The organism is Sphingomonas sp. T1 (assembly GCF_902506585.1).
Taxonomy (GTDB): Bacteria; Pseudomonadota; Alphaproteobacteria; order Sphingomonadales; family Sphingomonadaceae; genus Sphingomonas; species Sphingomonas aerolata.
The window spans coordinates 2,121,428-2,236,390 of record NZ_LR733875.1; the positions used below are offsets into that span (position 1 = coordinate 2,121,428).

Here is a 114,963-nt window from a genome sequence, read left to right on the forward strand (position 1 = left end):
GGCTGACGATCACCCCCAGGAACCCGCCATGCAGCGACATACCGCCCTGCCAAAGCTTCAGCACGTCGAGCGGCGCACGCCAGATCTCGGGCCGGTAGAACACGCAATAGCCGAGCCGGCCACCGATGATGATGCCCAGCGTCAGGTAGAAGACGAGATCGTCGACATGCCCCGCCGTCATCGGTGCACCGGACCGACGGAGCATCCTCCGCAGATACCACCAGCCCAGCGCGATCATCGCGATATAGCTGAGCGCGTACCATCGGATCTGGAACAGGCCGAAATCGAGCGCCACCGGGGACAGATGCAACTGGTCGTAGCGGATCGCGGACGTCGCATCGATCAGGGTTAGCATCGCGTGGTCCTCGTCCGGATTCTCGGGCGAGGTCTACGGTAGCATCAATAGATTTCAGGAGGTCGCGGGTTTGGTACAATAGGCGTGGGCGTGACGCATTGCCGAGCCGAACTCTGTCATCCGCTCGAACGCTACCACCCCGGCGAAGGCCGGGGCCCAGTTGGGAAGGCCTGAGTAACAGCGCGCTGTCCGTCGTGACGACCGTCCCCCAACTGGGCCCCGGCCTTCGCCGGGGTGGAGTGTGGTGGTCGTGGTCGCGGGTCAGTCGACCCAGTCTAGCCCGATATCGCGGTACACTTCGCGGTCCTCGTCCCAGCCCGGCTTCACCTTGACGTGCAGGTACAGATGCACCGGCTTGCCCGTGATCGAGGCGAGTTCGATGCGCGAGCGGGCGCCGATTTCCTTGATCCGCACGCCGCCCTTGCCGAGCACGATCGCGCGCTGCGTCGGGCGTTCGACGAGGATCTGCTGGTGGATCTCCAACGACCCGTCCTGGCGCTCGATATACTGCTCGGTCTCGATCGTGCTCGCATAGGGGAGCTCGGCGTGGAGCTGGAGATAGAGCTGTTCGCGCGTGACCTCGGACGCGAGCGCGCGCTCGGTCGAGTCGGAGACCTGGTCTTCGGGATAATGCCACGGACCTTCGGGCATCGCCTTGGCGAGCTGCGTCTTGAAGTGCGCAAGGCCGTCGCCGGTGCCCGCGCTGATGAAGAACGTCTCGGCGAAGGGAAGCAGCGCGTTCAGCTTTTCCGCGTGGATCAGGAGCTTGGTCTTGTCGGCGAGATCGACCTTGTTGAGGATCAGCCAGATCGGCTCAGGTCGACCGACCAGCGACTCGACGATCGCCGTGACCTTGCCGCCGATCCCGCCCTTGGCGTCGACCACCAGCGCGATGATGTCCGACCCTTCCGCGCCACCCCAGGCGGCGGCGACCATCGCGCGGTCGAACCGGCGCTTGGGCTCGAAGATGCCGGGCGTGTCGACGAGCAGGATCTGCGTGTCGCCTTCGATCGCGACGCCCATCAGTTTGGCGCGCGTAGTCTGCGCCTTGGGGCTGACGATCGCGACCTTCTGGCCGACGAGCGCGTTGACGAGCGTCGACTTGCCCGCGTTCGGGGCGCCGACGATGGCGACTAGGCCGCAATGCTTCGGGTCGGGCTTGGTATTCGTTTCAGTCACATATGCTCTTTTCGAACTGGTGTTGCGGGCACCTGTACAGCGAAAACGGCTGTTCGTCATCGCGTCGCGAGAAAGCAGGTTGGTTCACGCGGAGGCGCGGAGGCGCGGAGATGGTGTGGATGGGGCTCGCGCCGTCTGCGATTATGCGCCGTCGATCAACTCGGAGTCGTTCGGGGCAGGACCGGAGTTCCATTCGCTGCCCCCCTCCGCGTCTCCGCGTCTCCGCGCGAACAAAAGCCTTTTTAGCTCAGCTTCTCCAGCAACGCCTTGGCCGCCGCGGTTTCGGCCTCCTGCTTGCTCGAGCCGGTCGCCGTCGCCTCGGCGAGTTTGCCGATCGAGACCAGCATCGTGAATTTGGGCGCGTGGCCGGGGCCGGTACGCTCGACGATCGTATATTCGGGCGGCTTGCGGTTATGCGCGGCGGCCCATTCCTGCAGCGCGGACTTGGGGTGCTGCGGCGCCTTGGCACCGGCCTGGACGCGGTCACCCCATGCGCCGCGGACGAACGCACGTGCGGCGTCGAGCCCGGCCTCCTGGTACCAGGCGCCGATCAGCGCCTCCATCACGTCGCCCAACACATTGTCGCTGTCGCTGGCGCCATCGTCACGTGCCTGCTTGCCGAGCTTCAGATGCGCGCGCACCCCCAGTTCACGCGCCACCTCGGCACAGACCGGGCCCGTGACGAGCGCGTTCAGCCGTTTCGACAGCGACCCTTCGGGATCGGTCGCGAACAGTTCGTACAACCATTCCGCGACGATCAGCCCCAGGACGCGGTCGCCGAGAAATTCCAGCCGCTCGTAATTCGCCTTCGCCTGGCTGCCATGCGTCAGCGCGCGCTCATAGGGTGCCAGATCGCGCGGCCGGCGACCGAACACGCCCGCCAGCCAGTCGCCGAGGTCGCTCAAAAGCCTTCCCCGATCCGCTCCCAGCGCGCGGCGCTGACCCAGGTCCAGGGTTTCAGCCATTCGGCATTGCCGTCGGTCGAGAAGAAGCTGACGACCGCCTTGCCCTCGACATTCTCGAGCGGGACATAGCCCATCCCGCTTGGTGCGGGGAACCGGCTGTCCCCGCTGTCGTCGCGGTTGTCGCCCATCACGAAGATATGGCCGGCGGGTACCGTATAGACACCCGTGTCGTCACGATCGGGCAGCTGCGCCTGGTCGAGCACGGAATAGCTGCGGCCGCCGGGCAGCGTCTCGCGGTAGCGCGGATAGCGACAGATCTGGACGCCGTCGGCGACGTCGACGAACGGCGCGCCGCATTTCTCCGCATCGAAATTGGCGGTCAGCGGGATCGTGAAGTCGGCGATCCGCGCCTTGGGAATCGCGGTGCCGTTCAGGTACAGCGTCCCCTGCCGCATCTGGACGGTCTCGCCGGGCAGGCCGATCACGCGCTTGATGACGTCGTGATCGAGCACTTCGGGCGCGCGGAAGACGACGACGTCGCCGCGCGTCGGCGTGCTGCCGAAGATCCGCCCCGGGATCAACGGCACGCCACCCGGCAGCGACCAGCGCGAATAGCCATAGCTCCACTTCGACACGAACAGATAATCACCGATCAGCAGCCGGGGCAGCATCGATTCGGACGGAATGCTGAACGGCGCGAAGATGAAGCTGCGCAGGATCAATACGACCACCGCCAGCTTCAGCAGGAAGCGGAACGTCTCTGCGGTTTCGGATCGGGCCGGTTTGGTCTTCGCGTCTTTTGCCATGGCCGCGGGTTTGCTCAACCGGCGCGCGCCGTCAAGCATATGCAGCATCCGCCATGTCCGGAGACCATCCGGACACCCCCGGAGACCCAATCGCCTCTCGGGACGTTATGGTGTTCTTGCTCGCGCCGCCGTATCGGTGCGCACGAATTCCAAATCGGAGACTTTGCATGACCGCCGACTGGTCCAAACTCGAAGCCCTGCCCGCCGCCAAACTCACCGACCTGTTCGCCGCCGACTCTGAGCGGTTGTCCAAGCTGAGCCTCGACGTCGCAGGCATCCACTTCGACTGGTCGAAGACGCACCTGACCGCGGACATGATCAGCGCGTTCGAGGAGATGGCCAAGGCGCAGGACCTGTCGGGCAAGCGCCAGGCGATGTTCGCGGGCGAGATCGTCAACGTCACCGAAGGTCGCGCGGTCGAGCACACCGCCGAGCGCGGTGAGGGCAAGCCCGAGAGCGTCGCGATCGCACAGGCCAGCCATTCGCGGATGCGCACGCTGATCGACGCGATCGAGGCGGATGCGCTCGGCCCCGTGCGGCATATCCTGCATGTCGGCATCGGCGGGTCCGCGCTGGGGCCGCAATTGCTGGTCGACTCGCTCGGGCGTGACGACAAGCGCTATGACGTCGGGATCGTCGCCAATGTCGACGGCGTCGCGCTGGAGGACGTGTTCGAGCGCTTCGATCCGGCCGCGACGTTGCTGGTGGTCGCGTCGAAGACCTTCACCACGACCGAAACGCTGATGAACGCCGAAGCGGTGCTTCAGTGGATGAACGAGCATAATGTCGAGGATCCGTACGGCCGTGTGATCGCGCTGACCGCCGCGCCCGAAAAGGCGATGGAATGGGGCGTCGACGAGACGCGGATCCTGCCGTTCGCCGAGAGCGTCGGCGGGCGCTACTCGCTCTGGTCGACGATCGGTTTTCCGGCCGCGATCGCGCTCGGCTGGGACCTGTTCGAGGAGCTGCTCGAGGGGGCGGCCGAGATGGACCGCCATTTCCGCCTCGCCGCGCTGCACGAGAATGCGCCGGCGCTCGCCGCGTTCGCCGACCTCTATTACACGCAGATCCGCCATGCCGAGACGCGCGCGACCTTCGCCTATGACGAGCGGTTGCGGCTGCTGCCAAGCTATCTTCAGCAGCTGGAGATGGAGTCGAACGGCAAGTCGGTGACGGCCGACGGCCAGCCGCTCGGGCGGCCGTCGGCGGCGATCACCTGGGGTGGTGTCGGCACCGAGGCGCAGCATGCGGTGTTCCAGTTGCTCCACCAGGGCACGCACCTGGTGCCGGTCGAGTTCGTCGCGTCGATCGAGCCGGGCGATACGCTGCCCGAGGAGCATCACAAGGCGCTGTTGCTCAACGCGTTCGCACAGGGTGCCGCGTTGATGGCGGGCAAGCAGGTCGAGGATCCGGCGCGCAGCTATTCGGGTGATCGGCCGTCGTCGACGCTGCTGCTCGACGATCTCGACGCGCGCACGCTCGGGGCGCTGATCGCGTTCTACGAGCACCGCGTGTTCGTGAACGGCGTGCTGCTGGGGATCAACTCGTTCGACCAGTTCGGGGTCGAGCTGGGCAAGGAGATGGCGAAGGCGGCGGAGAAGGGCGGGCAGACGTTCGATCCTTCGACCGACGATCTGATAAAGCGCGCCTTCGGGTGATTTTTGGGGTGGGCGTGCGCTGAGTGCGCCCCACCCCACTCCGCCACCCCGGCCTTCGCCGGGTTGGTATTGGGGGGACCGTGCGCGTACCTCGAGCGTTACCGCGCTATGCCCATCCTCCTCGCCGTAGCGCTCGCCGCCTCTCCCACCCTCGCGCAGATGCGATGGGAGCGCCGCGTGTTGATCGTTGCGGCCCCCTCCCCGCAGGACCCGGAACTCGCCGAGCAGCGCCGCATCCTCGACAATTGGGCCACAAAAGGCGACGAGCGCGACCTCACCGTCGTCGAAATCGTCGGCGATCAGGTCCGCGGTGCCGGGGACAGCGCCCCCGCGCTGCGCCGCAAGTTCCGCCTTCCCGCCACCTTCACCGCGATCCTCATCGGCAAGGATGGCGGCGAGAAACTGCGCAGCGCACACCCCTTCCCCGCCGTCGTGCTGGAGCGGACGATCGACGCGATGCCGATGCGGAGGGCGGGTCGGCGATAGAGCCAGCCGATCACCCTGATCGCCGCATCGGTCTTGTCCGCGCATCCCCCCTGCCCCAGATGGCATCCAAAGCCGCAGCGCGACGTACAAGGATAGCCCGTGACCGATACCCAATTCGACTATGACCTCTTCGTCATCGGCGCCGGCTCGGGCGGCACGCGTGCATCGCGCGTTGCCGCCGCGCATGGCGCGCGCGTCGCGGTTGCCGAGGAATATCGCGTCGGCGGCACCTGCGTCATCCGCGGCTGCGTGCCCAAGAAGCTGCTGATCTACGGCGCGCATTTCGCCGAGGATCTGAAGGACGCCAAGCGCTTCGGCTGGCAGGTGCCCGACGACTGCGCGTTCAGCTGGCCGACGCTGCGCGACAACGTCATGGAGGAGGTCGACCGGATCAACGGCGCCTACACCCAGACGCTCGAGAACAACCATGTCGACATCATCCACCAGCGCGCGGTCGTCTCTGCCCCCAACGAAGTCACGCTCGCCGACGGCAGCAAGAAGACCGCGGCGAAGATCCTGATCGCGGTCGGCGCGCACCCGCTGGTGCCGGACTGCCCCGGTGCCGAGCACGGCATCACCTCGAACGAGGTGTTCCATCTCGACGATGTGCCGAAGCGCGTGCTGATCGCTGGCGCAGGCTATATCGCCAACGAATTCGCCGGCATCTTCCATCAGTTCGGCGCGCACGTCACGCTGATCAACCGCACCGACGTGATCCTGCGCGGCTATGACGAATCGATCCGCGACCGGCTGCTCCAGATCTCGATGAGCAAGGGCATCGACTTCCGCTTCAACGCGGCGTTCCAGGGAATCGACAAGGGCGAGGACGGTTGCCTGACCGTGCACACCAGCGGGCACGAGCCGATCGTCGTCGATCTCGTCCTGTTCGCGACCGGCCGCCTGCCGAACACCAAGGGCCTCGGCCTCGAGACGGCCGGGGTCGAACTCGACGCGGCGGGCGCGGTGGTCGTCGACGAGGACAACCGGGCGAGCTGCGACAGCATCTTCGCGGTCGGTGACGTCACCAACCGCATCCAGCTGACCCCGGTCGCGATCCGCGAGGGACAGGCGTTCGCCGACACGTTCTTCGGCAACAAGCCGACCCGCGTCGACTACGCCAACGTCCCCGCCGCGGTGTTCAGCCATCCGCCGATGGCCGGCGTCGGCATGACCGAATCGCAGGCCAAGCAGGCGCTGGGCTCGGTGAAGGTCTACACCTCGGACTTCCGGCCGATGAAGAACGTGCTGGCAGGGCGTAACGAGCGCTCGCTCTACAAGATGATCTGTGACGGCGAGACCGACCGCGTCGTCGGCATCCACATGATCGGCCCCGACTGCCCCGAGATCCTCCAGTCCGCCGCGGTGGCGGTGAAGGCGGGGCTCAGCAAGGCCGATTTCGATGCGACTGTCGCGCTGCACCCGACGATGGCGGAAGAGCTCGTGCTGATGAAGTAGCGCCTAGTCGACGAACACCGCCGCGCGCTTTTCGAGATTGGCGCGGACCTGTTCGATCTGATTGGGCTTGCGCATCACCTGCCCCTGCGCGTCGCTTTCGGCGCGCAGGATCGCCGCCGAGTCCGCATCGGCGGCGAGCGTGTAGAGCGCCTTCGACCCCCGGATTGCCTGCGGATTCTTCGCGGCGATCACACGGGCCATCGTCATCGCGGCGGCACGGGGATCCTCGTCCAGCCGCGTGACGAAGCCGTGATGCAGCGCCTCCGCCCCGTCGAACTCCCGCGCGGTGTAGGTCAATTCGCGCAGCACGTCGTCGCGCGCCAGCGTCCGCCACAGCGCGATCCCCGCCATGTCGGGTACCAGCCCCCAATGCGTCTCGCGGATCGCGAACCGCGCGTGCGGGTGGGCGATGCGGATATCCGCGCCCGACATGATCTGGAACCCGCCGCCGAACGCGACGCCGTGGACCGCGGCGATCACCGGCATCGGCAACGTCCGCCAGCCCCAGGCGACCTGCTGCACCAGATTCGCATCGCCATACGTCCGGTCGTCGAGCGACAGCCCCGACCCGCCGCCCGCCATCGACGCCATGTCGAGCCCCGCGCAGAACGCTCGGCCCTCGCCCGACAGCACGACGACGCGCACCTCGGCTATCCCCGCCAGCCGGTCGATCGCGGCGGCGATCCCCTCGAACATCGCCGGATCGATCGCGTTCATCTTGTCCGCGCGATTGAGGCGGACATCGGCGATCCCGTCCGCGACGGCGATGGTGACCCGGTCGTTCATGGCGATCCTCTCTCATGATCTCGTTGCGCCCGATGCTAGCCCCGCCCCGCATGTGCGGCAATGTTGCGTGGCGGTCGCTGGCGTGTAGAGGTCGGGGCATGGATGGCTTCGACGCAGAGCGGTTTACACGACATGGGTTCGGCGGGCACGGCGCCGCGCTCGGGATGCGCTATCACGCGCATGGTGCGGACTGGGCGGAGCTCGCGCTGCCCTATGACGAAAAGCTGATCGGCGATCCGGCCAGCGGCGTGATTGCGTCGGGGCCGATCATCACGATGATGGACATGGCCGCCAGCATCGCCATCTGGATCCGCCGCTCGGCGTTCGTGCCGCATGCGACGCTCGACCTGCGCGTCGATTATCTGCGCCCGGCGATGCCCGGCAAGACGGTGATCGGACGCGGCGAATGCTACCGCATCACCCGGTCGATCGCGTTCGTCCGCGGCCAGGCGCATGACGGCGATCCCGCCGATCCGCTTGCCCATGTCGCGGGCACGTTCATGGTGCTCGGGTCATGGTGAGCACGCTGCCACCCTATGCCGCAACGCTGGGCGTCGAGATCGAACGCGACGCGGAGGGTCGGCCGGTGCTGCTGATGCCGTTCGGCGACGACGTGATCGGCCGCCCCGGGTTCCTCCACGGCGGCGCGATATCGGGGCTGCTCGAGGTCGCGGCGATCGCGGCGCTCTACCATGCGATCGAGACCGAGGGCCCCGAGGACGCCAGCGTGCGGATCAAGCCGGTGACCGTCACCGTCGATTTCATGCGGGGCGGCCGCGACAAGCCGACGCGCGCGGCGGGCGTGGTCACCCGGCTCGGCACGCGCGTTGCCAATGTCGAGGCGACCGCGTGGCAGGACGACCGCGACAAGCCGATCGCGGCCGCGCGGATGAATTACCTGATCGTCCGCGACTGACCCCGCCCCCCGCCCGCGGGCGGGAGGCGATACAGTCTTACCGCGCCGTCAGCTTGATCAGCCGCCCCTGCGATTCGCCACCGTCCTCCAGCACCCAGATGGCGCCGTCGGGCCCCTGTTCCACTTCGCGGATACGCGCGCCCATGTCCCACTGGTCGCCCTTGGCGGCATTGGTGCCGTTCAGGTCGACGCGGACGAGCGATTTCGACGACAGCCCGCCGATGAACGCATCACCCTTCCACTGCGGGAACATGCTGCCCGAATAGATCATCAGCCCGCCGGGTGAGATCACCGGGTTCCACGAGACCTTGGGCGCCGCATAGCCGTCGCCGGGCGTGTGGTCGGGAATGTCGCGCCCGTCATAATGGCTGCCGTTCGACGCGTTGGGCCAGCCGTAATTCTGGCCGGGCGTGATCAGATTGACCTCGTCGCCGCCCTTCGGCCCCATCTCCTGCTCCCAGAGATTGCCCTGCGCGTCGAATGCGATGCCAAGCAGGTTGCGATGGCCATAGCTCCAAATCTCGGGTGCGAAGCCCCTGGCCGCGAGCGGATTGCCGGGCGCGGGCTTGCCGTCGAGCGTCAGGCGCAACACCTTGCCGAGCGTGACCTTGGGATCCTGCGCCGGGGTAAATTTCTGGCGGTCGCCATTGGTGAAGAACAGATCTTTGCCGTCTGGCGAAAACGCGATGCGGCCCGAATAATGGCCATTGCCCTCGACGAACGGCCGCGCACTGAAGATCACCTCGATCTCGCCGAGCCGCTCGCCCCCACCACCGTTAGGCCGCAACCGACCTCGCGCGAGGACTACCCCCTTGCCGCCCGCACCCGCCGAGGAATAGCTGAAATACACGCGCTTGCTCGTCGCGAAGTCGGGCGCGAGGACGACGTCCATCAACCCGCCCTGCCCTGCCGAATCGACCGTGATCGTCGCGACCGTCTGACGCTGCTTCCCATCGGCCGAAACGAGGAGCATTTCACCGGCCTTCTCCGTCACCAGCATCCGCCCGTCGGGCAGCACCGTCATCGCCCAGGGTGACTCGAAATCGGCGACGACCGTTTCGCTGAACGGCTTTTCCCCCGGCGCGGGCTGTGCGGAACAGGCAGCGGCGGCGAGCAAAGTGGCGGATATCAGGCCGGTGGCGGCCAATGTGCGACGGATCATGATCTTCTCCCGGAAATCCCTGCGCCAACGCGGCGTGACGAACGAAGGTTGCTCCCGCTTGCGAAGCGTTGCCATCGCGGGTATGGAGATCCTACTTTCTCTACATCGCCAGATGAAGAGGCTGCGGGGTTCGCTCCGCGGCGCTGATCACCTGTGCTTTGGCCCTGTTTGGAATTGCGATGGCGAATATCGCCCTGTTGACCGAATTGATCGAACCCGAAGCCAAGGCGCTCGGCCTCAGCCTCGTGCGCGTGCGCATGCAGGGCGGCAAGTCCGATCCGACGCTGCAGGTGATGGCCGAGCGGCCCGACACCCGCCAGCTCGTGATCGAGGATTGCGCCGAGCTGTCGCGCCGCATCTCGGACAAGTTCGATGCGCTCGAAGCCGAAGGCAAGGACCCGGTCGGCGAGGACGCCTATCGTCTCGAGGTGTCGAGCCCCGGTATCGACCGCCCGCTGACCCGGCTCCAGGACTTTGCCGATTGGGAAGGCCAGGAGGCGCGCATCCGCCTCGTCGAGCCGTTCGAGGATCGCAAGCAGATCTCGGGCAATCTGATGGGCGTCGAGGGCACCAAGATCACCGTCGACGTGAACAAGCACAAGATCATGACGATCGACTTCAGCCAGGTCGCCGACGCCAAGCTCGTCATGACCGACCGACTCATCGCCGCGACCGCGCCGCTTTCGACCGAAGGCGCGGACGAGGTTTTCTATCAAGATACGTCCGATGAGCCTGATGCTCGCGGCGTCGAGACCGAAGAAGGACAGCATTGATGGCCACGGCAGTCACCGCAAACCGCGCGGAACTGATCGCGATCGCGAATTCGGTCGCGTCGGAGAAGATGATCGACAAGGCGATCGTGATCGAGGCGATGGAGGACGCGATCCAGCGCGCGGCTCGCTCGCGCTACGGCGCCGAGAACGACATCCGCGCCAAGCTCGACCCGAACACCGGCGATCTGCGCCTGTGGCGCGTCGTCGAAGTGGTCGAGGCGGTCGACGACTATTTCAAGCAGGTCGACGTCAAGGGCGCGCAGAAGCTCCAGAAGGACGCCGCACTCGGTGACTTCATCGTCGATCCGCTGCCCCCGATCGAGTTCGGCCGCATCGCCGCCCAGGCCGCCAAGCAGGTCATCTTCCAGAAGGTCCGCGACGCCGAGCGCGAGCGCCAGTTCGAAGAGTATAAGGACCGCGCGGGCGAGATCATCACCGGCGTCGTCAAGCGCGTCGAGTTCGGCCATGTCGTCGTCGACCTGGGCCGCGCGGAAGGCGTCATCCGCCGCGACGCGCAGATCCCGCGCGAAGTGGTGCGCGTCAACGACCGCATCCGCTCGCTGATCCTGAACGTCCGCCGCGAGAACCGCGGTCCGCAGATCTTCCTCAGCCGCGCGCACCCGGACTTCATGAAGAAGCTGTTCGCGCAGGAAGTCCCCGAAATCTACGACGGCATCATCGAGATCAAGGCCGCAGCCCGCGATCCCGGTTCGCGCGCCAAGATCGGCGTCATCAGCCATGATTCGTCGATCGATCCGGTCGGCGCGTGCGTCGGCATGAAGGGGTCGCGAGTTCAGGCCGTCGTGCAGGAAATGCAGGGCGAGAAGATCGACATCATCCCCTGGTCGCCCGACATCGCGACTTTCGTCGTCAACGCACTGCAGCCGGCCTCGGTCAGCCGCGTCGTGATCGACGAAGAGGAAGAGCGCATCGAGGTCGTCGTTCCCGATGACCAGCTTTCGCTGGCGATCGGCCGTCGCGGCCAGAACGTCCGCCTTGCGTCGCAGCTGACCGGCAAGGCGATCGACATCCTTACCGAGGCCGATGCCTCCGAGAAGCGCCAGAAGGACTTTGTCGAGCGTTCGGCAATGTTCGAGAAGGAGCTCGACGTCGACGAGACGCTCGCGCAGCTGCTGGTCGCCGAAGGGTTCACCAGCCTTGAGGAGGTCGCCTATGTCGAGGTCGAGGAGATCGCCGGCATCGAGGGCTTCGACGAGGATCTGGCGGGCGAGTTGCAGAACCGCGCTACCGAGGCGCTCGAGCGTCGCGATGCGGCCAGCCGCGAAGAGCGTACCGCGCTCGGCGTGGAGGACGCGCTGATCGACATGCCGTATCTGAACGAGGCGATGCTCGTCACGCTCGGCAAGGCGGGCATCAAGACGCTGGACGATCTCGCGGATCTTGCGACCGACGAGCTCGTCGAGAAGAAGCGCGCAGAACCGCGCCGCCGTAACGACGATGCGCCCAAGCGCCCCGAGCCCAAGGGCGGCATCCTCGCCGAATATGGTCTCAGCGACGAACAGGGCAACGAGATCATCATGGCCGCGCGCGCGCACTGGTTCGAGGACGAGGCCCCCGAGGCGGACGCGGACGAGACTACGGTGGAAGCGGCTTCGGCTGAGGACATTGCAGCCGAGGACACTGCAGCGGACACTGCGGCGGATGACGTCGTGGCGGATGACGCTGCGGACACGACCGACGCGAAGAGCGAGGACGACAAGGCCTGATGCCGTTCGTCAGCATCCGCATTTCGGGGTCCGCCACCAAGGACCAGAAGGCCGGCATCGTCGCCGACGTCACCCAGTCGCTTGTCGAGCGGCTGGGCAAGAACCCGGCTGCGGTGCAGATCGTGATCGAAGAGGTTTCGACCGAGAATTACGGCGCGGGCGGCCAGCTGCTGGTCGACCGCGACGCCCCCAAGACGACTCCGGCGCAGGAGGACGCACATGCGGAACCCTCCCGATGAGGCGCTAGGCGCTACCGACGACCTTCCTTCCTCCCATCCCGCAAGCGGGAGAGGACCGAAGGGTGGGCGCTCGGCCTCGGCTAAGAACAAGGGTGCAGGTGGGCGCGAGCCGAACCCATCCCGCATGCGCGAGGGGGATAAAGACGCCCCCATTCGCAAGTGCATCCTGTCGGGCGAGCGCGATGTTCGGCCACATCTGGTGCGACTCGCGCTGGCCCCCGATGGCCAGATTCATCCCGACGTGCGTGCCAAGGCTCCTGGCCGTGGCGCGTGGATCGGGGTGACGCGAATCGAACTCGAAGCGGCGATCAAGAAGGGCAAGCTCAAGGGCGCGCTCGCTCGGGCGTTCAAGACTGGCGAGTTTACCATCGCACCCGAGCTTCCCGCGCAGATCGAAGCCGCGCTTGAGCGCAACGCACTCGACCGGCTCGGGCTCGAATCGCGCTCGGGCACCGTCCTGATCGGCTCGGACCGGATCGAGCAGAATGCGCGCCAGGGCAAGCTGAAGGCGCTGTATCATGCGTCCGACGCGGCCGAGGACGGCAACCGTAAGCTCGACCAGGCGTGGCGTATCGGCAACGATGTCGAAGGCTCGGGCCTGCGGGGGTTGGCACTGCCTGCGTCACGTACCATATTGGCATTGGCGCTGGGGCGGGAGAATGTGGTACACATTGGCCTGACTGACCGCGCTGCAGCAAAGCGGGTGAGCGAAGCGCTCGACCGTTGGCTGCATTTTATCGGCCCCGAACCTTCTCCCGTGTCTTGCGAAACGGCCTCGCAGGGCGCATCGGCGTCTCAACAAAACGGGACGTCACCCATAACAGGGGCGTCCGGATCGACCGGACACAGCCCGGCCGTGGACATGACTGAGGAATTTGAGTGAGCGACACGGACAACGAGAAGCCGAAACTTGGCATGCGCGCACCTTTGGGTGTTAAGCGCACGGTCGAGACCGGCCAGGTGAAGCAGAGCTTCAGCCACGGCCGATCGAATACGGTGATCGTGGAAACCAAGCGTGCGCGCGTCCTGCGCCGTCCGGGCGAGCCCGACGGTCCGGTCGCCGATGCGCCGGTTGCCGCGCCCGCGCCGGTTGCGGCCCCCGCACCGGCTCCGCAGGCGCGTGCGCCACAGCCCGCCCCCGCACCGGTACGCCAGCAGGCACCGAGCAACCTGTCGCCGCAGGAGCGGCAGGCCAAGCTTCTCCGCGAGGCGGAAGAGCAGCGGATGAACACGCTCGAAGAGGGGCGTCGTCGCCAGGAAGCCGAGCGCGCCAAGGCCGCCGAGGACGAGCGCAACCGCATCGCCGAACGCGCGCGTGCCGAGGCGGAAGCCAAGGCTGCACCTGCGCCGAAGCCCGTCGAGGCGCCTGCGCCCGCACCTGCACCGGCACCCGTCGTCGAAGCAGCGCCGGTCGTAGCGCCGACGCCCGCTGCCGCGCCGGTTGAAGCCCCCGTTGCGGCGGCCCCTGCCCCCGCTGCGGCCCCGGCACCCGCGCCGACCCCGGCGCTAGCACCGGTGGCGGCACCAGCACCGGCCCCCAAGCCGGCGCCCGCGCCCGTCGCACCGCCGGCCCCGCCGCCGATTCTCGAATTGTCGCGCGATCCGTCGATGCCGGCACCCCGCCGGTTCTCGCCAGTCGCCCGTCCCGAGCGTCCTCCGCCGCCGCCGAAGCCCGTTCCGGCACCTGCGCCTGCAGCGCCGGCGACGACCGCCAATGCCGGCACGACCGCAGCGCGCCCTGGTGCAACCGGTGCCAACGCGCCGGCTGGCGGCGTTCGTCGCGACGCACCCCCGGCACGGCCGCAGCAGCGTGACCGCAAGGGCGACGATCGTCGCACCTCGGGCAAGCTGACCGTCAACCGCGCACTCGGTGATGGCGATGGCGCCCGCGCCCGTTCGCTCGCCGCGCTCAAGCGTGCGCGTGAGAAGGAGCGTCGTGGCACCGGTGGTCCACGCGAGCCGCAGGCCAAGCAGGTCCGCGACGTGGTCGTCCCCGAGGCGATCACCGTGCAGGAACTCGCCATCCGTATGGCCGAGAAGGGTGCCGACCTCGTCAAGGCGCTGTTCAAGATGGGCATGCCCGTTACGATGACGCAGACGATCGACCAGGATACGGCCGAACTGCTCGTCACCGAATTCGGTCACAACCTGACGCGCGTCAGCGATGTCGACCAGGATCTGGCGAACGACACGATCGACGATGCCGAGGAGACTCTGCGTCCGCGTGCCCCGGTCGTCACGATCATGGGTCACGTCGATCACGGCAAGACGTCGCTGCTCGATGCCCTGCGCGGCACCGACGTGGTGCGCGGCGAAGCGGGTGGCATCACCCAGCATATCGGCGCGTATCAGGTCACGCTGAAGGACAAGTCGAAGATCACCTTCCTCGACACGCCGGGCCATGAGGCGTTCACGCAGATGCGTGCGCGCGGTGCGGATGTCACCGACATCGTCATCCTGGTGGTGGCGGCAGACGACGGCCTGATGCCGCAGACGGTGGAGGCGATCGCCCACACCAAGGCGGCAGGCGTGCCGATGATCGTCGCGATCAACAAGATCGACAAGGAGGGCGCCAATGCCCAGAAGGTGCGCGAGCGCCTGCTGAGCGAGGAGATCGTGGTCGAGGACATGGGCGGCGACGTCCAGGACGTCGAAGTCTCCGCGACCAAGAAGATCGGTCTCGACACGTTGATCGAGAAGATCCAGCTCCAGGCCGAACTGCTCGAATTGCGCGCCAATCCGGATCGCGCGGCCGAGGGTACGGTGATCGAGGCCAAGCTCGACAAGGGTCGTGGCCCGGTCGCGACGATCCTCGTCAATCGTGGTACGCTGAAGGTTGGCGACATCTTCGTGGTCGGCGGCGAGAGCGGCAAGGTTCGTGCGCTGGTCGACGACAAGGGCAAGCAGATCAAGGAAGCGGGTCCGGCGATGCCGGTCGAGGTCCTCGGTCTGTCGGGCGTGCCGTCAGCAGGCGATCCGTTCCAGGTTGTCGAGAACGAGGCACGGGCCCGCGAAGTCGCGGAATATCGTCGCAGCGTGAAGACCGACAAGCGCACCGCATCGGTTCCGGCCAGCCTCGAGAGCATGTTCTCGGCGCTCAAGGAAAAGCAGGCGATCGAATATCCGCTGGTCGTGAAGGCGGATACGCAGGGTACCGTCGAGGCGATCGTCGGGGCGATCAACAAGATCTCCACCGACCTGATCAAGGCGCGCGTGCTGAGCTCGGGCGTCGGTGGTATCACCGAGTCGGACGTCACGTTGGCGGCGGCATCGGGTGCACCGATTATCGGCTTCAACGTTCGTCCGAATGCCAAGGCCCGCGAGATCGCGGAGCGCCAGAAGGTCGCGTTCAAATATTATGACGTGATCTACGACCTGATTGACGAGATCCGGGCGGGCATGGCAGGCGAGCTCGGGCCGGAAGCGTTCGAGACGGTCGTCGGTCGTGCCGATATCCGCGAGGTCTTCTCGGCGGGCAAGCATGGCAAGGCGGCGGGTCTGCTCGTTACCGAGGGCAATATCCGCAAGGCGCTCAAGGCACGTATCACGCGCAACGACGTCATCATCTACCAGGGCGAAATCGCATCGCTGCGTCGCTTCAAGGATGATGTCGCCGAAGTCCGCGCCGGGCTTGAGTGTGGCGTGACGTTCACATCGAACTTCGTCGACATCAAGGCCGGCGACGTCCTCGAGACGTTCGAAGTCGAGATGCGCGACCGCACGCTGTAATACTGAAGCCCTCTCCCCCTCGGGGAGAGGGTTGGGTGAGGGGCAGTACCGGGCGGTAACGCCTGCGGCCGCCCCTCACCCCCACCCTCTCCCCGGAGGGGCGAGGGAGTTAGAAGAATGAAGACCGATACCCCAGAGATCAAAACCGTCCGCGCGCTGCGCGTGGGCGAACAGGCGCGTCACGCGCTCAGCGACATCCTCGCGCGCGGCGACGTGCATGATCCGGTGCTCGAAAAGCACCTCGTCACGATCACCGAGGTGCGCATGTCCCCCGACCTGCGTCACGCCACCGTCTTCGTGAAGCCGCTGCTCGGCAAGGACGAGGAAAAGGTGCTGAAGGCGCTGCGGACGAACACCGCCTATCTCCAGCGCGAAGTCGCGACCCGCGTGCAGACGCGCTATGCCGCCAAGCTGAAATTCGTCGCCGACGAAAGCTTCGACGAGGGCACGCACATCGACACACTGTTGCGCGATCCGCATATCGCGCGCGACCTGTCCGAGGATTGACGCCGCCGCGCGACGCGTCTTTGGGTTGAGCCGATGGCCAAGCTGTATTTCTATTATGCGTCGATGAACGCGGGCAAGTCGACCAACCTGCTCCAGGCGGACTTCAACTACCGCGAGCGCGGGATGCGAACGATGCTGTTCACCGCCGCAATCGACGACCGCTTTGCGGCGGGCACGATCACGTCGCGGATCGGGCTTGAGGCACCGGCGATCGCTTTCGATGCGGATACCGATATCGGCGCGTGCATCGCCCGGCAGCACGCCGAGGATGCGATCTCCTGCGTGCTGGTGGACGAGGCACAGTTCCTGACCGCGCCTCAGGTCGACCAGCTGGCGGAGATCTGCGACGTGGTCGGCATCCCGGTGCTCGCCTACGGCTTGCGCACCGATTTCCAGGGCGCGCTGTTCCCCGGCTCCGCGCGGCTGCTCGCGCTGGCGGACTCGCTGGTCGAGATCAAGTCGGTGTGCATGTGTGGGCGCAAGGCGACGATGAACCTGCGCGTCGACGCGAACGGCCGCGCGATCGCCGAGGGGCAGCAGACCGAGATCGGCGGCAACGATCGCTATATTGCGTTGTGCCGACGGCATTTCACCGAGGCTTTGGGGTAGCTCCCTGCCCTTCGCCCCTTCCCGTCATCCTGACGAAAGTCAGGACCCAGGGTACCAAACACCGTCTCTCGTGGCTCTGGGTCCTGACTTTCGTCAGGATGACGGAGTGGGTGGGGCTCGCCCTGCCCCGATATTCAAGGATCCTACGACATGCATGGCTGGATCATTCTCGACAAGCCGCTGGGGCTGGGCTCGACGCAGGGCGTATCCGCCGTGAAGCGGGCGCTGCGCAATGGCGGCTATGGCAAGTTCAAGGTCGGCCACGGCGGCACGCTCGATCCGCTCGCGACCGGCGTGCTGCCGATCGCGGTCGGCGAGGCGACCAAGCTCGCCGGCCGGATGCTCGACAGCGACAAGATCTATGATTTCTCCATCATGTTCGGGGTCCAGACCGACACGCTCGACGCTGAGGGCGTGAGCATCGCCACCTCCGACGTGCGCCCGACGATGGCGGCGGTCGAGGCGGTGCTGGCGCAGTTCACCGGCCCGATCGCACAGGTGCCCCCCGCCTATTCTGCGCTCAAGGTCGACGGCGAGCGCGCCTACGACCTCGCCCGCGCCGGGCAGGACGTGGTGCTGGCCAGCCGGAATGTGACGATCCACACGCTCACCCCCCACCCCACCCGTCTTTTGGATGACGAGGTCGGGGAGGAACTGGAGGCGGTCACCCTCACCGCGCATGTCTCCAAGGGCACCTATATCCGCTCCCTCGCGCGCGACATCGCGCTGGCGCTCGGAACCGTCGGCCACGTCACCATGCTGCGGCGCGTCAAGGCCGGTCCGTTCGACCTCTTATCGGCGATATCGCTGGACAAACTGGACGAACTCGCTAAGGCCTCCGCGCTTGAAGATGTACTACTGCCCTTGAGGGTGGCGCTGGACGACATCCCGGCTCTCTCCCTCACCCCCGACCAGGCAGGGGCGCTCCGACAGGGGCGTATCTTGGCCGGGATCGCCGCAGACCATGGCCAATACTTCGCCGAGCTGGACGCTGTCCCGGTCGCGCTGGTCGAGGTCGAGGACGGAGACGTCCGGGTCGTTCGCGGTTTCAATCTGTGATGTCGAAGGACTGAGAATTCATGACGATTACCGCTGAACGCAAGACCGAGCTGGTCAAGATCCACGCACGCCAGGACGGCGACACGGGTTCGCCCGAAGTCCAGGTCGCGATCCTGACCGAGCGGATCAAGAACCTGACCGAGCACTTCAAGGGCCACAAGAAGGACAACCACTCGCGTCGTGGTCTCCTGATGATGGTCAACAAGCGCCGGTCGCTGCTGGACTACCTCCGTCACAAGGACGGCCAGCGCTATCTGGATCTGATCGCGAAGCTCGGTCTCCGCAAGTAAAACGAACGGCTCCCTTCGGGGGGCCGTTTTTGTATATACGACTTTGATTCCGCGCCATCGCGCGCGGAGGCAAACGCCAGGACGCAATTCGGTGGACTGGCAAGGAGCGACAACTCGCTCCACACCGCCGCGAGCCGGCTTAGCTCGCACATAGGCCCCGGTCGGCATCTGGCCGCCGGAGTGAAGGAAACGAAATGTTCGATACCAAAACCGTAAGCGCCCAGTGGGGCGGCAAGACGCTGACGCTCGAGACCGGCCGCGTGGCCCGTCAGGCAAACGGCGCCGTGCTCGCCACCCTCGGCGAGACCGTCGTTCTGTGCGCCGTCACGGCTGCACGGACCGTCAAGGAAGGGCAGGATTTCTTCCCGCTCACCGTCCATTACCAGGAGAAGTTCTCCGCAAGCGGCCGCATCCCCGGTGGCTTCTTCAAGCGTGAGCGCGGCGCGACCGAAAAGGAGACGCTGACCAGCCGTCTTATCGATCGCCCGATCCGTCCCCTCTTCCCAGAGGGTTTCTACAACGAGATCAACGTGATCTGCCAGGTTCTGTCGTATGACGGCGAGAACGAGCCGGACATCCTCGCGATGGTCGCGGCGTCGGCTGCGCTGACGATCTCGGGCGTGCCGTTCATGGGCCCGATCGGCGCAGCGCGCGTCGGCTATGTCGATGGCGCGTACATCCTCAACCCCACGCTCGACGAAGCCAAGGCGGGTGACCTCGACCTCGTCGTCGCCGCCACCGGCCAGGCCGTGATGATGGTCGAGTCGGAAGCCAAGGAGCTCTCGGAAGAGATCATGCTCGGCGCGGTCCAGTTCGCGCACAAGGCATGCCGCGAAGCCGCCAACCTGATCATCGATCTGGCCGAGCAGGCTGCCAAGGATCCTTGGGAAATGGCCGAGCAGGCCGACCTGTCGACCGCCAAGGACAAGCTGAAGAAGCTGATCGGCAAGGACATTGCGGCCGCCTACAAGGTGACCGACAAGTCCAAGCGTTCGGACCTGCTGAACGCCGCACGCGCCAAGGGCAAGACCGCCTTTGCCGATGCGACCCCGCAGGACCAGATGGCGGCCGGCAAGCTGATGAAGAAGCTGGAGGCGGAGATCGTCCGCGGCGCCATCCTCAAGGACGGCACCCGCATCGACGGCCGCACCACCACGCAGATCCGTCCGATCGAAGCGATGGTCCACTTCCTTCCGCGGACGCACGGCTCGGCGCTGTTCACGCGCGGCGAGACGCAGTCGATCTGCACCACCACGCTCGGCACGCGCGACGCAGAGCAGATGATCGACGGCCTCAACGGTCTGTCGTACGAAAACTTCATGCTCCACTACAACTTCCCGCCCTACTCGGTCGGTGAAGTCGGTCGCTTCGGTGCGCCGGGTCGTCGCGAAGTCGGCCACGGCAAGCTCGCCTGGCGCGCGCTGCACCCGGTGCTGCCGTCGAAGGAAGAGTTCCCGTACACGATCCGCGTTCTGTCGGACATCACGGAGAGCAACGGCTCGTCGTCGATGGCGACGGTCTGCGGCGGCTCGCTGTCGATGATGGATGCGGGCGTTCCGCTCAAGCGTCCGGTGTCGGGCATCGCGATGGGCCTGATCCTCGAGGGCAAGAACTTCGCGGTTCTGTCGGACATCCTGGGCGACGAGGATCACCTCGGCGACATGGACTTCAAGGTTGCTGGCACGTCCGAGGGCATCACCACGATGCAGATGGACATCAAGATCGCCGGCATCACCGAAGAGATCATGGGCAAGGCGCTGGCACAGGCCAAGGAAGGCCGTGCGCACATCCTGGGCGAAATGGCCAAGGCGCTCGACCACACGCGTGAGGAGCTGTCGGCACACGCACCGCGTATTGAGACCTTCACGATCGAGAAGTCGAAGATTCGTGAAGTCATCGGCACCGGCGGCAAGGTGATCCGCGAGATCGTCGCGCAGACCGGCGCCAAGGTCGACATCGACGACGAGGGCGTGATCAAGGTGTCGTCGTCCGACCCAGCGCAGATCGAAGCCGCGATCAAGTGGATCAAGGGCCTCGTCGAGGAAGCCGAAGTCGGCAAGGTCTATGACGGCAAGGTCGTCAACCTCGTGGACTTCGGTGCGTTCGTGAACTTCATGGGTGGCAAGGACGGTCTCGTCCACGTGTCCGAAATCAAGAACGAGCGCGTCGAGAAGGTCTCGGATGCGCTGAGCGAAGGCCAGGAAGTCAAGGTCAAGGTCCTCGAGATCGATCCGCGCGGCAAGGTTCGCCTGTCGATGCGCGTCGTCGACCAGACGACCGGCGAAGAGCTGGAGGACACGCGTCCTGCCCGTGAGCCGCGCGAAGGCGGTGATCGTGGTCCGCGCGGTCCGCGTCGCGATGGCGATGGTGGTCGTGACGCCGGTAACGGCGGTGGCGGTCGTGGCCCGCGCGGCGAAGGCGGCGGCGGTGATCGTGGTCCCCGTGGCCCGCGTCGTGATGGTGATGGCGGTCGTGATGGCGGCAACGGCGGGGGCCGTGGCCCGCGTCGCGACGGCGGTGGCCAGGGCGGCGAGCGCGCTCCCCGCGCCGAGCGTTCGGACGGCGACAAGGCCCCCGAGTTCGCCCCGGCGTTCCTGACGGGTGATCGCGACTAAGCGATCTTGCCGACTAGCAACTAGCGAAGGGGGATCCGGGCAACCGGGTCCCCTTTTTCGTGGCGATCACGATTGCGGGAGCCGACGGCGCGATGCCGCGGGATCCGCGTCCTGCAATTTGTACGAGAATGACGGCCGGACACGCTGCTACCGGCTTGCGGGGTCCAGCCTGCATGCGCATTCTCGGCCAAGGCAGCAAAGATGCGGGGGCATCATGGCAACCTTGGCGACCAGCGTGTCGGCGATCACCGCCGAGCGGCGTTTCTATCTCATGCTGGCTGCGATCATCGCGGTCACCGTCTTCGCGGGGTTCGGGCTGGACCTGCAGCGGACAGACTGGAACATCGTCGGGCTTCCCGCCCAGGTCCATCTGCACGCTGCCGTCTTCTTCGGCTGGATCATCCTCTACGTTGCGCAGAACTGGCTGGTCGACCGGGGGTCGATCGCGACGCACCGGCGACTGGGCGTCGCAACCGCATGTCTGGTCCCGGTCATGGTCGTGGTGGGCGTCGCGACGACGGTCATGGCCGTCCGGCTCAACCGCGTCCCGCCCTTCTTCACGCCGGGCCTTTTCCTCGCGCTCGACCTTCAGATCATCGGCTTTGCGATCCTGGCGGGCTGGGCGATCCAGCTGAGACACCGGTCCGACTGGCACAAGCGCCTGATGCTGTCCGCGACGATCCTGATCATGTCGCCGGCGCTGGGGCGCATCTTGCCGATGCCGCTCATGGGTCCGTCCGGGACCTGGGCGATATTCATCGCGACCATGGCCTATCTGGGCGCTGCGATGCTGTTCGATGCGCAACTGCGCGGGCGGGTGCACCTGGCCTATTGGTGGGGCGCGGGAATGCTGACCCTCGTCCAGCTGCTGATCGGGATCGTCGGGTTCAGCCCGCGGCTCGACAAGCTGGTCGCGCAACTTGCCGCCTGACGGCGGGCGCGCGCTTGAGTATGATTTGAGTGGGGAGCTTCTGTTGCTCGGTGCCCCCCGTACCGCCGGTTTCCACTTCTGTTGCCCGGTGTGGCCCGAACCGCGCTTTCGTCCGTATAACTTAGGTCGTTAGACCGTCAGTTATGCGGCAATTGCGAGTGCTTCGTTATCGTTGGCACTTGTGTATGGGCCGTTGCGGTGGTCCCATTCCGAGCGAAACATAGCGTCGTTGAACACACGTCGATCCTAGTTCGACCCCGTCATCGTCCCCCTCTTGCGAAGAGGGCGGTGGTGGAGTCGCCGGGTACTGCCCCCGGGTCCGCTGTGTCTATGACACGCCACGGTTTATCGCCATAGTCACCAGGAGAGAATTCCCCCGATGACGCTTGTGATATAGAGCGACGGTCGGCCGATTAAAAGCCCGTGATTTTGCCCTTTGCGGCCTTTCGCTCGCCACAAACCGCGTGCATAGAAATCTGTATTATGTTGACGCAGCGCTCTCGCTACGCGCTTCGCGCGATGATCTTCCTTGGCGGCGCCCCGGTCGGGGGTCCACCGATCCCGATGACCCGCATCGCGGCGGAGGCCAATGTCCCGCGCAAGTTTCTCGAGCTGATCCTTGCGGACCTGCGCGAGTCCGGCCTGCTGCACAGCCATCGCGGCAAGATGGGCGGCTATCGCCTGTCGCGCCCCAGCCACCTGATCTCGCTCGGCGAAATCATCCGGATCATCGAGGGCCCGCTCGCGCTGGTGCCTTGCGTAAGCCGGACCGCCTATCGGCCCTGCCTGGACTGCAAGAGCGAGGCAGACTGCGCGATCCGCTTTGCGATGATGCGCGTCCGCGACGAGACTGCGCGGATCCTCGACGGCACGAGCCTGGCGGATGCCAACGCCGAGGATCTGGCCGCAGCCTGATCTCCCCCTCCCCGCGCGGGGAGAGGGACAGGTCGATCAGCCGCGTGCCTTGAGTTCGTCGCGGATCTCCCGCAGCAGCGCGATCTCGACCGGCTCGGGCGCCGGCGCGACAGGAGTCGCTTCTTCCTCACGCTTGAGCCGCGCGGTTTCACGCTCGATCAGCGCCGCCGCGCGGTTCACGACGCGCAGGATCATGAAGATGATGAAGGCGACGATCACGAAGTTGACGAGTTGCGTCGCGAACGCGCCATAGCCGAGCAACGGCACCCCCGCCTTCTTCAGCGCCGCATAGTCGCTGAGCGAACCGGCATAGTTTGCAGGGACAGGCCCCATCCGCCAGAAATAGCTCGAAAAGTCGAGCCCGCCGAAAATCTTGCCGATCACCGGCATCAGCACGTCGTCGGTCAGCGAGGTGACGATCTTGCTGAACGCCGCCCCGATGATCACCGCAATAGCCAGATCAAGCACGTTGCCGCGCATGATGAACGCCTTGAATTCCTTGAGCATTCTCGCCCCCTTTTCCAGTCCACCGCACGCTAGCCATCGATTTCGGTTTCGCCAAGCCGGTCCGCTGTCCTATGGGGGTGATACAGACCAGCAGGAGAGCCCCGATGTCGTCCTATGCCCAGATTCTTCGCGGATCCGCCGTCGTTGCGCTCGCGGCGACGCTTGGCGGCTGCGGGATCAACAGCATCCCGACCGCCGAGGAAAATGTGAAGGCGCGCTGGGCTGATGTCCAGAACGACTATCAGCGTCGCGCCGACCTGATCCCCAACCTCGTCGCGACGGTCAAGGCGGCCGGCGCGCAGGAAAAGAGCATTCTGGTCGAGGTGACCCAGGCGCGCGCCGCCGCGAGCACGGTGCAGGTCTCGGGCGACGACCTGACCGACCCTGCGAAGATCGAGCAGTTTTCGCGCGTGCAAGGTGCCGTCGGGCTGTCGCTGCAGCGACTGCAGGAGGCTTATCCCGAGCTCAAGAGCCAGGCCAATTACACCACGCTGATGAGCCAGCTCGAAGGCACCGAGAACCGCATCACGATCGCACGGCGCGACTATAACGGCGCGGTCCAGGCTTATAACACCAAGATCCGCACCTTCCCCGACGCGGTCGGCGCGAAGATCTTCTATGGCGCAAAGCCGATGGTGCCGTTTGCCGCGACCACGCCGGGGGCCGAGACGGCGCCGACGGTGAACTTCGGCAACGCGAGCTGATCGCGGGGCCGGCGGCATGATCCGCGTCCTCTCGGCGCTCCTCTTCGCGGTGCTGCTCGGCAGCGGCACCGCAGGCGCCCAGACCTTCCCGAAATTCACCGGCTTCGTCGTGGATTCGGCAAACGTGATCCCGCCCGAGCAGGAAGCGGCGCTCACCAAACGACTCGACGATCTGCAAAAGGCGACGGGCAACCAGCTGGTCGTCGCGACCGTCGCCGATCTGCAGGGCTATCCGATCGAGGATTATGGCTATCGCCTGCTGCGGAACTGGGGGGTCGGGCTGAAGGACGCCAATAACGGTGCGATCCTGCTCGTCGCGCCGAACGATCGCAAGGTGCGGATCGAGGTCGGCTATGGGCTGGAACCGGTCCTGACCGACGCGTTTTCGAGCGTCGTAATCAACCAGCAGATCCTGCCGCGCTTCAAGGCCGGGGACATGACCGGCGGGATCGTCGCGGGCACGAATGCGGTCGCGGACCAGCTCGCTTTGCCCGACGCCGAGGCCCGCGCGAAGGTCGGCGCAGCGGCGGCCGAATATGACAAGACGCATCGCCGCGCGCCGTCCGGCAACGGTGGCGGCGTGCCGATCGGGCTGATCATCTTCGGGATCGTGGCCGCCGCGATCGTCATTCCGATGATCTCGCGGCGTGCCGGTGGCACCCGCTATTCAAGCGGTGGCGGCGGCAACGGGACACTGCCGATCGTGCTGTGGAGCATCGCCAACGAGATGTCACGGCGCGGCGGCGGCGGTGGTAGCAGCTGGGGCGGCGGCGGTGGCGGCGACAGCGGCGGCGGTGGCTGGATGGGCGGCGGTTTTGGCGGCGGCGGCGGCGGTTCTGCCGGCGGCGGCGGCGCATCGGGGAGTTGGTGACATGCGGTTGAGCGAAGCCGATCACGGCCGCGTCACCGCCGCGGTGACGCAGGCCGAAACCACGACGACGGGCGAGATCGTCACGATCGTCGCGCGCCAGTCGGACGCCTATCACGACGTCTCGCTGCAATGGTCCGTGCTCGCCATGCTGCTGAGCCTTGCGGTGCTCGCGCTGCACCCCGTGGCGGCTGACCAGATCTATGCGCGGCTTGTCGATCCCTGGGCGCAGTCGGCGCCACAGGGCGCGTTGTTCGCGATCGCGCTCGTCCTGATGACGCTGGTGTTCCTGGGCATGCGCCTGCTGCTTACTATCCCCGCGTTGCGACTCGCGCTGACACCGGGCGCGACGAAATCGCGCCGGGTGCGCCGGCGTGCGGTAACGCTGTTCCGAGCGGGCGCGGAAAAGCGCACGCGGGGCGCGACGGGCGTGTTGCTGTACCTGTCGCTTGCCGAGCACCGCGCGGAGATCGTCGCGGACTCGGGCATCCATTCGCGCGTGCCGAACGAGATCTGGGGTGCGGCGATGGCCGCCGTGCTCACCGCGGTGCGCGACGACCGGCCGGTAGACGGCATGGCCGACGCCGTTGCGCAGATCGGCACGGTACTCGCCGAGCATTTTCCGCGAACCGGTGCGGCGATCAATGAACTTCCCGACAGGCTGATCGAATTATGAGCACGACCGTATGGGCGGGCAAGTTCCTGACCGTGCAGACCGAAGGTACGTGGGAATATGCGGAACGCCGCGGGCAGATCGCGGCAGCCGTGATCGTCGCGATCGACGCGGGCGACGTCATCCTGGTCGAACAGTTTCGCGTACCGCTGGGCCGCGCCTGCCTCGAACTGCCTGCCGGGCTGGTGGGTGACGAGACCGCAGGCGAGAGCGTCGCGGTCGCCGCCGGGCGCGAGCTCGAGGAGGAAACCGGCTACCGCGCGGCCGCGATCGAGGATCTGGGGCTCTTCTATTCGTCGCCAGGCATGACGTCCGAATGCTTCACGCTGGTCCGTGCGACCGGGCTGACCAAAGTCGGCGACGGCGGCGGCGATGGTGACGAGAACATCACCGTGCACCGCGTACCGCTCACCGACATTCCCGCCTTTATCGCGGCGAAGCGCGAGGCGGGCGTTGCGATCGACGCGAAGATGCTGCTGATCCTCGCGGGATCGATCCTCTAGCGACGCGCGCGCTGAGCCGTTTTCAGCCCCGTCGCCGGAACGGCGTCGGGTAGTCGCTTACTTGAAGTTGTCCGCGTAGCTCTGCAGCTTCAGCGTCTTCTGCGGCGCCGGCACGACCGTGTAGCCGAACCCCTCACGCTCGCAATGCGCGATCGCGGCCTCGGCGGTCGGGAAGAACAGGCGGAGCTGGTCGCGCGTGTCGCCGCTGCCGGCCCAGCCGGTCAGCGGGTCGGGGCGCTTGGGCTCCGAGGGTTCGAATTCGAGCTGCCAGCTGTCGGTCCGGTGCTTGCCGGACTGCATGGCGTTCTTGGGGCGCTGGAAGATACGGGCGGTTGGCATGGCATCCCCTTATCGCGAAGTTGCGCCCCTTGCATCCGCCTTTTTCGTGCGCAGCGTCGCCGATGCAGCGGCGGGATCGTCGGGCCAGGGATGCTTGGGGTAGCGACCGCGCATTTCCTTGGCGACCGCGACCCAGCTTCCCGCCCAGAAACCGGGCAGATCGCGCGTCGTCTGGATCGGGCGCCCGGCCGGCGACGTGAGGCTCAGCACCAGCGGAACGCGCGCTTCGCCGATGGTCGGGTGCACGCCCAGCCCGAACAGCGCCTGGACGCGCAGCTCGACACGGGGGCCTCCCTCGGCGGCATAGTCGATCGCGTGCGTACTGCCCGCCGGACTCGTGAAATCGGGCGGCGCGAGGCGGTTGATCGTCTGCATCGCATCCCAGCCGAGCAGGTTGCGCAACGCCTCGACGAGTGCCCCCGGGGCGATCGCATCGAGTCGGCGCTTTCCGACGAGCAGCGGCGTGAGCCATTCGTCCAGGCGGTCGAGCAACGCCGCATCGTCGAGCGGCACGCCTGCATAGGCGGCGCGGTCGCGCAACGCCTGCCCGCCGTCGCTCCACGGCAGCAGCGAAAGACCGTGCTCGCGAACCGCCTCCAACAGCGCGGCGAGGATCGCGTCGGGATCCGCGCCGCTGTCCGGACCACTCGACAGCCGGATCGCGCCGAGCCGCCGGTCGCGCAGCGCTTGGATGCCGCCGGTCGCCGGGTCGAAGCTGACCGTGCGGCGCGATTCGATCCGATCGGCGAACAGCGCCTCGACCGTCGGCTGGTCGATCACCGCCGCGGACAGGATCCGTGCGCCTGCCGCAGACCCCTGCGTATCGGCGACCGCAAGCCACTCCGCACGCGCCAGCGGCGACGTCGGATCGAGCCGGAACCCGCGTCCGCCGACCGATGCCCAGGTTTCGCCGGACGGATCACGCCGCCGGGCGACGCGGTCGGGATAGCCAAGCGCGATGCACGTGGCGACGCCCCCGTCTGCCGGCGAGAGAGACCCGCGCGACGGTGCGAGGCGGGCCCACCGCTCGGCCATCCCGCGCGCGGCCTGCGCCTTCGCGCCGCGTTCGGTCTTCCAGCGGCGCAAGCGGGATTCGACATCGACATCCTGGCCGCCGATGCCACGCTCGCCGAGCAGCACCGCGACCTGCGCGGCGACCTCGGCCAGCCCCCGCTCCCCGGCGCGCAACAGCATATGGGCGAGGCGTGGCGGCATCGGCAGCTTTGCGATCGCGCGGCCATGCGCCGTCGGGCGACCGTCTGCGTCGATCGCTCCGAGCGTCGCCAGCCGGCGTAGCGCCTCGTCGATCGCCGCAGCGGGCGGCGCATCGATCCAGCGCAGGTCGCGGGGGTCGGCGACACCCCACAAGGCACAGGCGAGTACGAGCGCGGACAGATCAGCCTCGAGTATTTCGGGCGGATCATAGCGCGGCAGCCCCGCGGTCGCGGCCTCTTCCCACAACCGGTAGGCGGTGCCTGGGCCCAGACGCGCGGCCCGGCCGGCCCGCTGCGTGACCGCGGCCTGGCTCGCGCGTTCGGTGACGAGGCGGGTCATGCCCGCCGCGCGATCGTAACGCGGACGCCGCGCGAGACCGGAATCGACGACGATCCGGATCCCGTCGAGCGTCAGGCTGGTCTCGGCGATGCTGGTCGCCAGCACGACCTTGCGACGGCCATCGGGTTCGGGAAGGATCGCCGCGCGCTGCGCCGCCGGATCGAGACTGCCATGGAGTTCGTGCACGACGATGTCGTCGGGCAGGTTCGCAAGCCGGTCCGCGGTCCGTTCGATTTCCGCGACGCCGGGCAGGAAGGCGAGCACGCCCCCCTGCTCCTCGACGAGTGCCCGGCGGATCGCCGCCGCTATGCCATCCTCGATCCGCGCCTCTGCCGCGCGACCGATATGCCGCAGCGTCAGCGGATAGCTGCGCCCCTCGCTCTCGATCACCGGCGCGTCGTCCATCACCGCGGCGAACCGCGCGCCGTCGAGCGTCGCCGACATCGCGACCAGTCGCAGGTCGGGGCGGAAGCCCGCCTGCACGTCGAGGGCGAGCGCGAGCCCGAAATCGCCGTCGAGGCTGCGTTCGTGCACCTCGTCGAACAGCACCGCGGACACCCCCGCCAGTTCCGGGTCGGACTGGATCCGCGCGACGAAGATGCCCTCGGTGACGACCGTGACGCGCGTCGCCGCGGATCGCTTGCTGTCCATCCGCGTCGCATAGCCATAGGTCCGGCCGACCGGCTCGCCCGCCGTCGCCGCCATGCGCTCCGCCGCGGCGCGCGCCGCCAGTCGGCGGGGTGAGAGCAGCAGGATCTCGCCGGTGCACCAGGCTTGCTCGAGCAGCGCAGGCGCGACCGCGGTCGTCTTGCCCGCGCCCGGCGGCGCGACGAGCACGGCGGAGGACCGCGTACGCAGCGCGGTAAGCAGTTCGGGCAGGACGGCAAGGATCGGTAGCGGCGGCGGGGTCATCGCCGCCTGCTGCCACAGATCGATCGTGGCGCAACCGCTTTTCAGAGGTCCGCGCACCACCGCGACCGTCGTGCCCACCCCCCACTCCGCCGAACGCGGCTGGCAAGGACGCGCGAACCTGCTAGACGCGGGGCACGAATATGGCGTCCGATCCTTCCCCAAACTCTTCGACGGCGACCCGCCGGACCACCGACAGGCTGCGCGGCAGTGTCGCGCGCGTCTGGGCGAGCCGCTGGACCAAGGCGGCGCTCGCGTTGTTCGGCCTCGGGCTGATCGCGCTGTTCGGCTTCTGGCTGATCGTCGTCCGCGACCTTCCTTCGGTCGATACGCTGCGCACCTACGAACCGCCCTTGCCGACCAATGTGCGCGGGATCGATGGGGCCCCGATCCACAGCTATGCGCGCGAACGTCGCGTCGAGCTCAGCTTCGCCGAATATCCGCCAATGCTGATCAATGCGTTCCTGGCGGCGGAGGACAAGTCGTTCTTCGAGCATCACGGCGTCGACTTTCCGGGACTTGCCGGCGCGGTCTTTGACTATGTCTCGAAGATCGGCAGCGGCCGACGCGCCCGCGGCGGATCGACGATCACGCAGCAGGTCGCCAAGAACCTTCTGATCGGCAACGAATACTCGCCGACGCGCAAGCTGCGCGAAGCGGTGCTGGCGTATAAGATCGAGGATACGCTGACCAAGCCGCAGATCCTCGAACTCTATCTGAATCAGATCGCGCTTGGCCGGAACGCGTTCGGCGTCGAAGCCGCCAGCCACGCCTATTTCGACAAGGACCTCGACCAGCTCGATCTCGCCCAGATCGCCTATCTCGCGATCCTGCCCAAGGGTCCGTCGAATTACGATCCGGTGCGCTATCACGACCGCGCAATGACGCGGCGTAACTATGTGCTCGACCGGATGCTCGAGAACGGGTTCATCACCCGCGCGCAATTCGACGCGGCGAACGCCGAACCGCTGGGCGTCGTGCTGCGACGCACGCCGCGGTTTGAAAGCGTCGGCGGCTATTTCGTCGAGGAAGTCCGCCGCCAGCTAATGGCCAAGTTCGGCGAAAGCGCGAAGGACGGACCTTACAGCGTCTACTCGGGCGGCCTCTGGGTGCGGACCTCGTTCGACACGCGGTTGCAGGATCTGGCGCAGCAGGCCTTGCGTGATGGCCTGGTCCGCTTCGACAGCGGGCGCGGCTGGAACGGGCCGATCCGCCATGTCGAGATCGAGGACGACAACTGGCTCCAGCCGCTGCTCAACAGCAACATCGCGCTCGATTACCGCAACTGGGTCGCGGCGATCGTGACCGGCAAGGACGGCAATAGCTGGAACCTCGGCTTCCGCACCGGCAAGACCGGCACGCTGCCGCGCTATGCCGCGCAGATGGCGGTGCGCGGCAAGGGCGGCAATGCGTTCGGGGCGATCAAGACGGGTGACATCATCGCGGTCGCGCCCGAAGGCGGCGAGTTCGCGCTCCGGGCGATCCCCAAGGTTTCGGGTGCATTCGTCGTCGAGGAGCCTGCCAGCGGCCGCGTGCTTGCGATGCAGGGCGGCTTCGACGACCGGCTCCAGGCGTTCAACCGCGCCACCCAGGCGATGCGCCAGCCTGGATCGACGATCAAGCCGATCGTCTATTCCGCCGCGCTCGACAACGGCATGACGCCCGCCTCGATCATCGTCGACGGGCCGTTCTGTGTCTATCAGGGCGCACGACTGGGGCAGAAATGCTTCCGCAACTTCGGCAATTCGCGCGGCGCCGGGCCGCACACGATGCGCTGGGGCATCGAACAGTCGCGCAACCTGATGACGGTCCGCGCCGCCGCGCAGACCGGCATGCCCAAGGTCGTTGCCACCATCAAGAAGATGGGCGTCGGCGATTACGCGCCTTATCTCTCCTTCGCGCTGGGCGCCGGCGAAACCACCGTGGGGCGGATGGTCAACGCCTATTCGATCCTCGCGAACAACGGCAAAGGCGGGCCGCCGTCGCTGATCGACTTCGTCCAGGATCGGCACGGCAAGGTGATCTGGCCCGAGAACTGGCGCGCCTGCGACCGGTGCAACGCCCCCGACTGGGACGGCAAGTCGATGCCGCGTCCGGTCGCGCGCCAGCGCCAGGTGCTCGACGCGATGACCGCCTATCAGATGGTCCACATCACCGAAGGCGTGGTGCAGCGCGGCACCGCGGTGACGCTGCGCGATCTCGATCGGCCGATGTTCGGCAAGACGGGCACGAACAATGGCCCGACCGACGTCTGGTTCATCGGCGGAACCCCGCAATATGTCGGCGGGCTGTATATCGGCTTCGATACGCCGCGGAACCTTGGCAGCGCAGCGCAGGGCGGCACGCTGGCGGCGCCGATCTTCAAACAGTTCGCGGTCAAGGCCTATGCCGATCTGCCCAAGCTGCCATTCCGCGCACCCGCGGGCATCCGGATGGTCCGGATCGACCGGGGGAGCGGCCGTCCGGTCTATGGGACATGGCCGAACACCGATGATCCCAAGCCGGGCGTCATCTGGGAAGCGTTCAAGCCCGAAAGCGAACCGCGGCGTGCCGCGCGCCGTGCGGGCCCCGCTCCCACCACCACCACCGCGCCGACCGCCGCCCCCAAGGCAGAGGCTGCGCGCGACAGCGATTTCTTGCAAAGACAGGGCGGAATCTACTAGCCGTCCCCATATTCCGGGTCCGGCTGTTCATGCCGGTCCCAACACTGGAGAATACCCATGCGCGCCGAAGCGCAGGCTCACGTTGACACCATCAAGGACGCGCTGGCGCTGTTGCGCCGTTTTCTCGACTGGGACCGCGCACTGCGTCGTCTCGACGAGCTGAACGCGCGCGTCGAGGATCAGGCGCTCTGGTCGGACCCCAAGGCTGCGCAGGAGGTGATGCGCGAGCGTCGTCGTCTCGACGAGGCGATCGGCGCGACGCGTGCGATCGAGAGCGAGCTCAACGACACATCCGAGCTGATCGAAATGGCCGAGGCCGAGGGCGACACCGCGATGGAAGCGGACGGCGTCGCCGCACTCGCCGAACTTGCCGCCCGCGCGGACAAGGACAAGATCAAGGCGCTGCTCGCGGGCGAGGCTGATGCCAACGACACCTATATCGAGGTCAATGCCGGCGCCGGCGGGACCGAAAGCCAGGACTGGGCCGGCATGCTCAGCCGGATGTATTCGCGCTGGGGCGAACGCCACGGGCTGAAGGTCGAACTGGTCGACCAGCATTCGGGCGAGCAGGCGGGGATCAAGTCCGCGACGCTGCTGCTGAAGGGCGAGAACGCCTATGGCTATGCCAAGACTGAGAGCGGCGTTCACCGGCTGGTGCGGATCAGCCCGTATGATTCCGCGGCGCGTCGTCACACGTCGTTCGCCAGCGTCTGGGTCTATCCGGTCGTCGATGACAATATCGAGGTCGAGTATAACGAGAGCGACCTGCGTATCGATACGTATCGCGCATCGGGCGCAGGCGGCCAGCACATCAACACGACCGACTCGGCCGTGCGCATCACGCACGTCCCGACAGGCATCGTCGTCCAGTGCCAGAACCAGCGATCGCAGCACAAGAACAAGGCCGAGGCCTATAACCAGCTTCGCGCGCGGCTCTATGAACGCGAGCTCGCGATCCGCGAGCAGGCGGCCAATGCCGAGAATGCGTCGAAGACCGATATCGGCTGGGGCCACCAGATCCGGTCCTATGTGCTGCAGCCGTACCAGATGGTGAAGGACCTGCGGACCGGCGTGGTCTCGACCAGTCCGTCGGACGTGCTCGACGGCGATCTCGAGGCGTTCATGGCCGCCGCGCTGTCGCAGCGTGTGACCGGCGAAGCGGTCGAGGTGGAGGACGTCGATTGAAGATGACGCGCGTCCTGGCCCTGCTGCTGTCTCCGTTCTGGCTGCTGGCGGCATGCGATGGCAGCAAACCGCTGATCCAGCATGAACCCAAGGATGCGGACTCCTTCCCCGCCGCCGACCGGCCGGTCGCGTCGATCGTCTCCGCGCGCTGGTCGAACGAGGAGGCGCGCGACCGGCTGAACGAAGCGGGCGAGGTCATGACCAAGGCGGATATCCGCAAGGGCATGACCGTCGCCGATATCGGCGCAGGCGAGGGCTATTACACGATCCGCGCCGCCGCGCGGGTCGGCAAGGACGGTCGCGTTCTCGCAGAGGACATCGTCGCGAGCGTGCGCGACCAGCTGGCGGAGCGCGTCGCGCGCGAAGATCTCGCCAATGTCAGCGTGCGGCTCGGTGAAGCCAATGATCCGAAGCTGCCCCCGGCGAGTTTCGACCGCGTGCTGATGGTGCACATGTACCATGAGATCGAGCAGCCCTATGAATTCCTGTGGCGGCTTCGCCCTTCCCTGAAACCCGACGGACTCGTCGTCGTCGTCGATGCCGATCGCGAGACGCGCAACCACGGCACGCCGCCCGCACTGCTCAAATGCGAGTTCGCGGCGGTCGGCTATACGCAGGTCGACAGGGACGAGATGCCGTCGGCGGGCGGCTATATGGCCATGTTCCGTGCGACCGGCCCGCGCCCCGCGCCCGAGGCGATCCGCGCCTGCCGGACGAAATAGCGCCACCGGGTGGAGCAGGTGTTGCTCCGGACCGTCAGACCACCCCCATCGCGCGCAGGCTCGCCACCCGGTCGCCAGCGATCACCACGTGATCGAGCAGCACGACCTCCACGGTCCGCAACCCGGCCGCCAGCGCACGGGTAAACGCCACGTCGCGGGTACTCGGGGTCACGTCCCCGCTCGGATGATTGTGCGCGATCACCACCCCCTGCGCCGCGAACGCCAGCGCATCGGCAGCGATACTGCGTACCGCGATCCGCACCTGATCGCGCCCGCCCGCCACATGCCGCATGCCCAAAAGCCTCCGATTCGGATCAAGATAGGCGACCGCCACCGCTTCGGTCGCTGCATGCCCGAGCCTTGCGAACAGCGCGCACGCCGCTGCAAGGTCGGCAATGATCGGAGCGGAGGCGGGCGAGGCGGGCACCACCTCGACTGTCGCATCGCCGCCCCTGTCGCATCCACAACTGCATCCGCTTGAGCGATCCGTCCCGCACCGCTAGGCCGTCGCGATGCGCCAATATCTAGACCTCATGGACCGCGTGCTCTCGACCGGAGTCGAGACGATGGACCGCACCGGCACGGGCACGCTCAGCGTCTTCGGCGCGCAGATGCGCTTCGATCTGGCGCAGGGCTTTCCCGTGCTGACGACAAAGAAGCTTCACCTGCGCTCGATCATCGTCGAACTCCTGTGGTTCTTGCGCGGCGACACCAATGTTCGCTGGCTGCAGGACCGCAAGGTCGCGATCTGGGACGAATGGGCGGACGAGAGCGGCGATCTCGGCCCCGTCTATGGCAAGCAATGGCGCGACTGGGTGGCCGGCGACGGTCGCCATATCGACCAGATCGCCGAGCTGGTCGATCAGATCAAGACCAACCCTGCCTCGCGCCGCCAGATCGTCTGCGCGTGGAACCCGGGCGATCTGCACGCCATGGCGCTGGCCCCCTGCCACTGCCTGTTCCAGACGCATGTCGCCAACGGCAAGCTCTCGCTCCAGCTCTACCAGCGCTCGGGCGACATCTTCCTTGGGGTCCCGTTCAACATCGCCAGCTACGCACTGCTGACGCGCATGCTCGCGCAGCAATGCGGACTCGAGGTCGGTGAGTTCATCTGGACCGGCGGCGACTGCCACCTCTATTCGAACCATCTCGAGCAGGCACGACTGCAACTCGGCCGCACCCCCGGCCCGCTCCCGCGGCTCGAGATCGTGCGCACGCCCGACTCGATCGATGCGTATGAGTATGAGGATTTCGTACTCCACGATTACGTCGCGCAGCCGCACATCAAGGCACCCGTCGCGGTCTAGACCCGCCGCCCGAACAGAGAGCGAATCGCAATAGGAACCCGTGACGGCGCGCGCGGTTGACCGTCCGAACCCATTCGGAAGGCCATCATGGACATCACCCAGCTCATCCTCGACGAACATGCCCAGCAGCGCGCGCTGTTCGCCCAGATCGACAGCATCGACGCCAAGGACACCGAGGCGCTTTCGGCACTGTGGACCCGCCTCAAGAACCTGCTCGACGCGCATGCCGAGGCGGAGGAGCGCTTCTTCTACCCGCGGCTGATGAAGATCGGCACCGGCGGCAACGACGCCGACTCGGCCGCCGAGGAGACCGAGGATGCGATCGAGGATCACAACGACATCCGCGAAACCGGCGAAGCGGTCGACAAGCACCCGGTCGGCTCGGACGCGTGGTTCGAGGCGGTCGGCGAATGCAACAAGGCGAACAGCGATCACCTCGCCGAGGAAGAGCGCCAGGGCCTGACCGACTTCCGCAAGCATGCGACGCTGGAAGAGCGGCACGAGCTGGGCGTCCGGTTCGCGGCGTTCGAGGCGAACCACCTGAACGGCGTGAAGGTAGTCGAGAAGGATCCCGAGGCGTACGTCAAGGAACACGCCCCGAACTGATCCACCCGCTTCTTACCACCCCGGCGCAGGCCGGGGACCAGGTAGAAAGTTGGTGGTAACGGAGCGCCGTCCTTCACCACCGACGTCCCCCAACTGGGCCCCGGCCTTCGCCGGGGCGGTGATACAAGCATAGCCCCCCGCCCCCATATCCGCCATGATGCGCCGCATGATCACCTTCTACCTCGCCCGCGCCAGCAACGGCGTCATCGGCCGCGACGGCCAGCTCCCCTGGCGCCTCCCTGCCGATCTCAAGCGCTTCAAGGCGCTGACGATGGGCAAGCCGATGGTGATGGGCCGGAAGACGTTCGAGAGCTTTCCGAGCCCCCTCCCCGGCCGCCGCCACATCGTCCTCACCCGCGGTCACTGGCACGCCGACGGCGCGGAAGTGGCGCATTCGATCGACGAGGCGCTCGCGATGGCCGGGGACGACGTCGCGGTCATCGGCGGCGCGCAGATCTATGCGCAGCTGCTCCCCCATGCGGACCGGATCGAGCTCACCGAAGTCCATGACGAACCCGAAGGCGACGCCATCGTCCCCGCGTTTGACGGCTGGCACGAGATCGCCCGCGAAGATCACCCGGGCGAAAAACAGCGTCCACCCTACAGCTTCGTCACCCTCACTCGCCGGTAAAGACTGTTCCCCGGCGACGGCGGGAGCTCGGACTGGACTCCCGCCTTCGCGGGACAACAAGGAGGCGCGGGAGACAACGACACGGAAGGACTATCGTCATCCGCGGCGTCTGGGTACTGACCCGTGCATGCAACGGCTCGACGGTGGCGCATCCATCCCTTCGCATCTGGCGAACGGGATCGTGGCGCTGGGTAATTTCGACGGATTCCATCTCGGTCACCAGGCGGTGGTCGCGCGCGCGATCGCGTGGGCCAAGGCGGAGGGTCGCCCCGCGCTGGTGGCGACGTTCGATCCGCATCCGGTCCGCCATTTCCGCCCCGATACGCCCCCCTTCCGCCTCACCACGCTCGACCAGCGCGAACGGCTGTTCGCAGACGCTGGCGCCGATGCGATGGTGGTGTTCCATTTCGACGGCGATCTCGCTGCGCTGACCGCCGAGCAGTTCGTCGCCGACCGGCTCGAACGCAATCTGCGGATCGGCGGCGTGGTGACGGGCGAGGACTTCACCTTCGGCCACGCCAAGAGCGGCACGGTCCACACGCTCGCCGCGCGCGGCCCGGTCCACGGCTTCCGGGCGGAAACCGTCGGCGCGGTTGCGCTGGATGGCGAGACGGTGTCCTCGACCCGGATCCGCGAGGCGCTGCGTGCCGGCGACATCGCGACCGCAACTCGGCTGCTGACGCGTCCGTTCGCGATCGAGGGCGTGGTGCAGCATGGCGACAAGCTCGGCCGCACGATCGGCTATCCGACCGCCAATCTCGACATGGGTAACTATCTGCGCCCCGCCTACGGGATTTACGCGGTGACCGGCCGGCTGGAGGACGGCCGCGTGCTGAAGGGCGCGGCGAACCTCGGCATCCGCCCGAGCTTCGATCCGCCGAAGGAACTGCTCGAGCCGCATTTCTTCGATTTCGCCGAGAACCTGTACGGGCAGACGATCGAGGTCGCGCTGATCGACTATCTGCGCCCCGAGGCGAAGTTCGACAGCCTCGACGCGCTGATCGCGCAGATGGACATCGACTGCGACCGCGCGCGCACCATTCTCGGCTAACCGCGGCGGCGCCGGTGCGTGCGGGAGGGGGGATGGCAACGGGCCCCCGGCTCGGCTACAGCCCGCCCCACCTATGACCGACGCACCCGCCCCCGCCGCGCGCGATTATCGCGACACCGTCTTCCTGCCGAAGACCGACTTCCCGATGAAGGCCGGTCTCGCCGCCAAGGAGCCGGCGATTCTAGAGCGCTGGGCGAAGCTCGGCATCTACGACCGGCTGCGCGAACAGCGGCTCGGGCGCGAGCGGTTCATCCTGCACGACGGCCCCCCGTACGCGAACGGCGACATTCACATGGGCCATGCGATGAACAAGGTCCTGAAGGATATCATCGTCCGCTCGCAATCGCTGATGGGCAAGGACGCGCCCTATGTCCCCGGCTGGGACTGCCACGGCCTGCCGATCGAGTGGAAGGTTGAGGAAGCGTATCGCGCGAAGAAGCTGAACAAGGACGACGTCCCCGTCGACCAGTTCCGCGCCGAATGCCGCGCCTATGCCGAAAAATGGGTCGACGTGCAGAAGGGCGAGTTCGAGCGGCTCGGCGTGATGGGCGACTGGGCCGATCCGTACCTGACGATGAAATACGATGCCGAGGCGACGATCGTCGGCGAACTGCTCAAATTCGCCGAAAGCGGCCAGCTCTACCGCGGTGCGAAACCCGTGATGTGGTCGCCGGTCGAGAAGACCGCGCTCGCCGAGGCCGAGGTGGAGTATGAGGACATCGTCTCGACGCAGATCGACGTTGCCTTCGAGATCGTCGACGCGCCGCTGCCTGGCATGATTGGCGCTTATGCAGTCATCTGGACGACGACCCCGTGGACGATCCCTGTTAATCAAGCCCTCGCTTATGGTCCTGAGATTCAATACGTGCTGCTCTACGAAGAGAAGCACGATCGGAAGTATTTAGTCGCACAGAAGCTCGTAAATGAGTTTCTCCACCGCCTTAGCAAGACCCGCGCTGGCGACGATAAGCCGGAAGTCATCAGCAGTGCTTTTGCATTCGGTAGGGATCTGGAGGGCACTGTAGTACGCCACCCGATGCACGCACTCGGCGGCTTCTTTGCAAAGCCCCGCCCGTTCCTCCCCGGCGACTTCGTCACGACCGACGCGGGCACCGGGCTCGTCCACATGGCGCCGGATCACGGCGAGGACGATTTCGAGCTCTGCAAGCAATACGGCATCGATCCGGTCTTCGCGGTCGACGGCGCAGGCATGTATCGCGCAGACTGGGCCTGGCTGGGCGGGCAAGGGTCCGTCATCAACAAGAAGTTCGTGGCCGCCGACGGCCCGATCTGCACCGACCTGCGCGCGACCGGCGCGCTGCTCGCGGCGAGCGACGACTTCAAGCACAGCTACCCGCATTCGTGGCGTTCCAAGGCCAAGGTGATCTTCCGCGCTACGCCGCAATGGTTCATCCCGATGGATGCGGCGACGTCGGTCGGGATCCAGGGTGCTTCGACTTCGCTCAGCACGAACGGGGTTGGGGATTCGGCCGCACCCCCGTTCGCCCTGAGCGAAGTCGAAGGGGCTGGGTCGAGTAACCGCGCAACCCTCCGCGAAATCGCGCTCGACGCGATCGCCGCGACCACCTGGATCCCTGCGCGCTCGGAAAACCGGATCACGTCGATGGTGCAGGGTCGCCCCGACTGGGTCATCTCGCGCCAGCGCGCTTGGGGCGTCCCCATCGCGTTGTTCGTCAACCGCGCCACCGGCCAGTATCTGAACGACCCCGCGGTCAACGCGCGCATCGTCGAAGCCTTCCGCCAGAACGGCGCGGATGCGTGGTACGCCGACGGCCACCAGGCGCTGCTCGGCCCCGACTATGCGCTCGCCGACTATGAGATCGTGAAGGACATCCTCGACGTCTGGTTCGATTCGGGCTGCACACACGTCTTCACGGTCGAAGCGCGCTACGGCGAAGGCACCCGCGCCAACCTGTACCTCGAAGGGTCGGACCAGCATCGCGGCTGGTTCCAGTCGAGCTTGCTCGAAAGCTGCGGCACGCGCGGTCGCGCACCCTATGACGCGGTCCTCACCCACGGCTTCGCGCTCGACGGCCAGGGCCGCAAGATGTCGAAGAGCCTCGGTAACGTCGTCGATCCGCTCAAGATCATCGGCGAGAGCGGCGCGGACATCCTGCGCATGTGGGTCGCCTCGACTGACTATTTCGACGACGTGAAGATCGGCAAGGAGGTGCTCGCCACCGCGTCGGATTCCTACCGCAAGCTGCGCAACACGTTCCGCTACATGCTCGGTGCGCTCGAAGGCTTCGACGAGTCGGAACGCGTCGCGGTGTCCGACATGCCCGAGCTCGAGCGCTATGTGCTCCACCGTCTCGGCATGATCGACACCGAACTGCGCCAGGCGGCCGAAGGCTATGAGTTCAACCGCTACACGCGGCTGCTGACCGACTTCGCGAACGAGGACCTGTCGGCGTTCTTCTTCGATATCCGCAAGGACTCGCTCTATTGCGACGCGCCCGGCGACGTGAAGCGCCGCGCGTACCGCACCGTCCTCGACGTGCTGTTCCACGCGCTGGTCCGCTACGCCGCGCCGGTGCTGTGCTTCACCGCGGAGGAAGTCTGGCAGTCGCGCTTCCCGAGCGACGACAGTTCGGTCCACTATCTCGAATGGCCGTCGCTGCCGTCGCTCGACGCGGACGACGTGGTCGGCGCCAAGTGGCAGGAGATCCGCGCGCTGCGCGTCGCCGTCACCGAGGCGATCGAGCCGTTGCGCCGCGAGAAGACCGTGCGGTCCAGCCTCGAGGCCGAGATCACCGTCCCATCGATGCTGCTCGACGCCGACGCTCTGGCCGAGGCGTTCATCGTCGCCAAGGTCACGCCGGGCGATGCGGTCACCGTGACGCGCACCGACTTCCACAAATGCGGCCGCTGCTGGCGCCACCTCCCCGAGGTGACCACCGACGGCGAGCTTTGCGACCGGTGCGAAGAGGTGGTGGCGCATGCGTAATCTGCCAAAGGCCGGCTTCGGGGCGGCGATCGCGCTGTTCCTCGCCGACCAGCTCAGCAAATGGGCGGTGACGCGTCCGCTCGGGATCGATTCGCTCGGCGATGCGCAGACGATCACGTCGTTCTTCGACCTGCGCTTCGTGCCCAATATCGGCATCTCGCTCGGGTTGCTGCCCGCCGATGGCCATCTGACGCGCTGGGCGCTGGTGCTGCTGACGGGGGCGATCTCGGTCGGGGTCGCAATCTGGATGACGCGCGAAAAGAACCGGGCAGATCAGATCGCGCTGGGCTTCGTGCTCGGCGGTGCGGTCGGCAATATCCTCGACCGGATCCGGCTCGGTTATGTCGTCGATTTTGCCGACCTGCATATCGGCGAGTGGCGCCCGTTTTTGGTCTTCAATGTCGCGGATGCAGCGATTACTGTCGGCGTGCTCGTCCTGCTTGTCCGGGCGCTGCTCGTGCGCGAGAAGCCCCCTGTGGAGAATTCCCATGCGTAAGTTTGTGCCCCTGGCTGCCGGTCTGGCGAGCGTCGCGTTGCTGTCCGGCTGTGGCGCCGGCAAGAGCCTCGATCGTGCGCGACCCGACGAGTTCGCCGTCGCCCGCCAGGCTCCGCTGGTGATCCCCCCCGATTTCGCGCTGGTCCCGCCGCAGCCGGGTGCTGCACGGCCGCAGGATACCGCCGCGAACGCACAGACGCTCGACGCGCTGTTCGGCGGCACCGCCGCGCGCAGCCCTGCCGAAGCCGGCGTGCTGAGCGAAGCTGGCCCCAGCGCCGCCGATCCCGGCATCCGGTCGAGCGCAGGCGATCCCGGCACGACCGTGATCGACAAGGGCTCGACCACGCGCGACATCGTCGCCGCCCCCGAAGGCGACGGCCAGGATGCGCGCGCAACCGCCAACTGAGCGGTTGCTGCAAGACGTGAAAAAGGGCGGCTCCCGCAGGGGGGCCGCCCTTTTTCGTGTTCGGTCGATGGCCACCCCGCCCGCCCCTGCTCCGTAGGATACCCCAGCTTCCGCTGGGGTGACGAGAGGGAGGCAGGAAGCGACCGTGCAAAATGCCGCAACCGCGCGCTCCCGCCATCCCAGCCGAACGCCAGGACGACGACAGCACCCGCGCTACGTCAGAACGCGGCGGTCAGCGACGCCAGCACCTTCCCGTTGGCGATCGAACCGACGCCGTCCTGCCCACGGCTGAAGCTCGGCTGGAGATACGCCGACTCCGCCTTGCTGATGTCGGTATCGACATAGGCGACGCCCAAGGTCAGCGGCGTGCCTGGAATCACGTAATCGGCACCCACCAGCCAGTCGAAATATTCCCCCGTCGGCGACACGCTGGTGGCGAATGGCCCGAGCCCCTTGTTGCCATTCGAATAGCCGACATGCGCCTTTACGGTCAGGCCGGTATCGGGAATGCCGCTGCTGACATCGCCCCACAGGTAGAGGTTCGAATCCTTGGCGTTGACGCGGTCATAGACCCCGTTGGCGGCCGAGGTGCCGTTCGAATACCAGGGGCCCAGTGCCTGCTGCTTGGGCGCATAGGCGACGCCCGCGGTCAGCGCGACCGGGCCGGCGGTGCCCGAGAGCTTGGCATAGGGCTCGATGAAGTCGGTATTGTCGAAGCCCGACGGGTACATGTACCACGTCGCGCCGACGTCGAGCGTGCCGCCACCGACGGGAAGCTTGTACCCGGCAATCAGGTCGAGCTCCATGTTGGCGCCGCCGAACGTGCCCCAGCCGGCGAGGTTCGATCCCCAGGTGCCGATATAGACGCCGCTCTTGTGCGCGATCGTGATGCCGCCCTGGACCGCGAGATTTTCGTCCGACTGCGACACGCCGCGAAAGCGATAGTCGCTGACAAGTCCGACCGATCCGCTGACCGTGACGTCCTTGGGTGGCGCCGTATCCTGCGCGAACGCAGGGGGTGCGGCAGCCAGCGCGAGGCCGCCGAAGAGGATAGTGGAGAAGCGCATCGTTTCCCTTTCGAAACTGGAAATTCGATGTCCCCGCCTGCACCCGCGGACGCCGCATCTATCGAGGCATGGCCTCCGAGCGCGGTCTTTCCTGCGGTGACAAATGAATGACAGTCGTTGATGCAGTGCACAAGCGATTATTGCGCCAGGCGCGGTGTTGACGCCATGGATGTTGCGCACCGGCCACACCGTCTCGGTCGCAACGCTCGGGCGCGCGCCGGCCTATCGACGCAGGATCGGCGTGCGACGCGGCGCTTCCCAGCCCTCGCGCGCCAATTCGGGCATGTCCGCGTCGCTTTCGGGATAACCGAGGCAGAGATAGCCGACAAACCGCCATCCCTCCGGCACGCCCGCGATGTGCGCGATCCGCACGGGGTCGAGGATCGAGACCCAGCCGAGCCCGATCCCCTGCGCGCGCGCCGCCAGCCACAATGTGTGGATCGCGATCACGGCGGAATAGGCGACGCTTTCCGGCATGGTCTGACGCCCCAGACCATGACCCTGGCTAGGATCGGGTTCGACGAACACCGCGATGTGGACGGGCGCCTGCTCCAGCCCGGCGAGCTTCAACCGGGCGTAGAGTGCGGCACGCGCCTCGTCTTGCCCGGCCAGCGCGGCGGCGTTGCAGGCGGTAAAGTCCGCGCGGATCGCGTCGCGTCGCGCGGGGTCATCGATCGTGACGAACCGCCAAGGCTGGCTGAGCCCGACCGACGGCGCGGCGTCGGCGATCGCGAGCATCGCGTCGACTGCGCCCGCGGGCAGCGCGTCGCGCCGGAACCGGCGGACATCGCGGCGCCAGCGGAACAGCAGGTCGAGCCTGGCCTGAAACGCCGTATCGAAGACCGGGCCTTCAGCGTCGGGCGGTTCTGTCTGCATGACCGCCACGCTGTACCCGCTCACGTCCGGCGAGCAAGGTCGCTAGCCGCGCACCGCCTGAAAGGCAGCAAGCCCCGCGTCGAGATCGGCGATCAGGTCCGCCGGATCCTCGAGCCCGATCTGAAGGCGGATCATCGGCCCGGCGACCTCGCGGCGGGTGACACTGCGATAGCGGTGCGGATCGACCGGTAGCGCCAGGCTTTCGAACCCGCCCCAGCTATAGCCGATCCCGAACAGCTCGAGCGTGTCGATCAGCGCGGCCCGCGACGCCTCGTCACCGCGGTCCAGCACGAACGAGAACAGCCCGCTCGATCCTTTGAAATCGCGCACGAACAGGTCGTGCCCCGGGCAGCCAGGCAGGGCCGGATGCAGCACCTGCGCCACCTCCGGACGCGCCTCCAACCACTGCGCGATCGCCAGCGCGCTCGACTGGTGCTGGGCCAGCCGGACCGCCATCGTGCGCAGCCCGCGACTGCCGAGCCAGCAGTCGTCGGGACTGGCGATCTGCCCCAGCTGAAAGCTCGTCTCGCGCAGCGCCTTGAAATGGCCGGGCCCTGCCGTCACCGATCCGAGCATCGCGTCCGAATGGCCGACGACATATTTGGTGCACGCCAGGATCGTCAGATCGACGCCGTGGCCGATCGCCGGAAAGAACAGCGGCGTTGCCCAGGTATTGTCGAGCAGGGTCGTCACGCCGCGCGCGCGCGCGGCCGCGACGATGGCGGGGATATCCTGCACCTCGAAGCTGAGCGAGCCGGGACTTTCCATGAAGATCGCGCGGGTCTTCTCGCCGATCAGGTCGGCGATCCCCGCACCGATCAGCGGGTCGTAGAAGCGGGTCGTGATGCCGAACCGCTTGAGCAGGCCGTTCGCCATCCCGCGCGTCGGGTCATAGGCGCTGTCGACCAGCAGCAGTTCGTCGCCCGGCGACAGCACCGAGAGCAAGGCCGCGGCGATCGCCGCAACGCCCGATCCATAAAGGAACGTGCCCTCCGCCCCGGGTTCGAGCGTGGTCAGCGCATCCGCAAGGCTCCACTGCGTCGGCGTGCCCTTGCGACCGTAGAACAGCCGGTGATGCGTATCGCGGGTCGCGCTGTCGCGGAGATGGCCGACGGAGTCATACAGGATCGTCGACGCCCGCCAGACCGGCGGACTGACGATCGCCCCTTCCCCGACACCACGAGTCCATTCCGCGCGACGCCCGGCGAGCACCACCTTGGTGGCGTCGCCAACCGGCCTTGTCGTTTCGGTCATTGCGTTCCTGTCGCCTTCGCGCCCATTGCCTTCGGAGTCGACGGATCACCGCCCCATTCCGACCAGCTGCCGTCGTACAGCGCGGCTTCGTTGCCAAGCAGATGTGCGCCGAACGCCAGCACCGCCGCGGTGATTCCCGATCCACAGGTCGTCACGATCGGCCTGGCGAGATCAATGCCCGCGCCTTCGAATGCCGATCGCAGCGCGTCGCCGGTCTTCCACGTGCCGTCCGCGTTGAACAGCGTGGCATAGGGCAGTGATTTGGATCCGGGGATATGCCCCGATGCGGTGCCAGGTCGCGGGTCCGCCTCGGCACCGGTGAACCGGGCGGCGGAGCGTGCATCGACGACCTGCTCGGCGCCGCTCGACAGGTTCGCGGTCATCTGGTCCTTCGTGCGAACAGCCTTGTCGTCGGCCCAGATGGTGAAGTGGCGATGCCGCACCGCCTGTTTGCCCGACTCCGTCTCACGCCCTTCGGCCTGCCATTTGGCCAGACCGCCGTCGAGGATCGCGACATTGTGCGCACCAAAGGTCCGCAGCATCCACCAGGCGCGCGCCGCCGTGCGCCAAGGCGAGCTGTCGTACAGCACGATGCGGCTGCCGTCGCCGAGCCCGAGCGACTGCATCCGGCTGGCGAACTTGGCAGGCGACGGCAGCATGTTGGGCAGGTCGCTGTCGGTGTCGCGAAGCTCGGCGAGGTTCATGAATACAGCGCCGGGAATATGCGCCGCCGCATAGTCCGCCGCGGCGTCGCGACCTTCGGCATAGGTTGCGTCGACGACCCTGAGATCGCCAGCGCCCGGGACGCTGGTCTCGAGCGCGTTCGCCAACCATTCGGTGCTCACCAGCGTGTCCATGCCCTGCCCTCCTGACGGTTGGCGCGGATAGTAACCGGCGCAGAGTCGAACGTCGAGGCCGCGGCTCGGCCGCCGTTCCGCCAGCTAGGTCTTGAACGCCAGCCCGATCGTCACCGCCAGCCCGATCAGCGAGAACATCTGAACGGTCGGCCAGTCGACCCAGCCAACCGCGTCGGGATCGCGCCGCCGATGGCGACGGCGGGCGCCCAGACCCGATGCGATCGCCAGCGCCGCGAAGCCGCCGCTCGCCGTCCACAGCAACGGTGCCATGTCAGCTCCCGAGCTTTTCCACCTTGTCCTGAAGACTGGCGAGTTCGGTGCGAAGCGCAGCGATCTCCTCGTCCTTCGTCGCCACCGGCCTGGCGGCTGCTGGTGCGGGGGATGCTGCACCCGCAGCATTGCCGGGGGCAAAGGCCTGCGCGGCGACGTCGAACATCGCCAGATTACGCTTGGCAATGTCGGCGAAGGGCGAATGGGCAAACGCCCCCTCGACCGCGGTCTTGAACTGTTCCTGATTGCGGCGGAAGCTGTCCATCGATGCCTCGAGATAGCCGGGCACCATCTTCTGCATCGAATCGCCATACATCGAGATCAGCTGGCGCAGGAAATTGACCGGCAGCATTGTCTCGCCGCGGCTTTCCTCCTCCATGATGATCTGGGTGAGGACGTTGTGCGTGATATCCTCTTCGGTCTTCGCATCGACGACCTTGAAGTCACGGCCCTCGCGAGTCATCGTCGCGAGATGATCGAGCGTGATGTAGGATGATGTTTCGGTATTATAAAGCCGCCTGTTGGCGTACTTCTTGATGATGACAAGCCCGTCGACCGTGCTTTGCTTCTTCATATGCAGCCCCTCCACGTGACCGGGGCAAACGCTACGCGCTTTGACATTGCGCCGCAACATGGTCCACGGCCGTTGCCGCTGTTCCTCGCCATGTTGCGCAACGAAACCGCAGCATCGCCCGACCGCCGCGCGCGGGCGCTGGCCGGGCTTGACCGCTATCAGGCCGCGCCCCGGGACCTGCCCCTGCCACCCCGCCCCATCCGCGCGTCGGCCGGCCGGGCGATCCTGCGCGACTATGGCGGTGGCACTACGGGCAAGCCGGCGGTCATCGTCATACCCTCGCTGATCAACCCGGCGACGATCCTAGACCTTTCCGCGGACACGTCGCTGATGCGGTGGCTGGCCACGCGGGGATACCATGCCTACCTGCTCGATTGGGGATCGCCGGGACCCGAGGACAGGGACCTCGACCTCGACGCGCATGTCGCGCGCATCCTCCTGCCCCTGCTGCACGGATTTGCCGAACCGCCGATCCTGGTGGGCTATTGTCTGGGCGGCACCCTCGCCATCGCCGCTGCCGCCTTGACGCGGGTGGCGGGGCTGGCGACGATCGCCGCACCCTGGCATTTCGCCGGCTATGGCGAGACCGCGCGTGCCGAGATGGCGCAACTGTGGCGCGCCGCCGCGCCGTTTGCGCGCCAAACGGGGCTGTTGCCGATGGAAGTGCTGCAAAGTGGATTCTGGCAGCTCGCGCCCGCGCAGACGATCGCGAAATACGAGACGTTCGCCGATCGCGATCCGACCAGCCCCGGCGCGCGCGCGTTCGTCAGGCTGGAGGACTGGGCGAATGCGGGTGCGCCGCTCCCAGCCGCTGCCGCCGCCGCGCTGTTCGGGGACATGATCGCCCGGGACCTCCCCGGACGCGGTCTTTGGCGGATTGCCGGTCGCGCGATCGCCCCGCGGGCGTTGTCCTGCCCCGCGGTCGAGTTCGTCGCGCGCAACGACCGGATCGTGCCCGCCGCCACCGCGATCGGGCTGGCGGACCGGCGCGACGTCGATGCCGGCCATGTCGGCATGATCGTCGGCAGCCGTGCCCGCGACCAGCTCTGGGAGCCGCTCGCGAACTGGATAGATTCGCTTGGCTAGCGTATTGCATCCTCGAAACGAGAGGACCCGTCATGACCGCCACCCACCCCAGCGACATCGTCATCACCGCCGCCAAGCGCACGCCGGTCGGCAGCTTCCTCGGCGCCTTCGCCACCGTCCCCGCGCATGAGCTCGGCCGGACCGCGATCGAGGCGGCACTCGCGCAGGCGGGTGTCGACGGTGCCGATGTTTCGGAAGTGATCCTCGGCCAGGTACTGACCGCGGCGCAGGGGCAGAACCCCGCGCGTCAGGCGTCGATGGCGGCGGGCGTTCCCAAAGAAGTCCCCGCCTGGGGCGTCAATCAGGTCTGCGGCTCCGGGCTGCGCGCGGTCGCGCTGGCGTGTCAGGCGATCCAGACCGGCGACGCGACGATCGTCGTTGCGGGCGGGCAGGAATCCATGTCGCTGTCGGCGCACGCCCAGTCGATCCGCGGCGGCCAGAAGATGGGCACTCTCAGCCTCGTCGACACGATGGTCAGCGATGGCCTGACCGACGTGTTCAACGGCTATCACATGGGCATCACCGCCGAAAATCTCGCCGAGCAATATCAGGTTACGCGCAGCGAACAGGACGCCTTCTCGGTCGGCTCGCAGAACAAGGCGGAGGCGGCCCGCGGATCGGGCCGGTTCAAGGACGAGATCGCCGTGGTAACGATCAAGGGCCGCAAGGGCGACACGATCGTCAGCGACGACGAATATATCCGCGCGGGCGCGACGATCGAGAGCGTGTCGGGCGTCCGGCCGGCGTTCAAGAAGGACGGCACCGTCACCGCGGCGAATGCGAGCGGCCTCAACGACGGCGCGGCCGCGCTGGTGCTGATGCGCCGCGACGAGGCCGAGCGCCGCGGCAGTCCGGTGCTCGCGACCATCCGCAGCTGGGCCTCGGCCGGCGTCGATCCGTCGATCATGGGCATCGGCCCCGTCCCCGCCACGCGCCGTGCGCTGGAAAAGGCCGGCTGGACGATCGCCGATCTCGACCTGATCGAGGCGAACGAGGCGTTTGCCGCCCAGGCGTTGTCGGTCGGCAAGGAGCTCGGCTGGGATGCCGACAAGGTCAACGTCAATGGCGGCGCGATCGCGATCGGCCACCCCATCGGCGCCAGCGGCGCGCGCGTGCTGACGACACTGATCTACGAAATGGAGAAGCGTGACGCGAGCAAGGGGCTGGCGACGCTCTGCATCGGCGGCGGCATGGGGATCGCCATGTGCCTCGAACGGTGAGACTGCCGTTGCCGCACTTATAAGCCTCAAACGAATAAAGGGGGCCGCTCGGTAAGACGAGCGGCCCCCTTTTTCATATTATCGCTCGGTCAGAACTTACCGGCAACGCTCACCGCGAACCGGCGACCGATCAGATCACTATAGCTGGCCGGGATGATGATCCCGTTATACTTTTCGCCGACCCTGTTGAAAAGATTGGTCACGGCAAAGGTAACCCGGAAACGGTCGCTCGCGTTGATGTAGACGCTTGGATTGACCGTCACGAAATCCTTCAGCTTGTCGATTTCCCGAATATCGGCCCCACGGCTGACACGGGAGAAGAGCTGCTCGCCGGTATAGTTGAACGAGGTCGAGATGCCGAAGTCGTCATGGAAATAGGAGAGGTTGTACTGGCCCTGAAACGTCGGATCGCCCAGCGTTCCGTCGGTCCGCACGGGTGCAACGCCGGTGATGTCGTTGATGCGCTTCAGCGAGACGAACAGATTTCCCCGCATCCCGACCGAGCCAGGAATGCCCAGACCCGACAGCGAACGATTATAGGTGAGTTCGGACTGGATCCCTTCGAACTTGATCTTGTTTCCGTTGACGAAACCACTTCCGACACCCGGGTTTAGGGGGTCGTTGACCACCTGGCCGCCATTGTTGCCACCGTTCGCCGATGCGCCGCCTTGTCCCTGTGCATAGCGTCGGATCTGTGAGCAGAACGCATTGCCGTTCGCCGGATCGGCGGCGTTGAACGTCGAATTGTCGAAACACGCCGATGCGATCTGCGCGACCGTCAGGCTGGCAATTGGATCCGAGATCTTGATGTTCACATAATCGACCGTCAGCGTCAGGTTGGGAATGAAACGCGGCTGTAGAACGACACCGTAGGTGAAGCTCTTCGCTACTTCATTCGCAAGCCCGACATTGCCCCCGTTGCGTCCCGGGACGGTGGCGGCTGCGGCATCCAGTGGCGTGGCATTCGGGAATGCCGACAGGAAGGCCGCGCAGTTGCGGGCACGGTTTTCGGGCGCGGCACCGGCATTGATGTTGGCGGGCGAACACAGGTCGGGAACCGTGGTGAACACGTTCGCAACGGGGGAGAACAGCTCGGTGATGGCGGGTGCTCGGAACGACTTGGTATAATTGCCGCGCAGCGCGATATCCCGGATCGGCGCGAACGACACGCCGCCTGCATAGGCCGTGAAACCGCCATTGACGGTGTTGTTGACGTGACGGCCGCTGGCATTCAGCTGAAGCGAATGCAGGAACGACAACCCGTTCTGCGCCGTGACGATCGGAAGGATGACTTCGCCGAACACCTCGTCAACATTGTATCGTCCCGCGACCGGAAGAATGGCTACAGCACGCCCCTGCCCCAGTTGCTCGAAGGTGCTGGGGGTGAAGCTGCCGCGCTCCTCGCGATGCTCATAACCAAGGTTGAAGCCGGTCTCGTTGCCGAACAGATCGAACGGGCTGCCGCCGACATTGACGTTGTAAACGATCTGTTCGAGCCGGCTCCTCGTGATGTTCTCGGATACGATGTACGACCGTGCCTCCGGGCTCGAAAGACCTTCACCCAACAGGTTGAGCGGCACGCAGGCGGCGTCTGCGACTGGCGTACCGCCAGGTGCGGCCTGCACCAACGGGGTTGCCGTGCACACGATCTGCCCCGCGGCGTTCCGCGTGACGTTCACCGCATTGATGAACCGCTGGGCGTTGATGTCCTGTCGGGTATCGCGAATATCGACCCGACCGATGTTGCTGCTGGCTTCATAGTTGAAACGACGGCCACCAACATTGAAATCGCCGCGGACGCCGGCGACGGCACGATATTGCTTGTTGGTCGAGAAGCCCGTCAGGTCGGCCAGATCGAGCGACGCACGCGAGACCTGGAACCGCTGGACGCCGAGCGCCGTCAGCTGCGCGCGCGCCTGATCCGTCAGGAACGGGCTTGCCGTCGTGAACGTCAGCGCGCCGCTGAGACCGCCGAACAGGCTGCTGTTGAAGGTCGGCTGCTGAACCAGTTCGTCACCGCGCGACTGGAAATAGGTTGCCTCGATGAAGACCTTGAACGCATCGGAAAAGTCGTAACCGGCAAAGCCGTTGAACACGTTGCGCCGCAGATCGCTGGTGATCTGCGAATAATCGTTGAAGCGGAACCCGTCGCCGCCGCTGCCCTGCTGGACGCTCACGAACCGGATACCCCGGTTGAAGGGCACGAGATTGCCGCTGCGGTCGAACTGATAATTCTGCACTGCCGCCGCGACTGAGCCGGTCCCGTTCGCGTTGGCGAAGGCCGACGTGATCAGACCTCCACCGGTCAGCAACGGCAACGTCCGGTCGCGTACCAGGATCGATCCGGGAAATCCGTCAGTTCCGGAATCATTGAAACCGATTCCCGTATTCACCCGGCCGTCATTTGCGGCGGTCGTACCAGCAGGGCGGCCGAGCTGTGCGGACTGCGCTGTCGAGGGATTGTCGGCCGATCCGATATTGTCGCGCAGAAATCCCCGTGAATTGTACAGCAAACCCTTTTGATAGTCGCGCGTATAGGCCAGCGTGATGTTACCGCGGCCATCGTCAAAGTCGAAGCCACCCGCCAGCGCCAAGTTGTAACGGAATGCGTCGCCTTCTTCCGTGACACCGCTCAATGCGGTGTAGCGGACGCCCTTCAGGCGGGTGTCGAGAATGAAATTGACCGTCGAGGCAATCGCGTCCGAACCATAGGTGGTCGCCCCGACCGTCGAGGTCTGTTCGATACGGTCGAGCAACAGCGTCGGAATGACGTTGACGTCGACCTGCGTCCCCGCGCCGCCCTGGTTGAAGATCGTCGTCACGTTGGACGATACCGAGCGGCGGCCGTTGATCAGCGTGAGCGTCCGGTTCGAACCCAGACCAAGTCCGTTGATAAAATTGACGCCTTGGCCAAACGAACCCTGCGCGCCCGCTGGCGTGATGCTGCCGCGAATGCCCGGCGTCTCGTTCAGCGCATCGGCGGCATTGGTCAGGCCGCGATTGGACAGATACTGATTGTTGATCACCGTGATCGGCACGGTGCCTTCGACGTTCGGCAGCCGGATACGCGATCCGGTGACGGTGATCTCTTCGGGGGCGGACTCGCGCCGCGTTGCGCCATCGGCGCCCACCGCCGGCTCGCCCGCGACCGGCGCGCACAGCGACCCATCGGCGAGACGCTCCTGGCCGGGCGTGCATTCAGGGGTGGTCGAGGTTTGTGAATAGGCGTTGCCGGAAAATCCCGCGGCCAAGACGGCAAGCGCGGATACGCGAACGAGCAGATTGCATCGCATTAGTTATATCCCCCTGTGAACACGTGATTTTCTAGGGAGACATCAGACGAAGATCGACCCTTACATGACGGAATTGTCATTTGGCGCCGCACGCGTTGTAAGAATGCAACATATTTGTCACAATATGTCGATTTATAATCTATGTTTGTTGTTAAAAACCTCCGCAAGGCCGCTTGGGTGTATTTTGGTTTAGACCCTATGGTTTGCGATCGCACGGCGGAAGCTGTGAGCCTCGTTGACAACGACGCGGCCGCTATCGCCTCGCTGCGGTGATAACGCCACCTCGCCTCTTCGAGTTCACAACATGGAATATGGAAGGGGATGTGTCGAATTGTTGCGTGAACGCTACAGTTTTGTGAAAACTCGGACTTCCGTTCATGCTGCAGCAATAAACCAATTGCGCGGCCAATCGCATGGCGTCACCCTCTCGCCATCGAATAGGGCATAAATGCCAACGCAAAGGGGTTTTATGAAATTTTCTCGCTTTCTGGGCGCGACGGCGATCGTCGGCGCGCTTGCGGCACTGCCCGGCACTGCGCTGGCACAAACCGCACCGGATCAGGTCGCACCTGTTGCGGAAGCACCCCAGCGCGAAGCGTCACAGCCCGCGAACGACGAGATCCTCGTCACCGGGTCGCGCATCGCCAGCCCGAACGGCGAATCCGCGGTTCCCGTCAGCACGATCAGTGCGGTCGAACTGACGACGACCGCCAAGACGTCGATCGGCGACGTCCTGAACGATCTGCCGCAGCTCCAGAGCACCTATAGCCAGGCGAACTCGACCCGCTTCCTCGGCACGGCCGGCCTCAACCTGCTCGATCTGCGCGGCCTTGGAACGCAGCGCACGCTCGTGCTCGTCAACGGTCGCCGGCATGTCGGGTCCGACATCCTCAACAACGCCGTATCGGTCGACACCAACACGATCCCGACTGACCTGATCCAGTCCGTCGATCTTGTGACGGGCGGTAATTCGGGCGTCTACGGATCGGACGCGCTGGCCGGCGTCGTCAACTTCATCCTGAAGGACAATTACGAGGGTCTGCAGGTCCGCGGCCAGGGTGCGATCAGCGAGCGCGGCGATGCAGGATCCTATTTCGGCAGCGTCCTGGCGGGCAAGAATTTCGCCGACGGTCGCGGCAACCTCGCGGTCAATCTGGAATATTCGCGGCAGAATGCGCTCTACGCGTCGCAGCGCGACTATCTGCGCCAGGCCAACGGCTTCATCGCAACCGATTCCGACTCCGCGGGCGTCGCTACCGGTCAGACGAACCTGAACTATGACGGCATTCCGGATTCGGTGTTCTTCCGCGATATCCGGTCGGCAACGATCTCGGCCGGCGGTCTTGTCGCCTTTGCAAGCCCGACCGGCGCGTGCGGGCGCGACAACACGCCGACGGCGACGTTCAACAATGCCGGACGCCCCTTCTCGTGCAACTTCCTGTTCCAGTCGTCCGGCGCCCTGGCGCAGCAAACCGGCTCGCGTGTCGGCCTTGCCGCAACGGCCGGCACGGGCAGTGCCACCAACCCGTTCCGCGCCAGCGCGGTACCGGCCGGATCCTATCTGAGCGGCAATGGCGACACGCGCCGTGAAGGGCAGCTGATTCAGATCCTGCCAGAACTTAACCGGTACTCGGCCAATCTCATCGGCCATTTCGAGGTATCGGACGCCTTCGTCCCGTTCATCGAGGCCAAGTATTCGCGCACCGATTCGGTCGGACAGGGGAGCTCGGGACCGGCCTTCTTCACCGGCCAAACGCTGGACCTTCTCTACGAGCGTCCGCGACTTGATAACCCCTATCTGTCGGCCGATGCGCGCAACACCATCGCTGCGCAGATCCTCGCAAGCGGCATCAATCCGACCACCAACGCACCGCTCACGGCCGCGAACATCACCGCGATCAACAACGGGTCCTTCCGCTTCATCCTGCGCAAGAACCTCACCGATCTGGGCGTCCGTACCGAAGCCGCGCGTCGTGAAACCTACCGCCTCGTCGGCGGTGTCCGGGGCACGTTCAACGACGACTGGCACTATGAGCTTGCGGGGAACTATGGCGAGTTCCGCGAAAAGACGAAGGTCATGGGCAATCTGAACCAGCAGCGCATGGTGCTTGCCCTCGACGCTGTCACCAATCCGGCAAACGGCCAGATCATCTGCGGATCGCAGCTGCCGGGTACGGGTCAGGCGCGCGCCGATGCGTCCTTCGGCGGCGACATCGCCGGAAACGCAGCCGTCCAGGCGGCGGATATCGCCGCCTGCCAGCCGCTCAATCCGTTCGGCACCGGGAATATCTCGCAGGCGGCCAAGAACTACGTCCTTCAGGACACGGTTTCGAGTGGCAAGATCACGCAGCTCGACATCAACGGCTTCGTTTCCGGCGATCTGAGCCAGCTGTTCAGCCTGCCCGGCGGCGACATCGGCTTCTCGGTCGGCGGTGAATACCGGCGCGAGACGGCCTTCTACGAGCAGGATCCCTTGGTCTCGTCAGGCTACACCTTCTACAACGCGATCGGAAAGTTCGACCCGACCTCGTTCGAGGTCAAGGAAGCGTATGGCGAAATCCGCATACCGCTGTTGAAGGACATTACGCTCATCCGCGAGCTGACACTGAGCGGTTCGGGCCGCGTGTCGGATTACAAGGGCTCGGCGGGCACGGTTTACGCATATAGCGGCAACGCGACCTATACGCCGATCGATGGGATCCGTTTCCGCGGAAACTATTCTCGCTCGGTCCGTGCGCCCAACCTGTCCGATCTCTACTCGCCGCAATCGCAGAACTTCGCCACCGTCACAGATCCGTGCTCGGCGCGAAACGTCGCGGGGGGCACGCAGTTCCGGGCCGGCAATTGCGCCGCGGCGGGCATTCCGACCACCTACGACTATGTCTACGCACAGACGCTGGAGATTGTCAGCGGCGGCAATCCGCAACTCGACGTCGAAAAGTCGGATTCCTACACCTATGGCGTGCTGCTCCAGCCCAGGTTTATCCCGGGCCTGACGCTGTCGGTCGATTACTACAACATCAAGGTCAACAATGTGATCACCGCGCCATCGGCGCAGGGCATCATCAACAGCTGCTACGATTCGCCAACGACCGGCAACCAGTTCTGCTCGCTCTTCACTCGCGTTCCCGCGGGTCAGACCGGTGCTGTCGGTGAAGAGCAGTATCGAATCGTCGAGGGCAGCCTTCAGCAGACCTTGCTCAACTATGCAAAGCTGCAGGTTCGCGGCATCGACGTCGACCTGAACTACACCCACACCTTTGGCGATGTTCGCCTGAACAGCCACATCATCTACACGCACGTGCTGACCAACAGCTCGTTCACCGACCCGACGCAGCCGGGCTTTGCTGACACGACGGTCGGCGAAGTCGGAACGCCCAAGGATCAGGTCAACTGGAACCTTGGCGCTGATTTCGGCTCGGTCTTCGGCAACCTGCAGATGCGTTACATCACGAAGCAGTCGGTCGGGGCCGCCGAGAACCGTCAGTCGTTCCAGGGCCGCGTCCCGCAGAACCTCGACGATTTCGACATCCCCTACTACCCCGACGTGTTCTACATGGACGTGAAGTTCGGCGTGAACGTCACGCGCGAAACGAACTTCTACTTCGGCATCGACAACCTGACCGACCGCCTCCCGCCACTGGGCTCGACGGGCATCGGCGCCGGCACCGCGATCTTCGAGCCGCTGGGCCGCAAATTCTACGCCGGGTTCCAGGCGAAGTTCTGACCTGATCGCAATTTTCGCGACAAACGGTATCCCTTGCGGGGCGGTGATTTCCACCGCCCCTTTTTTTGTAACCCGCCGGTCCGCGAACACCTATGCGGTGCTTGCCGTGACCTAGTGCCGCGCCTTGCCCGCGCGAAGCGTCACGCAGATATACGCGGCGCGTCCCAAAGGCGCTGGAACCTAGTGCCCATCGCGGTCAGCAGTTCATATTGCGACATCCCCGACACAACGGCCGCATCCGGCAAGGCTACGTCAAAGGCGATCCAGTCCCCCTCGCACACAGTCGCCGAAGTCACGTCGATCGCGACGAGATCCATCGAGACCCGCCCGATCACTGCCAGCCGGTCCTGGCCATGCCATGCGGTGCCGCAATTGGAAAATCCCCGGAAATACCCGTCGGCATATCCAAGATTGACAACCGCGACATCGGTGTCGGCCTTCGCGGTCCATGTCGCATTATACCCGACCGCGTCGCCTGCGCGCACCCGCCGGACCTGCAGGATCTCCGCCTCGGGATAAACCACCGGCGTGATCACTTCGCCCAGTTCCTCTCGCGGCACCCCGCCATACACCGCCAATCCCGGCCGTGTCAGATCGAACGCATAGTCGTGCCCCAGCGCGATCCCTGCGGAATTGGCAAGACTCATCCGCCGCGCGCCCGTCGTGCCCTGCAACGCCGCGAACCGATCGCGCTGCACCGCGTTCATCGCCGCGTCCTCGTCGGCGCAGGCGAGATGGCTCATCAACGTCTCGATCGTCAGGCCGTCGAGCAGCCCGTCGGCAATATCCTGCGCGGACACACCGAGGCGGTTCATCCCCGTGTCGACCATGACGTCGCACGAGCCCCCATTCGCGGCCTTCCAGCGCGCGACCTGTGCGGGCGTGTTGAGCACCGGGCGCGCGATGCCGGCGCGGGCGGCCTCCATGTCCTCGTCACGGACGCCGTGGAGGACGGACACCGCGAGGCCGAGCGGCGCCAGCTCGACCGCCTCGCGCCAGTTGGAGACGAAGAAGTCGCGACACCCCGCCCCCGCCAGACGCCGCGCAACCTCGACCGCGCCGAGGCCATAGCCGTTCGCCTTGACCGCCGCGCCGCACGCGGCGCGGCCACTCATGCGGTCGAGCGTCTGCCAGTTGCGGACGAGAGCGTCGCCGTCGAGGCGCAGGCGGAGCGGGGCGGGAATATCGATCACCCGCGCGGGATAGAGCGCTCGCGCGGCATCGTCGATGACCTTCCCGCCTGCCCGCCCTCGCCCGGCCCCGATCCGTCCGTTACCGCATGGCGTAGCGCAGCCCGATCCAGAGCGTGCGCGGCGTCGCACGCTCGACGATCGCGCCGCTGCTGATCCCCGCCTCGACCGTTTCATCGAACAGGTTTTCCGCGCGCGCCTCGACGACCAGCGCGCGGGTGATCGGATAGGCCGCATAGGCGTCGAGCGTGGTAGCAGGATCGAGGCTGCGGCTGTTCTGATCGTCGTCGAACTGGCGCGCGACATGGCGCACGGTCAGCGACGCGGCGGCGGCATCGCGGCGCCAGTCGACCGTCGCCGATACCTGGTCGCGCGGCGTCTGGGCCGGACGCAGCCCGTCGAGCGCGATCGCGGCGGCCGAGGCATCAACGGTCGAGTTGACGTGCGACCAAGAGGCCTGGACGCCGATCGGGCCGGGGCGATACGCGGCATCGATCTCGAACCCGTGCGCGCGGATCGCGTTGAGGTTGCGGCGGACGCGCGACGCGCTCGTCGCGGTCGATGAGAGGGTGACGTTGGCAATCGCGTCCTTCAGCCTGTTGTAGAAATAGGTTGCAGCGATGCTCACACCCGGCGCGGGCGCCAGCGTGACCCCACCCTCGACCCCGGTCAGCCGCTCTGGCGACAGCAGCGCATTGGCCGCGGTCGTGTCGTTGCCGACGCGGAACGGTCGATAGAGTTCGTTGAGCGTCGGCAGCCGCCAGCCGCGATAGCCCGCGACACGCAGCGTAACCGCGTCGACGGGACGATAGGCGATCCCCGCGCGGCCCGTCGTTTCGGTGCTCTCGCGATCGGCATAGCGCAGGTCGGTGACCGGCAGCCCCCCGGCAAGCGGTCGTTCCGACAGATATCCCTGGTCGATCGTCCAGCGGTCGATCCGCCCGCCAAGGCTGAACGTCACATCGCCCGCGACGAGACTGCCGTCCGCGAACAGCCCCGACGTGGTCGAACTGCCCCCCGCCTCGCGTCGCCGTGTAGGATTGCCGCCGGCAAAAAAGAACAGCTCCTGCGTCTTGCCGCTGACGTCGCGAATGTCCGCGCCGAGGCGCAGCGTGATCGCCTCACCAAGCGGCGGCAGGAGTTCGAACCGCGCACCGAGCCCCGTCGCGGGCGTATTATACTGGTCGAGCGACTGGGTGGTCGTGCTGCGTGCCGCGTTGATGCTGCCGAAGCTCGAGGCAAAGGCGCGGGTCTGAAGATAACCGAGCAGCGAATAGCCCCAGCGTCCCCGCCCGACCAGTCGCAGGCTGGCATCCGCGCCCTCGCTGCGATTGGCGGTGAAATCGCTGCCGCGGTCGCGCGTGTCGGTGAAGGCGCTCGCGTTCAGCTGCAGCTCGGTGGTCGCGTCGACGGCGATCACCGTGCGCAAGGCGCCCGACGCCTGTTCATACGGCGCCGGGCGATCGACCGCGCCGCGCGACCCCGCGACCGTCGGCGTGAAGCCGTCGCCGCGCGTATAAGCGCCCGACACGACCGCGAAACCGCCGTCGCGGACCAGCGCCGCGGAGGCCTGCGCGTCGACCGAATCGCGGCTGCCATAGGCGATGCCCGCCTGGAACGGGGTCAGCTGGCCAGGACTGGCGCTTTCGAGCTCGACGGTGCCGGCAAGTGCGCCCGGCCCCTGATAGCCGCTGCCGCCGCCACGCGTGACGCGGATCCGGCCGAGCCGGCCCGTCGCATAGGCGGGAAACGCGACCCAGCCGCCGAACGGGTCAGCCTGTGGGACGCCGTCGAACAGCAGCAGCGCGCGGCTCGACGCATTGCCACCGATGCCGCGCAGCGAAATGCCCTGGCTGGTCGGGTTGGCGCTGCGTGAATCCGAGCGGCGGAACTGCTGCAGCCCCGCGACATCGGCGAGCACGGTTTCCAGCCGGTTGCTCGCGCTCGACTGGATGCGGTCGCGCTCGATCGTGACAATATCATAGGCCCGGTCACCTGGTGCATCCGCCAAGCCGCGGCCGGTGACGACGATCACCGGCGGCGTCTCGGCGACGGGCGATGGGGCGACGCTCTGCGCGATGCCTGGCGTCGGGAGCGCGAGCGGAAGGAGAAGGACGGCGGACAGGCGACGCGATCGCGCGATAATGGTCATCGCGGGCTCATGCCAGCATTGCACCGCCGGCGAAAAGCCTCTTTCGCCAAAGACCTGACGCCAGGGCAAAGGCGGGCTGCGTCAGACGAGTTCGACCGCGACCGCCGTTGCCTCGCCGCCACCAATGCACAACGCCGCCACGCCCTTGCGCAGACCGCGCGCCTTGAGTGCGGCAACCAGCGTGGCGATGATCCGCGCGCCGCTTGCACCGATCGGATGGCCGAGCGCGGTTGCGCCGCCATTGACGTTCAGCCGGTCACGCGGGATTGCGAGGTCACGCATCGCGATCATCGCCACTGTCGCGAACGCCTCGTTCACCTCGAACAGGTCGACGTCCCCGACCGTCCAGCCCGCACGGTCGAGCACCTTGCGGATCGCCGAGACGGGTGCGGTCGTGAACTGCGCGGGGGCGTGCGCATGCGCGGCGGTCGCGACGATCCGCGCCTCCTGCGCCAGCCCCAGCCGCGCGGCGACGCTCGCCCGCGTCAGGACCAGCGCCGCGGCCCCATCCGAGATCGAGGCCGAGGTCGCCGCGGTGATCGTCCCGTCCTTGGCAAAGGCGGGGCGCAGGCCCGGGATCTTCTCGGGCTTCGCCTTGCCCGGCTGCTCGTCCTCGACGACCGCGACGTCACCGCCGCGCGTCCTGACCGTCACCGGCACGACCTCGTCGCGGAAATGCCCCCCGGTGACCGCTGCGCTCGCTCGCGCCAGGCTTTCGAGCGCGAACGCGTCCTGGTCCGCCCGTGTGAACTGGTAGGTACCCGCCGTGTCCTCGGCGAACGCGCCCATCGGCTTGCCCTTTTCATAGGCATCCTCGAGACCGTCCAGCATCATCGAATCGGAGACGACGTCATGGCCGATCCGCGCGCCGCCGCGATGCTTGGCAAGGAGGAAGGGCGCATTCGTCATGCTTTCCATTCCGCCCGCGACAACCACGTCGACGGTCCCGGCGGCAAGCGCCTCGAACCCCATGATCGCGGCCTGCATTCCGGATCCGCACATCTTGTTGATCGTGGTGGCCTCGACCGAATCGGGAAGCCCCGCACCGAGTGCCGCCTGCCGCGCGGGCGCCTGGCCCAGCCCGGCGGGCAGGACGCAGCCCATATAGATGCGGTCGATCACCGCCGGGTCGACCCGTGCGCGCTCGACCGCCGCCTTGACCGCGGTCGCGCCGAGTTCGGTCGCGGTGACCCCTGACAGGGCCCCCTGGAATCCACCCATCGGCGTGCGGGCATAGCTGGCGATAATGATCGGATCGTCGGTCATGGTGATCGTTCCTGTAAACGGCATGCGGCGTGCGCCAGTGGACCGGGGTCGCCGCGCACGGGCGCGGACCATACCGGATCATCCAAAGTCGCTGCAACCGACGCTCTGAGCGCCCTGCCATACCCGCCGCGAATGGCGTGTCAACACCACCGCGCCGCCGTGGCGGGCTGCCCCGAATTGCCGCACGCAGGACGTCGCACCCCCGGCCCGACGCGGTACCCGCGCAACGAACCGCCAGACGCGCGCGTTCACAGGGCATGGTCAATCGACCGTGCCCAGACTTGGAAGCGTCACCGGCCAGCATAAGCCGGGACCCGAAAGGAGACGAACATGACCCATATGCTGCTCGCCGGCCTCGCGCTCGCGACCGCCGCCACCATGGCCGCACCGACCATCGAACACACGACGCGAGTCGATCATCACAGCGGCCCCGTGGAGGTCCGTTATCGCGGCGCGGTCGTCGTCGAACACCGCCAGATCGGCGCGGTCGCACCCGCCGGACAATCCTCGACGCTGCGCTGTGCCTGGACCGCCAATATGATCGTCGATCGCCATGCCAAGGCGTCGTCGGGAACGCTGATGACGCGCAACTTCGCGCGCGATGGCGTTGCGGCGGGCCACCAGCCGGGATGGTGCAGCAGCAGCCGCGCCGCGATCGCGCGCGAGGTCGCCGCGAAGACGCGCGACCTGCATCACGACGTGACCGCCATGGCGCAGGAAGACCATGACGTACTCCGCGCCGAACTCGATCAGATCCACGGAGCGTTGGCCGCAGGATGACGCGCCCCTTCACGCACACACTTGCGCTGACCCTGTGCAGCACGGCAGCCTTTCTCCCAACGTCCGTGCAGGCACAGGTCGCACCCTCCGGCGGGATCGAGGTCGCCACCGACGAAGCACGCCGCGGGCTTAGCTGGAGCGAGGGCCGCGCGGTACTGTCCGCGGATGCGGCGGCCTCGCTCGGCAGGATCGACGCGACCGCGCGTGTCACGACGCTCCGCAACGCCGACCGTCACGCGGGCGCCGACGCGGTCGTCGACGTCATGGTGGCGACCGGGTGGGATCTGGGCGCGGTCACGCTCCGGACGTCCGCGACCGGACATCTGTTCGCCGGCGCGCGCACCGGGATGGACTATGCCGAGATCGGCGCGTCCGCGCGGTACAGCTATGGTCCGGCCCGTGTGGTCGGCGGGATCGAGTTCGCCCCGTCGCAGGATGCGCTGGGGGGCAGCAACGTCTATCTTTATGCGAATGCCGATGCCGGGATCCCCGGGACGCCCTACACGCTGCTGGCGGGTATCGGGCACTCCTCGGGCACCACGACGGATCCGCTGCGCATACAGCGGCTGCGTCCCGGTGGCAGCTATACCGATTGGCGGTTTGGCGTCGAACGCCAGCAGGGGCCGCTGACGCTCGGGGTTGATTATATCGGCACCGACATCGCACGCGCCAATGCGACCGGCCCGTTTGCAGATGCGCGACACAGCGGCGACCGTATCGTCGCCCGCGCGCGGCTGGGCTTCTGATCCCGCGGGAGCGCACTGATCCGCGCTCCCGAGTCCGCCCCCCTTGAAGGGCCGTGCTCACAAATATCCAGCAATGACATGATGGGGTTTGAGAAGCCCGGAAGTCCCTGAGGACATCCTCTGCTTCGAAATATTCCTACCCGGCTTTCTGTCTGCAAAGACGAGAAAGACCGGGTAGGGTCAATTCCATGGTGGGCGTGGCAAGGATTGAACTTGCGACCCCTGCGATGTCAACACAGTGCTCTACCACTGAGCTACACGCCCGCCGGAGCGCTCCACTAGCCGCGCTTATCGCGGGGCGCAAGCGCTCAATTGAAGCTTGTTGCATTATCCATCTCGAACAGCCGATCGACCTCGGCCACCAGGTCGCGGAGATGGAAGGGTTTGGACAGCACGCGCGCCTGCGGCATCGTCTTGCCCGCCTTCAGCGTGACCGCCGCAAAGCCGGTGATGAACATGACGCGGAGGTTCTTGCAGAGCTCGCCGGCACGCTGCGCCAGCTCGATGCCGTCCATCTCGGGCATCACGATATCGGTCAGCAGCAGGTCGAACGTCTCGGTCTCGAGCAGCGGAATCGCCGCGGTGCCACGGTCGACCGCGGTCACCGCATACCCCGATCGCTGCAGGGCGCGGGTAAGATATTCGCGCATGACCTGATCATCCTCGGCCAGCAGGATTCGCAACATCGATATATTCCCGTGATTTAGCGGTCCGTTACTCCATAAGCAGTTAAGATTTCCAGATCGTTTGCCCGTTCATGCAATGCGCCCTACGCTTTTCCGCATGCAGTCTCCTTCGTTCACGCGCTTCGGCGACCTGCCGCCTGCCAGCCCGGTGGTGATGTCGGTACCGCATGCCGGGCGCGATTATCCGCCCGCATTGCGCGAAGCGTTGCGCGTCCCGTTCGACACCGTGGTGGCGCTCGAGGACCGTCATATCGACATCGTCGCCACCCGGGCGCGAACGGTGGAGACGATGATCGTGCAGACCCGGGCACGCGCCTGGATCGACCTGAACCGCAGCGAGGCCGAACGTGATCCGCGCGTGGACGAGGGGGCGAACCCGATGGCGCAGCCTCAACCCTCCGCCAAGCTGCGAAGCGGCCTCGGCCTGGTGCCGCGTCGGGCAGCCGCCGCGCCCGACCTCTGGCGGCGCCGGTTTACCGACGCGGACATCTCCAGCCGGATCGCCAACGACCACCGCCCCTATCATGACGCGGTGCGCGACGCGTTGGCCGCAGCGCAGGCGCGGTTCGGGATCGCGATCCTCCTCGACGTCCATTCGATGCCGCCGCTCTCGGCGGCGGGCGTACCGGGCGGCAGCCCGCCCCGGATCGTCCTGGGGGACCGTTTCGGCCGCAGCGCCGATCCTCGCTTCCTCGCCCGCCTCGAGACCGAGATCGCGGACACAGGCCTCCCCTTTGCCCGCAACGCGCCCTATGCCGGGGGGCATATCCTCGAACGGCACGCGCGTCCCACCGCGGGGATCCACGCGATCCAGCTCGAATTCGATCGGTCGCTCTATCTGGATCGCCAGTTCGACGGGTTGGGCACCGGCGTGGATGCGACGGTGCGGCTGCTCAAGGCCCTTCTTACGACCTTGACGAACGAGGCGCTGGGAATGAGCGCATCGGCCACCACCCGAGCCGCAGCCGCCGAATAAGGGCCAGCGCTAACGACATCGATCCCCCGCAGCAGGACCCTAGCGTGGCCCATAAAAAAACCACCCCGTGCGCGAAGCACGAGGTGGCCAAGGTTCAGGGAGGAGGCACGCTAGAAGCGTGCCGTACGACGCCGCGAAAGGGGGGGACACGGTGCCGTACAGGTCTAAAATGGGCGAGCGGGATTTTGGTTCAACCCCGGCGCGAAAAATTCTGCGCCGCAACGATCGCAGCCCGGGATTCCCGCGCGAGCGAGCCGCATCCGCTGCGCCGACCGACCGCACTGCGATCGGTCGACGCGGGCGGATCAGCTGCCGAGCTGCGGCAGCGGCGTCTTGCCGAGCTGAACCTGACGGGCGAAGATGTCGCGCATCAGCGCGAGCGAGAACAAGTGTGCGTAGAGCAGCGGCAGCATCCCCGACTTGCTGATCTTGCGCAGCGCATCGCCGCGCAGATCGATCAGCTTTTCCTCGTTGACCATCTGGAACCCGCGATAGACGAAGGGCTGCTCGGCGCCGTCGGGCTGGATCGAGACTTCGCCGTCCATCAGCAGACCGAGTTCGCGCAGCTCCTTCATGAAGTTCTGCGTGCGCGCGCCGGCCTGTTCGAACGATTCGTTGAACGCCAGGATCGACTTGGTGACCTCGGTCGGCGCGCCATCCGCGAACAGCGCGTCGCCCTCGTCGAACGCACCGAGCGCATCGGAGGTCGGATCGAAGCAGAGCGACAGCTCCTGCGCATCGGGATGCAGCCGCGCGAGCATGTACGGATAGCGGCGGATATAGGCGGGAACGTAGAAGGTGTTCTCTGTCAGCTTGCCGTCGTCGCCGATGAAGACGTTGACGCCCTCGTTGAGGCCCATCAGCGCCAGCGGGATCGCATCGTCGCCGACCGAGAAGACGATCGGCATGTGACGCTGCACCAGCGGGAATTCGTCGACGGTGATCGGGATCGCATGCTGGCCGACGAGGAACGGCGCGCTCTCCTGCGGGCGGACCTTGTAATCGGCGTGCGTGTCGCTCGAAAGCGGCTCTAGGCCGTTGTAGAAGAGCGGAAGCTGCGGTGCGCTGGCCATCATGTATCTCCAGTGTTTCGTCAGAGGATCTGGGCGGCAGGACGCCGGCGATTGGCGCGAGGCTCTATGGCGTGACGCCTGCCCGTGCAAGCGTGACGAGCTTGCCGGGGTTCAGCAGCCCGTGCGGATCGAATGCGGTCTTCACCGCGCGCAGGATCGTCAGCCGTGCCGGCGACGACAACCGCTCCAGCTCGCTGATCTTCATCTGGCCGATCCCGTGCTCTGCGGAGATCGATCCTCCGGCCGCGACGACCAGATCGTCGACGAAGCGCGTCACGACCGGCGCATCCTCGGCATACCAGCGCGCGGGATCGGTGCCCTGCGGGGCGCGGACGTGAAAATGGACATTGCCGTCGCCCAGATGGCCGAACCCGCTGGCATGCGTACCGGGAAACCGCGCGTCGCAGGCTCGCGCGGCATCGATCATGAAGCGCGGCATCGTCTCGACCGGGACCGAGATGTCGTGCTGCGTGGCGGGGCCGAGCGCGCGTTCTGCCGCCGACAGGGAATCGCGGATCCGCCAGAATGCCGCAGCCTGCGCCTCGCTGGCGGCGATCACGGCATCCTCGGCCTGCCCTGCCTCCAGCGCGGCGCCCAGCAGCCGTTCGAGCAGCGCCGCGGGGGTTTCGCCGTCCATGGACGGTGCAGTTGCCTCGATCAGGACATGCCAGGCATGGTCGCCGTCGAGCGGCGCACGCGTCCCCGGGAGATGCGCGACCGCTGCCGCTAGCGTTTCACGCGGCAGGATCTCGAAGCTTTCGACACGGTCGGTCGCCGCCTGCAGGCCGCGCAGCAGCCGGAGCGCGCTGTCGGGTCCGGAGACCCCGATCCAGGCGACCGCGCGTGCGGCCACGGCTGGCACCAGCCGCAACGTGGCTGCGGTGACGATCGCCAGCGTTCCCTCGGATCCGACGAGCAGCTGATCGATGTCGTAGCCGCGATTGTCCTTCTTCAGCGCGGACAGGCCGTCATGGACGCTGCCGTCGAGCAGCACCGCCTCGACCCCTGCGACCAGCCCGCGCATCGTCCCGAACCGCAGCACCTGCGTGCCGCCGGCATTGGTCGAGACCAGGCCGCCGATCGTCGCGCTGCCGCGGGCACCGAGCGTCAGCGGGAAGCGCTGGCCGACCGCCTGCGCAGCGTCGTCGAGATCAGCGAGGATCGCACCTGCCTCCACCACCGCGAGACCGGCCTCGGCATCGATCGACCGGATGCGGTTGAGGCGGCGTAGCGACAGCAGGGCGGCACGGCCATCGGCGGGCGGCGTCGCCCCGCCGACCATCGACGTGTTGCCGCCCTGCGGTACCAGCGGGACGCGGAACGCCAGCGCGGCCTGGGCGATCGCCGACACCTCGGCAACCGACGACGGAGCGAACATCAGCGGGGCTGCACCATGGAACCGGCCCCGCCAGTCGTCGAGCCAGGGGGCGATATCGGCGGTATCGGTGACGATGGACTTGCGCTCGAGTTGCGGGGCAAGCGCATCGAGCATCTGTGTCTGTTCGGGCGTCATGACTGCGCCGCTAAGCGCAATTCACCTCCCGTTCAACGATCGCGGTTAACGCTGCTTAGCGACATCATGATTCACCCTGCGCTTCCCGCCTCCCTCCTCGCCCTCACCGCCCCCCTCGCGGCCGTGGCGAACCCCGCCGCGCCGACGCGCGCGCGCGTCGAGATCACGCAGGTCTCGATCCACGAGCGCATCATCATCCGCGTCCCCCGCATGTTCAGGCGATCGGCCCAACCCGTCGGTAGCGCGCCCTTGTCGAAGCCGCGCGAGTGGAAGGAGCGCAAGGGGCCCAAATGCGTCGCCGTCGCGGAGATAGCAGGCGCCTTTCTCGGCCAGCCGGGCTCGGTCGATCTCGTCATGCAGGACGGCACGCGATTGCGCGCGAAGCTTGATGGCGACTGCAAACCACTCGACTATTATCCGGGCTTTTACCTGCGGCCGAGCGGTGACGGTCTGATATGTCGCGATCGCGACGCGATTCGCATGCGGTCCGGGGCGCGCTGCGAAATCGATGACTTCAAGACTCTGAAGCTCAAGCAATAGACAAGACGGCAGGGGTGATGTGCGACTTTCGTCGTGCCGCCACCCGCTTTCCTTGACATTTTGCTGGAAATCCGCGAGCGGCGGGGCGCTTGAGGGAATAATGCGCGCCCTCCTTTTCCCGGACATATAAATGAGCTTTGCCGATCTCGGCCTTTCCGAAGAACTCCTGAAGGCGGTCACTGACGCCGGCTATACCGAGCCGACGCCGATCCAGGCCGGCGCGATCCCTTCGGTTCTGATGATGCGTGACATCATCGGCATCGCCCAAACCGGCACCGGCAAGACCGCGTCGTTCGTGCTGCCGATGATCGACATTCTTGCCCATGGCCGCAGCCGCGCCAGGATGCCGCGCTCGCTGATCCTAGAGCCGACCCGTGAACTTGCCGCGCAGGTTGCCGAAAACTTCGAGAAATACGGCGTCAATTCGCATCTCTCCATGGCACTGCTCATTGGTGGCGTGTCGATGGGCGACCAGCTCGCCGCGCTCGAAAAGGGCGTCGACGTCCTGATCGCCACGCCGGGCCGGCTGATGGACCTGTTCGGCCGCGGCAAGATCATGCTCAACGGCTGTTCGCTGCTGGTCATCGACGAGGCGGACCGGATGCTCGACATGGGGTTCATCCCCGACATCGAAGAAATCTGCACCAAGCTGCCTAAGTCGCGCCAGACGCTGCTATTCTCGGCGACTATGCCGCCGCCGATCAAGAAGCTGGCGGACAAGTTTCTGTCGAACCCCAAGACGATCGAGGTCTCGCGCCCTGCATCGACCAATCTCAACATCAAGCAGTATCTGGTCCCCGTCGCCAGCCAGACCGCGAAGCGCGAGACACTGCGCCGGATCCTGGCGCAGGACGAGGTCACCAACGCGATCATCTTCTGCAATCGCAAGACGACCGTGCGCGACCTCAACAAGGTGTTGAAGCAGGCGGGTTACAAATCAGGCGAAATCCATGGCGACATGGAGCAGCCCCAGCGCCTCGCCGAATTGGACCTGTTCAAGAACGGTGTGGTGACGATCCTCGTCGCCTCGGACGTCGCTGCGCGTGGTCTGGACATCAAGGGCGTGTCGACCGTCTTCAACTATGACGCGCCCTGGCATCCAGACGATTATGTCCACCGGATCGGCCGTACGGGCCGTGCGGGTGCAACGGGCACAGCCTATACCTTCGTCGCACCCGACGATTCCGAAAATATCCAGAATATCGAAAAGCTGACGGGCCAGACGATCGAGCGGCTAAAGCTGTCCGAGCCGAGAGCGCTGGCTCCGGCGGCTACCGCGTCGTCCGATAGCAATGAAGAGCTGCCACCGCGGCGCGAGCGGTCGCGGACGCGGCGGGTGCCGCGTGCCGATGTCGTTGCCCATGCCGTCGAGGACGAAGTGATGGCAGCTGCCGAAATCGCAGCGCCCATGGCCGCTGCCACGCCGAAACCATCGCGCTGGGCTCGGACGCCGATTGACGAACCGGTCCCTGCCGCACAGCCTGCGCTTCCCCGTGTTGCTCCGGCAATGCCCATCGCGCCGGTCGCGGAACGTCCTGCCGCGGCCCCGGTGCCGACAGTGCCGCCAGCACCGTCGACCGCCATGCCCGAGCAGGCACGCGAGCCAAAGGTCGGTCCCGTGCGGGCGACCCGCCGCAGTACCGTGCCCGACGCGCCGGTTGACGGGTGGAACGGCCCCTTCCCCAGCTTCCTGAATGCCGTGATTGGCGGATACGAGTGATGCCGAGAGACTAACTTCAGGCTTGCCCACCATAGGAGCGATAGCGACACAAGCGCGCGCTCGCCGTTTTGATCGTCGATCCACGCGGCGATCGCCTTGGGAGTGCGGGGGCACGTGGCCGAGTTGACGAATGCCCGCGCGATGGGGCCACAGGCGCTGGCGGGTTAGCTCGCGTCCTAGGCCGCCTGATCGGGCATTCGACCTCCTAGCGCAACTTCATGACGCCATCTTGGCCATAGCGTCATCATCCAGCGCTGCTGCCCGCCGATGGGCCGCGCGTTCGGTCAGGCGGGCGGCATAGGCCTCGAATGCTGCAAGCTTCGGCATCGTGCCGAACTGTAATCCCCATATGACCTGGGCACCCACATAGACATCGGCTGCCGTGAAGCGTTCGCCCGCGATATAGCTATGCGCCGCAACGGCATGCTCAAGTCCGGCGATCGCGGCCTCGAAACTTCCATAACCGACCATCCGCTGCTGCGTCTCGGTCGGGACCACGCCGAGCGATCGGTTGGTGATTGCCGCCTCCAGAGGCCCGGCCGCGTAAAATAGCCATCGATAATAGTCGGCCCGCTCGTCAGCCGTCGGCGCCAATTTCGCCTCGGGCACGGCGTCGGCCAGATAGGCGCAGATCGCGCCGCATTCGGTAACGACGTGGCCGTCATGGACGATAGCGGGCACCTTGCCCATCGGATTAACCGAAAGATACGGCGCCGCCTTCATCGTCGTCGCATAATCGAGCATCACCGTATCGTAAGCGGCCCCGGTCTCCTCAAGCATCCAGCGAGCAATACGCCCCCGCGACATGGGATTCGAATACAGCGTCAACGTCATGGCTCGCCCCTCAAGAACATAGAGTGAACGATGGTCTCATGGCGATGCCGTGCCGTCAAGATGCGATCGCGGATCGCACCCAGCGGGTTGTGCCGTCGAACGAAGCAGCGATGAATCTTACGCCAGCGCCGTCGCGAACAGCGCGAGCATGCGGCCCCACGCACGGTCCGCCTGCACCGGATTATAGACCTTGCTGTCGGGCGGGCACCATCCGTGCATCGTTTGCGGATAGACCTCGATTTCGGCCGGACGCTTCGCTGTCGCGAAGGCCGCCCGCAGCACGTCCTTCTCGGTCGGTGCGCGCGCATCATCGTTCGCCGCTATCGCGATCAGATAGCTGCCTTTCAGTGCAGGGATCAGCCGGTGCGGGCTGTCGGGTGTGTCGGTCACGAACCCCCCGCCGTGGAACGTCGCCCCCGCGCGGATGCGTCCCGATACCGCAGCAGCGGTGCGGATTACCATCGGCCCGCCCATGCAATAGCCGGTGGTCGCCAGCCCGCGCTTGCGATCCACCTGCGGTTGCGCATCCAGGAACGCGGTGAAGGATTTGGCGTCACGGACCGTACCCTCGGGTGTAAGCGCGTCACGAAAGGGTGCAATTCGAGCGCGGACGGCCGGCTGGTCGTAGGATTCACCGGGGCTAAGGAACGGTGCCTTGGTCGACCGATAGAACTGATTGACGACAAGGACGGCATAACCCGACTGCGCGAGTCGATCGGCCATCTGACGGAACGCTGGGCGCAGACCCATGATGTCCGGCCAGACAAGCACGCCCGGATGAGTCCCGGTGGCCGGCGCGACGAAATAGGCGTCAGCCTGACCATCGGGCGTCTTGATCGACACCTCGCGTCCGCTGATCGGCTTCGCATCGGCCGGCACGGGCAACAGCATCGCGAGGCCTGCGGCCCCGGTCATCACGCCGAACTGGCGCCGCGACATGGCGGCGAGATAGTGTTCGTTATCGTCTGCGGTATGCTCGTCGCACATGGGGCCTCTCCTGCCGGCTTTGATCTGATGCTAGCTCACGTTGCGCGCCACCACCACACGCCATCGACACTGTCCCGAACGGCGCGACCCTCGACCTCGAGCCGACGCAGATGCGCGAGCGCTTCACCCGTCGCCATGCCGAGCAGATCGGGGCCGATTGCGCGCCGGAACAGCCGTCCGAAACACTCGACCGCACGACGCGGCTCGGCGAGAAAGGCAGCGAGTTCGTCGAGCCGTTCGCGGTGCTCACGATCCATCGCGTCAAGCCTGATATGAAGACCAGTAAACGGATCGCCATGCCCCGGCAGGACCAGCAGATCTGCGGGCAATGTCTTCAGCCGGGCGATCGCGGCAAACCATTCGCCCAGCGGATCCGCATGCGGCTCGGTGATGCCTAAAGAGATATTGGGGCTGATACGGGGCAGAACCTGATCCCCGGCAATCAGGATGCCCGATACTTCGTTCAGAAGGCATGCATGCTCTGGGCTGTGGCCCGACCCGATCACGACCCGCCAGTCATCGCGCCCTACCGTCAACACGTCACCGTCGGTGATCCGCGTGTAACCTAAGGGAAGCGGCGTGATGATCTTGCGGAATCCCGCCCACCCCTTCGCACTGGCATGCGCGATCTGCGTACTGTCCCAGCCCGCACCGCGCCAGAATGCCAGCATTTCGGCGGGAACGGCATCCCTGGCATCAGCGGCCAGCATTCGTGCGGTCAGCCATTCGCCCCGGGTCATGACGAGCGCCGCGTCGTGCGTCTCGCATAGCCAACCGGCGAGGCCGATATGATCGGGATGAAAATGCGTGCCGATCACGCGGGTGATGCGGACGCCCGACTTCGGCCCTGCCAGGATTGCGGTCCACGCGTCGCGCGCTTCCGGCGTATTCATGCCCGTATCGACGAGCGCGTCGCCATCGCCGTCGGCGAGCATCCAGCAGTTCACGTGGCGCAGCGGACCTGGAATTTTGAGGCGTACCCAATCAACGCCGGGAGCGATGCGAAATACGTTACCGGGTTCGGGCTCGCGGTGGCCCAAGGAGTAGACCAGCCCCTTGTGTGTTAGCGGTTCATCCTGTGGAGCCGGCAGCGACGTCATGTGTCGCAGGTAGCAACCGCAAGGCGCCAGAGATAGTCCCCGAGCCGACACGCGCATCAGCCATGCCGCGTGCCCTCAACGCCCTGTGCCGCCGGCCATCCCCGCGCCGTCAGGACCGCAAACCTATTCGATAGCCCGTCCCGCCCCCGCACCGCGTCACGCGGGGACCGGGGACGTTCAGCGCTTGAAGGGGTCGTCGAACAGCGGCTTGACCGGCAGGACACCGCCCTCTGCGACGAACTGCGCGTCCGCCGCTGCCTGCGTACGCTCGTTACGAAGCTGCTCGAGCAGCGCCTCACGATCACCTTCGAGACGCGTGTCGGTCGGTGCTTCCATACCCGCCGCCTTGGCGGCCTTGGCGACCGCGGCGTCGAGTTCGCGCTGCGACGTCAGGCCAAGCGTGACCGGGTCCTTTGGCGTGATGTTGGCGATGTTCCAGTGGCTACGGTCACGGATCGCAGCGATCGTCGTGCGCGTCGTGCCGATCAGCAGCGAGATTGCGCCATCGGTGATCTCGGGATGATTACGGATAATCCAGGCAATGCCATCGGGCTTGTCCTGGCGCTTGGACACCGGCGTGTAACGCGGGCCCTTGGTCCGGCGGACCTGCTCGGGACCCTTGATCATCTTGAGCTGATAATCGGGATCGGCCGCGCCCTTGTCGATCTCGTCCTGCGTGACCTCATGCGCGCGGACGGGATCGCGCCCCGTCAGCTTGGTCGACGTGGTGTCGTCGGCGATCGCCTGGATCTCGAGAATGTGCAGACCGCAAAAATCTGCGATCTGTTCGAAACTGAGCGCAGTGTTGTCGACCATCCAGGCGGCGGTCGCATGGGGCATGAGCGGCTGGGCCACGGCGGAAACTCCGTAAAAATAGAAAGGGCCGCCCCTTCCGGAGCGGCCTGACATGACACACGACTTAGTGCGCCCATGACTAACAGGCAAGCGCGCGATCGTCGCGTTGCATCATGCCGCCATGCGCGGTCGATCGAGTGGACGGGCAAGCGGAACAAGGGCACGCAGAAACTGGCGCGCACTTGCGGGCCAGCTGTACCGGGCAGCATATGCGGCGCAGGCGACAGGATCGCGGGTCAGTGCCGCCGCGATCGCTTCGTCGAGATCCTCATGCATCACGCCAACGCGCGGGTCGAGTACGTCGATCGGGCCGGCGACGGGATAGGCTGCAACGGGAGTCCCGCACGCCAGCGCTTCGATCATGACCAGCCCGAACGTATCGGTGCGGCTCGGAAAGACGAGGACGTCCGCAGTCCGATAGGCCGCAGCCAGCCCTTGTCCGTCGCGCTGACCGAGAAACACGGCATCGGGGAAGCGACGTGCAAGCGCGGCGCGCGCGGGCCCGTCGCCGACCACCACCTTCGTTCCCCGATGCGCGGACGACAGAAAGGCCTCGACATTCTTCTCGACAGCGACGCGCCCAACATAGAGCAGGATCGGCCCGGGCAGCGCCGCCATCTCCGGATCACGGGCGCCGTCCAGCCCGAATTGTGCAAAATCGACGCCTCGCCCCCATTCGCGAACCTGATGCAGCCCCTGTGCGGTAAGTGTTGCCGCGACAGAGGGCGTGGAGACCAGGATCGACTCGGCGGGACGATGGAACCAGCGAATATAGCGCCATATCCAGGCGGGGTTCGCGCCCGTCCGTGCCGCGATATAATCGGGAAACTGGGTATGATAGGCGGTCGTGAACGGCAGATCTCGGGCCAGGCACCAGGTTCGTGCAGCGAGGCAGACTGGACCTTCCGTCGCGAGGTGTATCGCATCGGCGCCAAAGCTTTCGAGCAATCGTCCGACCGCGCCCGACCGTGCAAAGGCCAGCCGAATCTCGGGATAGGTCGGACACGGCATCGAGGCGAACTGCGCGGGGGATATGATCAGCACTTGATGACCCGTCGCTTCGAGTTCCCGCCGGACGGACTGCAGGGTGCGAACCACGCCGTTGACTTGCGGGCTCCAGGCATCGGTGACGATCGCGATACGCATCGGGGTCTCCTTGAGTAACCGCGGCATGAGCCGAATTGACGTGGGTCAGGCGGCCAGCGTGACGACGTTGTCGATTTCGCGTGCGGCGATCTCGTCTGCCCAGTGAAGCAGTTCCATTCGCCCGTCGAAATGCTCGACAAGTGCCGTGCAGCCTTCGACCCAGTCGCCGTCGTTATAATAGGCAACGCCGGCAATATCGCGCATTTCCGCAGTATGGATGTGTCCGCACACGACGCCATCGACCCCGCGGACGCCGGCCGCGTGCGCGACGACTTCTTCGAAATGCGATATGAAGGCGACGGCGTTCTTGACCTTGGCCTTGGCGTGTTTCGAGAGCGACCAATAGGGCATGCCGAGGCGTCGGCGCGCGCCATTCACCCATCGGTTGAGCCCCATCAGCAACGTGTACGCCGCATCCCCGATATGCGCGACCCAGCGATGCGCCAGCGTGATAGCGTCGAACTCGTCACCGTGCAGAACCAGCAGGCGGCGGCCGTCGGCGGTCTCGTGGATCGCCTTGCGCCGGATCGAGATCCCACCGAAGTCGAGCCCCGAATATTGCCGGAACACCTCGTCATGGTTGCCCGGAATATAGACGACCCGCGTACCGCGCTTCGCGCGCTTGAGCAGCCGCCACAGCACGTCGTTATGCGCCGCCGGCCAGTAGAATTTCTTCTTCAATCGCCAGCCATCGATCATGTCGCCGACCAGGAACATCGTCTCGCTGTCGACATGGTCGAGAAAGTCGTTAAGCATCGCCGCGTTGCAGCCACGCGTGCCGAGATGGACGTCGGAAATCCAGATCGTGCGATATTGCCGCCGGTCGACCACGCGTTCGGGCACGACGGGTCGCGAATGGATGAAGTCCGCGATGTCCGCCACATCGGCTATCGGCAACGCGTCGGTTGGAAACGTGACGGTGTCCATCGGCCTGCCCCGCAAATCTGTTCGTTGCGGTCCTGTCTAGCGGCGCAATGTGACATGGCAGTCGCAGTCCGGTGACTGTTCTAAGTCATCGGACGACGCACAGCCTCCGTCACGAATTGCAGAGACGGCTCGGGGACAGCCTGGTCAGGCGTGCCCGCGTCACGTCATGGACAGCACGATCTTCCCGACGTGATCGCCCGCCTCCATCCGCGCATGCGCAGCCGGGGCGTCGGCAAAGGCAAAGACGCGATCGATCACTGGCTTGAGCTTGCCGGCCTCGACATGCGGCCAGACCGTCCGTGCCAGTTCATCGGCCACGAGCGACTTGAATGCGGTATCACGCGGGCGCAGCGTCGATCCCGTCAAGGTCAGACGACGGCGCATGATCTCGAACAGCGGCACCGTCGCATTCGCCCCACCCTGAACCGCGATCGACACGTGCCGCCCATCTTCGGCCAGACATTGCAGATTACGCGCGACATAGTCGCCGCCCACCATATCGAGTACTGCCGCAACACCCTTGCCGCCGGTGATCTGCTTGACCCGTTCGACGAAGTCCTCGGTCTTGTAGTCGATCGCGTGCGTCGCGCCGAGGCTGAGCGCGGCTTCGCATTTCGCCTTCGAGCCCGCGGTGACGATGATGTCTATCCCGAAGATGGCACACAAGCCGATCGCCATCGTGCCGATCCCGCTCGTGCCGCCATGGACGAGCACCGTATCACCTTCAGTCGCATAGGCACGCTCGAACAGGTTGGTCCACACCGTGAACAGCGTCTCGGGCATCGCCGCGGCTTCGACCATCGTCAGCGCTTCGGGCACGGAGAGGCACTGGCCGAACGGGGCAACCGCATATTCGGCATAGGCACCGCCGGTGATCAGCGCACAAATCCGCTGCCCGATCTGCTCCTCGCCGACCCCGTCACCGACCGCGACGATCGTCCCGGCAATTTCCATGCCCAAGATCGACGGGGCACCGGGCGGCGGCGGATATTTACCCTGCCGTTGCATCACCTCGGGACGATTGACGCCCGCCGCCGCGACCTTGACGAGGACCTCGCCGGCTCCGGGATGCGGCACGGCGCGCTCCACAAGGACGAGCACTTCAGGGCCTCCCGGGGCTTTGGGATCGATTGCCTTCATGACGTCAGGGACGATGTAACGCGGAGTCGCGGTTTTTGCAGTCATGTGATCGAGACGCCCCATTGGATTTCCGTGCCTTATTGACATCACTCCGGTGCGGGTCAACGTTACAGGCGCAATGGATCCGGATGACGCCCCCTCTCGTCCCGACGATTTCCTCGATGCGCTCGTGCGTCAGGACATCGACTCGCTCTCGGTCGCCGAGCTCGATGCGCGGATTACCGCGCTGCAAGGCGAGATTGCGCGCTGCCAGTTGAAAAAAGATCGAGCGATCAGCCACCGCGCCAGCGCCGACGACCTATTTAGACGGTGATGTCCTCGACCTCGTCTCGGCGGTCCGCATTTGGACGGTGCAGGAACGCAGTCCGGTGGGGTCAAGTGCTTGATGCGATCGATTACCGTTCCGACATAGTGGCAAAGGGCCTGCGTCTGCGTGGCCCGACAGGAGTAATGTAAATGCCGTCATTTGCACCCGCCCTCGAGACCACCCTGCACAAGGCACTCGAGGCTGCATCGTCCCGACGCCACGAATATGCGACGCTCGAGCATCTCTTGCTGGCATTGATCGACGACGAGCACGGATCGAAAGTCATGGGCGCCTGCAACGTCGATCTGGGCGAGCTGAAAACCACGGTCGCGCATTATCTCGACACCGAGCTCGATGCGCTCAAGGTCGATGCCGCGACCGATCCATCGCCGACGAGCGGCTTTCAGCGCGTCGTCCAGCGCGCCATCCTCCACGTCCAGTCTTCGGGTCGCGACGAAGTAACGGGTGCCAACGTGCTCGTTGCCTTGTTTAGCGAGCGCGAAAGCTATGCCGTCTATTTCCTGCAGCAGCAGGACATGAGCCGCCTCGATGCGGTCAGCTTCATCAGCCACGGGGTGGGCAAGGGCGGACAGCAGCCGACTGAAGCTTCGACACCCAAAGGTGTCGACGATGAAAAGCCGACCAAGGGACAGGAGAAGGGCAAGACGGAAAGCGCGCTCAAGCAATTCACGGTCGACCTGAACGAGAAAGCCAAGAACGGGAAGGTCGATCCCCTGATCGGGCGCGGACCGGAGGTGGATCGCACGATCCAGATCCTGTGCCGTCGCTCGAAGAACAATCCGCTTTATGTCGGCGATCCCGGCGTCGGCAAGACCGCGATTGCGGAGGGCCTCGCGCGGAAGATTGTCGAGGGCGAGGTCCCCGACGTGCTCAAGCCGGCGGTAATCTATTCGCTCGACATGGGCGCATTGCTGGCAGGCACCCGGTATCGTGGTGATTTCGAGGAGCGCCTGAAGGCGGTCGTCAACGAGTTGGAGAAGATGCCGGACGCGGTATTGTTCATCGACGAGATCCACACAGTCATCGGTGCCGGCGCGACGAGCGGCGGTGCGATGGATGCGTCAAACCTGCTCAAGCCCGCGCTCTCAGGCGGAACGATCCGCTGCATCGGCTCGACGACCTACAAGGAATTCCGCAATCATTTCGAGAAGGATCGCGCCCTACTGCGGCGCTTCCAGAAGATCGATGTGAACGAGCCGACGATCGAGGATACGATCAAGATTCTGGCTGGCCTGCGGTCGGCGTTCGAGGATCACCACAACGTCAAATACACTCCCGACGCGATCAAGTCGGCGGTCGAACTCAGTGCGCGCTACATTAACGACCGCAAGCTGCCCGACAAGGCGATCGACGTGATCGACGAGGTCGGTGCGATGCAGATGCTCGTGCCGCCGAACAAGCGCAAGAAGACGATCACCCCCAAGGAGATCGAACAGGTCATCGCGACCATGGCGCGCATCCCGCCGAAATCGGTTTCGACCGACGACAAGCTCGCGCTCGCCACACTTGAAACAGATCTGAAGCGCGTGGTGTTCGGGCAAAATGCGGCAATCGAGAAGCTCAGTTCGGCGATCAAGCTGGCGCGAGCGGGTCTACGTGAGCCAGAGAAGCCGATCGGCAACTATCTGTTCACCGGCCCCACCGGCGTCGGCAAGACGGAGGTGGCCAAGCAGCTGTCTTCGATCCTGGGTATCCCGCTCCAGCGGTTCGACATGTCCGAATATATGGAGCGGCACTCGGTCAGCCGTCTGATCGGTGCGCCCCCGGGCTATGTCGGGTTCGATCAGGGTGGTCTGCTGACCGATGCGGTCGACCAGAATCCGCATTGCGTGCTGCTGCTTGACGAGATCGAGAAGGCGCATCCAGACCTGTTCAACATCCTGTTGCAGGTAATGGACAACGGGCGCCTTACCGACCAGCACGGCAAGTCGGTCGATTTCCGCAACGTCATTCTGATCATGACGACCAATGCGGGGGCCAGCGACATGGCCCGCGAGACGGTGGGCTTCGGCAACCTTACGCGTGAAGGCGAGGACGAACAGGCGGTGCAGAAGATGTTCACACCGGAGTTCCGCAATCGCCTCGATGCGATCGTGCCGTTCGGCTATCTGCCGACGACCGTGGTCGCCCGGGTCGTGGATAAGTTCATTCTTCAACTCGAGCTTCAGCTGGCGGACCGCGGCGTCCATATCCAGCTCGATGACGAGTCGAAGGCGTGGCTCACCGAGAAGGGCTATGACAAGCTCTACGGAGCGCGTCCGATGGGCCGTTTGATCCAAGAAAAGATCAAGCAGCCACTTGCCGAGGAGCTGCTGTTCGGGAAACTGGTTCATGGCGGCGAGGTGACGGTGAAGATGAAGGATGGTGCGCTTTCGTTCGCAATTGAAAGTGCGGCGCCGAAAAAGCCCAAGAAGAAGGGGAAGGCTGAACCCGTCTCTGCCAAGTAGCAGCGAGACGGCGGCAAGCCGCGTTTACGAGACCCGGCGGCAGCGCTTGCCGCCGGGTTTTTTTGTGCCATAGCCAGCCACGTTTACCGTTCTTTGCCGAACGCGCTTTACGAGGCATGTCATGGGGATACGGGCATATATGCGGTGGGTCATGGTCTTGCTGCTGTGGACGCTCGGCTTGGTGACTGCACAGCCCGCCGCCGCGACCGCCTTCCCCCTGGCGACTTGTCTCGTCCGCGCAGCACCCGGCATGACGGCGCCGGCCCTGTTCAAAACGCCGGAACGATTCGACTGCACCACCCCACAGCGCCGGTTCGGCCCGGGTGATTTTTGGGTCCTGTCACAGCCGCTCCCCGCAAATCAGCTGCGCGGCACCAGTGCGCGTATCGGCAGCATCTGGATGACGCGCATCACGCTCTATGTCCGCTATGCCGATGGTGCGATTCGCGATGTCGGCGTCACGCCAAAAACCGCCCATGAGATCCTGAACCTCGGCGCCGTACTCTCGCAACCGCTGCCGCGCCATGACGCGCCACCGGTGCGCCTCCTGTGGCATGTCGAAGGCGCCACGAACCTTCGCGGCGTCATCCTGCAGCCGGTACTGGCGGATCATGGCGAGGCGGCGACGACCGAGATCGTGCGCGGCGCACTTTACGGCGCGTTTGCCGGCATGGCGATCGCGCTGATCGTTTACAATCTGGCGCTATGGGGTGCGCTTCGCCAGGCTTTCCAGCCAGTCTACTGCCTCCTCGTCCTGTGCCTGCTGGCCTATGTATCGACGTCGTCAGGTGCTGCGGGCCAAGTCTTTACGGGCCTCGACAATAACGACCGCCAGCGGCTCAACATATTGTTTCTGGCCGCATCCGCCAGCGCAGCGCTCCTTTTCGCCCGCAGCTTCTTCGAACGTGCCGTGTTCTCGAGTTGGGTACGGCCGCTCAGCAGTGCGGTGATGGTCGGGCTGGTCGGCATGGCGGGGCTCTGGGTCATGCTCGCCCCCCGCGCGATCCATGTCCTCGATACCGGCATGTCGATCGCATATCTGGGGTTCATCGGGGTTGTGGCGATCATCCTGTGGCGCGCGTGGCGCGTCCGCAGCAATTATCTGTGGTTGTTTGCGCTTGCGTGGGGTGCACCGATCGTCATGTCGGGGCTTCGCATCGCCAGCAGCTTCGGGATGGTCGAGCCGAGCCTGCTGGTCGACAATTCGACGGTCATCGCGATGGCGATCGAGGCGCTTCTGTCGAGCACGGCGATTGCCTATCGCATCCTTTTGCTAAGCCGCGAACGCGACGCTGCGCGTGAACAGGAGATCGCGGCGCGCCTGCTTGCCGATACCGACCCGCTGACCGGCCTGCTCAATCGTCGCGCCTTCCTGGCACGCGCGATCGGCCGCCCCGGCGAGCAGACGCTGCTGATCGCCGACATCGACCATTTCAAGCGGGTCAACGAGACGATCGGTCATGATGGCGGCGACGAGGTGTTGCGGGCCTTCGCCCGTGCGCTCCGCAGCGCACTGCCAACCGATACGCTCATCGCCCGAATTGGTGGCGAGGAGTTTGCTATCCTCGTCGATGCCTCGACATCGGTTTCGCCCTGCGCAATCCGCGACCGTGTCCGCGGCCAGTCGATGCCGTACGATATCACCATCACCGCCAGCATCGGTACATGCACGGGCCCCCTGTTGCACGACGCCGACTGGAAGACGCTTTACCGCGACGCCGACCGCGCGTTGTTCGAGGCCAAGGCGGCGGGCCGCGATCGATCGCGAAGCGCGGTCAGCCTCGTCTCGGCCGCCTGAGTGCGGTGCCTGGTGCCGCGCCTTGTCAAAGCGGATTGACGACGTCAGGATGCAGCTTCCCCCGGGAGAATGACGATGCGTAATCGTAAGGCTGCTCTCGCTGTCGCTGCGCTGGTGCTGACGCTCGCAGTAATGCCGCGACCGACGGCGGATATCCGCCTCATCACGCATGACCCGTCCGACCCCGCGCCGCACAGGATGCAGGCTGCCGTCGACCTGGGACTGATCGGCATATCGGTGCTTTACACCTGGACCGTCGAGAGGCTGCGCTAGAATTCGCGGCAAACTCGGCGTGTGCCGGTTGCGGCATAGCCTCCGCCGTCGACGCGTCCTTGACCCCCGTCGCGCGCCTGCTCCATAGCAGCACCCATGGAAACGCCGACCGAAGACCTCTCATTCGAAGAGGCATTGAAAGAGCTGGAGACGATCGTGGGGCAGCTCGAGCGTGGCGATACGCCGCTGCAGCAGGCGATCGAGCTTTACGAACGCGGCAACAAGCTGCGCCAGCGTTGTGCCGATCGGCTCGATGCTGCGCAGGCGCGGATCGAAGCGATCCGGCTCGATGCCGAGGGTAAGCCGGCTGGGGTTCGCCCCTTCGCGGCAAGTTGAGCCGCGCATGACGGCCTTCCCGCAATCGCTGGCGGACGCGCTCGCCGAGGTTTCCGCGGAAATCGATGCACAGTTCGATGTCCTGCTGGCGATCCCCGACGATCCGCGTGCGGATCTGTATCGCGCGATGCGTCATGCCGCGATCGGCGGCGGCAAGCGGCTACGCCCGTTGCTTGTTTTCGCGACCGCCAGCCTGTTTGGGGTCGACCGTGCTTGTGCGGCGCGGGTGGCCACGGCCATCGAGGCGATCCATGTCTATTCGCTGATCCATGACGATCTCCCGGCCATGGACGACGACGACATGCGTCGTGGCAAGCCGACCGTCCACAAGATGTTCAGCGAAGCATGCGCGATCCTCGCAGGTGACTGCCTTCACGCGCTGGCGTTCGAGATCCTCGCCGACCCGTCAACGCACCCCGATCCGTTCGTGCGCGCCGATCTGGTGCTCGACCTTGCCAAGGCGTCCGGCCCGACTGGGATGGCCGGCGGCCAGATGATGGATCTCGAGGCGGAGAATGCCCGGTTTGATCTGAACACTGTCACCCGGCTTCAGCAGATGAAGACCGGTGCGCTGATTTTGGCGTCCGTCGAAGCAGGCGCCATTCTTGGCAGGATTGCGCCCGAGGGCCGGGTTGGCCTGCGCGGCTATGCGCACGACCTGGGACTTGCCTTTCAAATTGCTGACGATCTGCTCGATGCCGAAGGCGATGAGACGGCGGCGGGCAAACGTCTCCGCAAGGATGCCGGTGCGGGCAAGGAGACATTCCTGTCGCTGCTCGGCGCGGAGCGCGCGCGTGAACAGGCCCGCATGCTTGTCGAGCAGGCGATCGCGCATCTGCACAGCTATGGCCGCGAGGCCGATCTGCTCCGCGAGATCGCACGCTTCGTGCTTGATCGCGACCGCTGACCTCTTCCGGAGACACCGACCATGACGGCAAGCCAAGAGACCGTAAGGGTCGGTGTTTACCCGGGTACGTTCGACCCGATCACGCTAGGCCATATGGACATCATCCGGCGTGGCGCGAAGCTCGTCGACCGGCTGGTCGTCGGCGTCACGACGAACGCCTCCAAATCGCCGATGTTCACGATCGAGGAACGCATGGCGATGGTGAGGCGTGAGGTAGACGGCGTGGCCGGCGAGATCCACGTGGTCGCGTTCGACTCATTGTTGATGGATTTTGCCGAGCGCGAAGGGGCAAAGGTCATCGTCCGCGGTCTGCGTGCCGTCGCCGACTTCGAATATGAATATCAGATGGCGGGGATGAACCAGCAGATCAATCCGCGGGTCGAGACGGTGTTCCTGATGGCGGATGTCGCGCTGCAGCCGATTGCGAGCAAGCTGGTCAAGGAAATCGCGCTCTTCGGCGGGGACATAGCCAAATTCGTGCCGCCTGCCGTCAGTGAAGAGGTCATTGCCCGCGTCAATCAGATCGGCCGCAAGGGAAGTTGACGCGCGCGGGACGCCAGTCGGCAGACGATGTTCAGTTTGGCGCAAGCACGGATTTGTTCTAAGCGGCGGGCTTCAAGGTCGGCCCCGGCCTCATGGCCAATGCGAGTAGGGATTTGATGCGCTTTTTCGCCGGTATGTTTGCGATCCTCGGGTGCCTCGTCGCGGCGCCTGCGTCCGCCCAGATCATCGATCCCGCCGTTGCCGGACGCGCTACCCCGCCGTTGACGACGGACACGCAGAACCTGCTGCTGCTTGACCTGTCGACGGGGGGCCGGGTCACGATCTGGCTTCGTCCCGACGTCGCCCCTTTGATGGTCGAGCGCATCAAAACCCTGACCCGGCAGCATTTCTACGACGGCCTGGCGTTTCACCGGGTGATCGACGGGTTCATGGCACAGGGCGGCGATCCAAAGGGTGACGGTACCGGTGGCTCACCCCTGCCCGACGTGAAGGCCGAGTTCAATTATCTGCCGCACGTTCGCGGCGCGGTGTCCGCGGCGCGTTCGGAAAAGGAAGACAGCGCGAACAGCCAGTTCTTCATCGTCTTTCAGCCGCGCCTCAGCCTCGACAAGAAATATACCGTGTTCGGCCGGGTGATCGACGGCATGCAATATGTCGACGCCATCGAGCGCGGCGAGCCGCCGGCAAACCCCTCGCGGATCCTGCACGCCTATATCGCTGCGGACAGCCCGCCGGCCTATGTCGCCGCGCCCGTTACCCCGCCACCGGCACTGGGCGCGCCTGTAACCCTGCCGGGGACCGGCAGCAGCAAGGCGAGGCCAGCACCGGCGGTCGTTGCAAAGCCCAAGCTTGCCAAGAAGGCCCCCGCGAAGAAGTGAGAGTCCGTTGAACGTCGACCTTTTCGACTTCGACCTGCCGACCGACCGTATCGCACTCCGGCCCGAAACGCCGCGCGATGCCGCACGGCTGTTGGTCTTAGACGGGGATGCAACACGCGACCTGCGCGTCACGGATCTGGCTGGACAGCTGCGTCGCGGCGACCTGCTGGTGTTCAACGACACGCGGGTCATTCCGGCGCAGCTCGAAGGGCGTCGTGCTGGGATCGAGCAGGACGGGCAGCTCTCGTCCGGGGCGAAGATCGGGGCGACGCTGCACAAGCGCGAGGGGCCGCGGCGTTGGCGCGCCTTCATTCGAAATGCGCGCCGTCTGCGCGATGGGGATCCGATCGATTTTGGCAACGGCGTCGTCGCCCGGGCGGTCGACCGGGCAGAAGACGGCAGCTACGCGCTCGAATTCGCAGGCGACGAACCGATCGAACTGCTGCTCGATCGCGCGGGGCGAATGCCCTTGCCTCCCTATATCGCGGCGAAGCGCCCGACGGACGCGCGCGACGCCGAGGATTACCAGACAATGTTCGCCGCCGAGCCCGGCGCGGTCGCGGCGCCGACCGCGGCGCTGCACTTCACCCCATCGGTGATGGCGGCGCTCGAGGCTGCGGGCATCGGGAAGGCAACGCTGACGCTGCACGTCGGTGCGGGCACGTTCCTGCCGATGAAGGTGGACGATACCGACGATCACCAGATGCATGCCGAATGGGGCCGGATCGATGCGACCACGGCGGACCAGCTGAATGCGGTGCGCGCCGCCGGCGGCCGGGTGATCGCGGTCGGCACGACATCGCTGCGACTGATCGAGAGCGCGACCGGTGACGACGGCGTCATCCGCCCGTTTGAGGGCGACACGGCGATCTTCATCACGCCGGGCTACCGCTTCAAGGGGATCGATGGCCTGATGACCAATTTCCACCTGCCGCGGTCAACGTTGTTCATGCTGGTATCGGCGCTGATGGGACGCGAGCGGATGCAGGCCGGCTATGCGCATGCAATTGCGGCCAAGTATCGCTTCTACAGCTATGGCGATGCCAGCCTGCTGCTGCCATGACCGGCCCATGTTGATCCCGTTGATTCTGGCTTTGCAGGTCGTGCCTTCCGCGGGGATTGCGCAACCGCCCGCAACGATCTTTGCCGAACCGGCCGCGATGCTGATCGCCGCCTGCGATGCGGATCGCGACGCGCGCGTGACCAGGCCCGAACTTGACACTTGCCTCGCGCGGAGCTTTGCGGGCGCCGAGGGCAGCACGACGGGCAAGATCGGCTATATCGCCTATGCCGACTGGTCGCTGAAATGGCTTGGCGATCGCAACGCCCTGCCCAGCCCCTTCGAAGTCGATCGCGATGGCGACAACGCGATCACCCTTGGCGAGCTTCAGGCCCGATTTGCGCAATTCTTTCTCCGCTTCGATCGCAACCGCGACGGGGTGCTCGTGCGCGAGGAGCTGCTGACGATCAGGAGCTTCGCCCCCAACGCCCCACCGCGCGGCAAGCGCCGTTAATGGATCATACCGTGTCCCCTCGTTTCGACTTCACGATTTCCGCCACCGATGGCGCAGCACGCACGGGCCAGATCGCGATGCAGCGCGGCGTGATCCGCACCCCCGCCTTCATGCCGGTCGGCACCGCCGCGACGGTCAAGGCGATGAAGCCCGACGACGTGGCGGCCGCCGGGGCCGACATCATCCTTGGCAACACCTATCATCTCATGCTGCGTCCCGGCGCGGAACGTGTCGCGCGACTGGGTGGGCTTCACGGCTTCATGGGCTGGTCGAAGCCGATCCTGACCGACTCGGGTGGGTATCAGGTGATGAGCCTCGCGGATCTTACCAAGCGGTCCGAGGAAGGCGTGTCGTTCAAATCGCATCTCGATGGAACTCGGCACCTGCTCAGCCCCGAACGGTCGATCGAGATCCAGCGATTATTGGGGTCGAACATCGTCATGGCGTTCGACGAGCTTGTCCCGACGACCTCCACGCGGGAGGTTCAGGCCGCCGCCATGGAACGATCGATGCGTTGGGCGAAGCGATCGCGCGACGCCTTCGATGCAGGCGGTGCCCATGCGGAGAACAACGCGATCTTCGGAATCCAGCAAGGCGCGCTGAACGAGTCGTTCCGCAAATCCTCGGCGGACGCGCTGATCAATATCGGCTTCGATGGTTATGCGGTCGGCGGATTGGCGGTCGGCGAAGGACAGGAGGCGATGTTCGGATGCCTGGATTTCGCCCCCGGACAATTGCCCGCCGACAAACCCCGCTATCTGATGGGCGTCGGCAAGCCTGACGATATCGTGGGCGCTGTCGAGCGCGGAATCGACATGTTCGATTGCGTCATGCCGACGCGATCCGGGCGGACCGGACAGGCGTTCACGCGCAAGGGCCCGATCAACATCCGCAACGCCCGGTTTGCCGAAGACCAGTCGCCGCTGGCGGCTGATTGTGCTTGCCCGGTCTGCGCCACCTGGAGCCGGGCCTATCTGCATCATCTCGTCCGCGCGGGCGAGATGCTGGGCGCGATGTTGATGACCGAACACAATATCTGGTTCTACGAAACGCTGATGGCAGATCTGCGCGCTGCGATCGCCGCCGGTACATTGACGAAGTTCGCAAATGATTTCCGAGCGGAGTATGGTCGGAAATCGAGTTAGGAGAGTGACGTGACCGACCCCATCACAACGGCTGCCGACGACGATACCCCCAACGAAATTCTCGCCGCAGCCAAGGAAGCAAAGCTCCACGCCGAAGCCGCAGCAAAGGCGACCGTAGAGAAAGCGAAGACCTGGCCGCTTGCAAAGATCGGGCTTGGCGTCGGCATAGGCTCAGCCGCCATCGCCGGCGCGGTGCTTTTCAACCGCTCGCGTACCCAGAAGTAAGGACACAGATGCGCCTCCTCCGCTCCGCCTTGCTGCTTGGTGCAGCCTGTTGTCCTGCAGCGGTGGTGGCGCAGTCCGCCCCCCCCAAATCTACGTCGAACGTCTCCGTAAAACCGCTCGCCTTCACCGAACGCGTGCTGGCCAACGGTTTGCGTGTCTACGCCATCCGGGACACGGCGACACCCAACGTTTCGGTCCAGGTCTGGTATGACGTCGGGTCCAAGGACGATCCCAAGGGCCGGTCCGGCTTTGCCCATATGTTCGAACATCTGATGTTCAAATCGACCCGCAACCTGGTGTCAGAACAAATGGACCGGCTGACCGAGGACGTCGGCGGCTATAACAACGCATCGACCAACGACGACTATACGAATTATTACGAGGTGGTTCCGGCCAATCACCTGCAGCGTCTGCTGTTCGCCGAAGCCGACCGGATGGCGAGCCTCGTGGTCGAGCCCAAGAGCTTCGCCTCCGAACGTGACGTCGTGAAGGAGGAGCTTCGCCAGAGCACGCTGGCTCGGCCCTATGGCAAGCTGTTCTCGCTCTATTATCCCGCGCTCGCCTATGCGCGACATCCCTATGCACGTGGTACGATCGGCAGCCTGGAAAATCTCGAAGCCGCCGGCATCGACGACGTCCGCGCCTTTCATGCAACCTATTACCGACCCGACAATGCGGTCTTGGTCGTCTCGGGCAACTTCGAGCCTGCACAGCTCGACCGCTGGATCGACACCTACTTCGCCCCTATCAAGAAGCCGGTCGGGGCAATTCCCCGGGTAACGGTCACTGAGCCGGCCCGTACCCAAGCCGTGACGCGTACGGTTTACGAGCCCAACACGCCGCTTCCCGCGGTGCTGATCAGCTATCATATCCCGGCGGATCGCGCTGCCGACATTCCCGCACTTAGTCTCCTGAAAGCGATATTGTCGGAGGGCGAGAGCTCGCGGCTCTATGAAAGCGTCGTCTACCGCGATCAACTTGCGCAGTCCGCCGACGCCATGATCGACAGCAAGCAGTCGACCGGCAATCTGGTCATCTACGCCATCATGGCCGGGGGCAAGACCGTCGACGCGGGCGAGACCGCGCTGAAGCGTGAGATCGCACGGCTGCGCGATGCCCCCGTCACGCCTGCCGAACTGGCCGAGGCGAAGAACGAAATTCTGACAGCGTCGATCATCGCCCGGGAAACCGCCGAAGGAAAGGCGAGCACCCTTGCGTCATCGGTGATCGTGGACGGTGATCCGCGCGCCGCAGACCGCCAGCTCGCGGCCATTGCGCAGGTCACGGCCGCAGATATCCAGCGCGTCGCACGGACCTATCTGGCTGACGCGCAGTCCGCGACGATCCGGTATCTCCCGCTCGATGCCAAGCCTGCTGCGACGCCGGTCGCGACGATCGATGTGGCTCCCAGCGTCCGCGTCGCCGATCTTAAGGCGCCCGCCAACGTCGAGATCGTTACCCCCGCCGCCGAAGGACAGCGCGTCCTTCCCCCCGCCCCCGGAACACCAATTTCGCCGACCCTGCCCCAGCCGATCACAACGCAGCTCGCCAATGGCATGCGGCTTATCACCGTAGAGCGGCACGATCTGCCGATCGTCACCGCCTATCTCGTTACCGGTGGCGGCGCGGCAACCGATCCTGCTAATCGGGCAGGTGTCAGCAGCCTGGCGGCCGAGTTGCTGACAAAAGGCACGCGCACACGGACGGCCACGCAGATTGCGCGGCAGATAGAAGGGCTCGGCGGATCGATCGGCAGCGATGCGGGCAGCGACGGTGCCGCCGTCGATGTCACGGTGAAGGCGGATCAGCTCTCCCCTGCCCTGTCGATCCTTGCCGATGTGGCGATGCACCCCGCGTTCGCGCTCGACGAAATCGAACGGGCACGGACGCAGCAAATCGACGCGGTATCGCTCGCGCTCAAGGATCCGGCGCAGCTTGCCGCACTGGTCGCCGACCGGGCGGTTCTCGGCGCGTCCGCCTATGGCGCACCGATCGGCGGCACCCCGATCTCGTTGAAGGCGATCACCCGGGCCGACATCACCGCGGCCTATGCGCGCAGCTTCAGCCCCGATCAGGCTACGCTCATCATGGTCGGCGACGTCACCGCGGCGCAGGCGAAGACGCTGGCCGACGCCCAATTCGGCCCCTGGAAGAAGACCGGCGCGGCGACGACACCTGCCATGGCGATCGATTACCCGGCGCCCCGCGTGATCGTCGTCGACATGCCCGATGCGGGCCAGGCTGGCGTCGTCGTCGCTCGGCCGGCGATCGCGCGTACCGACCCCCGCTATTATTCGCTGGCGGTAGCGAACACCGTGCTTGGCGGAGGCTTCTCTTCACGACTGAACCAGGAAATCCGGATCAAGCGCGGTCTGGCCTATGGCGCAGGCAGCACGCTGGACGCGGGGAAGACACAGGGAACGGTTGCCGCGCGGACACAGACCAAGAACCCTACCGCAACGGAAGTCGTCTCGCTGATCGCAGCGGAGCTGGCGGGCATGGGCAAGGCACCCGTGTCCCCGGGCGAACTGGAGACACGCAAGGCGGTACTTGTCGGGAATTTCGGGCGCGGGATCGAGACGACGTCCGGCGTGGCGGGGATTCTGGGATCTTATGTCCAGAACGGCGTTGCCGTCGATGAACTGCAGCAGTTTACGGCAAAGGTTGGCCCAGTTGATTCCGCGTCGGTCCAAACCGCAGCCGCGGCGCTGCTCGATCCCATAAAGGCCAGTATCGTGGTCGTCGGCGATGCCAAGCAATTCGCTCCCTCGCTCCGAAAAGCCTATCCGCAAGCCGAGCTGATCCCCGAGGCTGCGTTAAAACTCGATACCGCCGCACTTAAATGACTCTCGTCGGGACGACCGCGGGCATTCGGTAGCGGAACGGTAGGGTTTCCTGCGATATGGCTGGCCGTCTTTGATGACGGTGGCGCAAGGATAGCGGGATTTTGAACACGACGCGCTGGGCCTCCCGGTCATCGAGACGACGATGGTTGCCGGTGGCCATATCCGGCGTGATCGCGTCGACCGCGCTGTTTGCGCACGCGGCGTTCCGCTACGCGCCAAGGGATGCCGGGACACCTCTTCGCGGCGGTGATGGCGAGGGGCGGCATAGCGACGTTCTTGAGAGCATTCCCGGGGACTTTGCGGCTCCCGTCCCCGGGGTGACGGGAACGATCGCCCTCCCCAAGATGCCCATTTTCGTTGATGCGTCTATAGGGGATCCCGGCGTCGTGGCAGGACGTCCCTTTTCAATGACGAGGACCAGCGCGGCGGACCGGGCGCGGGCGTTGTTCTGCCTGACGACTGCGATCTATTACGAGGCCGCATCCGAGCCCGATGCCGGGCAACGCGCCGTTGCTCAGGTCATTCTCAATCGCGTTCGCCATCCCGCCTTCCCGGCAAGCGTCTGCGGCGTAGTCTATCAGGGGCCGCATTCGGGCGGGGCACCGACTGCATGTCAGTTCAGCTTTGCCTGCGACGGTGCGACCGCGCACGCGCCGGCCAGGCTTGCGTGGGTCCGGGCCGAGCGAAATGCGGCGATGGCTTTGGCGGGCTATGTTTATACGCCGGTCGGACTGGCGACGCATTATCATACCTATGCTGTCACGCCGCTATGGAGCCGCAGTCTGGTGATGACGGCGGTGGTCGGCGCACATTTCTTCCACCGGTGGAAAGGCTATTGGGGCACCGCCGCGGCCTTTAACCAGCACTATCTCGGCGGTGAGCCGCTGCCAGGTAGGGCCACCGGCGCGGCATTTGCAGCCCTTCCGACCACAGCGCGGCCCGACATCGCGGATGGCGCCAGAGGCGCCTCGGGTTCGGGTGTCGTGATGTCGGCTACGGTGCAGACCAATGCGGGGATCGGATCGACGCCTGCCGAGGCGGATCGATTACCACCCGCGCCGGAAATACTCGACCGGTGGAAAGATACAGGCGGGCTGCGCTGACGGCGCGGCATGTTGCCATGCCCAAACGCTGGATATGGAAACGGCCGCCGATGTCGGCGGCCGTTCGAAGCCGATCTTATTCGGCGGGGATCATCGTGGTATTTGCCATGCGCTCGCCACCGGGAGGGGCGGCTTCGCGGGCGGCGCGCAACGTCTGCGTGCGCTCGGCACGGTTGGCCATGTCATCCCAGGCCTTTTCGGCGCGGCGGCAGCGGTCGCGGACATTGTCGAGCGAGGCGGCATCGCCATTGCGACGCTCTTCTTCAGCGCGGGCCCGGTAGAATTCTGGATTATCGGCCATGCTGCTGCGCTCCTGAGGACCTAGAGGAAGTAGGCGCGGCGACCAGAGGGGTCGCCGCGCCGCAACCGAAATCAGTCATCGGCGGACAAGTCCGCCGACAGCCTCAGTCGGCCGGCTGGAGGTTCACAGCCGACTGCTTGCCGCGCTTGTCAGGCTCGAGCTCGTAGGTGACGCGCTGGTTCTGGTTCAACGTCGGCATGCCGGCGCGCTCAACCGCGGTGATGTGCACGAATGCATCGTTGCCACCGCCATCGGGAGCGATGAAGCCATAGCCCTTGTCGGCGTTGAAGAACTTTACGGTGCCAGTGATAGCCATGCGATGGCTCCTTCTTTGTTATGGGGCAATCCGAGGTTCGGACTGCCCGATGCCGCGGAGCAGGGAAAGAAGGAGAAAGGTGCCGCAAAGCGCCAAGAACCGTCGATATGCGACTGTAGCAAATCTCCATATGGGCCAGACGACCCGAAATTGCAAATCTGGCGGTGTTTTTAGACGACCATTACCATAAGAAAGATCCCCCGCAGCGCCAAGGCCGGCGGCGTAACAGAACGCCGCCAGCCCCGGACATTAGCGGCAGCGTGCCGGGGTGTTGCTGCGATCGACCGCACGTCCGGCGAGCGCGCCGCCGGCGGCGCCGAGCACGGTGCCGAGAAGACCCGAACCGCCCGGTGCGATCACGTTACCCAGCACGCCGCCGGCCACGCCGCCGACGATCAGACCGGTCGTCCCGTCGTTGCGACGGCAATAATAGCGGCCGTCATTGCCGCGGTAGATGCGGTCGTTGTTCGACAGGCGGCGTTCGCGGTAGCGGCGGTCGTCGCGGTAGTAGCGGCCCGCGTCGTAGCTGCCATAGGCGGGGTCGGGCCGGTTATAGTCGTAGGACCGATAGCGCGGGTCGACGCCGTAGCGGTCGCCGCCACCGCCGACGCAGCCGGCGATCAGGGTGGAGGCGGCCATAAGCCCCAGCGTCATAGCGCGCATTTCGTGTCCTTTCAGAGGGTTGTCGGTATCACCTCAATGCTCGGCGCCGGCCTTGGTTGCCGGCGCCGATGCACTCAATCCTGCAAACCTGCGGGGACGGTGCCGCCATTCTTGGCCAGTTCCCTCATCACGGCCTTGTGCAGCCAGATGTTCATCTCCGCGTTGCCGTCCTTGGCACCGGTATAACCGAGCTCGGTGGCGAGTTCCTTGCGGTTGTCGAGGCTGGAGTCGAGGTCGAGCAGCTTCATCAGGTCGACGATCGAGCTGCGCCAGTTGAGGTCCGAATTCTTGCGCGACGCCATGCCCGAGAGCACCGCCTCGACATCGACCGGCTGGGTGGCGGCGGGGGCGGTCTGTGGGGCGGATGATGAAGTTCCTCTTGTTGAAGGAACTCCATCGTCTGCCGCCGCTGCCGCAGGACCAAACCTCAGCGCAAGGGCGCTACCCCACCGCCACCACCACTGCCGCGCAGCGGCTTCGTGCTGTGGGTCCTATCAGCCCCGCGCTGCCGGGCAGTTCCACCCATTTGCTGCCGTCCGTTCATAGTCGTAGCGCGCTGAAAATTAGAGGTTAGTCAGACCATCTCGAACGGCATCCGCATCTACGGGATGAAGCCTGCTCAACGGCTTATCACCTGAAGGTTTAGTCTTGGAACCTGTCATCTGATATTCCTAAAGACCTGTTTATAGACGATTGGTGTAGAAAGCAGTGGACTGGTGATCGTTGTATTCTCTACCAAATCCTGGCCGACACTATGATATTTTGAGGTTCGCTCGCTGTCGTCGCCGCGAAATTTCAGAGCGACGGTTCCACCGTCAGCTTCTACCGATACATCGAAAACAAGCTCTGGGACGAGTTTCCAGGTGACCGGATCTCCGCCTATCCAAACTACGATGGGTGTTTTGGCATCATAGGCGAGCCCGACCCGACCTCCTGCGGTAGAAATTCTAATCCTATTTACCGCGATGGACTTGCGGAGCCTCATCCGAATGCGAGGGCGCTTGTCGTCGGAAATGGTGGCGGTGCCGCTGTCGATTACTTTGAAAGCATTGTCACTCCGCGCAGTGTCCAGTTCATAGATGCCTGAAACAACACCCTGCACCGGGCTCGCGGAGCCTGAGGTAGAACTTAACATGGCAACTGCGATCACCGCCGATAAAGTATGATGACGCATCACACGCTCCTCGAATTTCGCTGCTCGTGGGTACGGGGGTAGCGACGATCCGGGGTAGCGCATAGGTGATACCTTGGCTGTCGGGGCGGGGGACTTACTCCCGCTTGTAGACACCCCGACGTGCGGAGGGCTGGCAGTCCGGAACGCCCATTTGCGGACGTCGCTCGTTTCGCTAAAGTGCGCTTCTAGAGGAGGGGCGTGTGCTGATACAAAGACTCGGCTGGCTCTCGCGCTTAAGCGTTATCGCAGTATCTTTTGTGTATATGCTTTTACTTCTGCCGCATACGGCCGGTATAGCCACTAATAATTTCAGATCTGGATGGTTCATTGTTGCGGTTATTATTTCTCTGGCTTGGTTTCCAGTAGCCCTTCTTCATCACCGATCACGGAGCACAAAAAGCGGGTTGGTAGAATTTCTTTCCTTTGCGGCTCTGACTTTATGTGCAGCCTTCTTCGCGGCATTGTTCAAAAACGCTTAGAACAGCCTTCCTAACGTCCGCTTTCGACCAGGTCGCGACGTTCGTCCGAGGATGTCTGGGGTGGGAAGTTGATCATTCGCGACGATGAACGAGCGTCCGAAGTCGGGGAGCGGGAAGGGTGGGGCGAATGGCGACTTATAGGTCTTGCGGGAAGGGGGGATAGGCAAGGCAGCGCTCGACGAAAATGCACCGTTAGCAAGTCGGGCGTTCGACGGCAGCTTCTGCCGGAATCTGCAAATGGGTCGGCGGGTATCCGTCTGACAGCAAGGCGCCCTAAGTGCGCGCCATTTGGCACCATCTGCCATTTTCAACGAACGGCGTTCGCGTTGTCGGCAAAAACGCGATCAATAAGTGCCGGTGACGCCTCGGTACTCCCGTGGCCATCGCAGATCCAACAGTCGCGGGCGCAATAGTGAAGTACAGACTTGACCAAAAGGCTCCTGAAAGTTAGTGAAGTCAAAGCTTCACTGAGGAGCGAATCGATGACCATCACACACGATACCTTCAAAATCCGCAAAATCTGCGATGCCGCTCCGCCCGCGATTTTTGGCGCCTTCGCTTTTCAGGACCGCAAGAGCAGGTGGTACGCCGCCAGTCCCGGACACGAGCCACTGTCCTACAGCTTCGACTTTCGTCCGGGCGGTGAGGAGAAGCTCACCGCCAGGATGCTGCCAGGCACTCCGATCGCGGGAAGGGAGCTGTGCTGGACCTCAACCTATGCTGAGATCGTCGATAACGCGCGGATCGTGTTCTTCCAAACGCTCGACGTCGATCAGGCCCGCGTGTCTGCTGCCGTGGTCACCGTGGAAATCTCGCCGCTCGACGACAAGAGCGAGGTCTTGCTGACGCACCAGGCCGTCTATTTCGAAGGCGCCGACGGCCCGGCAATGCGCCGGATGGGGTGGGACTTCCTGCTCGACACGATGGCTTCGGAACTGCAGCCCGCATGATGCAGCCTGCCGTAGAGACTGTCCGCTCGTCGAGGGTCGACCTTCTGTTTCATGCGCTGGGTGACGCCAATCGCCGTCGCATGGTGAGTCATCTTGCGGAGCGGCCCGCGAGCGTTTCGGAACTCGCTGCGGTACTGGCGATCAGCAAGACGGCAATAGGCCAGCACCTTGCCGTGCTTGAGGAAGCCAAGCTCGCCAGCTCGACCAAGCTTGGACGGGTGCGCACCTGTCAATTCGATCCTGCCGGGCTCGCGCCGTTGCAGGATTGGATCGACTATCACCGTCAGGAATGGAACGAGCGGCTGAACCGCCTTGATGATTTGATCAGTGGCATCGTTTCCAACAAAGACTGCGCCTGAACGTCGGCTTCTGCATAGAGCTGTCGTTCGGGTTATCGCTGCAATCGGCGGGAATGTCCCCAAACCAAGCCGCTCGGATCGGGCTTTTGCGACATGAACGCGCGGCCGGAGTTGTGAAGCCGAAAAGAGCCCGCAAGCGGCCGGGAATGGGTTTTCGCGGCCTCAAAACTCCCCGACAATTCTCTTCTCCGTGGTGCCCCCTATCATCGTCTGACGATGATCTTTTTGTCCTGGCTCAAATGCACGCGCTGCCGATTCCCATGGACATCCATGGATCAGACTTAAGCGTATTTGAAACCCCGAGTGTCGACCCTGCCTAGTTGGCCACTACATCCGGCCCGAGCCACGCGGCGCGAAACGCGAGTTGTTGGGCGGTTGGTTTAACCCCTGTGGTTTCGTAGCGGACCACCTCGACAGTGGGGTCGGCGAGGAACGTCAGCGTGGCGCGGCGGTCGAGGCCGCGTTGGCGGTAGGTGATGTCGGCGGTCTGACCGGGCTTGTAACGGCCAAGCGCCGCAGCCGCGTCAGCATCGCTGGTGATCACCGTCCCGCCTAGGCTGACGATCTGGTCGCCGTTGTCGAGGCCGGCGCGGTAGAGCGGAGTATCGGGGGCGGGCGCGCCGTCGATGCGGACGTCGGTGCCGGTAGTCTTGAGGCGGACGTTGCCGAGCCACGCGGCGGTCGGGTTGGCGGGACGGAGCTTCAGACCCGCCTGGTCGAGCAGGGGAGCATAGTCGGGAAGCGCCTCGGCATCGACCGAGGTCCTGAAGAAGGCGTCCGCGAAGGCGGGATCCTTCGTCACCTCGCCTAGCGCGCGCGACAGGTCGGCGCGGGTATAGGGGCGCTCGGGCTTGCCGAAGGTCTGCCACAGGTGGCGCATAAACGTGTCGAGCGTGATGCCCGGGTAACGCTGGCGCAATGTCAGGTCGAGGGCGAGCGCGAGGCCGGCGCCATAGGTGTAGTAGGATACGAAGATGTTGGGGTTCGTCGCGTCGATCGACTTTGACGCATCGACGAACGGCGCCCGCAGGCTCATTTCCTGCGGACCGCCGTAACGGCGTGCGGTGCCAGTGGTTAGCGCGTTGACGGTAGAGCCGACCCCGCGCAGATACGCGTCGATCGCGGATTCGCCCGCTCGGCGGATCATCAGCGGCCCGTAATATTGGGTGAACCCTTCCGCAAGCCAGAGCGACGGGGTCGGGTTGGCGCGGGTGAAGTCGAACGGTTCGAGCTCGGCAGGGCGGATGCGCTCGACGTTCCAGCTGTGGAAGAATTCATGGCTGAGTGTGTCGATCTGCGCAAAATTCGCCGCGGTGAACGAACGCGGCTGCGATATGATCGTCGAGTTGCGATGCTCCATGCCGTCGCCGCTGATCTGCGGCATATAGTCGGCGATAAAAGTGTAGGTGCCGAAGTCGTAGGCGGGGTGTTCGCCCCACATCGCGATGTGCTGCGCGACGACCTTTTTGGCGCTGGCGGCGAAGCGATCGAGGTCGGCGGGCGAGCCGTCGTGATGGACCGCGAGCCGGATCGTGGCGCGCGTCGGTCCCTCTCCGACCTGCCATTCGCGCAGATCGAAATTGGACAGCTCGGTGGGGCTGTCCATGAAATATTGGAAGTTGGGCGCGGCGAAGGTGTAGGGGTCGCCGGTCGGCTGGAGCTGGGTCGCGACCTTCCACTTGGCGTCAAATGGCACGAACCGGACGCTGATCGGGCGCGCGTCCTGCCCGACCGCCCACAAAAAGGTTGCGGGCATATTGAGATGCGCGTGGGTTGCGTCGATCTGCGCATATGTGCCGTCTCCGTGATCGCCGAACAGCGTGTAGGTGACGCTTACCGTCCCGTCGTGCCCGGGAATCGTCCAGCCATAGGGGTCGGTCCGCGTCATCGCGAGCGCGCGACCGCGGCCATCCTTGGCGGCGAGCGAATAGACGTTCTTGGCGAATTCGTGGATCGCGTAGCGGCCGGGCGAGGAGCGCGACATCTGGATGCGCAAGGGGGCCGGTCCGAGGTCGCGCCAGGTGACGGTCACCTGTGCCTCATGATGGACCGCGTTGGGGAAAGCGATCTCGTACCGGGTCGCCGCTGGCGCCTTGCTCTGTGCAATCGCGGGGCCGGCAAGCAACGCCAGCGTGGCGGTGCAGGTCGCGAAAATCGTCTTCATGGCTGGTCCCCCGGATCGTCTATCGGCACCTAGGATCGATCGACATTCACCTTGTCAATGCTCCCGCCAGCCGAGGAGGAACGGCGGCCAAGACCTAAAGCCGAGATTATCGCGTAGTCGTGTGACGGATATGAACGGGCGTCCGGAGTTGCGAGACGCTGAAAGCCGTCGGAACGGCCGGTCTTGGGGGCGAATCTGATTTGGGAGAAAATTGGAGCAAGAGCCCGAACTTTGGTTGGTTAAATGAAGGCGCAAGGCTGGTCTCTTGAGTATAGTTATGCAGAAACAGATCGGATCCGGCCAAGGCGGCAGGCGTCGGATACACAGGCATCGTTGAGCCTGCCCAGTAGCGCAGGCGAACATGGCGATCTTTTTCAAGTCGAGAGCTACGCCATATCACGCCGGTTTTCCCGAGACCGAACATGGCCACGTGACAGGGCTGCTGCATCGTTCACGCCGGCGAGCGTCAACGTGCGCTCGAACTCTTCTGTCAACAACGTCAGAGCGCGATCGACGCCTGCTTCTCCGCCGGCTGCGAGGCCGTACAGATAGGGGCGCCCGATCGAACAGGCGGTTGCCCCAAGCGCCAACGCCTTCGCCACGTCCGAGCCGCGTCGGATGCCGCCGTCGCAGATGACGTCCGGCCCACCGCCAACCGCGTCGCGTACCGCTGCGATCTGGTCGATCGGGGCGGGCGCTCCATCGAGCTGGCGTCCGCCGTGGTTCGATACCATCACGCCGGTCGCGCCCGACGCGATCGAACGTCGCGCGTCCTCGGGTGTCATCACGCCCTTGATCGCGAGCGGCCCGTTCCACTCGCGTGCGAGCCATTCGACGTCGCGCCAACCGACCGACCGATCGAACTGGCCGCCGATATAATCGAACAGGCTCATCGGCCCCGACGCGAGCGCGTCGATCCTGTGGCTCACGTTCGCGAGATCGAATTTTGACCCTGTCAGCGCGGGGAGCGACCATGACGGATGACGCGCGAAACTCAGTAGCGACTTCAGCGTCAGTTTGGGCGGCAGGGACAGTCCGCTGCGCCTGTCTCGCTCGCGGTTGCCGGCGACCGGCGTGTCGACGGTCAGCGCCAGCCCATGAAAGCCTGCATCCCGGCAACGCGCGACGAACTCTGCGGTCAGACCGCGGTCCTTGAAAATATAGATCTGGAAAACCTTCGGTCCGGCGAATGCCTGGGCAAGGTCTTCCAGCCGCGTCGTTCCCATCGTCGACAGACTGTACACTATGCCGTGACGCGCAGCGGCGCGAGCGACGGCCAGTTCGGCATGGCCGTGGAACATCCGGGTGAGCCCCGTCGGCGCCAGCATCAATGGCCAGCGCGATGGTTGTCCGAACAGCGTCGTGCCGGTCCGGATTACAGAGACGTCGTTCAGTATGTCCGGCACCAGCTCGTAGTTTGAAAATGCGGTGACGTTTCGGCGCAGCGACACTTCGTCGTCGGCGCCACCGTCAATATAGTCGAAGATCGGTCGCGGTAGCCGTTTGCGTGCCATGAGGCGCAGGTCAGCAACATTGTTCGCCCGGTGAAGCTGCCTCATGGTCGTGCCCGCGTCTTGATCGCAAACAGCTGTGCACCCTGATTCACCATCACTCTCCCACGTCTTGACCCCTCCCCGATGTCCGGGATGGCAAGCACGGCGAGCAGACGTGATCCCGACGCGTCGTCCCCGTGATCCGGATATCAGAAGAGCTGTCGCAGTCTGCGCGCATTCGGGGCAGGCGACGAAACCAATTCCTGTGCAAGGCCGCTGCATGACTGTGCGCACCGAAGGCATTTGGAGCGTACGGCCCTGTTCTAGGGTATCACTGCGAAGCGTCGACTACAGGCAGGGAAATGAGCGCGTGGGGATACATCATCGGATGGTCGGCAGGGTAGCAAGGCTGGTATGGCGGATCAGCAAGCCGCGCACGATCGGTGTCCGCGCTGTGTTGCTGGATCCGGACGAGAGGGTCGCGTTGGTGCGGCATACCTATGTCGATCAATGGTATCTTCCGGGCGGCGGCGTGAAAAAGGGCGAAAGTATCGCCGCCGCGCTTGTGCGGGAGCTTGCCGAGGAAGTGGCGATTGCTGACCCGGTAATCGAGCGGGTGCTGGGCGTCTATCACAGTCGCCGAGAGAGCAAGGACGATCATATCGTGATCTTTATCGTGCGAACGGCAGCAAGCAGAATCCTGGGTCGTGCTGATCTGCAAGAGATCGAACAGGCTGATTGGTTCCCGGTGGACGACCTGCCTGAAACTACGTCCCCGGCGACCCGACGGCGCATCGCCGAATACCGGCAGGGGGCGACTGGAACTGGAGCCTGGTAACGCGGGCGGGTGCTTGCCCGCCGTACGGCACGATCAAAACAACGATTAGCATAGCCTGAGTTCGAGACTGGCGCCTCACGGCTGCTACCTTTGCCTTCGACCGCTGCTGCGGATCCGAAGGAGAGAATATCGTGAGCGAACCTATGGTCTCCACCGCCGACGGTATCGTGCAGGGAAACGCTGCGGGCGGTGTTCTACGGTTCCTCGGCGTGCCTTACGCCGCGGCGCCGGTGGGTGCGAACCGGTTCGCGCCGCCACAACCGGTCACGCCGTGGCCCGAGGTGCGCGACGCGACGGTGGCCGGACCCAACGCGCCGCAGCGGACCAAGGCATTTCCCGGCCTCGATATCGTACCGCTGATCGGCAAAGGCTGGGTGCCGGGCGACGAGTATCTGACGGCGAATATCTGGCGTCCCGATGACGACCGGACCGGCTTGCCGGTGATGGTGTTCATCCACGGCGGCGGCTTCGTGATCGGCAGCAAGGATGCGCCCGTGCAGGACGGCGGCACCTTCGCGCGCGACGGCGTGATCTGCGTCGCGATCAACTATCGGATGGGGGTGGACGGCTTCCTGCCGATCCCGGGCGTGCCGACGAACCTTGGCCTGCGCGACATGATCGCGGCGTTGACGTGGGTACGAGACGGCATAACGCGGTTCGGCGGCGATCCGGGCAATGTCACGGTGTTCGGCGAATCCGCCGGCGCGATGGCGATCGCCGACCTGATGGCATCCCCGCTCTCAAGGGGATTGTTCCGGCGCGCGATCGTTCAGAGCGGGCATGGCGGGATGACGCGCTCGGTGCCGGTGATGCAGCGTCTGGTGAAGAAGCTGGCAAAGATCCTGAAGATCACCCCCGACGTCAGTGGTTTTGGCAGCGTGCCGTACGATGCGCTGATCGACGCGGTAGAGGCGGTATCCGCGCCGACCGCACGGATCGATCTGCGCGACGAGGGCGGGCACGAACCGGTGTTCGGAATCAGCCGCTTCGTCCCCGTCCACGGCGACGACGTGCTGCCGCAGCGTCCGCTCGATGCGCTAGCGAACGGTGCGGGCGCGCAAGTCGACCTGCTGATCGGCACCAACGCGGAAGAGATGAACCTGTACCTCGTCCCGACCGGCGTGCGGGACAAGATCGGGCGGTTGCTGGCAACCTATGTCCTCCACAAGTCGCAACCGCATGCCCGCAAGGTATTGAAGGTATATGGTATCGGGACGAAGGGCAGGAAGCCCGGCCAGGCGCTGACCGACGCGATGAACGACCTCGTCTTTCGCTGGCCCGCACGCAGGTTTGCTGAGGCGCACCAAGGGCGCACGCACATGTACGAGTTCGACTGGCGTTCGCCGATGTTCGGCGGCCAACTCGGTGCGTCGCACGGGATGGAGTTGCCGTTCGTGTTCGATACGCTGGCGACCGCAACCGGCGAGCAGGGCTTGTGCGGACCCAACCCGCCGCAAGACCTCGCCAACCGGATGCACGCGCTGTGGATCCGCTTCGCAACGGATGGCAGCCTGCCTTGGGTCGAGTTCGATGCAGAAACTCGACAGGTCTATTCGCTGGTCCGGCAGGAGGCGCGGCATGAGCCCGCCATGCCCGCCGCACCCTATCTGCCGTGAAGGACCGGTCATGTATCTCGAACGACTAAAGCTTACCGGCCGCCGTGCTGTCGTGACGGGTGGCGCGGCGGGGATCGGTCTCGCCTGTGCCGGGGCGTTAGCCGAAATGGGCGCGCACGTGACGTTAGTCGACCGCGACGCGACGGCGATCGCGGCGGGGCGAGCTGCGCTTGCGGACAAGGGCCATGCGGTCGACGGCCATGTGGTGGACGTGACGAACTCTGCACAGGTCACCGCCCTGGCCGATCAGCTCGGGGCGATCGACATTCTCGTCAACAATGCCGGCATCGCGCGGAGCGAGACCGCCGCTGAGGACGTCGCCGACGAGCATTGGCTGAACGTGCTCGACGTCAATCTCAACGGCACCTTCTGGTGTGCACGCGCCTTTGGACGGCACATGCTGGCGGCAGGGAAGGGAGCGATCGTTAATGTCGGTTCGATGAGCGGCTTCATCGTCAACCGGCCGCAACCGCAAAGCTATTACAATGCATCGAAAGCCGCGGTGCATCAGCTCACCAAGAGCCTCGCGGCCGAATGGGCGCTGCGCGGCGTGCGGGTGAACGCCGTCGCGCCGACCTATATCAACACCGTCCTCAACAGCTTCGCGGACCGCGAGGGGGAGATGTACAAGCGTTGGATCGACGGTACGCCGCAGGGGCGCCTGGGGGAACCTGAAGAAGTCGCGGCGATCGTCGCCTTTCTTGCCTCGGACGCGGCCAGTCTGATGACCGGCAGCATCGTGCTCGCCGATGGCGGCTATAGCTGCTGGTAGCGTACCGATCGGCGAAGTACGCGAGCCGGGCGGCACAGTCGACAACCTTTCAGACAGGTCAGCTATCAGATAGCTTGGAGCCTAGAAGTAGCCGGCGATGGATCGGCGCTCTGAGGGGATGAGGATCCAATGCGCTTCAAGACATTGCTCGCCGGAGGATGCGCCGTCGCCGCGCTCGCCACCACGCCGGTATCCGCGCAAGACGCCGCCGATCAGGCACAGGCGACATCTCCCGCACGCTCTGACGACATCATCGTCACCGCACGTCAGCGCCAGGAATCGTTGAAGGATGTGCCGATCGCGGTGACGGCGATCTCCGGCGACCGACTGAAGGAGTTGCAGGTCAATACGGTGAAGGACATCGCGTCCTACACGCCGGGCCTCAACATCAATTCCGACAGCGTCGGCCGCGCATTCGTGTCGATCCGCGGTATCGGTACGACGCTGATCGACACGGTGCAGCCCGGCGTCGGCATTTTCATTGACGGCGTCTATCAGCCGAACACATCATATCTGAACTCTCCGATCGTTGACGTCGCGCGGATCGAGGTTTTGCGCGGGCCGCAGGGGACGCTGTTCGGCAACAACACGCTGGGCGGCGCGATCAACGTCATCACGCGCCAGCCGGGTAACGAGTGGGAGGGGCGGTTCGACGCCGCGATCGCCGGTACGGACAACTACGCCTCGGTCTCGGGGTCGGTCAGCGGGCCGATCGTCCGCGACCTGCTCCAGTTCCGGATCGGCGCGTCCTATCACGAGCAGGACGGCTTCATGCGCAACACGCTGACGATCGGCGACATGAACCCGCTGAAGCAGCAGAGCGTCGGTGGCACGCTCCGCTTCACGCCCGCCGACTGGGCGGTGTTCACCGTCAACGGCAATTACGACCGGGCCGCAGGGGGCAGCACGTCGTACATCCATGTCGCCGGGCCGACCGATTACCGGCTTGATGGCGCGACCAACGTGCTGAACCGGGCGGTGATCGATTATTACGGCGCGAACGTGAAGGGCGAGTTCGACGTCGCATCGCTCAAGACCAAGATCACCGCGATTGGCGCGTACAACCAGAAGAATCTTTCCGGGGTCAATGACGGCGATTTTGGTGCGGTCGACCTGCTCCGTACCCGCGGTGGTTCGACCTTGAAGACCAAGACGGCCGAATTGCGCTTCGATACGCAGTGGAGCGATGCGTTTTCGACGCTCATCGGGCTGTATGGCAACCGTTACACGCAGGTGAGTGATCAGCTGACGACGATCGATTTCCGCGCGCTGCTGGGCCCGACCTTCCCGCTGCCCGCCTCGACCACGCCCTCGTCGACCTATGTCCGCAACGATACGCGCGCGATCTTCGCGACCGCTTTCCTGAAAGTGGGCACGCTCGATCTCGCGGTCGGTGGGCGCTACGATCATCAGAAGCTGGTCGCGAGCCAGGTCAACGGCGTGACGCCCTATACCGCGCCGGTCTATAAGAAGGACCAGTTCCAACCCCGCGTCACGCTGACCCAGCATTGGACGCCGGCGGTGATGAGTTATGCCTCGGTGGCCAAGGGAATCCGCGGCGGTGGCCAGAACGGTCCGGGTACGCGGCCGCAGGACGCAACGTACAAGGGCGACAATGTCTGGACCTATGAGCTGGGCACGAAGTTCGATGCATTCGACCGCCGCCTGACGATCAACGCGGACATATTCTACAACGACTACAAGGACTTCATCGGACAGAACTCGCTGGCGCCGAGTGCCACGGGCGGGTTCGTCGCGATCAACCTGAACACCGGCACCGTCAAGAGTTACGGCGCCGAACTGGAAGCGCACCTTCGCCTTAGCGATCATTGGCGGATCGACGCCGGCGCCTCGTATCTCCATGCCCGCATCACCGATGACAGCCAGTATTTCGCGACCACCGGCGTCCACGTATCAAGCGACCGTGTGATCTTCACGCCCGACTACAACTTCAACTTCAACACCACCTACACCGTCCCGGTCGGCGATAACGCGGTGTTGCTGGACGCGGGGATCTTCGGGAAGGGTAGCCGGATCGGGTCGTCGCTCGACCCCGATGTCGCGCCAAGACTATCGGCCTATGCTATCACCAACGCCTCGCTCGGCTTCCGCTTCTCCAGTGGCCTGACGGTAACCGCGTTCGGCACCAACCTGTTCAATACCAAATTCATCGAAAGCTATATCGACAAATCGGCGTTGGTGCGGGCCGGGCTTGCGCCGCTGGCGTCGAACCTCGCCATCCAGGGCGACCGCCGCCGATATGGCGTGCGCGCGAGCTTCCGGTTCTAGGATGACCATGCACGTCGAACAGATCGAAAGGGCGCCGCTCGATCCGGCGTTCGTCACAGCGCTCCAGCAGCGTTTCGGCACTGCGCTGCACATGAGCGACGCGATGCGCCTCCACCACGGCAGCAGCGAGGCGCATTTCGCCCCGATGCTGCCCGACGCGGTCGTCTTCGCGCGGTCGACCGAGGAGGTGGTGGATCTCGTCAGGCTGTGCGCCGCGGCCAAGGTGCCGATCGTGCCGTTCGGTGCGGGGACCTCGATCGAGGGCAACACGCTGGCTGTGCATGGCGGCGTTTCGGTCGACCTGTCCGAGATGACCCAGATCGTGTCGATCAACGCCGAGGACTTTGATTGTACGGTACAGGCCGGCGTCCGTCGTGAGCAGCTCAACGAGCATATCCGCGACTTAGGGCTGTTCTTCCCGATTGATCCCGGTGCGAATGCGACGATCGGCGGAATGGCTGCGACCCGCGCGAGCGGCACCAATGCGGTCCGCTATGGCACGATGCGCGAGGCCGTGCTGAGCCTGCGCGTGGTGACGCCAGACGGGCGCGAGATCCGTACGAGCCGTCGCGCGCGGAAGTCGGCGGCGGGCTATGATCTGACCCGGCTGTTCGTAGGCTCAGAAGGCACGCTCGGCATCATCACCGAGGTGACGCTGCGGCTGCACGGCATTCCCGAGGCGATCTCGTCCGCGGTGTGCAGCTTCGAGACGCTGAACGGCGCGGTCGATACGGTGGTTCAGGCGATCCAGATCGGTGTGCCGCTCGCTCGCGTCGAAATCCTCGACGACGTGCAGATGAAGGCGGTCAACGCCTGGTCGAAGCTAGATTACCCCGAACTGACCACGCTGTTCTTCGAATTCCACGGCTCGCCAAGCTATGTCGACGAACAGGCGGAGACCGTGCGCGAGCTCGCGGCGGCGAATGGCGGCGGCGACTTCCGCTGGTCGAACCTGCCCGAGGAACGCTCGAGGCTGTGGAAGGCCCGGCACGAGGCATATTACGCGGCGGTCAACCTGCGTCCGGGCGCAGTCGGCTGGGCGACCGACGTGTGCGTGCCGATCAGCCGCCTGGCGCAGTGCATCGGCGAGACCAAGGCCGACCTCCAGGCGTCGTCGGTCCCCGCGACCATTCTCGGTCATGTCGGCGACGGCAATTTCCATGTCGTCTTCTCGATCGATCCGGAGTCCGAGGCTGAACTGGCCGAGGTCTCGGCAATCAACGCGCGGATGGTCGAACGCGCGCTGGCGATGGACGGCACCTGCACCGGCGAACACGGCATCGGCATCGGCAAGCAGGACTGGCTGGTCGCCGAACTGGGCGACGCGGTCGAACTGATGCGGACGCTGAAGCACGCGCTGGACCCAGACAATCTGTTCAATCCGGGCAAGATCTTCGCGTTCTGAACGCCGTTCCGGTATCGGACGCGCGTCACAACAAGGATCGTGGAGAGAATGATGGACAGCCTGCACCTGGTGGATCCGACGCTGCGCCCGCTGCTCGAGATGATGCCGCAGATCTCGCTCACCGCCGACATCCTGCCGGCGATGCGCGACCGACCGTCGATGCTGCCGCCTGCCGACGAAACCCTGGCGACGCTGGAGATCCATACGGTTCCAGGGCCTGCCGGGGCGCCTGATATCGACCTGCACGTCTTCCGTCCGGCGGGCGTCACCGGCGCCCTGCCGTGCATCTATCACATGCATGGCGGCGGCTATGTGATGGGCAAGGTGTCCGACTATGAACCGTTAGTCCGTCCGCTCGTCGCCGATTTGCAATGCGTCGTGGTGTCGGTCGAATACCGGCTGGCGCCTGAGACGAACTTCCCCGGCCCGATCGAGGATTGCTACGCAGGACTGGTATGGACGATCGCCCATGCCGACCGGCTCGGGATTGATCCGGCGCGGCTCGGCGTGATGGGGCAGAGCGCGGGCGGCGGGTATGCTGCCGCACTGGCCTTGATGGTGCGCGACCGGGGCGAACACGCGCTCGCATTCCAGCATCTGATCTACCCGATGCTCGACGACCGTAGCTGTACCGCACCGCCGCATCCCTATGCCGGCGAGTTCGTCTGGACCGCTCAGAGCAATCGTTTTGGCTGGACCGCGTTGCTCGGCCACGCGCCCGGTGGCGATGCCGTGTCACCCTATGCGGCACCAGCGCGGGCGACGGACCTCGGCAACCTGCCGCCCGCCTATATCGCGACCGGCGCGCTCGATCTCTTCGTCGAAGAGGACATCGATTACGCGACGCGGCTGATCCGCTCCGGAGTGCCGGTCGAGCTTCACGTCTATCCCGGCGGCTATCACGCCTTCGACATCTTCGCCGACGGTCCGGTCTCGCAACAGGCACGCCGCGACAGCCACGAGGCTCTGCGCCGTGCGCTTGCATAAGGATCCAGAATGACCGATTTCGCCCGACCGATGGAGGCGGCCGCACCGCCGTTTGCCAAGACGCTGTTGCCGCTGCTCGCGCTCGCGCTGGCCATGGCGGTCGGCTTCACGATGATGGGCGCATTCGGCACGGTGCAGGAAGGCGCGAAAGCCGAACTCCACCTCAGCGACTATACGCTGAGCCTTATCCAGGGGCTGTCGGCGGCGCTGCCGCTGGCGGTGTTCTCGATCCCGATCGGCATCATGGTCGATCGCTACAACCGCGAGCGAATGATGATCGCACTCGCGTTCGTGTGGACGCTGGGCATGGTGCTGACCGGGCTCGCGCACAGCGTTCCGTTGCTGTTCGTCGCACGCATGCTGACCGGGATCGGCACGACCGGCGCGCTGACCGCGGCGCTCTCGCTGTGCGCCGATTTCTGCGTTCCGACGCAGCGGGGTAGGGCGATGCTGATCGTCAACCTCGGCAAGTCGCTCGGCGTCGCGCTCGCCTTGGCACTGTCGGGCGCACTGTTCGGGCTGTTCGCACATGGCAGCGCGCCAGCGTGGTTCGCAGGCATGATGCCGTGGCGAAGTGTGCATCTGTGCCTGGCAGTCGTCAGCATGCTCGCCATCCTGCCACTGTTCCTGCTGCGCGAACCGGTGCGGCAGGAGGTTGCGGCCGGCACGCATGCGCCGTTCAAGGTCGTGGCCGGTGAACTCTGGGCGCGTCGCGTGTTCCTGATCCCGTTGTTCGTCGGCCAGATCAGCGTCGTGATGGCCGATGCCGCGGCTGGGATCTGGGTTTCGCCGGTCCTGTCGCGAACGTTCCACCTCCAACCCGACCAGTTCGCCGGCTGGATGGGCGCGCTGCTGTTCGGTGCCGGCGTGGTCGGTGCGATCGTCGGCGGTCTGTCCGCCGATCGCGGGCAAAAGAGTGGCCGCCGCGGTGGTCTGCTGATCGGTGCGATTTTTGCCGCCGCACTCGGCGTACCCGCGGCGTTGTTCCCGATCATGCCTTCGGTCCCGCTGTTCGGGGTCGCCGTGGGTCTGTTGGTAACGTGCGGTGCGGTGACGGGCGTTGTGACTTCGGTGGCGTTGACCGTGCTGATCCCCAACGAACTGCGCGGGTTGTGCATCGGCGCGTTCATCGCGATCGCGGGGCTGATCGGCTACGGCCTCGCACCCACGCTGGTCGCGGCTGCAAGCGGCATGCTGGGCGGCGAAGCGCATCTCGCGCAAGGTCTCGCGATCGTCGGCGTGATGACCAGCGCGATCTCCGTCGTCGCATTTACGATGGCAATGCGTCGCGCGCCGGTATCAGCAACGGCTTGACCTGTAAGATAGCTCTTGCAGGAACTATCTGATAGCTGCATGATCGACGCAAACCCGGCAAACGGGTGACGGAGAGCGGTGGTGGGCGAGGGAAGCATGCAGAAGGAACGCGTCACGGTGTCGCCCGAGATGGCGGCATTCATCGGCGAGGGCATGGTCGACCCGACGACGTTTCCCGCCGATGCCGTGGTCCTCTGCTTCACGCTGGGCGAGCAGACGCCGGCCCAGGTCACCGTCACGACCGGTGCGGTTCCTTCGGAGGAGCGGGCGGTCCTCATTCTTGCAGTCGAACGCGGTGCCTGCCTGCGGGTCTTCGATTACGCGCCTGACGCGAACATCGCGTGTCATCTGCCGAGCGAATTGCGGCTGATCGTCGTCGCAATCCGCGATTGCGCGCTCTCCGAGCCCTGGCGCAGCACACACCGGTCCGCGAAATGCATCGAACTCCTGTCCATCACGTTTCAGCGGATCGTCGAGGACGACCTTGTGCCGCTCGCGGGCGCCGGGCAGTTGTCTGCGAGGGACAGCCAGCGGATCGTTGCGGCCAAGCGGATGATCGACGAGCGCTGGGGTGAGAAGATGACGCTCGATTCGATCGCGCGCGCTTGTGGACTGAACCGTGCGAAGCTGACCCGCGGCTTCCGCGACATGTTCGCCTGCACGGTCGCCGACGCGCTGCTGGACAGGCGGCTCGGAGCGGCACGCCAGATGCTGATCGCGACCGATCTGCCGGTATCGTCGATCGGATACCAGTGCGGCTATCTCAACAATGCCAGCTTCACGCGGGCCTTCTCGCGGCAGTTCGGCGCGACCCCGTCGTCGCTGCGCGCACCACGGCTCGCGGCATGAGCGCGACCAGCGTGCGACTGATCGAGGGCGGCTCACTGGTTGATCAGGCGGTCCATGCGGTCCGCACGCATATCCGCACGAACGACATGAAAGTCGGCGACACGCTGCCGTCCGAAGGGCATTTTGCGACAGAACTGGGTGTCAGCCGCCCAGTACTCCGCGAGGCGTTCGGCGCTCTAGCGGCGTTGCGACTTATCGACGTAGGCAACGGCAGGCGCGCGCGCGTAGCCGCGATCGACGGATCTGTGATGGCAACGTCGCTCGACCACGCGGTGGCGACGGCGCAAATCTCGATGGTACAGATCTGGGACGTGCGCCGTACGCTGGAACTGCGCACTGCCGAGCTCGCCGCGATCGACCGCACCGACGACGAGGCGCAGACGATCATCGGTCTGGCCGAGGCAATGGAAGCAGCCGGTAGCGATATCGATGCGCTGACCCGCCACGACATCGCGTTTCACCAAGCAATCGCGCAGGCTGGACGCAACATGTTGTTCTTGCAGATCATCCGCTCGTTCGCACCGATGATGGTTCATGCAGTTCCTGCAGCGTGGGCAACGCGGACCACCGCGCGGCAGCGTGCCGCCGTGCTGGCACATCATCATGCGTTAGCGCGCACGATCGCCGATCGTGACCCGAAAGCTGCGACCGCAGCAATGAACACGCATTTTGTCGCGTCCATCGGTGATCTGTTTGCCCGTCGTGAGAATGATAATTAGCCAGCGCTTTCTGGACGAGCATCGATCGTTATTCAAAGAGTTTAGAGCACCGGCTGTACCAACAGAATGACATCAAGGATTGGCGGGTGTGGACGCATATATGTCGTCTCAAAGGACGTAGCTCTGCGAGCCGGTACGGGCAATGAAGGTTGCGAAATGCCTGAGCCTTGGAAGGTCTGAGATCAGATGCACATGTCAACGAATTGACCACGCTTCCAAGCATCCTCCGTTGCGTTCCCCCGCCGAAACCGGCTCTAGTCAATGATAAACGAGCGTCCATTTCCGTGACGCAACTGACTGCATTTGAACGTCCGCAACTGGGTCATCCTCCGCAAATATTGCGACCCGGTAGGCCATCCGGACTGTCTGCTTACCGGCGGAAAGAATCAAATGCCGAATATGTATCAAGAACTCGACGAGCGCGATCGACGACGGGTTTGTCGATTAGTTTGCCGTCGACGGCAACGGCTCCGAACGCGCCGTCGATAGCGGCAACCACGCGGGTGGCCCAGTCCACGTCAGAGGCGGAGGGCAGGAATGCCGCGTTGACGATCCCCACCTGTCGTGGATGGACGCAAAGCTTTCCGCCGAAGCCGAAGCGACGTGCGTGGTCGGTGTCGCGTGCCAGCGCCTCGTCGTTAGAGAGATCCGTGGAAACGCCATCAACCGGTGCTGCAAGTCCGGCGCTTCGCGAGTGAAGGACGAGCTGGGTACGGACATAGTCGATCTCCGCCTGGTCGCCGTCGATGCCGGCGTCCGCCTGAAAGTCCACCGTGCCGAACGACAGCCGTGAGAGACCGGGTGCGGTGACGAGGTCCGCCAGGTTCAAGACCGCCGAAACGGTTTCCACCAGTGCATGGAGCGGCTTGCCGGCTGCTGCCTCGTGCATCGCCGCGAAGTCCGACGCGCGCTCGGCCTTGGGCAGCATCAGTCCAGCGACGCCTGGCAGTGCGGCGAGTCCACGTACGTCGTCCGCATGCCACTCGGTATCCAGACTGTTGACGCGCACGAAGAAGCGCGGTTCCGGCAGACTGGCGAGCGCATCGTATATCGTATCGCGCGCGGCAACTTTGCGGTCGGGGAGGACAGCGTCTTCGAGATCGATCACAACGAGGTCCGCGCCGCTCGCGCGCGCCTTTTCGAAACGCTCGGCACGATCGCCGGGCACGAACAGGATACTGCGGGCGGCACTGGTCATGAAAAATCCTCTACAGGCCGGATACGGGATCGCGGCGGAAAGTCTGGGAATAGGAATAGCGGTCCGCAGGATGGGTGTTGATCGCCATCTCGACGACCTCGCCACGTGCGTTCAAATACTGGCGCGTCAGGCGCAGGCCCGGCGCACCGGTCTTGGTTTCGAGCAATTTGGCGATCGGCGCGGGGATCGCCACCGCTTCGATATGCTGGCGGACTTCGGCGACGCGCTCGCCAAACTGTTCCTCGATCCGGCTGAAGATCGGCACGTCGCCGACATCGTCGTCGAGCTTCAGGCTGCGGAATGCCGGGTGGAGATAGATGTCCGAAAAGGAGATCGGGCTGGTCCCGGCGGCGCGGCGCAGCGCCATGAGATGCAGCCAGGTCTGGCCCGATGTCGCGCCGACCTGTTCGGAGAGCGGGCCGTCCAGCGCGATCGTCTCGCGCGCGATGATCGTGAGGCTGGTCTCGTTGGTGTATTGCTGGAGATCGGACAGCCCCTCCATCACCTGGCGATACGCCGCCGGGCGCGACAGCCCGAGGACGCGCGTGCCGACCCCGGCCTGTCGCGAAACCATGCCCGATTGCACGAGCCGCTTGATCGCCTCGCGCACGGTGAAGCGGCTCGCGCCGAACTGGTCGCACAGCTCGAACTCGGTCGGCAGCAGCGTGCCAATTGGATAGCGCCCATCCTCGATCTCGTTGATCAGCGTCTGGGCGAGTTGCAGGTAACGCGGTTGCTGACGAAGCTGGGGCATCAAATATCCATCGGTCGCTTTGTCGGGTGATCCGGACAATAGCGCACCGTCCAATGCCTTGGCGTTTGATGCAAGCGCGGGTGTCACCGGACCGCGCCGCGGGTCCGCAAGGCTGCCACGTCGTCATCGGTGTAGCCAAGCGTCGCGAGGATGGCGCTGGTATCCGCACCGAGTGTGGGAGCAGCCTTGTCCGGATGTTCGACGCCGCCCGCGCGGATCGAGGAAGCGATGCCGGGCAGGGGGCCGTGTTCGGGATGCTGGAAATCGATGATCCGCTTCGATTCCGCGAGAAACGGATTGTCGAGCGCTTGCTGAACGTCGAGCACTGGCGCGGCCGGCACGCGTCCTTCGAACAGCTGCATCCAGTCCGCCGTGGTGCGGGTCGACAGCACCGCATCGAGATCGGCGTTGAACGCCGGACGGTTCTCCAGCCGGGCGGCGAAGGTCGCGTAGCGCGGATCGGTCGCCCATTCGGGACGCTCGATCAGCCCGCACAGAACCTCGAAGAACTTCTCCTTGTTGCACATCACGAAAATCCAGCCGTCGCTGGTCGTGTAGAGCTGGCTGGGGGTGAGCGAGGGATGGCTCGATCGCGACGTGCGTTCGACGGTGACGCCGCCGTTGAGATACCATTCGGCGACATAGTTGAGGTTGCCGAGCGCGACGTCGAAGAGGCTGACGTCGAGATCGCGGCCGATCCCGCTGCCGCGCGCCGAGACGACGCCGGCCAGGATGGCGAGCGCAGCGGTGGTGCCGGTCATGAAGTCGACGATCGACAGCCCGAAGCGTGCGGGCGGCGTTCCCGGCTCGCCGGTGAGCGACAGATAGCCGGCCTCGGCCTGCATCAGATAGTCATAGCCTGGCCATGCCGCGCGGCTGCCGGTACGACCATAGGCGGAGAGGTGGACGCAGGCGATCGCGGGGTTGAACTGCGACAGTGCGGCATAGTCGAGCCCGAGCTTTGCCGGCAGGTCGCCGCGCAAATTGTTGAACACCACGTCCGACTCCGCGACGAGCTTCTCGAGCACCGCGCGCCCATCCGCGCTCTTCAGGTCGAGGCCGATGCTGCGCTTGTTGCGGTTGAGCGATTCGTAGAAATGGCTGTCGCCCGGTGCGAAGAAATACGGGCCGACATGCCGACCGATATCCCCGCCATCCTTGTGGTTCTCGATCTTGATGACCTCGGCGCCGAGATCGGCGAGCTGCTGCGTACCGAACGGCCCGGCGCCATATTGTTCGACCGCGACGATGCGGAGACCCGCGAGTGGCTGGTTCATGCCGGGTTCCGCGCGATGATCTGCTTGGCGATGATGATGCGTTGCAGTTCGTTGGTGCCTTCGCCGATCGTCAGCAGCGGCGCATCGCGGTAGAGCCGCTCGACATTATATTCCTTCGAATAGCCGTAGCCTCCGAAGATCCGCATCGCCTCGATCGCATTTTCCAGCCCTGCTTCGGTCGCGAAATACTTGGCCATGCCGGCTTCCATGTCGCAGCGCTCGCCACGGTCGTACGCCTTGGCGGCGGCTTCGGTGAGCAGCCGCGCGGCGTAGGTGCGCGTCGTCATCTCGCCGAGTTTCAGTTGGATCGCCTGATGCTCGCAGATCGGCTTGCCGAACGTCTTGCGCGTCTGCGCATAGGCGACCGCCTCGTCGAGTGCTGCCTGCGCGATGCCGACACCGCGCGCCGCAACGTTGATGCGGCCGAGTTCGAGCCCGCCCAGCACCTGCTTCAGGCCGACGCCCTCGATCCCGCCGATCAGGCGGTCGACTGGCACACGGTAGCCGTCGAAGGTCAGCGCGTTGCTGTCGATCCCCTTGTAGCCGAGCTTCTCCAGCTTCTTCGACACGATGAAGCCGTCGCCCTTCTCGGCGATCAGCAGGCTCATCCCCTTGTGGCGTGGCTCGGCGGCCGTGTCGGTCTTGACCAGCAACAGGATGGTGTTGCCCGAGCCCGAATTGGTGATCCACATCTTGCTGCCGTTGACGACATAGTCGTCGCCGTCGCGGACCGCGGTGGTGCGGATCGCCTGCAGGTCGGTGCCCGCGTCGGGCTCGGTCAGGCCGATACCGCCGCGCAGTTCGCCGGTCGCGAATTTGGGAAGGTAATGATCCTTCTGCGCCTCGGTACCGCAGCGCTGGACCGTCATCGCCATGATCATGTGGCTGTTGATGATCCCTGCGACCGACATCCACACGGTCGAGATCTTCTCGATGATCCGCGCATAGGTCAGCGTTGAGATGCCGAACCCACCGAATTCGGGGGCGATCATGAGCCCGAACAGGCCCATCTCCTTCATCGTGTCGACGATCTTCTGCGGATATTCGTCGTCATGCTCGAGCTGGTGGACGAACGGCTTCACATCGGTTTCGAGGAACTTGTCGATCGAATCGAGGATCATGATCTCTTCGTCGGTCATCGCGCCATCGGCGGCGATCGCGTTTGCCAGGGTCATGCGGATACTCCTTGAGGGGCAGTGGCGCCGGCGAGGATGTCGCCGAGCGCGGAAGCGGGGTGCAGGTGCAGGTCGAGCACGGAGGCGCGGATATGCGCCGCGCGGGTCGCGTCGACCGTGCGAGCGGCGTTCTCGAAATATTTGGCGTCGATGTCGGCGTTGCTGAGCGGCCGGTCGGATGCACCGCGGTTGATCGCCTCGCGGTGGCGCAGCATCCGGCCATCTCGGGTTTCGACCATGACTTCGCCGGTGAAGTGCTTGGGATAATCGCTTTCGGGGTCGACGGCGTATGAGACGCGGGCGGCCAGATCGAGCACCGCCGGATCGTTCAGTGCTGCCGGATCAAGCGAATCGAGCGTGAACTTGCCCGTCAGCAGCGCGGTCGCGACCGTGTAGGGGATCGAGAATTGCGCGTCGTAGCCGGTGTGTGGCGTCCGCTTGGGAGCGACCGGCTCGCAGACGATCGGGATGACCGCCTCGGGCACCAGCACGATGACCGTGGCGATATCGGCGGCGGTCAGGTCGTATTCCGCACGCAGCGCGATCGCCGCATCGATCGCGGCGTGTGTCATGTGGCAGGCGGGAAGCGGCTTCACCGACACCGCCTCGATCTCCCAGGTATCGCCGAGCGCTTCGGTCGCCTGCGCGAGCAGGGCAGGGGCGGCGTCGCGAAGATACAGGGCATAGAGACCGAACCGGCCTTCATAGGCAGCAGGCGGTCCGACGAAGCCGCGCTTGGCAAGCGTCGCCGCGGTCAGGGCCGAACTCGCCGCCCAGCCAGGATGCAAGCGCTTGGTCCACGCACCGTCGGCCAGGAACTCCAGACTCCCGCCGGCCATCGACAACACGATCCCCTGCGCCATCGCAATCTGCTGCGCGTCGAGTCCGAGCAACCTGCCGGCCGCGAGCGTCGATCCGAACGCGCCGATCAATCCGGTCGGGTGAAAGCCGAAGCCGTGAAACCCGCCCGCGCCGACGGCCGCGACCCGCGTCGAAACCTCCATCGCTGCGATATAGGCGACGAGCAGGTCGGCGCCCGACGCGCCGGCTTTGTCCGCCGCGACCAGCGCAGTCGGAAAGGCGCTGACGGTCGCATGGATGATCCCGCGTGAATGCGTGTCGTCATAGTCGAGGCCGTGCGTAACGACGCCGTTCATCAGCGCAGCGTCTCGCATCGCCAGCGTGCGGCCATAGCCGAGCACCGGCGCTGTTCCGCTGCCGAGGTCGCCCGCGGCGGCGAAAGTCGCCTCGGCCCAGTCTGCGCCAACTGCCGCTAGGCCCGTGCCGACCGAGTCGAGGATCAGGTGGCGTGCGCGCTCCTTGACCCGCTCGGGAATGGCATCGATCGTCAGGCCAGTCGCGAAATCGGCGAAGGTTTGCGAGAGCGTCACTTGGCGGCCCCCCCAATGACCAGCGAGTCGTCGGCGACGTCGTCGAGCGACTGACCGGTGGTCTCGATGTTCAAAAGACCGACGGCGGCGATCATGCAGGCGAGCACCACGCCGACCATGCCGAGCACGCCCTCCAGCCCGAAGCGCTCAAACAGCGCGACGGTGGCATAAGGCGTGACCATCGACGCGGCCCGTCCGCACATGCCCGCGAAACCGGTGCCACGCAGCCGATAGGCGGTCGGGAACAGCTCGGGGATGTAGGCAAACAGCGCCAGCGTCACGAGCGTGTAGATGCTCGACACGAGCAGGAAGCCCGTTAGCGGCACCATCAGGTCACCGTGCGCATTGGGATACAGGAAGCCGAAGATCATGATCGCGACGGCCGCCGCGATCAGCGAGGCGCGACGCGAGATGCGGTCGGCGATACCGATCGCGACGATCGCACCGAACACGCTGCCGAACGACATCAGCGTCGTGTACCAGAGCGAGGTGACGATTCCCGTGCCGTGGCTCACCAGGAAGGTCGGCAACCACGCGACGAACCCATAGACCGAGACGTTGACCGCGATCGCGGCGAGCGTCGCGGCGATCAGGCGGCGGCGCAGTCTGGAGCCGAAGAGCGCGCTGAGCGGTGCGTGGACCTTTGGTACGATGCGGACTTCGGGGACGGCGGCGAGGGGGCCCTTGTGCTTGACGACGTCGGCTTCGATCTCGCGAAGCGTCGCCTCTGCCTCCTCGTTGCGGCCGACCGATTCCAGCCACCGCGGCGATTCCGGCATCTTCTTGCGCATCACCCAGACGATCAGCGCAAGGATGCCGCCGATCGCGAACATGTAGCGCCAGCCAAGCGTCGGGATGACGATATAGCCGACCGACGTCGCGACCAGCAGGCCCGAATTGACAACCATGCCCATGATCGACACCCAGCGACCGCGATAGGCCGGCGGGATGAACTCGCCGAGCGTGCCCGCCGCGACCACCAGCTCGGCGCCGAGGCCGATGCCCATGATGAAGCGGCAGACGATCAGGAACGTCATGTTGGGCGAGAAGATCGCCGCGATCGAGGCTAGCCCGAACAGCGCGAGGTTGAACTGGTAAGAGGCGCGACGTCCGAAGCGATCGCCAAC

The 114,963-nt window shown here is 65.3% G+C and carries 107 protein-coding genes, 1 tRNA gene and 1 other RNA gene (2 of these 109 only partly in view); 64 read left to right on the forward strand and 45 right to left on the reverse strand.

What is annotated here, in order from left to right; translation table 11 throughout:
• The 4 genes from lgt to lepB form a co-directional block, all read right to left on the reverse strand.
• Positions 1-355: the beginning of a prolipoprotein diacylglyceryl transferase gene (gene lgt, locus GV027_RS09615; RefSeq protein ID WP_159511715.1), read on the reverse strand. It extends 476 nt beyond the left edge of the window; only the first 355 of its 831 coding nucleotides appear in the window; its start codon is at positions 353-355; its stop codon lies beyond the left edge, outside the window.
• Between the two features lie 261 nt (positions 356-616).
• A complete protein-coding gene (gene era, locus GV027_RS09620) occupies positions 617-1,534 on the reverse strand; it encodes a GTPase Era (protein WP_236559143.1) in 918 nt (305 codons plus the stop codon).
• A gap of 242 nt (positions 1,535-1,776) precedes the next feature.
• A complete protein-coding gene (rnc, locus tag GV027_RS09625) occupies positions 1,777-2,439 on the reverse strand; it encodes a ribonuclease III family protein (protein WP_443029529.1) in 663 nt (220 codons plus the stop codon).
• Positions 2,436-3,245, reverse strand: coding sequence for a signal peptidase I (gene lepB, locus GV027_RS09630; protein ID WP_031395171.1), 810 nt, complete (start codon positions 3,243-3,245; stop codon positions 2,436-2,438). The genes rnc and lepB overlap by 4 nt, the downstream gene beginning before the upstream one ends.
• Positions 3,246-3,412: 167 nt before the next feature.
• On the opposite strand from lepB, the gene pgi reads away from it, so the two are divergent.
• From pgi to gorA, 3 genes are all read left to right on the forward strand, one after another.
• Complete coding sequence (gene pgi / locus GV027_RS09635; protein ID WP_159511718.1) at positions 3,413-4,903, forward strand: glucose-6-phosphate isomerase; 1,491 nt, start codon at positions 3,413-3,415, stop codon at positions 4,901-4,903.
• A 159-nt stretch (positions 4,904-5,062) separates the two neighbouring features.
• A complete protein-coding gene (locus GV027_RS09640; RefSeq protein WP_268893578.1) occupies positions 5,063-5,389 on the forward strand; it encodes a DUF4174 domain-containing protein in 327 nt (108 codons plus the stop codon).
• Positions 5,390-5,488: 99 nt separating this feature from the next.
• Positions 5,489-6,844 (forward strand): glutathione-disulfide reductase, encoded by a 1,356-nt coding sequence (gene gorA / locus GV027_RS09645; RefSeq protein WP_159511720.1) that lies wholly within the window; start codon positions 5,489-5,491, stop codon positions 6,842-6,844.
• Between the two features lie 3 nt (positions 6,845-6,847).
• Here gorA and GV027_RS09650 read toward each other — a convergent pair whose 3' ends face one another.
• A complete protein-coding gene (locus GV027_RS09650) occupies positions 6,848-7,630 on the reverse strand; it encodes a crotonase/enoyl-CoA hydratase family protein (protein ID WP_159511721.1) in 783 nt (260 codons plus the stop codon).
• A 98-nt stretch (positions 7,631-7,728) separates the two neighbouring features.
• Here GV027_RS09650 and GV027_RS09655 point away from each other — a divergent pair, with 98 nt between their 5' ends.
• Together GV027_RS09655 and GV027_RS09660 are read left to right on the forward strand one after the other, a co-directional pair.
• The gene (locus GV027_RS09655; RefSeq protein WP_159511722.1) at positions 7,729-8,151 is read left to right on the forward strand and encodes a PaaI family thioesterase; all 423 of its coding nucleotides are present in this window, start codon (positions 7,729-7,731) and stop codon (positions 8,149-8,151) included.
• Complete coding sequence (locus tag GV027_RS09660) at positions 8,145-8,546, forward strand: PaaI family thioesterase (protein WP_031440033.1); 402 nt, start codon at positions 8,145-8,147, stop codon at positions 8,544-8,546. The genes GV027_RS09655 and GV027_RS09660 overlap by 7 nt, the downstream gene beginning before the upstream one ends.
• Before the next feature lie 37 nt (positions 8,547-8,583).
• Here the strand turns inward: GV027_RS09660 and GV027_RS09665 are convergent, their stop codons facing one another.
• Entirely contained in the window at positions 8,584-9,708 is a 1,125-nt protein-coding gene (locus GV027_RS09665) for a PQQ-dependent sugar dehydrogenase (RefSeq protein WP_159511723.1), read from the reverse strand.
• A gap of 179 nt (positions 9,709-9,887) precedes the next feature.
• Between GV027_RS09665 and rimP the strand changes: the two genes are divergently transcribed.
• From rimP to GV027_RS09720, 11 genes are all read left to right on the forward strand, one after another.
• Positions 9,888-10,481: a ribosome maturation protein RimP gene (gene rimP, locus GV027_RS09670; protein ID WP_159511724.1), complete on the forward strand. Its 594-nt coding sequence runs from the start codon at positions 9,888-9,890 to the stop codon at positions 10,479-10,481.
• Positions 10,481-12,208 carry a transcription termination factor NusA gene (gene nusA / locus GV027_RS09675; protein ID WP_159511725.1) on the forward strand — a complete coding sequence of 576 codons (1,728 nt, stop codon included), beginning with the start codon at positions 10,481-10,483 and terminating at the stop codon, positions 12,206-12,208. The genes rimP and nusA overlap by 1 nt, the downstream gene beginning before the upstream one ends.
• Positions 12,208-12,447, forward strand: coding sequence for a tautomerase family protein (locus GV027_RS09680; protein ID WP_031392998.1), 240 nt, complete (start codon positions 12,208-12,210; stop codon positions 12,445-12,447). Before nusA ends, GV027_RS09680 begins: the two co-directional genes overlap by 1 nt.
• Positions 12,448-12,571: 124 nt before the next feature.
• Positions 12,572-13,330 (forward strand): DUF448 domain-containing protein, encoded by a 759-nt coding sequence (locus tag GV027_RS09685; RefSeq protein ID WP_159511726.1) that lies wholly within the window; start codon positions 12,572-12,574, stop codon positions 13,328-13,330.
• Entirely contained in the window at positions 13,327-16,176 is a 2,850-nt protein-coding gene (infB, locus tag GV027_RS09690) for a translation initiation factor IF-2 (protein ID WP_159511727.1), read from the forward strand. The genes GV027_RS09685 and infB overlap by 4 nt, the downstream gene beginning before the upstream one ends.
• 117 nt (positions 16,177-16,293) lie before the next feature.
• On the forward strand, positions 16,294-16,683 hold the full coding sequence (rbfA, locus tag GV027_RS09695) for a 30S ribosome-binding factor RbfA (RefSeq protein WP_031396110.1): 390 nt from the start codon (positions 16,294-16,296) through the stop codon (positions 16,681-16,683).
• A gap of 33 nt (positions 16,684-16,716) precedes the next feature.
• Positions 16,717-17,292, forward strand: a complete 576-nt coding sequence (locus GV027_RS09700; protein ID WP_159511728.1) for a thymidine kinase — start codon at positions 16,717-16,719, stop codon at positions 17,290-17,292.
• 150 nt (positions 17,293-17,442) lie between these two features.
• A complete protein-coding gene (gene truB / locus GV027_RS09705) occupies positions 17,443-18,351 on the forward strand; it encodes a tRNA pseudouridine(55) synthase TruB (RefSeq protein ID WP_159511729.1) in 909 nt (302 codons plus the stop codon).
• 20 nt (positions 18,352-18,371) lie between these two features.
• Complete coding sequence (gene rpsO / locus GV027_RS09710; protein WP_031394369.1) at positions 18,372-18,641, forward strand: 30S ribosomal protein S15; 270 nt, start codon at positions 18,372-18,374, stop codon at positions 18,639-18,641.
• 194 nt (positions 18,642-18,835) lie between these two features.
• Entirely contained in the window at positions 18,836-21,256 is a 2,421-nt protein-coding gene (gene pnp, locus GV027_RS09715) for a polyribonucleotide nucleotidyltransferase (RefSeq protein WP_056405276.1), read from the forward strand.
• Between the two features lie 214 nt (positions 21,257-21,470).
• Positions 21,471-22,187 (forward strand): hypothetical protein, encoded by a 717-nt coding sequence (locus GV027_RS09720; protein WP_159511730.1) that lies wholly within the window; start codon positions 21,471-21,473, stop codon positions 22,185-22,187.
• 67 nt (positions 22,188-22,254) lie between these two features.
• On the opposite strand, the gene ssrA is transcribed toward GV027_RS09720, so the two are convergent.
• Positions 22,255-22,610, reverse strand: a transfer-messenger RNA (tmRNA) gene (gene ssrA, locus GV027_RS09725).
• A 60-nt stretch (positions 22,611-22,670) separates the two neighbouring features.
• Between ssrA and GV027_RS09730 the strand changes: the two genes are divergently transcribed.
• Entirely contained in the window at positions 22,671-23,102 is a 432-nt protein-coding gene (locus GV027_RS09730) for an RrF2 family transcriptional regulator (RefSeq protein ID WP_031394858.1), read from the forward strand.
• Positions 23,103-23,138: 36 nt separating this feature from the next.
• On the opposite strand, the gene mscL is transcribed toward GV027_RS09730, so the two are convergent.
• Positions 23,139-23,609: a large conductance mechanosensitive channel protein MscL gene (gene mscL, locus GV027_RS09735; protein WP_031394859.1), complete on the reverse strand. Its 471-nt coding sequence runs from the start codon at positions 23,607-23,609 to the stop codon at positions 23,139-23,141.
• Positions 23,610-23,713: 104 nt separating this feature from the next.
• Between mscL and GV027_RS09740 the strand changes: the two genes are divergently transcribed.
• From GV027_RS09740 to GV027_RS09755, 4 genes are read left to right on the forward strand one after another with little or no spacing between them, the layout of a single operon-like run.
• Complete coding sequence (locus tag GV027_RS09740; protein ID WP_031394860.1) at positions 23,714-24,313, forward strand: LemA family protein; 600 nt, start codon at positions 23,714-23,716, stop codon at positions 24,311-24,313.
• Positions 24,314-24,329: 16 nt separating this feature from the next.
• Positions 24,330-25,184, forward strand: a complete 855-nt coding sequence (locus tag GV027_RS09745; RefSeq protein WP_159511731.1) for a TPM domain-containing protein — start codon at positions 24,330-24,332, stop codon at positions 25,182-25,184.
• 1 nt (position 25,185) lies between these two features.
• Positions 25,186-25,857, forward strand: coding sequence for a TPM domain-containing protein (locus GV027_RS09750; protein WP_159511732.1), 672 nt, complete (start codon positions 25,186-25,188; stop codon positions 25,855-25,857).
• Positions 25,854-26,357 carry an NUDIX hydrolase gene (locus GV027_RS09755; RefSeq protein WP_443029530.1) on the forward strand — a complete coding sequence of 168 codons (504 nt, stop codon included), beginning with the start codon at positions 25,854-25,856 and terminating at the stop codon, positions 26,355-26,357. Before GV027_RS09750 ends, GV027_RS09755 begins: the two co-directional genes overlap by 4 nt.
• 57 nt (positions 26,358-26,414) lie before the next feature.
• Here the strand turns inward: GV027_RS09755 and GV027_RS09760 are convergent, their stop codons facing one another.
• Together GV027_RS09760 and hrpB are read right to left on the reverse strand one after the other, a co-directional pair.
• Positions 26,415-26,696, reverse strand: a complete 282-nt coding sequence (locus tag GV027_RS09760; protein ID WP_031440756.1) for an ETC complex I subunit — start codon at positions 26,694-26,696, stop codon at positions 26,415-26,417.
• A gap of 9 nt (positions 26,697-26,705) precedes the next feature.
• Positions 26,706-29,162: an ATP-dependent helicase HrpB gene (hrpB, locus tag GV027_RS09765; RefSeq protein WP_159512841.1), complete on the reverse strand. Its 2,457-nt coding sequence runs from the start codon at positions 29,160-29,162 to the stop codon at positions 26,706-26,708.
• A gap of 140 nt (positions 29,163-29,302) precedes the next feature.
• Between hrpB and GV027_RS09770 the strand changes: the two genes are divergently transcribed.
• From GV027_RS09770 to GV027_RS09780, 3 genes are read left to right on the forward strand one after another with little or no spacing between them, the layout of a single operon-like run.
• Positions 29,303-31,822, forward strand: coding sequence for a penicillin-binding protein 1A (locus GV027_RS09770; RefSeq protein WP_159511733.1), 2,520 nt, complete (start codon positions 29,303-29,305; stop codon positions 31,820-31,822).
• Positions 31,823-31,879: 57 nt separating this feature from the next.
• Positions 31,880-33,007 (forward strand): peptide chain release factor 2, encoded by a 1,128-nt coding sequence (gene prfB / locus GV027_RS09775; protein ID WP_159511734.1) that lies wholly within the window; start codon positions 31,880-31,882, stop codon positions 33,005-33,007.
• A 2-nt stretch (positions 33,008-33,009) separates the two neighbouring features.
• The gene (locus tag GV027_RS09780) at positions 33,010-33,729 is read left to right on the forward strand and encodes a class I SAM-dependent methyltransferase (protein ID WP_159511735.1); all 720 of its coding nucleotides are present in this window, start codon (positions 33,010-33,012) and stop codon (positions 33,727-33,729) included.
• A 34-nt stretch (positions 33,730-33,763) separates the two neighbouring features.
• Here GV027_RS09780 and GV027_RS09785 read toward each other — a convergent pair whose 3' ends face one another.
• A complete protein-coding gene (locus tag GV027_RS09785) occupies positions 33,764-34,159 on the reverse strand; it encodes a JAB domain-containing protein (protein WP_107045959.1) in 396 nt (131 codons plus the stop codon).
• Between the two features lie 82 nt (positions 34,160-34,241).
• Between GV027_RS09785 and GV027_RS09790 the strand changes: the two genes are divergently transcribed.
• The 7 genes from GV027_RS09790 to GV027_RS09820 all read left to right on the forward strand — a co-directional run bounded on the left by GV027_RS09790 (position 34,242) and on the right by GV027_RS09820 (position 41,194).
• Positions 34,242-35,036 carry a thymidylate synthase gene (locus tag GV027_RS09790; protein ID WP_159511736.1) on the forward strand — a complete coding sequence of 265 codons (795 nt, stop codon included), beginning with the start codon at positions 34,242-34,244 and terminating at the stop codon, positions 35,034-35,036.
• A gap of 87 nt (positions 35,037-35,123) precedes the next feature.
• Positions 35,124-35,642, forward strand: a complete 519-nt coding sequence (locus tag GV027_RS09795; protein WP_031395906.1) for a hemerythrin domain-containing protein — start codon at positions 35,124-35,126, stop codon at positions 35,640-35,642.
• Positions 35,643-35,808: 166 nt separating this feature from the next.
• Complete coding sequence (locus GV027_RS09800; RefSeq protein WP_031440006.1) at positions 35,809-36,273, forward strand: dihydrofolate reductase; 465 nt, start codon at positions 35,809-35,811, stop codon at positions 36,271-36,273.
• Between the two features lie 127 nt (positions 36,274-36,400).
• Complete coding sequence (locus tag GV027_RS09805; RefSeq protein ID WP_159511737.1) at positions 36,401-37,324, forward strand: bifunctional riboflavin kinase/FAD synthetase; 924 nt, start codon at positions 36,401-36,403, stop codon at positions 37,322-37,324.
• 73 nt (positions 37,325-37,397) lie between these two features.
• Positions 37,398-40,292 carry an isoleucine--tRNA ligase gene (gene ileS, locus GV027_RS09810; RefSeq protein WP_159511738.1) on the forward strand — a complete coding sequence of 965 codons (2,895 nt, stop codon included), beginning with the start codon at positions 37,398-37,400 and terminating at the stop codon, positions 40,290-40,292.
• Positions 40,285-40,788 (forward strand): signal peptidase II, encoded by a 504-nt coding sequence (gene lspA / locus GV027_RS09815; RefSeq protein WP_031395901.1) that lies wholly within the window; start codon positions 40,285-40,287, stop codon positions 40,786-40,788. Before ileS ends, lspA begins: the two co-directional genes overlap by 8 nt.
• Positions 40,781-41,194, forward strand: a complete 414-nt coding sequence (locus GV027_RS09820) for a DUF3035 domain-containing protein (protein WP_031440002.1) — start codon at positions 40,781-40,783, stop codon at positions 41,192-41,194. Before lspA ends, GV027_RS09820 begins: the two co-directional genes overlap by 8 nt.
• A gap of 218 nt (positions 41,195-41,412) precedes the next feature.
• Here GV027_RS09820 and GV027_RS09825 read toward each other — a convergent pair whose 3' ends face one another.
• The 6 genes from GV027_RS09825 to phaR form a co-directional block, all read right to left on the reverse strand.
• Entirely contained in the window at positions 41,413-42,261 is an 849-nt protein-coding gene (locus tag GV027_RS09825) for a TorF family putative porin (protein WP_031395899.1), read from the reverse strand.
• 222 nt (positions 42,262-42,483) lie between these two features.
• The gene (bluB, locus tag GV027_RS09830; protein ID WP_159511739.1) at positions 42,484-43,137 is read right to left on the reverse strand and encodes a 5,6-dimethylbenzimidazole synthase; all 654 of its coding nucleotides are present in this window, start codon (positions 43,135-43,137) and stop codon (positions 42,484-42,486) included.
• A 42-nt stretch (positions 43,138-43,179) separates the two neighbouring features.
• Entirely contained in the window at positions 43,180-44,391 is a 1,212-nt protein-coding gene (metC, locus tag GV027_RS09835; protein WP_159511740.1) for a cystathionine beta-lyase, read from the reverse strand.
• Positions 44,388-45,248 carry a sulfurtransferase gene (locus GV027_RS09840; protein WP_159511741.1) on the reverse strand — a complete coding sequence of 287 codons (861 nt, stop codon included), beginning with the start codon at positions 45,246-45,248 and terminating at the stop codon, positions 44,388-44,390. Before GV027_RS09840 ends, metC begins: the two co-directional genes overlap by 4 nt.
• An 84-nt stretch (positions 45,249-45,332) precedes the next feature.
• Complete coding sequence (locus GV027_RS09845; protein ID WP_056405247.1) at positions 45,333-45,518, reverse strand: hypothetical protein; 186 nt, start codon at positions 45,516-45,518, stop codon at positions 45,333-45,335.
• Position 45,519: 1 nt separating this feature from the next.
• Positions 45,520-46,092, reverse strand: a complete 573-nt coding sequence (phaR, locus tag GV027_RS09850; protein WP_107932104.1) for a polyhydroxyalkanoate synthesis repressor PhaR — start codon at positions 46,090-46,092, stop codon at positions 45,520-45,522.
• Positions 46,093-46,182: 90 nt separating this feature from the next.
• Here phaR and GV027_RS09855 point away from each other — a divergent pair, with 90 nt between their 5' ends.
• Both GV027_RS09855 and GV027_RS09860 read left to right on the forward strand, forming a co-directional pair.
• The gene (locus GV027_RS09855; protein ID WP_159511742.1) at positions 46,183-47,178 is read left to right on the forward strand and encodes an alpha/beta fold hydrolase; all 996 of its coding nucleotides are present in this window, start codon (positions 46,183-46,185) and stop codon (positions 47,176-47,178) included.
• A 32-nt stretch (positions 47,179-47,210) separates the two neighbouring features.
• Positions 47,211-48,398, forward strand: a complete 1,188-nt coding sequence (locus tag GV027_RS09860) for an acetyl-CoA C-acetyltransferase (RefSeq protein ID WP_159511743.1) — start codon at positions 47,211-47,213, stop codon at positions 48,396-48,398.
• A gap of 89 nt (positions 48,399-48,487) precedes the next feature.
• Here the strand turns inward: GV027_RS09860 and GV027_RS09865 are convergent, their stop codons facing one another.
• The gene (locus tag GV027_RS09865; protein ID WP_159511744.1) at positions 48,488-51,691 is read right to left on the reverse strand and encodes a TonB-dependent receptor domain-containing protein; all 3,204 of its coding nucleotides are present in this window, start codon (positions 51,689-51,691) and stop codon (positions 48,488-48,490) included.
• Between the two features lie 469 nt (positions 51,692-52,160).
• Here GV027_RS09865 and GV027_RS09870 point away from each other — a divergent pair, with 469 nt between their 5' ends.
• Entirely contained in the window at positions 52,161-55,418 is a 3,258-nt protein-coding gene (locus GV027_RS09870) for a TonB-dependent receptor domain-containing protein (protein ID WP_159511745.1), read from the forward strand.
• Between the two features lie 140 nt (positions 55,419-55,558).
• Here GV027_RS09870 and alr read toward each other — a convergent pair whose 3' ends face one another.
• The 3 genes from alr to GV027_RS09885 all read right to left on the reverse strand — a co-directional run bounded on the left by alr (position 55,559) and on the right by GV027_RS09885 (position 60,026).
• Positions 55,559-56,602: an alanine racemase gene (gene alr / locus GV027_RS09875; protein WP_236559332.1), complete on the reverse strand. Its 1,044-nt coding sequence runs from the start codon at positions 56,600-56,602 to the stop codon at positions 55,559-55,561.
• An 88-nt stretch (positions 56,603-56,690) separates the two neighbouring features.
• Complete coding sequence (locus GV027_RS09880) at positions 56,691-58,760, reverse strand: TonB-dependent receptor (RefSeq protein ID WP_159511747.1); 2,070 nt, start codon at positions 58,758-58,760, stop codon at positions 56,691-56,693.
• Positions 58,761-58,841: 81 nt separating this feature from the next.
• On the reverse strand, positions 58,842-60,026 hold the full coding sequence (locus GV027_RS09885) for an acetyl-CoA C-acyltransferase (protein ID WP_159511748.1): 1,185 nt from the start codon (positions 60,024-60,026) through the stop codon (positions 58,842-58,844).
• 330 nt (positions 60,027-60,356) lie between these two features.
• Between GV027_RS09885 and GV027_RS09890 the strand changes: the two genes are divergently transcribed.
• The gene (locus GV027_RS09890; protein ID WP_236559145.1) at positions 60,357-60,806 is read left to right on the forward strand and encodes a hypothetical protein; all 450 of its coding nucleotides are present in this window, start codon (positions 60,357-60,359) and stop codon (positions 60,804-60,806) included.
• Positions 60,803-61,552, forward strand: a complete 750-nt coding sequence (locus GV027_RS09895) for a TorF family putative porin (protein WP_159511749.1) — start codon at positions 60,803-60,805, stop codon at positions 61,550-61,552. Before GV027_RS09890 ends, GV027_RS09895 begins: the two co-directional genes overlap by 4 nt.
• Positions 61,553-61,741: 189 nt before the next feature.
• Here GV027_RS09895 and GV027_RS09900 read toward each other — a convergent pair.
• Positions 61,742-61,816: transfer RNA gene (locus GV027_RS09900), tRNA-Val, on the reverse strand.
• 44 nt (positions 61,817-61,860) lie between these two features.
• Positions 61,861-62,238 (reverse strand): cell cycle two-component system response regulator CpdR, encoded by a 378-nt coding sequence (cpdR, locus tag GV027_RS09905; RefSeq protein WP_031394969.1) that lies wholly within the window; start codon positions 62,236-62,238, stop codon positions 61,861-61,863.
• 97 nt (positions 62,239-62,335) lie between these two features.
• On the opposite strand from cpdR, the gene GV027_RS09910 reads away from it, so the two are divergent.
• Positions 62,336-63,214, forward strand: coding sequence for an N-formylglutamate amidohydrolase (locus GV027_RS09910; RefSeq protein WP_159511750.1), 879 nt, complete (start codon positions 62,336-62,338; stop codon positions 63,212-63,214).
• A 305-nt stretch (positions 63,215-63,519) separates the two neighbouring features.
• Here the strand turns inward: GV027_RS09910 and GV027_RS09915 are convergent, their stop codons facing one another.
• A complete protein-coding gene (locus GV027_RS09915; protein WP_159511751.1) occupies positions 63,520-64,287 on the reverse strand; it encodes a SapC family protein in 768 nt (255 codons plus the stop codon).
• Positions 64,288-64,351: 64 nt separating this feature from the next.
• On the reverse strand, positions 64,352-65,800 hold the full coding sequence (locus tag GV027_RS09920; RefSeq protein WP_159511752.1) for an FAD-binding oxidoreductase: 1,449 nt from the start codon (positions 65,798-65,800) through the stop codon (positions 64,352-64,354).
• Between the two features lie 66 nt (positions 65,801-65,866).
• Between GV027_RS09920 and GV027_RS09925 the strand changes: the two genes are divergently transcribed.
• Both GV027_RS09925 and GV027_RS09930 read left to right on the forward strand, forming a co-directional pair.
• Positions 65,867-66,340 carry a hypothetical protein gene (locus GV027_RS09925; RefSeq protein WP_031439984.1) on the forward strand — a complete coding sequence of 158 codons (474 nt, stop codon included), beginning with the start codon at positions 65,867-65,869 and terminating at the stop codon, positions 66,338-66,340.
• Between the two features lie 130 nt (positions 66,341-66,470).
• Positions 66,471-68,060, forward strand: coding sequence for a DEAD/DEAH box helicase (locus GV027_RS09930; protein ID WP_159511753.1), 1,590 nt, complete (start codon positions 66,471-66,473; stop codon positions 68,058-68,060).
• Positions 68,061-68,276: 216 nt separating this feature from the next.
• Here the strand turns inward: GV027_RS09930 and GV027_RS09935 are convergent, their stop codons facing one another.
• The 7 genes from GV027_RS09935 to GV027_RS09965 all read right to left on the reverse strand — a co-directional run bounded on the left by GV027_RS09935 (position 68,277) and on the right by GV027_RS09965 (position 75,049).
• Positions 68,277-68,894 carry a glutathione S-transferase family protein gene (locus GV027_RS09935; protein WP_159511754.1) on the reverse strand — a complete coding sequence of 206 codons (618 nt, stop codon included), beginning with the start codon at positions 68,892-68,894 and terminating at the stop codon, positions 68,277-68,279.
• A gap of 117 nt (positions 68,895-69,011) precedes the next feature.
• Positions 69,012-69,881 carry a dienelactone hydrolase family protein gene (locus GV027_RS09940; RefSeq protein WP_056405232.1) on the reverse strand — a complete coding sequence of 290 codons (870 nt, stop codon included), beginning with the start codon at positions 69,879-69,881 and terminating at the stop codon, positions 69,012-69,014.
• A gap of 35 nt (positions 69,882-69,916) precedes the next feature.
• A complete protein-coding gene (locus GV027_RS09945; protein WP_236559146.1) occupies positions 69,917-70,828 on the reverse strand; it encodes an MBL fold metallo-hydrolase in 912 nt (303 codons plus the stop codon).
• 330 nt (positions 70,829-71,158) lie between these two features.
• On the reverse strand, positions 71,159-71,836 hold the full coding sequence (locus tag GV027_RS09950) for a DUF1013 domain-containing protein (RefSeq protein ID WP_081874195.1): 678 nt from the start codon (positions 71,834-71,836) through the stop codon (positions 71,159-71,161).
• A 111-nt stretch (positions 71,837-71,947) separates the two neighbouring features.
• Entirely contained in the window at positions 71,948-72,982 is a 1,035-nt protein-coding gene (locus GV027_RS09955; RefSeq protein ID WP_159511756.1) for a glycosyltransferase family 4 protein, read from the reverse strand.
• Between the two features lie 45 nt (positions 72,983-73,027).
• Positions 73,028-73,909 (reverse strand): UDP-2,3-diacylglucosamine diphosphatase, encoded by an 882-nt coding sequence (locus GV027_RS09960; protein WP_159511757.1) that lies wholly within the window; start codon positions 73,907-73,909, stop codon positions 73,028-73,030.
• A gap of 159 nt (positions 73,910-74,068) precedes the next feature.
• Positions 74,069-75,049, reverse strand: coding sequence for an NAD(P)H-quinone oxidoreductase (locus tag GV027_RS09965; RefSeq protein WP_159512843.1), 981 nt, complete (start codon positions 75,047-75,049; stop codon positions 74,069-74,071).
• 118 nt (positions 75,050-75,167) lie between these two features.
• Here GV027_RS09965 and GV027_RS09970 point away from each other — a divergent pair, with 118 nt between their 5' ends.
• The 14 genes from GV027_RS09970 (at position 75,168) to GV027_RS10035 (ending at position 89,353) form a co-directional block, all read left to right on the forward strand.
• Positions 75,168-75,362, forward strand: a complete 195-nt coding sequence (locus GV027_RS09970; RefSeq protein ID WP_159511758.1) for a DUF1192 domain-containing protein — start codon at positions 75,168-75,170, stop codon at positions 75,360-75,362.
• A gap of 143 nt (positions 75,363-75,505) precedes the next feature.
• Positions 75,506-77,824 (forward strand): ATP-dependent Clp protease ATP-binding subunit ClpA, encoded by a 2,319-nt coding sequence (clpA, locus tag GV027_RS09975; RefSeq protein ID WP_159511759.1) that lies wholly within the window; start codon positions 75,506-75,508, stop codon positions 77,822-77,824.
• 139 nt (positions 77,825-77,963) lie between these two features.
• Entirely contained in the window at positions 77,964-79,622 is a 1,659-nt protein-coding gene (locus GV027_RS09980) for a GGDEF domain-containing protein (RefSeq protein ID WP_159511760.1), read from the forward strand.
• 75 nt (positions 79,623-79,697) lie between these two features.
• Positions 79,698-79,895, forward strand: coding sequence for a hypothetical protein (locus GV027_RS09985; protein ID WP_159511761.1), 198 nt, complete (start codon positions 79,698-79,700; stop codon positions 79,893-79,895).
• Positions 79,896-79,991: 96 nt separating this feature from the next.
• Complete coding sequence (locus tag GV027_RS09990; RefSeq protein ID WP_056679860.1) at positions 79,992-80,231, forward strand: exodeoxyribonuclease VII small subunit; 240 nt, start codon at positions 79,992-79,994, stop codon at positions 80,229-80,231.
• A 7-nt stretch (positions 80,232-80,238) separates the two neighbouring features.
• A complete protein-coding gene (locus GV027_RS09995) occupies positions 80,239-81,138 on the forward strand; it encodes a polyprenyl synthetase family protein (RefSeq protein WP_159511762.1) in 900 nt (299 codons plus the stop codon).
• Between the two features lie 21 nt (positions 81,139-81,159).
• The gene (gene coaD / locus GV027_RS10000) at positions 81,160-81,681 is read left to right on the forward strand and encodes a pantetheine-phosphate adenylyltransferase (protein ID WP_031439973.1); all 522 of its coding nucleotides are present in this window, start codon (positions 81,160-81,162) and stop codon (positions 81,679-81,681) included.
• Between the two features lie 116 nt (positions 81,682-81,797).
• Entirely contained in the window at positions 81,798-82,520 is a 723-nt protein-coding gene (locus tag GV027_RS10005) for a peptidylprolyl isomerase (RefSeq protein ID WP_159511763.1), read from the forward strand.
• Between the two features lie 7 nt (positions 82,521-82,527).
• Positions 82,528-83,583, forward strand: coding sequence for a tRNA preQ1(34) S-adenosylmethionine ribosyltransferase-isomerase QueA (queA, locus tag GV027_RS10010; RefSeq protein WP_159511764.1), 1,056 nt, complete (start codon positions 82,528-82,530; stop codon positions 83,581-83,583).
• Positions 83,584-83,590: 7 nt separating this feature from the next.
• A complete protein-coding gene (locus tag GV027_RS10015) occupies positions 83,591-84,034 on the forward strand; it encodes an EF-hand domain-containing protein (protein WP_159511765.1) in 444 nt (147 codons plus the stop codon).
• On the forward strand, positions 84,034-85,179 hold the full coding sequence (gene tgt, locus GV027_RS10020) for a tRNA guanosine(34) transglycosylase Tgt (RefSeq protein ID WP_159511766.1): 1,146 nt from the start codon (positions 84,034-84,036) through the stop codon (positions 85,177-85,179). Before GV027_RS10015 ends, tgt begins: the two co-directional genes overlap by 1 nt.
• Before the next feature lie 9 nt (positions 85,180-85,188).
• A complete protein-coding gene (locus GV027_RS10025; RefSeq protein WP_197975095.1) occupies positions 85,189-85,404 on the forward strand; it encodes a hypothetical protein in 216 nt (71 codons plus the stop codon).
• A gap of 8 nt (positions 85,405-85,412) precedes the next feature.
• Positions 85,413-88,250: a M16 family metallopeptidase gene (locus GV027_RS10030; protein ID WP_159511767.1), complete on the forward strand. Its 2,838-nt coding sequence runs from the start codon at positions 85,413-85,415 to the stop codon at positions 88,248-88,250.
• 101 nt (positions 88,251-88,351) lie between these two features.
• The gene (locus tag GV027_RS10035; protein WP_236559148.1) at positions 88,352-89,353 is read left to right on the forward strand and encodes a cell wall hydrolase; all 1,002 of its coding nucleotides are present in this window, start codon (positions 88,352-88,354) and stop codon (positions 89,351-89,353) included.
• A gap of 76 nt (positions 89,354-89,429) precedes the next feature.
• On the opposite strand, the gene GV027_RS10040 is transcribed toward GV027_RS10035, so the two are convergent.
• The 5 genes from GV027_RS10040 to GV027_RS10060 form a co-directional block, all read right to left on the reverse strand.
• Positions 89,430-89,654 (reverse strand): hypothetical protein, encoded by a 225-nt coding sequence (locus tag GV027_RS10040; RefSeq protein ID WP_056405216.1) that lies wholly within the window; start codon positions 89,652-89,654, stop codon positions 89,430-89,432.
• Between the two features lie 103 nt (positions 89,655-89,757).
• The gene (locus GV027_RS10045; protein ID WP_031394996.1) at positions 89,758-89,970 is read right to left on the reverse strand and encodes a cold-shock protein; all 213 of its coding nucleotides are present in this window, start codon (positions 89,968-89,970) and stop codon (positions 89,758-89,760) included.
• A gap of 249 nt (positions 89,971-90,219) precedes the next feature.
• Positions 90,220-90,633 (reverse strand): glycine zipper 2TM domain-containing protein, encoded by a 414-nt coding sequence (locus GV027_RS10050; RefSeq protein ID WP_192003563.1) that lies wholly within the window; start codon positions 90,631-90,633, stop codon positions 90,220-90,222.
• Positions 90,634-90,707: 74 nt separating this feature from the next.
• The gene (locus tag GV027_RS10055; protein ID WP_159512845.1) at positions 90,708-91,064 is read right to left on the reverse strand and encodes a DUF3597 domain-containing protein; all 357 of its coding nucleotides are present in this window, start codon (positions 91,062-91,064) and stop codon (positions 90,708-90,710) included.
• Between the two features lie 227 nt (positions 91,065-91,291).
• Positions 91,292-91,807, reverse strand: a complete 516-nt coding sequence (locus GV027_RS10060; protein WP_159511768.1) for a hypothetical protein — start codon at positions 91,805-91,807, stop codon at positions 91,292-91,294.
• 961 nt (positions 91,808-92,768) lie between these two features.
• On the opposite strand from GV027_RS10060, the gene GV027_RS10065 reads away from it, so the two are divergent.
• Both GV027_RS10065 and GV027_RS10070 read left to right on the forward strand, forming a co-directional pair.
• Positions 92,769-93,236, forward strand: coding sequence for an SRPBCC domain-containing protein (locus tag GV027_RS10065; protein ID WP_159511769.1), 468 nt, complete (start codon positions 92,769-92,771; stop codon positions 93,234-93,236).
• Positions 93,233-93,595 carry an ArsR/SmtB family transcription factor gene (locus tag GV027_RS10070; RefSeq protein WP_201302604.1) on the forward strand — a complete coding sequence of 121 codons (363 nt, stop codon included), beginning with the start codon at positions 93,233-93,235 and terminating at the stop codon, positions 93,593-93,595. Before GV027_RS10065 ends, GV027_RS10070 begins: the two co-directional genes overlap by 4 nt.
• A 316-nt stretch (positions 93,596-93,911) precedes the next feature.
• Here the strand turns inward: GV027_RS10070 and GV027_RS10075 are convergent, their stop codons facing one another.
• The gene (locus tag GV027_RS10075; RefSeq protein WP_159511770.1) at positions 93,912-95,759 is read right to left on the reverse strand and encodes a M61 family metallopeptidase; all 1,848 of its coding nucleotides are present in this window, start codon (positions 95,757-95,759) and stop codon (positions 93,912-93,914) included.
• 386 nt (positions 95,760-96,145) lie between these two features.
• Positions 96,146-97,318, reverse strand: coding sequence for an alpha-hydroxy acid oxidase (locus GV027_RS10080; RefSeq protein ID WP_159512847.1), 1,173 nt, complete (start codon positions 97,316-97,318; stop codon positions 96,146-96,148).
• A gap of 322 nt (positions 97,319-97,640) precedes the next feature.
• On the opposite strand from GV027_RS10080, the gene GV027_RS10085 reads away from it, so the two are divergent.
• The 9 genes from GV027_RS10085 (at position 97,641) to GV027_RS10125 (ending at position 108,041) form a co-directional block, all read left to right on the forward strand.
• Entirely contained in the window at positions 97,641-98,090 is a 450-nt protein-coding gene (locus tag GV027_RS10085) for an NUDIX domain-containing protein (RefSeq protein ID WP_236559149.1), read from the forward strand.
• A 131-nt stretch (positions 98,091-98,221) separates the two neighbouring features.
• A complete protein-coding gene (locus GV027_RS10090; RefSeq protein WP_236559150.1) occupies positions 98,222-99,706 on the forward strand; it encodes a carboxylesterase/lipase family protein in 1,485 nt (494 codons plus the stop codon).
• A 10-nt stretch (positions 99,707-99,716) separates the two neighbouring features.
• Positions 99,717-100,478 (forward strand): SDR family NAD(P)-dependent oxidoreductase, encoded by a 762-nt coding sequence (locus tag GV027_RS10095; RefSeq protein ID WP_159511771.1) that lies wholly within the window; start codon positions 99,717-99,719, stop codon positions 100,476-100,478.
• Positions 100,479-100,607: 129 nt separating this feature from the next.
• A complete protein-coding gene (locus GV027_RS10100) occupies positions 100,608-102,767 on the forward strand; it encodes a TonB-dependent receptor (protein ID WP_159511772.1) in 2,160 nt (719 codons plus the stop codon).
• Position 102,768: 1 nt separating this feature from the next.
• Positions 102,769-104,172 (forward strand): FAD-binding oxidoreductase, encoded by a 1,404-nt coding sequence (locus tag GV027_RS10105; RefSeq protein WP_443029531.1) that lies wholly within the window; start codon positions 102,769-102,771, stop codon positions 104,170-104,172.
• A 51-nt stretch (positions 104,173-104,223) separates the two neighbouring features.
• Entirely contained in the window at positions 104,224-105,159 is a 936-nt protein-coding gene (locus tag GV027_RS10110; RefSeq protein ID WP_159511774.1) for an alpha/beta hydrolase, read from the forward strand.
• A 9-nt stretch (positions 105,160-105,168) separates the two neighbouring features.
• Positions 105,169-106,473: an MFS transporter gene (locus GV027_RS10115; protein WP_236559151.1), complete on the forward strand. Its 1,305-nt coding sequence runs from the start codon at positions 105,169-105,171 to the stop codon at positions 106,471-106,473.
• 96 nt (positions 106,474-106,569) lie between these two features.
• Entirely contained in the window at positions 106,570-107,322 is a 753-nt protein-coding gene (locus GV027_RS10120) for a helix-turn-helix transcriptional regulator (protein WP_107934067.1), read from the forward strand.
• Positions 107,323-107,333: 11 nt separating this feature from the next.
• The gene (locus GV027_RS10125; protein ID WP_236559153.1) at positions 107,334-108,041 is read left to right on the forward strand and encodes a FadR/GntR family transcriptional regulator; all 708 of its coding nucleotides are present in this window, start codon (positions 107,334-107,336) and stop codon (positions 108,039-108,041) included.
• Positions 108,042-108,411: 370 nt separating this feature from the next.
• Here GV027_RS10125 and GV027_RS10130 read toward each other — a convergent pair whose 3' ends face one another.
• From GV027_RS10130 to GV027_RS10155, 6 genes are all read right to left on the reverse strand, one after another.
• A complete protein-coding gene (locus GV027_RS10130; RefSeq protein ID WP_159511776.1) occupies positions 108,412-109,239 on the reverse strand; it encodes an HpcH/HpaI aldolase/citrate lyase family protein in 828 nt (275 codons plus the stop codon).
• A 10-nt stretch (positions 109,240-109,249) separates the two neighbouring features.
• Entirely contained in the window at positions 109,250-109,993 is a 744-nt protein-coding gene (locus tag GV027_RS10135; RefSeq protein WP_031441437.1) for a GntR family transcriptional regulator, read from the reverse strand.
• Between the two features lie 83 nt (positions 109,994-110,076).
• Entirely contained in the window at positions 110,077-111,270 is a 1,194-nt protein-coding gene (locus GV027_RS10140; RefSeq protein ID WP_159511777.1) for a CaiB/BaiF CoA transferase family protein, read from the reverse strand.
• A complete protein-coding gene (locus GV027_RS10145) occupies positions 111,267-112,445 on the reverse strand; it encodes an acyl-CoA dehydrogenase family protein (RefSeq protein WP_082447108.1) in 1,179 nt (392 codons plus the stop codon). The genes GV027_RS10140 and GV027_RS10145 overlap by 4 nt, the downstream gene beginning before the upstream one ends.
• Positions 112,442-113,836: an MmgE/PrpD family protein gene (locus GV027_RS10150; protein WP_159511778.1), complete on the reverse strand. Its 1,395-nt coding sequence runs from the start codon at positions 113,834-113,836 to the stop codon at positions 112,442-112,444. The genes GV027_RS10145 and GV027_RS10150 overlap by 4 nt, the downstream gene beginning before the upstream one ends.
• On the reverse strand, positions 113,833-114,963 hold the 3' portion of the coding sequence (locus GV027_RS10155; protein ID WP_159511779.1) for an MFS transporter. It continues 243 nt past the right edge of the window; only the last 1,131 of its 1,374 coding nucleotides appear in the window; its start codon lies beyond the right edge, outside the window — the gene reads right to left on this strand; it ends in the stop codon at positions 113,833-113,835. The genes GV027_RS10150 and GV027_RS10155 overlap by 4 nt, the downstream gene beginning before the upstream one ends.

Bases quoted from the DNA above. Each gene is read 5' to 3' on its own strand.
- GV027_RS09800 (WP_031440006.1), top strand. From the start codon at position 35,809: ATGATCACCTTCTACCTCGCCCGCGCCAGCAACGGCGTCATCGGCCGC.
- GV027_RS09745 (WP_159511731.1), top strand. From the start codon at position 24,330: ATGATCCGCGTCCTCTCGGCGCTCCTCTTCGCGGTGCTGCTCGGCAGC.
- GV027_RS09840 (WP_159511741.1), bottom strand. From the start codon at position 45,248: ATGGACACGCTGGTGAGCACCGAATGGTTGGCGAACGCGCTCGAGACC.
- ileS (WP_159511738.1), top strand. From the start codon at position 37,398: ATGACCGACGCACCCGCCCCCGCCGCGCGCGATTATCGCGACACCGTC.
- GV027_RS09855 (WP_159511742.1), top strand. From the start codon at position 46,183: ATGTTGCGCAACGAAACCGCAGCATCGCCCGACCGCCGCGCGCGGGCG.
- GV027_RS09955 (WP_159511756.1), bottom strand. From the start codon at position 72,982: ATGCGTATCGCGATCGTCACCGATGCCTGGAGCCCGCAAGTCAACGGC.
- GV027_RS09640 (WP_268893578.1), top strand. From the start codon at position 5,063: ATGCGATGGGAGCGCCGCGTGTTGATCGTTGCGGCCCCCTCCCCGCAG.
- GV027_RS09990 (WP_056679860.1), top strand. From the start codon at position 79,992: ATGGAAACGCCGACCGAAGACCTCTCATTCGAAGAGGCATTGAAAGAG.
- rimP (WP_159511724.1), top strand. From the start codon at position 9,888: ATGGCGAATATCGCCCTGTTGACCGAATTGATCGAACCCGAAGCCAAG.
- GV027_RS10030 (WP_159511767.1), top strand. From the start codon at position 85,413: ATGCGCCTCCTCCGCTCCGCCTTGCTGCTTGGTGCAGCCTGTTGTCCT.
- GV027_RS09860 (WP_159511743.1), top strand. From the start codon at position 47,211: ATGACCGCCACCCACCCCAGCGACATCGTCATCACCGCCGCCAAGCGC.
- GV027_RS09660 (WP_031440033.1), top strand. From the start codon at position 8,145: ATGGTGAGCACGCTGCCACCCTATGCCGCAACGCTGGGCGTCGAGATC.
- GV027_RS10045 (WP_031394996.1), bottom strand. From the start codon at position 89,970: ATGGCTATCACTGGCACCGTAAAGTTCTTCAACGCCGACAAGGGCTAT.
- GV027_RS09935 (WP_159511754.1), bottom strand. From the start codon at position 68,894: ATGACGTTGACGCTGTATTCGAATCCCATGTCGCGGGGGCGTATTGCT.
- GV027_RS09995 (WP_159511762.1), top strand. From the start codon at position 80,239: ATGACGGCCTTCCCGCAATCGCTGGCGGACGCGCTCGCCGAGGTTTCC.
- GV027_RS10060 (WP_159511768.1), bottom strand. From the start codon at position 91,807: ATGCGTCATCATACTTTATCGGCGGTGATCGCAGTTGCCATGTTAAGT.
- GV027_RS09985 (WP_159511761.1), top strand. From the start codon at position 79,698: ATGCGTAATCGTAAGGCTGCTCTCGCTGTCGCTGCGCTGGTGCTGACG.
- truB (WP_159511729.1), top strand. From the start codon at position 17,443: ATGCATGGCTGGATCATTCTCGACAAGCCGCTGGGGCTGGGCTCGACG.
- clpA (WP_159511759.1), top strand. From the start codon at position 75,506: ATGCCGTCATTTGCACCCGCCCTCGAGACCACCCTGCACAAGGCACTC.
- rpsO (WP_031394369.1), top strand. From the start codon at position 18,372: ATGACGATTACCGCTGAACGCAAGACCGAGCTGGTCAAGATCCACGCA.
- tgt (WP_159511766.1), top strand. From the start codon at position 84,034: ATGGATCATACCGTGTCCCCTCGTTTCGACTTCACGATTTCCGCCACC.
- GV027_RS09930 (WP_159511753.1), top strand. From the start codon at position 66,471: ATGAGCTTTGCCGATCTCGGCCTTTCCGAAGAACTCCTGAAGGCGGTC.
- GV027_RS10080 (WP_159512847.1), bottom strand. From the start codon at position 97,318: ATGAGGCAGCTTCACCGGGCGAACAATGTTGCTGACCTGCGCCTCATG.
- GV027_RS10105 (WP_443029531.1), top strand. From the start codon at position 102,769: ATGACCATGCACGTCGAACAGATCGAAAGGGCGCCGCTCGATCCGGCG.
- GV027_RS09805 (WP_159511737.1), top strand. From the start codon at position 36,401: ATGCAACGGCTCGACGGTGGCGCATCCATCCCTTCGCATCTGGCGAAC.
- GV027_RS09965 (WP_159512843.1), bottom strand. From the start codon at position 75,049: ATGAAGGCAATCGATCCCAAAGCCCCGGGAGGCCCTGAAGTGCTCGTC.
- GV027_RS10070 (WP_201302604.1), top strand. From the start codon at position 93,233: ATGATGCAGCCTGCCGTAGAGACTGTCCGCTCGTCGAGGGTCGACCTT.
- GV027_RS09960 (WP_159511757.1), bottom strand. From the start codon at position 73,909: ATGGACACCGTCACGTTTCCAACCGACGCGTTGCCGATAGCCGATGTG.
- GV027_RS09685 (WP_159511726.1), top strand. From the start codon at position 12,572: ATGCGCGAGGGGGATAAAGACGCCCCCATTCGCAAGTGCATCCTGTCG.
- metC (WP_159511740.1), bottom strand. From the start codon at position 44,391: ATGACCGAAACGACAAGGCCGGTTGGCGACGCCACCAAGGTGGTGCTC.
- GV027_RS09730 (WP_031394858.1), top strand. From the start codon at position 22,671: ATGTTGACGCAGCGCTCTCGCTACGCGCTTCGCGCGATGATCTTCCTT.
- GV027_RS09870 (WP_159511745.1), top strand. From the start codon at position 52,161: ATGAAATTTTCTCGCTTTCTGGGCGCGACGGCGATCGTCGGCGCGCTT.
- GV027_RS10085 (WP_236559149.1), top strand. From the start codon at position 97,641: ATGGTCGGCAGGGTAGCAAGGCTGGTATGGCGGATCAGCAAGCCGCGC.
- mscL (WP_031394859.1), bottom strand. From the start codon at position 23,609: ATGCTCAAGGAATTCAAGGCGTTCATCATGCGCGGCAACGTGCTTGAT.
- GV027_RS09890 (WP_236559145.1), top strand. From the start codon at position 60,357: ATGACCCATATGCTGCTCGCCGGCCTCGCGCTCGCGACCGCCGCCACC.
- GV027_RS09795 (WP_031395906.1), top strand. From the start codon at position 35,124: ATGGACATCACCCAGCTCATCCTCGACGAACATGCCCAGCAGCGCGCG.
- GV027_RS10145 (WP_082447108.1), bottom strand. From the start codon at position 112,445: ATGACCCTGGCAAACGCGATCGCCGCCGATGGCGCGATGACCGACGAA.
- GV027_RS09895 (WP_159511749.1), top strand. From the start codon at position 60,803: ATGACGCGCCCCTTCACGCACACACTTGCGCTGACCCTGTGCAGCACG.
- GV027_RS09910 (WP_159511750.1), top strand. From the start codon at position 62,336: ATGCAGTCTCCTTCGTTCACGCGCTTCGGCGACCTGCCGCCTGCCAGC.
- GV027_RS10050 (WP_192003563.1), bottom strand. From the start codon at position 90,633: ATGCGCGCTATGACGCTGGGGCTTATGGCCGCCTCCACCCTGATCGCC.
- GV027_RS10075 (WP_159511770.1), bottom strand. From the start codon at position 95,759: ATGAAGACGATTTTCGCGACCTGCACCGCCACGCTGGCGTTGCTTGCC.
- GV027_RS10135 (WP_031441437.1), bottom strand. From the start codon at position 109,993: ATGCCCCAGCTTCGTCAGCAACCGCGTTACCTGCAACTCGCCCAGACG.
- GV027_RS09970 (WP_159511758.1), top strand. From the start codon at position 75,168: ATGGATCCGGATGACGCCCCCTCTCGTCCCGACGATTTCCTCGATGCG.
- GV027_RS09650 (WP_159511721.1), bottom strand. From the start codon at position 7,630: ATGAACGACCGGGTCACCATCGCCGTCGCGGACGGGATCGCCGATGTC.
- GV027_RS09680 (WP_031392998.1), top strand. From the start codon at position 12,208: ATGCCGTTCGTCAGCATCCGCATTTCGGGGTCCGCCACCAAGGACCAG.
- GV027_RS09665 (WP_159511723.1), bottom strand. From the start codon at position 9,708: ATGATCCGTCGCACATTGGCCGCCACCGGCCTGATATCCGCCACTTTG.
- GV027_RS09940 (WP_056405232.1), bottom strand. From the start codon at position 69,881: ATGTGCGACGAGCATACCGCAGACGATAACGAACACTATCTCGCCGCC.
- GV027_RS10095 (WP_159511771.1), top strand. From the start codon at position 99,717: ATGTATCTCGAACGACTAAAGCTTACCGGCCGCCGTGCTGTCGTGACG.
- GV027_RS09760 (WP_031440756.1), bottom strand. From the start codon at position 26,696: ATGCCAACCGCCCGTATCTTCCAGCGCCCCAAGAACGCCATGCAGTCC.
- GV027_RS09915 (WP_159511751.1), bottom strand. From the start codon at position 64,287: ATGGCCAGCGCACCGCAGCTTCCGCTCTTCTACAACGGCCTAGAGCCG.
- GV027_RS09720 (WP_159511730.1), top strand. From the start codon at position 21,471: ATGGCAACCTTGGCGACCAGCGTGTCGGCGATCACCGCCGAGCGGCGT.
- prfB (WP_159511734.1), top strand. From the start codon at position 31,880: ATGCGCGCCGAAGCGCAGGCTCACGTTGACACCATCAAGGACGCGCTG.
- lepB (WP_031395171.1), bottom strand. From the start codon at position 3,245: ATGGCAAAAGACGCGAAGACCAAACCGGCCCGATCCGAAACCGCAGAG.
- GV027_RS10115 (WP_236559151.1), top strand. From the start codon at position 105,169: ATGACCGATTTCGCCCGACCGATGGAGGCGGCCGCACCGCCGTTTGCC.
- hrpB (WP_159512841.1), bottom strand. From the start codon at position 29,162: ATGACCCCGCCGCCGCTACCGATCCTTGCCGTCCTGCCCGAACTGCTT.
- GV027_RS09825 (WP_031395899.1), bottom strand. From the start codon at position 42,261: ATGCGCTTCTCCACTATCCTCTTCGGCGGCCTCGCGCTGGCTGCCGCA.
- GV027_RS09820 (WP_031440002.1), top strand. From the start codon at position 40,781: ATGCGTAAGTTTGTGCCCCTGGCTGCCGGTCTGGCGAGCGTCGCGTTG.
- GV027_RS09655 (WP_159511722.1), top strand. From the start codon at position 7,729: ATGGATGGCTTCGACGCAGAGCGGTTTACACGACATGGGTTCGGCGGG.
- GV027_RS10140 (WP_159511777.1), bottom strand. From the start codon at position 111,270: ATGAACCAGCCACTCGCGGGTCTCCGCATCGTCGCGGTCGAACAATAT.
- GV027_RS10130 (WP_159511776.1), bottom strand. From the start codon at position 109,239: ATGACCAGTGCCGCCCGCAGTATCCTGTTCGTGCCCGGCGATCGTGCC.
- bluB (WP_159511739.1), bottom strand. From the start codon at position 43,137: ATGCAGACAGAACCGCCCGACGCTGAAGGCCCGGTCTTCGATACGGCG.
- GV027_RS10015 (WP_159511765.1), top strand. From the start codon at position 83,591: ATGTTGATCCCGTTGATTCTGGCTTTGCAGGTCGTGCCTTCCGCGGGG.
- GV027_RS09885 (WP_159511748.1), bottom strand. From the start codon at position 60,026: ATGACCGACGATCCGATCATTATCGCCAGCTATGCCCGCACGCCGATG.
- GV027_RS10005 (WP_159511763.1), top strand. From the start codon at position 81,798: ATGCGCTTTTTCGCCGGTATGTTTGCGATCCTCGGGTGCCTCGTCGCG.
- lspA (WP_031395901.1), top strand. From the start codon at position 40,285: ATGCGTAATCTGCCAAAGGCCGGCTTCGGGGCGGCGATCGCGCTGTTC.
- GV027_RS10100 (WP_159511772.1), top strand. From the start codon at position 100,608: ATGCGCTTCAAGACATTGCTCGCCGGAGGATGCGCCGTCGCCGCGCTC.
- GV027_RS10040 (WP_056405216.1), bottom strand. From the start codon at position 89,654: ATGGCCGATAATCCAGAATTCTACCGGGCCCGCGCTGAAGAAGAGCGT.
- nusA (WP_159511725.1), top strand. From the start codon at position 10,481: ATGGCCACGGCAGTCACCGCAAACCGCGCGGAACTGATCGCGATCGCG.
- GV027_RS10065 (WP_159511769.1), top strand. From the start codon at position 92,769: ATGACCATCACACACGATACCTTCAAAATCCGCAAAATCTGCGATGCC.
- GV027_RS09740 (WP_031394860.1), top strand. From the start codon at position 23,714: ATGTCGTCCTATGCCCAGATTCTTCGCGGATCCGCCGTCGTTGCGCTC.
- GV027_RS09770 (WP_159511733.1), top strand. From the start codon at position 29,303: ATGGCGTCCGATCCTTCCCCAAACTCTTCGACGGCGACCCGCCGGACC.
- pnp (WP_056405276.1), top strand. From the start codon at position 18,836: ATGTTCGATACCAAAACCGTAAGCGCCCAGTGGGGCGGCAAGACGCTG.
- rbfA (WP_031396110.1), top strand. From the start codon at position 16,294: ATGAAGACCGATACCCCAGAGATCAAAACCGTCCGCGCGCTGCGCGTG.
- phaR (WP_107932104.1), bottom strand. From the start codon at position 46,092: ATGAAGAAGCAAAGCACGGTCGACGGGCTTGTCATCATCAAGAAGTAC.
- GV027_RS09790 (WP_159511736.1), top strand. From the start codon at position 34,242: ATGCGCCAATATCTAGACCTCATGGACCGCGTGCTCTCGACCGGAGTC.
- GV027_RS09700 (WP_159511728.1), top strand. From the start codon at position 16,717: ATGGCCAAGCTGTATTTCTATTATGCGTCGATGAACGCGGGCAAGTCG.
- GV027_RS10110 (WP_159511774.1), top strand. From the start codon at position 104,224: ATGGACAGCCTGCACCTGGTGGATCCGACGCTGCGCCCGCTGCTCGAG.
- GV027_RS09755 (WP_443029530.1), top strand. From the start codon at position 25,854: ATGAGCACGACCGTATGGGCGGGCAAGTTCCTGACCGTGCAGACCGAA.
- GV027_RS09750 (WP_159511732.1), top strand. From the start codon at position 25,186: ATGCGGTTGAGCGAAGCCGATCACGGCCGCGTCACCGCCGCGGTGACG.
- GV027_RS10120 (WP_107934067.1), top strand. From the start codon at position 106,570: ATGCAGAAGGAACGCGTCACGGTGTCGCCCGAGATGGCGGCATTCATC.
- coaD (WP_031439973.1), top strand. From the start codon at position 81,160: ATGACGGCAAGCCAAGAGACCGTAAGGGTCGGTGTTTACCCGGGTACG.
- pgi (WP_159511718.1), top strand. From the start codon at position 3,413: ATGACCGCCGACTGGTCCAAACTCGAAGCCCTGCCCGCCGCCAAACTC.
- GV027_RS09880 (WP_159511747.1), bottom strand. From the start codon at position 58,760: ATGACCATTATCGCGCGATCGCGTCGCCTGTCCGCCGTCCTTCTCCTT.
- GV027_RS09980 (WP_159511760.1), top strand. From the start codon at position 77,964: ATGCGGTGGGTCATGGTCTTGCTGCTGTGGACGCTCGGCTTGGTGACT.
- GV027_RS09780 (WP_159511735.1), top strand. From the start codon at position 33,010: ATGACGCGCGTCCTGGCCCTGCTGCTGTCTCCGTTCTGGCTGCTGGCG.
- GV027_RS09925 (WP_031439984.1), top strand. From the start codon at position 65,867: ATGATTCACCCTGCGCTTCCCGCCTCCCTCCTCGCCCTCACCGCCCCC.
- GV027_RS09920 (WP_159511752.1), bottom strand. From the start codon at position 65,800: ATGACGCCCGAACAGACACAGATGCTCGATGCGCTTGCCCCGCAACTC.
- GV027_RS09845 (WP_056405247.1), bottom strand. From the start codon at position 45,518: ATGGCACCGTTGCTGTGGACGGCGAGCGGCGGCTTCGCGGCGCTGGCG.
- GV027_RS09865 (WP_159511744.1), bottom strand. From the start codon at position 51,691: ATGCGATGCAATCTGCTCGTTCGCGTATCCGCGCTTGCCGTCTTGGCC.
- cpdR (WP_031394969.1), bottom strand. From the start codon at position 62,238: ATGTTGCGAATCCTGCTGGCCGAGGATGATCAGGTCATGCGCGAATAT.